We start from the raw sequence: 115,343 nt of genomic DNA, 5'->3' as shown, positions 1-115,343 counted from the left end.
CCCATGGTGAGGGCCATGACCAGGAACGCCTCCCGCCGGTGCCGCCACAGGGCGCGCAGGGTGCCGCGCTCCTCGGCGTGCGAGGCGTCCTCCTCGTACACCTCGGTCTCCAGCATGTTCCGCCGCAGATAGAAGACGACGGCCGCGCCGAGCGCGCCGACGACGAACGGGATGCGCCAGCCGTAGCTGTGCAGCGCGCTGTCGGACATGGTGCGCTGCAGGATGATCTGGAGGCCGAGGCCGACGATCTGGCCGGCGGTCATGGAGACGTACTGGAAGCTGGAGGCGAAGCCGCGGCTGCGCGCGTCGGACGCCTCGGTGAGGTAGGTCGCGCTGGCCGCGTACTCGCCGCCCACCGACAAACCCTGGAGCAGGCGGGCGACGAGCAGGACGAGCGCGCCGCCGTAGCCGGCGACCGTGTAGGTGGGCGCCACGGCGATGAGGACCGCCGAGGCCGACATGAGCGTGACGGTCAGGGTGAGCGCCGCCTTGCGGCCCTTGCGGTCACCGACCCTGCCCAGCAGCCAGCCGCCGACGGGGCGCATGAAGAAGCCGACGGCGAAGATGCCGGCGGTCTTCATCAGCTGGGCGGTGGGGTTGCCGCTCGGGAAGAACGCTCCGGCGAAGTAGGTGGCGAAGCTGGCGTACACGAACCAGTCGAACCACTCGACCATGTTGCCCGCCGAGCCGACCCAGATCTTCTTCCAGTGTTGTCGTCCCATGCGCCGTTACCTGCCCGGCGCCGGAGTGAACGATTCCTTCAACCATGCGGCCGAGTGTGGCGCAGTGCCCCAAGGGGCGCGGGGAACTGCACGACCGGCCACGGCGGACCCGCGGCTAAACGACGAGCAACGCGTCCTCGAGGAACTCCCGCACATGCGCCAGCACTTGCTCACGATCGGTACCGCGCAAGCCAATGGCGACATGGATGGAGAACCCGTCAAGCAGCGCACGCGTCCTCGCCGCGAAGCGGTCCGCGTCCACCGGCCGGAACTCGCCCCGCGAGACGCCCTCGGCGATCAGCGCGACCAGGTCCCGATGCCACGCCCCCTCGATCGCGGCCTGCCGGGTGCGGGCGTCGTCGTCGGCGTTCTGCGAGCGGTTCCACACCTCCAGCCACAGCGTCCAGTGCGGATCGCGGTGGCCGTCGGGAACGTAGAGGTCGACGTAGGCGGACAGCCGCTCGCGGGCGCTGCCGGGACCGGCGAGCAGCCGGCCCCGTTCCGCGCCGAGGCGGCCCTCGCTCCACTCCAGGGCCTGGAGCAGCAGCTCGTCCTTGGAGCGGAAGTAGTAGAGCAGGTGCCCGCTGCTCATGCCGACCTCGCGGCCCAGCCCCGCCATGGTGAGCTTCTCCAGACCGCGCTCGGCGATCATGTCCATGGCGGCGGCGAGGACCTCCTCGCGGGGCGGGGCGGGGGTGCGGCGGCGGGGGGACGGGGGCGTGGTCATGCCGGCACCATCCGTACGGCGTCGGACAGGAAATGGGTCTCGTAGGGGCCGGTGCACGAGGCGAGCAGTGAGGCCACCCCCGCCCCGCAGCCGGGGCACACCCAGTCCGGTCCGTCGCCTTCCGGTTCGCTGCAGCATCCGGTGGACCGGACGTCCGGGTTGGGGCGGAGAAGGCCCTCGGTGTCGGCGGGGTGGACGACGAGCGTGCCGCGCGGCCCCGCCGACATCAGACACCCCGGCCCGTCGGGGTCGAGCATGATCGGCCCACCGGGGTGGGCCGCCCCCATCCACTCCGGGTCCGGATGCGGCACGTACGGCCGCCCGGACGGCTCGGGGTCCACCGCGCAGGTGCCGCGCGGCACGGTCGACGGGGCCTGCCGCGCACCGTCCCGCCCGTCGTACTCGGGGCGTTCGGGCAACTCGGGCAGCAGCCGCAGCGGCGGGCTGAGACGGCGGCCGCAGGCCGCACAGACCAGGACGTTCACCCGTATGTTCTACCCGACGCCGGCCGTCACCGGGTCTTCGGCTGCTGTTGCGTGATGCAGTGGATGCCGCCACCGCCCGCGAAGATCGTCCGGGCGTCCACCAGGGTGACCGTCCGCTCCGGGAAGAGGCGGCGGAAGATGCCGGCGGCGATCTCGTCGCGCGGGTCGTCGAAGCCGCACAGCACCAGGCCGCCGTTGCAGATGTAGTGGTTGATGTAGGAGTAGTCGGCCCAGTGGCCGTCGGCCTCCAGGACGGTCGGTGCGGGCACCTCCACGACCTCCAGCGCGCGGCCACGGGCGTCGGTCGCCGACTTCAGGATGCCGATGACCTCCTTGGTGACCTCGTGGTCGGGGTGCGCCGGGTCCGGCTGGTGGTGCGCGACCACGACACCGGGGCGGGCGAAGGCGGCCACGATGTCGACATGGCCGAGGGTGCCGAAGCCGTGGGGAGGGTAGTCGCCGGTCAGGCCGCGCGGCAGCCAGATCGCCTTGCTGGTGCCGAGGTGGGCGTGGATCTCGGCCTCGACCTCCTCCTTCGACCAGTGCGGGTTGCGCTCGGGGCCGAGCTGCACGGTCTCGGTGAGCAGCACGGTGCCCTCGCCGTCGACGTGGATCGCGCCGCCCTCGTTGACCAGCTTCGAGGCGTACGTCTTCGCGCCCGCGAGGTCACAGACGTACGCGCCGATCTTGGCGTCATGCTCCCAGCGGGCCCAGTCCTGGGCGCCCCAGCCGTTGAACGTCCAGTCCACGGCGGCCAGTTCGCCCTTGCCGTCGGTCAGGAAGGTGGGGCCGATGTCCCGCATCCAGGCGTCGTCCAGCTCCCGCTCCACGGTGTCGATGCCGGGGCCGAGCAGCGCCTGTGCGTCCGCCGACCGGCCGGGGCCGCACACCACCGTGACCGGCTCGAAGCGGCGGATCGCGCGGGCCACCGACGCCCAGGCGATACGGGACAGGCGCAGGTCCTCCGGGTCGTCGAAGGTGGGGTTGGGACTGGGCCACGCCATCCAGGTGCGCTCGTGCGGGGTCCACTCGGCGGGCATGCGGAAGCCGTCGGCGGCGGGGGTGGTCATCTGAGAGGTCCTTGGGTCCGGGAGTCAGAGGAAGTAGAGGCGGTTGAGGGAGACGGAGTCGGCGGGTTCGGAGCGCAGCGGGTCGCCGTCGAGGGTGACCAGGCCGGTGCGCTGGTCGACGTCGACCGCGCCGATCCGGGCGTTCAGCCGCAGGTCGGCCGGACCGATGCCGCGCGTGCCGCGCACGGCTACCCGGCGGCGGCGGGTGGGCATCGTGTCGTTGCCCTGGTCGACGGCGGCCTGCGCGACGAACGCGACCGAGATGTCCGCGGCCGTGGCGCCGAACGCGCCGAACTGCGGCCCCAGCACGAGGGGTTCGCAGGTGTCGGTGGCCGCGTTGGGGTCGCCGGTCACGCCGTACGCCGGGAAGCCGGACTTGAGGACGAGCTGCGGCTTGGCCCCGAAGTACTCCGGGCGCCACAGCACGATGTCGGCGAGCTTGCCGACCTCGATCGAGCCGACCTCGTGGGAGAGGCCATGCGCGATGGCGGGGTTGATGGTCAGCTTGGCCATGTAGCGCAGGACGCGGGCGTTGTCGTCGCCCTCGCCGTCGCCGCCCTCCCCGTCATGGGGAAGCAGGGGCCCCAGCTCGGCCTTCATCTTGCCGGCCATGGCGAACGTACGGCGGACCGTCTCACCGGCCCGGCCCATGCCCTGCGCGTCGGAGGAGGTGATGCCGATCGCGCCCAGGTCGTGCAGCACGTCCTCGGCGCCCATCGTGCCGGCGCGGATGCGGTCGCGGGCCATGGCCGCGTCACCGGGCAGGTCGGTCTTGAGGTCGTGGACGGAGACGATCATGCCGTAGTGCTCGGCGACCGCGTCCCGGCCGAAGGGCAGGGTGGGGTTGGTGGAGGAACCGATGACGTTGGGGACACCGGCCATCTTCAGCACGTTCGGTACGTGTCCGCCGCCGCAGCCCTCGATGTGGAAGGCGTGGATCGTGCGGCCCTCCAGCACCCTCAGGGTGTCCTCGACCGAGAGGCACTCGTTCAGCCCGTCGCTGTGCAGGGCGACCTGGACGTCGTGCTCCTCGGCGACCCTGAGCGCGGTGTCCAGCGCGCGGGTGTGCGCGCCCATGTCCTCGTGCACCTTGAAGCCGGAAGCGCCGCCCTCGGCCAGCGCCTCGATCAGCGGGGCGCTGTCGGAGGACGAACCCCGGCCCAGGAAGCCGACGTTGACCGGCCAGGCGTCGAAGGCGTTGAAGGCGTGGCGCAGCGCCCAGGGCGAGTTGACGCCGACGCCCCACACCGGGCCGAACTCCTGCCCGATGATCGTGGTCACGCCGGACGCGAGGGACGCCTCCATGACGCGCGGCGACAGCAGGTGGACGTGCGTGTCGACGGCACCGGCGGTGGCGATCAGGCCTTCGCCGGAGACGATCGACGTGCCCGTGCCGACCACGACGTCGACGCCGTCGAGGGTATCGGGGTTGCCGGCGCGCCCGATGCCGCAGATACGGCCTTCCCGGATGCCGATGGAGACCTTCCGGATCCCCTGGACCGGGTCGATCACGACGACGTTGCTGATCACGACGTCACAGGTGGCGCGGACGGCGGCGGCCTTCAGGTGCAGTCCGTCGCGGGCGGTCTTGCCGAAGCCGGCGAGGAACTCGTCGCCGTACTTCTGGGCGTCGGACTCGACGCGGATCGTCAGGCCGGAGTCGCCGAGGCGGAGCCGGTCGCCGGCGCGCGGTCCGTGCGTGGCCGCGTAGGCATGGGGGTCGATGTGGATCGACTCGGTGATCTCGCGTCCCTTGGAGCGGCTCATCGTTCGCCTCCTTCCGGCGTGACTCCCAGATATCCGCAGGCCGCGGCCCTGCGCAGCGCCTCTTCCTTCGCTCCGGGCGCGTCCAGCGGCCCGTCGACCAGACCGGCGAAGCCGATCGCGATCCGGTTGCCGCCGATCGGGACCAGCCCGACCTCGGCGCTCTCGCCCGGCCCGAACCGCACCGAGGACCCGGCGGGCACGGCGAGGCGCATGCCGTAGGCCTGCTCCCGTACGAAGTCCAGCCGCGGGTTGGCCTCGAAGAAGTGGAAGTGGGAGGTGACGGAGACCGGGACGGTCGCGGTGTTGGTGACCGTGAGGTGGAGCGCCGGCTCGGGCTCGGGGTGCTCAGGGCCCGGCAGCAGCGCGCCGGGACCCTCCGAGCCCGAGCCGCCGCCGATGGGGTCGGAGACGACCGCCAGCCGGGAGCCGTCGTCGAAGACGGCCTCGACCATGACCTCGGTGACGACGTCGGCGACGCCCGGCAGTACGTCCTTCGGACCGAGCACCGACCGGGCCGCCTCGATGGCCTCGGCGAGCCGCCTGCCGTCCCGGGCGGCCTCGCAGACGGTGTCCGCGATCAGCGCCGTGGCCTCCGGCACGTTCAGCCGGAGGCCGCGGGCCCGGCGGGCCCGGGCCAGCTCGGCGGCTCCGAAGAGCAGCAGCCGGTCACGTTCCGTGGGGGTCAGTCTCACGACGCGGCACCTCCTTGTCTCCGACACTTTAGAGCATCACTCTAAACAGGGAATCCGTGAAACAGAAGCATTGACCGGGACCGAGCATGCACGTCACATTGAACGTCGCTCAAACCCGATAGGCGGCCGTCGAAGGAGACCAGCCATGCCCATGGAACAGCGCGGAGTCGACACCATCCCGGACGAGGAACGCACCAGCGGTCCGCGCGACCTCGTCTCGATCCTGCTCGGCTCCAACCTCTGTCTCGGGGTGATCATCTTCGGCTGGCTGCCGCCGTCCTTCGGGCTCGGCTGGTGGGCGTCGGTGAGCGCGATCGTGGCCGGCACGCTCATCGGCACGGTCTTCACGGCCCCACTGGCGCTGGTCTCGCTGCGCACCGCGACCAACCTGTCCACCTCCTCCGGCGCCCAGTTCGGCGTCCGGGGCCGGCTGGTCGGCTCGGTGGTCGGACTGCTCCTCGCCCTCGGCTACACCGCGCTGACGGTGTGGATCGGCGGGGACGTCATGCTGATGGTCCTCGGTCGGCTCTTCGGGGTGCCGGCGAACGGGCCGGCGTACGCCCTCGTCTACGCGGTGCTCGCCGCGGCGACCGTCACGGGCGCGGTCTACGGCTACCGGGTGCTGCTCGCCATGTCCCGGGTGCTGGCCGTCGGCATGACGGCCCTGCTGCTCCTCGGCGTCCTCGCCTACGCCCCGCACTTCACCACCGCCGCGCTGCCGGACGCGGGCGGCTATCTGCTGGGCTCCTTCTGGCCCACCTGGCTGCTGGCGGCGGTGGCGGCGGGCCTGTCCGGTCCCATCGCCTTCATCACGCTGCTCGGCGACTACACCCGCTACATCTCCCCGGCCCGCCACTCCGGCCGCCGGGTGCTGCGCGCCACCTGGCTCGGCCTGATCCTCGGCCTGCTGCTCCCCCAGCTGTTCGGCACCTTCACGGCGTACGCGGCCCGCGCGGCCACCGACTACGCGGGCCCGCTGGTCGCCGCCTCCCCCGGCTGGTACCTGGTGCCGCTGCTGCTGTCCGCCTCCGCCGGCTCGGTCGGCAACGCGGGCCTGATGCTGTACTCCATGGGCCTGGACCTGGACGCGATCCTGCCCCGCGCCTCCCGCGCCAGCGCCACCTACACCGTGGCCGTCGTGGCCACCGTCTGCGTCTTCGCCGGCCACTACGCCTGGGACGCGCAGTCGGCGATGACGTCCTTCGTGCTCCTCCTCACCGCCATCGGCACCCCGTGGGCGGTCATCACCCTCATCGGCTTCGCCCGCTGCCACGGGGTGTACGACGCCGACGCCCTCCAGGTCTTCAACCGCCGCTCCCAGGGCGGGATCTACTGGTACCGGGCGGGCTGGAACATGCGGGCCACCGCCGCCTGGGCGGCCGGCGCCCTGGTCGGCCTGCTCGCGGTGTCCCTGCCGTCGTACGAGGGCCCGCTGCTGGCCCTGACCGGCGGGGTGGACTGCAGCTTCCTGCTGTCGGGCGCGGTCGGTGGGCTGGTGTATCTACTGCTGACCGCCGGTCGGGAACGGGCGAGGGCCGCCGCGGACGTGGAGGAGTCCGAGGCGGCCCTGACCTAGGGAGTCGAAGGAACTGCCGGGAACTGCCGTCGACCGGCCGCGGCGTTCGCCGTGGCTGGTCGCGCAGTTCCCCGCGGCCCTTCGGGGCGCTGCTCAGCCGATGCGGTGCATCCAGCCGTGCTTGTCCTCGATCATGCCGCGCTGGACGCCGAGCAGGGCGTCCCGCAGCCGCAGGGTGACCGGGCCGGGCGTGCCGTCGCCGTGGCTCCAGCCGTCCGTCTTGGTCTTGACGTGGCCGATCGGGGTGACCACGGCGGCGGTGCCGCAGGCGAAGACCTCGGTCAGCGCGCCGGACGCGGCGTCCTGACGCCACTGCTCCAGGGTGACCGTGCCCTCCTCGGCGGTGTAGCCGAGGTCGCGGGCGACCTGGAGGAGGGAGTCGCGGGTGATGCCCTCCAGGATGGAGCCGGTGAGCGACGGGGTGACGATCCGGTCGCCGTAGACGAAGGCGACGTTCATGCTGCCGCTCTCCTCGACCTTGGTGCGGGTGACCGCGTCGAGGTAGACGACCTGGTCGCAGCCGTGCGCGGCTGCCTCGGCCTGCGGCAGCAGGGACGCGGCGTAGTTGCCGCCGGTCTTGGCGTCACCGGTGCCGCCCGGGACCGCGCGGACGTGGTCCTCGGAGACCCAGATGGTGACCGGCTTCACCCCGCCGGCGAAGTAGGCGCCGGACGGGGAGGCGATCAGCATGAACAGGTACTCGTTCGCCGGGTGCACGCCGAGCGCGGCCTCCGTGGCGAACATGAACGGCCGCAGGTACAGGGCCTCCTCGCCGCCGTGCGGCGGAACCCAGTCGGCGTCCTGGGCGAGCAGCGCGTCCAGCGCGGCGATGAACAGCTCCTCGGGCAGCTCGGCCATGGCCATGCGGCGGGCGGAGTTGCGGAACCGGCGGGCGTTGGCCTCGGGACGGAACAACGCGATCGAGCCGTCGGGCTGCCGGTAGGCCTTCAGGCCCTCGAAGATCTCCTGGCCGTAGTGCAGGACGTGAGTGGAGGGGTCCAGGGAGATCGGGCCGTACGGAACGAGCTGGGCGTCGTGCCAGCCACGGCCCTCGGTCCACTTGATCGTCACCATGTGGTCGGTGAAGTGGCGGCCGAACCCGGGGTTGGCCAGGATCGCCTCGCGCTCTGCGGCGGCAAGGGGGCTGGCGGAGGGCTTGAGCTCGATCGTGGGCGTCGTCATCAGTGGTTGTCCTTCACCGGTTGTAGTGACGGGCCGCGCTCACGCCTGTACTGCTGGTCGCCAGTGCTAGGACGTCCGAGCATTCCCTCATATCGCGGCCCCGCGTTCGATTATCGCGCGGGGGCCGACGACGGAAGGAATCGGGGTGAAGCGGCCCAGGGTTGATGGTGGCACCCGGCGAGGCACAGGAAAAGCCGCCGGGTGCGGTTGCGACCCGGCGGCTTGCTGTCTAGCGCGGCGGGTCAGCCGGCTACGCGTACGGCGAGCGCGTCGCCGATCTCGGAGGTGCTGCGGGCGGGCAGGGAGCCCCGCGCGGTGAGGTCGGCGGTGACGGCCGCGTCGATGCGGTCGGCCTCGGCGTCGTAGCCGAGGTGACGCAGCAGCAGCGCGACGGACAGGACGGTGGCGGTGGGGTCGGCCTTGCCCTGGCCGGCGATGTCCGGGGCCGAGCCGTGGACCGGCTCGAACATGGACGGGAACTCCCGGCTGGGGTTGATGTTGCCGGAGGCGGCCACGCCGATGCCGCCGGCGACGGCCGCGGCGAGGTCGGTGATGATGTCGCCGAAGAGGTTGTCGGTGACGATGACGTCGTAGCGGCCCGGGTCGGTGACGAGGTAGATCGTCGCCGCGTCGACGTGGTGGTAGTCGGTGGTGACCTCGGGGAACTCCTTGGCCACCTGGTTGAAGATGTTCGTCCACAGATGCCCGGCGAAGGCCAGCACGTTGTTCTTGTGGACCAGCGTGAGCTTCTTGCGCGGACGGGCCTGGGCGCGGGCGAAGGCGTCGCGGATCACGCGCTCGACACCGTAGGCGGTGTTGACGGACACCTCGGTGGCGACTTCCTGCGGGGTGCCCTGGCGCACGGTGCCGCCGTTGCCCGTGTACGGGCCCTCGGTGCCCTCGCGGACGACGATGAAGTCGATCTCCGGCTGGCCGGCGAGCGGAGTGCCGACACCGGGGAGCAGCTTCGACGGCCGCAGGTTGACGTAGTGGTCGAAGGCGAAGCGGAGTTTGAGGAGGAAGCCCCGCTCCAGGACGCCGGACGGCACCTTCGGGTCGCCGATCGCGCCGAGCAGGATGGCGTCGTGCTGCTTGAGCTGTTCGAGATCGGCGTCGGTGAGGGTCTCACCGGTGGCGAGGTAGCGCCGGGCGCCGAAGTCGTACTCCTTCGTCTCCAGCTTCACATCCTGCGGCAGGACGGCGGAGAGGATCTTGAGCCCTTCGGCCACGACTTCCTGGCCGATGCCGTCACCGGGGATCACTGCGAGATCGATGCTGCGAGACATGCGGGCACCCTACTCCTCGTCCCATGGGATGACACGCACTGTCCGCCATACGGACACGCGGACGGGTTGCGGTGTCCGCCCGTCGGTTGACGTTCATCCGGCCGTGGCAGGGGCGTTGGGCTCCGGTGGAAGGTTCCCCGGCGACCCCTGATGTCGGCATCCCGGGGCCGCTCGCGGAGCGGCTGAGCATGGCCGAGCAGTACGCGTACCTGCGCAGCCGCAGGGTGCCCCGGCGCACGCTGGTGACGGCGGGCGCGGTGGCCAGTGGCCTGGTGACCGGCTGCGCGGGCAGGACCGGTGCGACCGGCTCGCCCGCGCCCGCCACGGCCACCTCGCGGGCACCCGGCTCGGTGGTCCGCCCGTTCGGCCGCCATCTCGCCTTCGGCGCCGACCCGAGGACGCGGATGCGGATCTCCTGGCAGGTGCCGTTCGCGGTGTGGCGGCCGTACGTGCGCGTCGGCCTGCACCCCGATGATCTCGGGCGCCGGGTCACGGCCGAGCTGCGCCCGCTGCACACGGGCGGCGCATCGACCACTTCGAGGTGCGGCGCGGCGGATGAGGGCCGCGCCGCACCCCAGGGGAGTCCCCCCGCGCGAGCGAAGCCGAGCGTGGGGGAGGGTGCGGCTCCCGGCTGGTGGTCCGGCTCAGTGGCCGGTCGCGCCGCCGTTGTCCCGGCGGTCCAGGGCGCGCTGGAGGGCGGCGGCGGCGTTCTTGCGGTCGGACTCGTTCGTCCGGGACACGTGGCGGACTCGGCGGCGGACGGTCGTCTCGGCCATGGCAATCGACTCCTTCGGCGAACACGGAGCACGGCAGTGAGGGAGATACGAGACGCCGGAAGAGGCGGGGAGCGCGGCCGCAGGGGTTGCCTGCACGGGCCCGGCTCACGACCGCCATTCGCTGGATCGAGCGAGACGTTCGGCTTCTTTCAAATTAAGGGAGCGACCCGCGTCTGTCTGCCCAATTACTCGGACTTCCTACTATCTGAGACGGTGGACTGGATCACACCGCGCTGAGCTGGGCTTTCGTGCGCTCGGGGGGAGCCTGTCCGCGGGAGCACAGGACCCGAGGGCGGGCATGATCACCATGCCGGGCCCGCCGGGTTCAGGTGACGTCCCCGTCCCGCCAGTCGAGGACGAACTCCCCGGCGGGGTCGAGGGGGCCGGCGAGGGCGGGTCGTATGTACACGCCCCCTTCCTCCTCCGGCAGCCGGACGATCCCGTCCGGCGAGAGGACGTGCACCTGCCCGGGCCATCGCTGCCAGCCCCGGGCGGCGTAGAGCAGGGCCCCCTCGTCGCTCGCCGACAGCGCGCCGAGGTCGTAGGCCCGGTCGATCACCCGCTCCAGCTCCCCCATCACCCGCCCGCCGAGCCCGCTCCGCCGCGCGTCGGCCCGTACGGCGACGGCCTCCACATAGCCGGTCCGCAGCCAGCGTCCCCCGTGCCGCACCCGGCGCATCACCACCGAGCCGTGCGCGGCGAGCCCTCCCCCGTCATGCACGAGCGCATGCATGCCGCCCAGCCCGTGATCCCAGTCCCCGTCGGAGAAGTCGCCGTCGAAGGCCGCGTCCAACAGGGCACGCACGGAACGGAGTTCGGCGGGTTCGAGGTCGGCGGTGTGGGCAAGCCGAGGGCGAAGAGTCATGACGGCAGTATCGCCGCCGGCACCCGGCCCTCAGCCTCCGGCCCTCGGTCCCCGGTCCCCGGCGGGTGCCCTGCGTCCCGTCCGCCTCCGCCATATGGGCACGGCCCGGAGAGCCCGCTCGGTGGCGGGCTCTCCGGGCCGTGGTCGCAGGGGGCTGGTCAGCCCATGTGCGGGTAGGCGTAGTCGGTCGGCGGGACCAGGGTCTCCTTGATGGCGCGGGTCAGGGTCCAGCGCAGGAGGTTCTGGGGGGCACCGGCCTTGTCGTTGGTGCCGGAGGCGCGGCCGCCGCCGAAGGGCTGCTGGCCGACGACGGCGCCGGTCGACTTGTCGTTGATGTAGAAGTTGCCCGCGGCGTAGCGGAGCTTCTCCATCGTGTACGCGGCCGCCGCGCGGTCGTTCGCGATGACCGAGCCGGTCAGGGCGTAGTCGGAGACCGACTCCATCTGCTCCAGCATCTGGTCGTACTTGTCGTCCTCGTAGACGTGCACGGCGAGGACCGGGCCGAAGTACTCGGTCCTGAAGACCTCGTTCTCCGGGTCGGTGCACTCGATGACGGTCGGGCGGACGAAGTAGCCGACCGAGTCGTCGTAGGAGCCGCCCGCGACGATCGTGCAGGTGGGGTCCTGCTTGGCGCGGTCGATGGCCGCCTTGTTCTTGGCGAAGGAACGCTCGTCGATCACCGCGCCCATGAAGTTGGACAGGTCGGTGACGTCACCCATGGTCAGGTAGTCGACCTCGGCCGCGAACTCCTCCTTGAAGCCCGAGTTCCAGATCGACGCCGGGACGTAGGCGCGGGAGGTGGCGCTGCACTTCTGGCCCTGGTACTCGAAGGCGCCCCGGGTGAGGGCCGTCTTGAGGACCGCGCGGTCGGCGCTCGGGTGGGCGACCAGGAAGTCCTTGCCGCCGGTCTCGCCGACCAGGCGGGGGTAGGAGCGGTACTTCTCGATGTTGTTGCCGACCGTCTTCCACAGGTACTGGAAGGTCTTGGTCGAGCCGGTGAAGTGGATGCCGGCCAGGTCGCGGTGCTCGAGGGCGACCTTGGAGACCTCGATGCCGTCGCCGGTGACGAGGTTGATGACGCCCTTGGGCAGGCCCGCCTCCTCCAGCAGCTGCATGAGGAGGACGGCCGCGTGGGTCTGCGTCGGGGACGGCTTCCAGACCACGACGTTGCCCATCAGGGCCGGGGCGGTGGGCAGGTTGCCCGCGATCGCCGAGAAGTTGAACGGCGTGATCGCGTAGACGAAGCCCTCCAGCGGGCGGTGGTCCAGGCGGTTCCACACACCCGGGGAGTTCGCCGGCGGCTGCTCGGCGATGATCTGGCGGGCGTAGTGGACGTTGAAGCGCCAGAAGTCGACCAGCTCACAGGGGGTGTCGATCTCGGCCTGCTGAGCGGTCTTGGACTGGCCGAGCATGGTGGACGCGGCGATGGTCTCGCGCCACGGGCCGGCCAGCAGCTCGGCGGCGCGCAGGATGATCGCGGCACGGTCGTCGAAGGCCATCGCGCGCCAGGCCGGCGCGGCGGCCAGGGCCGCGTCGATGGCGTCCCGCGCGTCCTGCTGGGTGGCGTTGCGCAGGGTGCCGATGACGGCCTTGTGGTTGTGCGGCTGAACCACCTGGATGGTCTCGCCGCCGCCCATCCGCTTCTCGCCGCCGATGGTCATCGGCAGGTCGATCGGGTTCTCGGCCAGCTCCTTGAGCTTGACCTCCAGCCGGGCACGCTCGGGCGAGCCGGGGGCGTAGCCGTGCACCGGCTCGTTGACGGGGGTGGGGACCTGGGTCACAGCGTCCATGAGATCCGAACTCCTTGTACGTGAGCGGGTGTTACGGGCTCAGCCCTTGCTGACCATCGACCGGAGGCTGTGCCTGTCCGGGGGACAACCCCCGGGCCCCCGGCCGAGGCCGCGGCACAGCCGAGTTGCATCAGCCATGACTGATCATGCTCCTCAGGAAGAAGCGCAGGTTGGCCGGCTTCTCCGCCAGACGGCGCATGAAATAGCCGTACCAGTCGGTGCCGTAGGCGGTGTAGACGCGCATGCGGTGGCCCTCGGCGGCCAGCCGCAGGTGCTCCTCGCCCCGGATGCCGTACAGCATCTGGAACTCGTACTCGTCCAGCTTGCGGCCGGCCTTGTGGGCCAGTTCCTGGGCGATGGCGATCAGGCGCGGGTCGTGGGACCCGATCATCGGGTAGCCCTCGCCCTCCATCAGGATGCGCAGGATCCGGACGTACGCCTTGTCGATCTCGTGCTTCTGCTGGTAGGCGACCTCGGCGGGCTCCTTGTAGGCGCCCTTGACCAGACGGACGCGGCTGCCGGCCTCCGCGAGGCGGCGGGCGTCGGCCTCGGTGCGGAAGAGGTAGGCCTGGATGACGCAGCCGGTCTGCGGGAAGTCCTTCCGCAGCTCCTCGTGGATGGCGAACATCGAGTCGAGGGTGGTGTGGTCCTCGGCGTCGAGGGTCACGGTCGTACCGATGGCGGCGGCGGCGTCGACGACCGGGCGGACGTTGGCGAGGGCCAGCTCGTGGCCGCCCTCCAGCGCCTGGCCGAACATGGACAGCTTGACCGACATCTCGACCTTCTCGCCGAGGTCCAGGTCCTTGAGCCGGTCGATCAGCTCCAGGTAGGCGTCCCGGGCGGCGGCGGCCTGCTCGGGGGTGGTGATGTCCTCGCCGACGACGTCCATCGTCAGCTCCAGGCCCTTGGCCGTCAGGTCCTCGATGATCGGGGCGACGTCGGCCACGGTCTCGCCGGGGATGAAGCGGTCGACGACCTGCTTGGTCACCGGGGCCGCCGAGATCAGGCGTCGCATCCGGTCGCTGCGCGACGCGGCGAGAATCACGGGACCCAGCACGGGGCACCTCCAAGACCAAAAGTAGGCCGAAACCCAACTATTCGGGTACGGCACGGAGAACCACCGTGAAACCTAAGGATCTCTCCGATCGTGGGCCATCGACAGCTGTCACGCATCCGTGCCCTGGATCTCAGACAGATGTATGAAGGCGGCCGGAAAATGGGGGAGAATGCCCGGGTGAAGGCCGATGCTGCTTCCTTTCGCCGCGCGGGTGACTACCAGGAGCTGGTGGACGAGATCTCGGAGCTGCTGGGCGTCCCGGCGACTTTGGAGAACCGCGATTTCGAGCTGATCGCCTTCGGCGCCTACGACAGCGAGGACGAGCTGGACGCCTCCGCGCTGGACCCGGTGCGCACCCGTTCGATCCTGACCCGGCGCTCCACGGCGACGGTCCGGACCTGGTTCGAGGGCTTCGGCATCACCCGCGCGACCGGACCGGTCCGCATCCCGCCGAGCCCCGAGGCCGGCGTCTACCGCGGCCGGATCTGCCTGCCGGCCCGCCACCGGGGTGTCGTCTTCGGCTATGTCTGGCTGCTGGACGGCGATCCGGGGCCGACCGACGCCCAGCTGGCCGCCGCCATGGGGGTGGCCGGCCGGATCGGCGCGCTGCTCGCGGACGAGGCGGAGGCCGGGGCGGAGCTGAGCCGGGAGCTGCGGGCGGTGCTCACCGCGGAACGCGGCTGGCAGCGGGACATGGCGGTGGCCGACCTGCGCACCGCCCTGGGGCCCCGCGCGGACGGCCCGCACACTCTGGTCTGCGTCGCGCCCTGGCCGTCGCCCGACCCGGACGACGCCCCGGCCGCCCGCACGATCCCCCACGCCACGGCGCTGTGCACGCTTCCGTGGGGCGCGACGGGGCAGAGCCTCGCCGTGCTGGTCCGGCTGCGGACCACGGAGCTGAGCACCCCCGCGCTGGCGGCGGCCGCGCGGCTGCTGAAGGAGGCGGAGGGGGCCCGGGGGGCGAGCGTGGCGCGCGGGGCCGGCGCCCGGGTGGCCGCGGCGGCCGCCGCTGGAGTCACCGGGCCGGCCCGCGCCACAGGCGCCGGATACGCCGCCGGGGTCGGCGAACCCCGCGTCGGGCTCACCGACCTGGGGACTGTGTGGCAGGAGGCCGCCGCCGCGGCGCGCGCGGCGCTGGCCGAGCCGCGGTTCGGGCCGGTCGCCGAGTGGGCGCGGATCGGGGCGTACCGGCTGCTGACCGCGCTGCCGCCGGAGGCCGCGCACGACCGCGTGGTCGGCCCGCTCCTCTCCCCCGCGCACCGGGAGCTGGCCCGCACGGCCGAGGCCTACCTGGACTGCGCGGGCCAGGCCGGCCGCACGGCGTCCGAACTGGGCATCCACCGGCAGACGCTCTACTACCGGCTGTCCCGCGTGGAGCAGCTGACCGGCCTGGACCTGGACGACGGGGAGGACCGGCTGCTGCTGCACATGGCACTCAAGAGGGCGCGGCTCTAGGGGGTGGGTGCCCGCCCGTCGAGCAGGTCGGCGACCGCCGCGATGCCCTCCGTGATCGCGCGCTCGGGCACGTCGCCGAAGCCCAGGACGAGTTGGGGCGGTCCCGGAGTGTGCGAGGTGCGGCAGGCACTCATGCCGTAGAGGCCGACGCGCCGGGTCCGCGCGGCCGCGATCACCGTGGCCTCGTCGACGCCGCCCGGCAGGTGCGCCACCGCGTGGAAGCCGGCCGCCAGCCCGGTCAGCCGGACCGCCGGGGCATGCGTGGCGAGGGCGGCGCGCAGGGTCTTGCAGCGGGCCGCGTACAGCGTGCGCACCCGGCGCAGGTGGCGGTCGTAGCGGCCGGACTCGATGAGCCGGGCGAGGGCCAGCTGGTCGAGGGCGGGGGTGCCCCGGTCGGCGATCCGCTTCAGCTCGGCGAGCTGAGCGGTGAGCGCGGGCGGGCACAGCAGCCAGCCGATGCGCAGGGCGGGGGCGAGGGACTTGCTGACGGTGCCGAGGGAGATCACGCGGTCGGCCGCGAGACCCTGCAGCGCGCCGACCGGCTCCTTGTCGTAGCGGAACTCGGCGTCGTAGTCGTCCTCGATGACATAGGCGTCGCGCCGCCGTGCCCAGGCGAGGAGCGCGTGGCGGCGTTCCGGGGCGAGAACGACACCGGTCGGCCACTGGTGGGCGGGGGTCACGACGACCGCGCGTGCTCCGGTGGCGTCCAGGGCCCGTACGTCGATGCCGTGCGCGTCGACCCGGACCGGGACCGGGGTGAGGCCCGCCATCCGCACCGAGGCGCTGACGGCGGCGGGGCTGCCGGGGTCCTCGTGGGCGACCGCGCGGACACCGGCGCGGGCCAGCGCCTGGAGGGCCAGGCCGAGACCCTGGGCGTAGCCGGAGCAGATCAGGGTGTGGCCGGGGTCGGCCGCGGCGGCGCGGACCCGGCGGAGATAGGCGGCGACGACCGTACGCAGGTCCCGGCTGCCGCGCGGGTCGCCGTAGCCGAGCACAGCCGTCGGCATGTGGCGGGCCGCCTCCCGGATCGCCCACAGCCAGTCGGCGCGCGGGAAGGAGGCCAGGTCGGGGACGCCGTGGCGGAAGTCGGCGAGCAGGGCCGGGGGTTCGGTGGCCGATTCGGCGGTGGACGGCGCGGGAAGCCGGGCGCAGGAGGCCACGCGGGTGGCCGAGCCGACGCGGGTGACCAGGTAGCCCTCGGCCTGCAGCTGGGCGTAGCAGTCCTGGACGAGGCCGCGGGACAGGCCCAGGGCGCGGGCCAGTTCGCGGGAGGAGGGCAGGCGTTCGTCCTCCCGCAACCGTCCCGTGCGGATCGCCTCCCGCAGCTGCCGTTCCAGCTGGGCGCGCAGCCGTTCGCCGCTGCTCCGGTCGACGGTCAGCAGCAACTCGGGGGACAGACCGGCCCACTGCACAGGCATGGAATTGGAGCTTACCGGGGGTCCGGTCGCCACCTAGCGTCGACGGCATGACGGCTTCCGCGAACTCCCGTGCCGAGGCGGCGACTTCGCCCGCTCGACCGCCCCTGCTGACCCGTGCGCTGCTGCTGCGGTTCGTGAGCATGGTCGGCGCCTCGGTGAGTTTCTACCTGCTGCTGTCGGCGGTGCCCGCACACGCCGGTCGCGGCGGGGCGGGTCTCGCCACCGGCGCGCTCATGCTGTCCACCGTGCTGGGCGAGCTGGCCGCGCCCCGGATCGTCGCCCGGTACGGCAACCGGGGGCCGCTCATGGCCGGACTGTTCCTGCTCGGCGCCCCCGCCCTGGCGCTGCCCGCCGCCGACGGCCTGGCCTGGACGGTGGCGGTGTGCCTGCTGCGCGGGCTGGGGTTCGCCGTCACGATCGTCGCGGGCGGCGCCCTGACCGCGGCGCTGATCCCGGCAGAGCGCAGGGGCGAGGGGCTCGCGCTCGTCGGGGTGGTCGGGGGCGTGCCGTCGCTCGTCGCGCTGCCGCTCGGCCTGTGGCTGGCGGGACCTGTGGGGTACGGGTACGAAACGGTGGCGGTGGCCGCCGGGGCGGCGGCCCTGGCGGCGATCCCTTCGGTGCCGGGGCTGCGGGAAGGGGAGGGCCGGAGGACGCCCGGCTCGCAGAATCGGGGCCGCGGTGCGGCGTTGGGCATGCTCGCCGCGCTGCGCTCCGGCGGGCTGCGGCGCCCCGCGGTCGCCTTCGCCGCCACCGCGCTCGCCGCCGGCATCCTGGTCACCTTCCTGCCGCTGGCGGTGTCGCACGCGTCGGCCGGCGTGGTGAGCGTCGCCCTGTTGATGCAGCCCGCGGCCTCGACCGCGGCCCGCTGGGTCGCCGGGCGGCACGGCGACCGGCGCGGCTCGGGGCGGCTGGTCGCGCCGGGCCTGCTGGTGTCGGCGGCCGGAGTGCTGCTCACCGCGGCGACCGCGAGTCCGGTGGCCGTCGTCGCAGGGTCCGCGATGTTCGGCACCGGCTTCGGCATCACCCAGAACGCCACCCTCGCGGTCATGTACGGCCGCGTCTCCCGACGCTCGTACGGCACGGTCACCGCGCTGTGGAATCTCGCCTACGACGCCGGCATGGGCGTCGGCGCCGCGGGTTTCGGCCTGGTCGCGGGGCGCACGGGGTACCCGTGGGCGTTCGCCCTGACCGCGGCCCTGATGCTGGGCGCGCTGGTCCCGGCTGTGCGCGACCGGCGGGAGGAGCGGAGCGAGGCCGTACCGGAAGATCACTGAACACGGTGACGGGAGCGAGGCCGCGCCCGAAGGGCATTGCCGGGTGGCGCGCTTGCCCGCCTCTGCCCCGTCCACCCGCTGGTCGACCGGCTCCCCGCCGCCGTACGGTCGGTGGCTCACCGTCAGCCGCGTGTTCCGGCCGGACGCCGCGCTGGACCCGGTCGACACCCTGAACCCGCTCGCCGGCCTCGGGGGCGGCCTGGGCGGTCAGCTCTTCGTGGCCGCCTCGATGACCTGGCGCAGGCCCTCGGTGAGGGCGTCGCCGTCGGGCGCGGTCTTCGGGTCGAACGTCCACTGGGCGATGAGTCCGGTCATCAGCGTCAGATAGAAGCGGCCGAGCGTGTCCGCGGTCTCGTCGGAGACATCCTCCTCCGGCACCCCCGTCAGCAGCGCCACCAGCCCGCGCCCGCCCTCCCGTTGGGCGCGGGACAGGTGTTCGCGCACCTCCGGCAGGTCGATGGTCATGACCTCCATGCTCAGGCGGTACAGCGAGCCGGGTCCCCGCATGGTGGCGACGATGTTGGCCCACACCCACCGGAAGCGCTCCAGCGAGCCGGGCGCGCCCTCGATCTCGGAGCCGCTTCCGTCGAAGGCGTCGGACATGTTCTCCACGAGCGCGACGTAGGCCTGCGCGAGGAGCGCGTCCTTCGAGCCGTAGTGGTAGCCGATCGAGGCCAGGTTGGTCCCGGACTCCTTCACGATGTCGCGCGCCGTCGTGCGCGCGAAACCCTTCTCCAGCAGGCAGCGCTTCGCGCCTTCCAGCAGATCCTCACGGTGTCCCATGCGGGCCAGCCTACCGCCGATCCATACAACCGTCCTAGACGGCTGGCTTATACAAGCGTTCTAGACAAGCGTTTAAGACGCCCGTACAGTCACCGTCATGACCAACTCGACGAGCACGAACGTCTCCGTCGGCGCCGAGGGCGCCCCCGTCCGCGCCGGGCGCCGCGAGTGGACCGCGCTGGGCGTGCTGATGCTGCCGCTGCTGCTGGTCTCGATGGACGTCTCGGTCCTGTACTTCGCCACCCCCGCGATCAGCGCGGACCTGCGGCCGAGCGGCACCCAGCAGCTGTGGATCTTCGACATCTACGGCTTCGTCCTGGCCGGCCTGCTGATGACGATGGGCTCCCTCGGCGACCGCATCGGCCGCCGCAAGCTCCTGCTGACGGGTGCCGCGGCCTTCGGCGCGGCCTCGCTCCTCGCGGCCTACGCGAACAGCGCCGAGACGCTGATAGCGGCCCGCGCACTCCTCGGCATCGGCGGTGCGACCCTGATGCCGTCCACAATGGCCCTGGTCCGCACGATGTTCACCGACCCCGCGGAACGGGCCAAGGCGATCGGACTCTGGTCCGGCGTGATGACCGGCGGCGTCGCCCTCGGCTCGGTGATGAGCGGCATCCTGGTCGAGCACTTCTGGTGGGGCTCGGTCTTCCTGGTCAACCTGCCCGCGATGGCGCTGCTGCTGCTCCTCGGCCCGGTGCTGCTGCCCGAGTGGAAGAACCCCGCGCCCGGCCGCTTCGACTGGCCGAGCGTCCCGCTGTCGCTGGCCGCCGTGCTCCCGGTGATCTACGGCCTGAAGGAGATCCCCTCCGAGGGCCCGCACCCGCAGTACGTCGTCTCGATCACGGTCGGCCTGCTCTTCGCGGCCCTGTTCGTCCGGCGTCAGCGCACCAGCACCTCGCCGCTGATCCCGCCGGCCCTGTTCCGGAGCCACGGCTTCACCCCGTCGCTGGTGCTCACCCTGGTGTCCGCGTTCGGAATGATGGGCTCGGCCATCTTCACCACGCAGTACCTCCAGTCGGTCCTCGGCAAGAGCCCGCTGGCGGCGGCGCTGTGGAGCCTGCTCCCGTCGGTGCTCATCGGGGTCGCCGGACCGGTCACCGCCCAGCTCGTCCAGCGGGGCGTCCACCGCGGGTACGTCGTCGCCGCCGGCTTCGCGGTCAGCGCCGCCGGTTACGCCCTGCTCGCCCTCGCCGGCACCGACTCCCTGTGGCTGGTGCTGGCCGCGGCCGGCGTCCTCGCCTGCGGGGCGGTCATGGTGCTGTCCCAGCTGACGGACCTGGCGATGAGCAGCGCGCCGGTGGAGCGGGCGGGCACGGCCTCCTCCCTGCTGGAGACCGGAACCGAGTTCGGCGGTGCGCTGGGCATGGCGGTCCTGGGCTCCATCGGTTCGGCGGTCTACCGCCACGAGATGCCGGCCACGGCCCCGGCCGAGGCCCGCGAGACCCTCGGCGGGGCGCTGGCCGACGCGGCCCACCTGCCCGGCCGGGCCGGTGACTCCCTGCTCGCCACGGCCCGGGAGGCGTTCACCAGCGGGATGCAGGGGGCGGCGATCGCCGGAGCGGTGACGCTGGCGCTGGCTGCGGTGGGGGCGGCGGTGACGCTGCGGACGATCGGGACCAGGCAGAAGTAGGACACGGAAAAACGCCGGACGGGCTGACAGACGTCAGCCCGTCCGGCGTTTCGTGCGGGTGTCTCAGACCAGGTTGACCGAGCGGGCGGACGTCGCCCCGATCTCCGCAGCGACCTCGGCCAGCACGCCGGAGGCCACCGTGTCGTCCACGGTCAGCACCGCCAGCGCCTCGCCGCCCACCGCCGCGCGGGCGACCTGCATACCGGCGATGTTGATGCCCGCCTCGCCGAGGATGCGGCCGACGGTGCCGACGACACCGGGGCGGTCCTCGTAGCGCAGCACGACCATGTGGTCGGCGAGCGCGAGGTCGACGTCGTAGTCGCCGACCGCGACGATCTTCTGGACGTGCTTCGGGCCGGCCAGCGTGCCGGAGACCGACACCTCCTCGCCGTCGGCGAGGGTGCCGCGCACGGTCACCACGTTGCGGTGGTCGGCCGACTCGGAGCTGGTGGTCAGCCGCACCTCGACCCCACGCTCCTGCGCGAACAGCGGCGCGTTGACGTACGACACCGTCTCGTCCACGACGTCCTCGAAGACACCCTTGAGCGCGGACAGCTCCAGCACCTTCACGTCGTGCTGGGTGATCTCGCCGTAGACCTCGACGTCGAGGCGGACCGCGACCTCACCGGCGAGCGCGGTGAAGATCCGGCCGAGGCGCTCGGCGAGCGGCAGACCCGGCTTGACGTCCTCGGCGATGACACCGCCCTGGACGTTGACCGCGTCCGGCACCAGCTCACCGGCGAGGGCGAGGCGGACGGACTTGGCGACGGCGATACCGGCCTTCTCCTGCGCCTCGTCCGTCGACGCGCCGAGGTGCGGGGTGCAGACGACCTGGTCCAGCTCGAACAGCGGGGAGTCGGTGCACGGCTCCTTGGCGTAGACGTCGAGGCCGGCGCCGGCGACCCGGCCCTCCTTCAGCGCCGCGTACAGCGCCGCCTCGTCCACGATGCCGCCACGGGCCGCGTTGACGATCCGCACGCTCGGCTTGACCTTGCGCAGCGCCTCGTCGCCGATCAGGCCGAGGGTCTCGGGGGTCTTGGGCAGATGGACGGTGATGAAGTCGGAGACCTCCAGCAGCTCGTCCAGGGACAGCACCTTGACGCCCATCTGCGCGGCCCGCGCGGGCTGCACGTAGGGGTCGTAGGCGACGACCTTCATGCCGAAGGCCGACATGCGCTGCGCGACGAGGGCACCGATGCGGCCCAGGCCCACGACGCCCAGCGTCTTCTCGGCCAGCTCCACGCCCGTGTACTTGCTGCGCTTCCACTCGCCGTTCTTCAGCGCGGCGTTGGCCTGCGGGATGTTGCGGGCGGTGGCGAGGATGAGACCGCAGGCCAGCTCGGCGGCGGTCACGATGTTGGAGGTGGGGGCGTTGACGACCATCACGCCGGCCTTGGTGGCGGCGGAGACGTCGACGTTGTCCAGGCCGACGCCGGCTCGTGCGACGACCTTGAGCTTCTTCGCGGCGGCGATGGCCTCGGCGTCGACCTTGGTGGCCGAACGGATCAGGATCGCGTCCACCTCGGCGATGGCCGGCAGCAGCTCGGAGCGGTCCGCTCCGTTGCAGTGCCGGATCTCGAAGTCCGGACCGAGTGCGTCGACGGTGGCAGGCGACAGCTCTTCAGCGATGAGTACGACAGGTTTCGAGCTCACGTGAGTCCTCACATGTGCGATGCGGACGGCCGTCCCGACGGCCGCAGGCGGAGGAGGGGGGCTAGCCGCGGAAGACGCACGACGCTGTGGGCCTGACGCGTGTTGTTCAGCAGTCTAGTGGTGGGGCGGGGGTCGTATTACGCCGCCGCGGAAGGATCACTCGTCCGTGGCTGGACGGGGTGGACAACAGGGGCCGGAGCAGCACGCCCCGGCCCCTGTCACCGGGCTTACGCCTCCTCGTTCACCCACGACATCAGCTTGCGCAGCTGCTTGCCGGTGGTCTCCAGCAGGTGCTCGGAGTCCTGCTGCTTGTACTCGTTGTACTTCTTCAGACCGCCGTGGTACTCGTCCATCCACTGCTGGGCGAAGGAGCCGTCCTGGATCTCGGCGAGGACCTTCTTCATCTCGGCCTTGGTGGCGTCCGTGATGATGCGCGGGCCGGTGACGTAGTCGCCCCACTCGGCGGTCTCGGAGATGGACCAGCGCATCTTCTCCAGGCCGCCCTCGTACATGAGGTCCACGATCAGCTTCAGCTCGTGCAGGCACTCGAAGTAGGCGATCTCCGGCTGGTAGCCGGCCTCGGTCAGGGTCTCGAAGCCCGCCTTGACCAGGGCCGCCGTGCCACCGCACAGGACGGCCTGCTCGCCGAAGAGGTCGGTCTCGGTCTCCTCGGTGAAGGTGGTCTTGATGACGCCGGCGCGGGTGCCGCCGATGCCCTTGGCGTACGACAGGGCCAGCGCGAAGGCGTTGCCGGAGGCGTCCTGCTCGACGGCGGCGATGCACGGAACGCCGCGGCCCTCCTCGTACTGGCGGCGGACCAGGTGGCCCGGGCCCTTCGGGGCGACCATGCAGACGTCCACGCCGGCCGGGGGCTTGATGAAGCCGAAGCGGATGTTGAAGCCGTGGCCGAAGAACAGCGCGTCGCCGTCCTTCAGGTTCGGGGCGATGGACTCCTCGTAGACCTGGGCCTGGATCGGGTCCGGGACCAGGATCATGATGACGTCGGCCTCGGCGGCGGCCTCGGACGGGGTCACCACGCGCAGGCCCTGCTCCTCCGCCTTGGCCTTGGACCTGGAGCCCTCGTGCAGACCGACACGCACGTCGACACCGGAGTCACGCAGCGACAGCGCGTGGGCGTGGCCCTGGCTGCCGTAGCCGATGACCGCGACCTTGCGGCCCTGGATGATGGACAGGTCGGCGTCAGCGTCGTAGAACAGCTCGGCCACTTTGGGTTCTCTCCTTGGTGTGCAGGTTGTGCGTCCCACCGTATGCCGGTGAGGGGAAGGGAAGTTTCGGGGTCTCGGCATACGGGCGACCGGCGCTTCACCGACCGCCCGTTTTCAGCCTTACGCAGATCGGTCGAGAGCGCGCAGCGAGCGGTCCGTGATCGATCGCGCGCCACGGCCGATCGCGATCGTGCCGGACTGGACCAGCTCCTTGATGCCGTACGGCTCCAGCATCTTGAGCATCGCGGACAGCTTGTCGGTGGATCCGGTGGCCTCGATGGTCACGGCCTCCGGGGAGACGTCGACGGTCTTGGCGCGGAAGAGCTGGACGATCTCCACGATCTGGGAGCGGGTCTCGTTGTCGGCGCGGACCTTCACCAGAACGAGTTCGCGCTGGACGGCCTGACCGGGCTCCAGCTCGACGATCTTCAGCACGTTGACGAGCTTGTTGAGCTGCTTGGTCACCTGCTCCAGCGGCAGCTCCTCCACGCCCACGACGATGGTGATGCGGGAGATGTCGGGGTGCTCGGTGACGCCGACCGCGAGCGAGTCGATGTTGAAGCCGCGGCGGGAGAAGAGGGCGGCGATCCGGGCCAGGATGCCCGGGGTGTTCTCCACCAGGACGGAGAGCGTGTGCTTGGACATGGTCTTTTTACGTCTCTCTCGCTCAGTCGTCTTCGTTGTCGCCGAAGTCGGGGCGGACGTCCCGGGCGGCCATGATCTCGTCGTTCGAGGTGCCGGCGGCGACCATCGGCCAGACCATCGCGTCCTCGTGGACGATGAAGTCGATGACCACCGGGCGGTCGTTGATGGAGTTGGCTTCCTCGATGACCTTGTCCAGGTCCTCCGGGGACTCGCAGCGGATCGCGTGGCAGCCCATGGCCTCCGACAGCTTCACGAAGTCGGGGACGCGGGTACCCCTGGCCTCCGGGTTGACGTCGTCCGGGCCGGAGTGCAGCACGGTGTTGGAGTAGCGCTGGTTGTAGAACAGGGTCTGCCACTGGCGGACCATCCCGAGGGCGCCGTTGTTGATGACGGCGACCTTGATCGGGATGTTGTTCAGGGCGCAGGTGGTCAGCTCCTGATTGGTCATCTGGAAGCAGCCGTCGCCGTCGATCGCCCAGACCGTCTGGCCCGGCGCGCCGGCCTTGGCGCCCATCGCGGCCGGGACCGCGTAGCCCATCGTTCCGGCGCCGCCGGAGTTCAGCCAGGTGGCGGGCTTGTCGTACTGGATGAAGTGCGCGGCCCACATCTGGTGCTGGCCGACGCCCGCCGCGAAGATGGTGCCCTCGGGGGCGAGTCGGCCGATGCGCTCGATGACCTGCTGCGGGGAGAGCGAGCCGTCGTCCGGCAGGTCGTAGCCGAGCGGGTAGGTCTCGCGCCACCGGTTCAGGTCGCTCCACCAGGCGGTGTAGTCGCCCTTGTGGCCCTCGCTGTGCTCCTTCTGCACGGCCTGGACCAGGTCGGCGATGACCTCGCGGGCGTCGCCGACGATCGGCACGTCCGCGGCCCGGTTCTTGCCGATCTCCGCGGGGTCGATGTCCGCGTGGACGATCTTGGCGTAAGGGGCGAAGCTGTCCAGCTTGCCGGTGACGCGGTCGTCGAAGCGGGCGCCGAGGGCCACGATCAGATCGGCCTTCTGGAGCGCGGTGACCGCGGCGACGCTGCCGTGCATGCCGGGCATGCCCACGTGCAGCGGGTGGCTGTCGGGGAACGCGCCGAGTGCCATCAGGGTCGTGGTGACCGGCGCGCCGGTCAGCTCGGCGAGGACCTTCAGCTCGGCCGTGGCCTGGGCCTTGAGGACGCCGCCGCCGACGTAGAGGACGGGCCGCCTGGCCGCGGTGATCAGCTTGGCGGCCTCGCGGATCTGCTTGGCGTGCGGCTTGGTCACCGGCCGGTAGCCGGGCAGGTCCATGACGGGCGGCCAGGAGAAGGTGGTCTTCGCCTGGAGCGCGTCCTTGGAGATGTCGACCAGGACCGGGCCCGGGCGGCCGGTGGAGGCGATGTGGAACGCCTGCGCGATCACCCGCGGGATGTCCTCGGCCTTGGTGACCAGGAAGTTGTGCTTGGTGATCGGCATGGTGATGCCGACGATGTCCGCTTCCTGGAAGGCGTCCGTGCCGATCGAGGAGGAGGCGACCTGGCCGGTGATCGCGACCAGCGGCACCGAGTCCATGTGCGCGTCCGCGATCGGCGTGACCAGGTTGGTGGCGCCCGGTCCGGAGGTGGCCATGCAGACGCCGACCTTGCCGGTGGCCTGCGCGTAGCCGGTGGCGGCGTGGCCGGCGCCCTGCTCGTGCCGCACCAGCACGTGGCGCACCCGGACGGAGTCCATCAGCGGGTCGTAGGCGGGGAGAATCGCACCGCCGGGAATGCCGAATACCGTGTCCGCGCCGACCTCCTCGAGGGAGCGGATGAGGGACTGCGCACCCGTGACGTGCTCGACGGGGGCGGACTGCTGTCCTCCGGAACGGGGCCGCGGCTGCGGATGGTGGGCCCCGGTGGCCTGCTCGGTCATCGGCATTCTCTTCTCGATGCTGAGGGTTTTTGCGAGGTTCGGGCGGAGTTGATGCACTGCACGAAAGGCACTCGTGCAACAAAAAACCCCTCGTGCCGCAAGGCAAGCGAGGGGAGCGCGCCGGTGTGGTCGCTGGGGATTCCGGACGTCCTCCGGTGGGTCCCAGCTCAGCCGACGCGCTGTCCAAGTACGAGAATTCGGGTGCGCATGGCACTGACCCTCCCCCCGGCACGCACCACGTGTCAAGTAGGTGGGACGGGAGTCTCAGAATGTGAACGAAGGGCACTGCCGCCTCCGAAGACAGCGGTAACACCCCCTGTGTACACCCCCTGCGGCTCTCTCGCACTGCCCGCGAATGCGGGTTCGGCCGGGGCGTGCGGCACCGGATATTGGCCGGATCCGAGCGCCCGACGCAGCCGGTACTCGTCCAGCGGGCCGGCGAACGCCATGCCCTGCCCATGGGTGCAGCCCATCGCGCGCAGCGCGACCACCTGCTCGGGCAGGTCCACGCCCTCGGCGACCGAGTGGAGCCCGAGATCGCCGGCGATCCGCAGCAGACCGCTGGTGATCTTGTGCAGCCGCGCGGACTCGACCACGCCCTCGACCAGGCTGCGGTCGAGCTTGAGGATGTCCACGGGCAGCCGCCGCAGCGACGTGATGGCCGCGTAGCCGCTGCCCAGGCCGTCCAGCGCGATCCGCACCCCGAGCCGGCTGAGCGCGGTCAGCCGGCGCTCCAGCTCCTCCAGGCAGACCCGGGGGTCGGTGTCGGACAGCTCGATGACCAGCGCGCCGGGCGGCAGCCCGTGCCGGGTCAGCAGCGCCTCCACGGAGCCCAGCGGCATCGAGCGGTCCAGCAGCCGCCGGGCGCTCATCCGGACCGCCACCGGCGCGGCGAGCCCGGTCGCGGCCCGCTCGGCCGCCTGCTCCACGGCCTCCTGGAGTATCCAGCGGTCCAGCTCGGCGGTCTTGTCAGCGTCCTCGGCCACCCGCAGGAACTCCGCGGGCGTGAACAGCACCCCCTGCGAGGAGCGCCAGCGCGCCTGGGCGGAGACGGCCGTGATCCGGCCGCTCGCGAGGCTCACCACGGGCTGGTGGAGCAGTGTGAACTCGCCGTCGTGCAGCGCGGCACGCAGGCGCGTGGCGAGCTCCGCCTTGCGTACGACGTCCTGCTGCATCTGCGGCTTGTACAGCTCGACCCGGCCCTTTCCGGCCGACTTCGCGCGGTACATCGCCAGGTCGGCGTTGCGCAGCAACTCGCCCGCACCCAGGCCCGGTTCGGCGAAGGCGACGCCGATGGAGGCGTTGACCCGGACGTCGTTGCCGTCGATGGCGTACGGCTGCGAGAGCGTCGTCCTGAGGCGGTCGGCGAGCTCCAGGATGTTCCGCTCCCGGGCGGCCCGGTCCCGGGTGCCGTCCCCGACGATCAGGGCCGCGAACTCGTCGCCGCCCAGCCGGGACGCCGTGTCGCCTTGCCGGACCGCGTCCTGGAGTCTGCGGGCGGCCTGGACGAGCAGCTCGTCGCCGGCCTGGTGCCCGATCGTGTCGTTGACGGCCTTGAAGCCGTCCAGGTCGATGAAGAGCACCGCCGTACCGCGCAGGGCGGCGCCCCGGTCGGTGGACCGGCGGCCGGACAGGGCCTGCTGGACGCGCTTGGTGAACAGCGCGCGGTTGGGCAGGTCGGTCAGCGGGTCGTGTTCGGCGTTGTGCTGAAGCTGCGCCTGGAGGCGCACTCGTTCGGTCACGTCCCGGCTGTTGAAGATGAGCCCGCCGTGGTGGCGGTTGACGGTGGACTCGACGTTGAGCCAGCCGCCGTCGCCGGAGCGGAACCGGCACTCGATGCGCGTAGTGGGCTCTTCGAGCGGGCTGGCGGCGAGGAAGCGGCGCACCTCGTGCACCACACAGCCGAGGTCCTCCGGGTGGATCAGGCCGGCCAGTTCGGTGCCCACCAGCTCCTCGGCGGGCCGGCCGTAGACGCCCGCCGCGGCCGGGGAGACGTACCGGAGGATGCCGTTCGGCCCGGCGATCATGATGACGTCGCTGGAGCCCTGCACCAGGGAGCGGAAGTGGTTCTCCTTCTGCGCCAGCTCCTGGGTGAGGGTGATGTTGTCCAGCAGCATGATGCCCTGCCGGATCACGAGCGCCAGCACCACGGCACCCGCCGTGATCAGCACCACGTGGTCGGGTCTGCGGCCGTTGAGGAGGTTGTACAGGATGCCCAGGGTGCACACGGCAGCGGCGAGGTACGGGGTGAGGGCTGCCAGAGACCCGGAGAGCGGCCGGCCTGCCGGGTACCGGCTCTGCTCGCCCGCCGGATACCGGCTGTGCTCGCCCGCCGGCGCGGGCGTGAGCAGGTGGTGGCCCGTGCTCCGCTGTCCCGGCACGTGCTCGTGGACCACGCGCGTGTGCCCTTTCCCCGCCCGTGCCTCGTGGGCGTTCGGGTGCCGGGGAGCGGCCCAGGGCGCGTAGGCGAGCAGCACCGAGCCGGCGAACCAGCCCGCGTCCAGCAGCTGCCCGGAGCGGTAACTGTCGTGCAGCAGCGGCGAGGTGAACAGGGCGTCGCACATCACGGTCAGCGCGAGCGCGCCGATCGCGGTGTTCACCGCCGTACGGTTGCCCGGGGCGCGGCGGAAGTGCAGCGCGAGGACCATGCTGACGAGCGCGATGTCCAGCAGCGGGTACGCCAGCGTCAGTGCGGCGTGGGCCACGCTCGATCCGTCGAACCGGGCCGCCTGGGCGAGCGCCAGGCTCCACGAGAGGGTGAGCAGCGAGCCGCCGATCAGCCAGGCGTCGAGCCCCAGGCAGATCCAGCCGGCCCGGGTCACCGGCCGTTTGGCGAGCACCAGCAGGCCCACGATGGCGGGCGGCGCGAAGCACAGGAAGAACAGGTCGGCGTAGCTGGGGCTGGGCACGGTCCGGCCCAGTACGACCTCGTACCAGCCCCAGACCGCGTTGCCGAGGGCCGCCATGGCCGAGGAGAGGGCGAACAGCAGCCAGGCCGACCGGAAGCGCACGCGCCGGCTGCGGGCGTACAGGAAGCAGGAGACGGCGGCGGTGCCCGCGGCCGCGCTCAGCCCGAAGTCGCCCATGATCAGCGCGATTTCGTCCATGCCCCAGTCGAACGCGGCCCCGACGGCGTAGGCCCCGCAGATCAGGGCGAGGACGAGCTGCTCCAGCAGCCGGCTGCCGTCGCCGATGGCCGGCCGGCGCGGCGGCGGCGCCTCGTGCGGGTGCGGTGCGCGCACCGCTGCGTCCAACGGGGTCGTGACAGAGGGCGGCGCACTCACCGGGGCCTCCCGGTCTGCGCCGCTCCCGGGTCCCGACGGTCCCGGTGCGCTGGGTGCGCATGCCTGCGACGGCCGCTGTGCCTGCGCTGGTGGTGACTGTGATGGTTCGCGTGGTGGCCGCGTCTGCGCGTGGCCGTGCGCCAGGGTCGCCGTCGGCGGCTCCGCCGCGTCGGATCGTTCGTCCATAGGCCGTGCATCGCCCGTCGCCCCCCTCACAAATCTGAAATGTCCATCCCCGGCGCCGAATGGTCAGCGGCGCAGCCCCTGTCGGGACGATACACCAGTATCGTCACTCAGGGACATAGCTTCTCTACGCTCCGTGACGACCAGCGAGGATGCGGGTACGGGCCGCGTCCGAAAGGTTGCGGAGGGTGCCGGAAGCGGGCTAGTGCCCCTTTGCTCCCGCGGTTTCTGTTCCGGTCGTGAGGATCACGTTCCGCAGGGGTTCGCGCTGCACATAGCGGGTCAGCTGGTCCACCAGCAGCCGCTTGGCGCGCGGCAGGAAGGCCGACGAGGGGCCGCCGACATGCGGGCTGATCAGCACGCCGGGCGCCCGCCACAGGGGATGGCCCGGCGGCAGCGGCTCGGGGTCCGTCACGTCCAGGGCCGCGGTGATCCGGCCCCGCTCCAGCTCGGCGAGCAGCGCCTTGGTGTCGACCACCGCTCCGCGCGCGACATTCACGAGCAGCGCCCCGTCCTTCATCCGGGCCAGGAAATCGGCGTCGACGAGGCCGCGCGTGGCCTCCGTGAGGGGGGTGCAGAGGATCACGACATCCGCGTCGGGAAGCAGTGAAAGCACATCGGTGATCGGATGCACAAGACCGCGCGCCGTGGTGCGCCGGGAGCGCGCGACGCGCGCCAGTCGCGCGAGTTCGAACGGCGCGAGCCGGTCCTCGATGGCTGCACCGATGGACCCGTAGCCGACGATCAGGACGCTCTTGTCGGCGAGCGAGGGGTGGAACCCGCCCTCCCAGCGCTCCTGCTGCTGGGCGCGGACGAAACCGGGGATGCCGCGGAGCGCGGCCAGGGTCAAGGTGAGCGCCAGCTCGGCCGTGCTGGTCTCGTGCACCCCGCGCGCGTTGCACAGCCGCACGCCCGGGACGATGTCCGAGAGCCGTGCGGTGATGTCGTCGATACCGGCGGTGAGCGTCTGGATGACTCGGACGTTCGTCAGCTGCGCCAGCGGATGCGCCCTGACCGACCACCCCTTCATGTACGGCACCACGTACACGGCACACTCCGCCGGGTCGCCGGGAAACGGCTGCTCACCGTCCTCTCCCCCGTCCCAGAACAGATACCGGGGGCCCTCGGGCAGCCCTTCGATCTCCTCGGGCGGAAGGGGAAGCCACACGTCTCCGGTCATGCAAGGAGGCTATGTCAGGCACGCGTGCGTGCAGAGGTTAGGTTGGGGGCCGGGCAGAGGGAGGTTCACGAGCAGGTGGAGCGCAGGACGATCGGCGCGGGATCGCTCGCGGTGGGGGCCGTCGGACTCGGATGCATGCCGATGAGCTGGGCGTACAGCGGATCGCGGCAGCGGGGTGACGAGTCGCTCAGAGCCGTGCACCGGGCGCTGGACCTGGGCTCCGACCTCCTGGACACCGCGGACATGTACGGCCCGTTCACCAACGAGCTGCTGCTCGGCCGGGTGCTCAAGGAGCGGCGCCGGGACGCCTTCGTGTCCACGAAGGTCGGGCTGCTGGTGGGCGAGCAGCACATCGTGGCCAACGGCCGACCCGGCTATGTGAAGCGGGCCTGCGACGCCTCGCTGCGCCGGCTCCAGACGGACGTGATCGACCTGTACCAGCTGCACCGCGCCGACCCCGAAGTGCCCGTCGAGGAGACCTGGGGCGCGATGGCGGACCTGGTGCGCGCCGGGAAGGTACGGGCGCTGGGCCTGTGCGCGGTGGGGGCGCGCGGCGGCCGCCGCTCGGGGGCCGGGCTGTACGACTCGACGCTGCGGCAGCTGCGTCGGGTGCAGCAGGTGTTCCCGGTGACCGCGGTGCAGGCGGAGCTGTCGGTGTGGTCGCCGGAGGCGCTGCGGACGCTGCTGCCCTGGTGCGAGGCGCGCGGTGTGGGCTTCCTTGCGGCGATGCCGCTGGGCAACGGCTTCCTGACCGGCACCCTGAGGCCGGGCGAGGGCTTCGAGCCGGACGACGTACGCGCCCGGCACCCCCGGTTCACCGCCGAGATGATGGCGGCCAACCAGCCGATCGTCGCGGGCCTGCGCCGCATCGCCCGCCGGCACGGCGAGGACGTCACGCCCGCCCAGGTCGCACTGGCCTGGGTGCTGGCGCAGGGCCGCCATGTGGTCGCGCTGCCGGGCACCAAGCGGGAGCGCTGGGCCGCGCAGAACGCGGCCGCCGCCGGGCTGCGGCTGACCGCCGAGGACCTGGCGGAGGTCTCCCGGCTGCCGGCGGCCCAGGGGTCGTGGGACTGAGGTTCCCCGATGAGTTGCCGGGGACCGGGAACCCGGGCGGCGCCGGAGGTGTAAGAGAGGGAGAGAGCCTGCCGCTCCCCCGCCGCCTCGAAGGGACCCTGATCGTGCGACGTCGAGCTGTACCGGCCGTGCTGGCCGCGACCGCCCTGCTGCTGACGGCCGGCTGCTCGTCCGGTGGCGGTGACTTCCCGGGCGGGAGACGGACCGGCACGACACCCGGCGCCACCGCCTCCGCGCACGCCACCGAGTCCGCGCCGCCGGCCAAGGGCTCGGTGACGGTGCTGCGCACGGTGGCCGAGGGCCTGAAGACCCCGTGGGGCCTGGCTCTCCTGCCCGGCGGCGGGCTGCTGGTCTCCTCCCGGGACGAGGGCACGATCATCCGGATCGACGAGAAGACGGGCCGCAAGACCGAGCTGGGCACCGTCTCCGGGGTCGCGCCGGCCGGCGAGGGCGGCCTGCTGGGCATCGCCCTCTCCCCCGACTTCGCCGCGGACCACATGATCTACGCCTACTTCACCTCGGCCTCGGACAACCGCATCGTCCGCGTGCTGTACGACGAGCGGAAGCCGGCGGGTGAGCAACTGGGCGCCCCGGACACGGTGTTCAAGGGCATCCCCAAGGGCTTCATCCACAACGGCGGCCGGATCGCATTCGGTCCGGACGGCATGCTGTACGCGGGCACCGGCGAGGGCGGGCGGCAGGGGCTGGCGCAGGACCGGAGGTCGCTGGGCGGCAAGATCCTGCGCATGACCCCGGAGGGCGAACCGGCGCCGGGCAACCCGTTCCCCGACTCGCCCGTGTACTCGTACGGCCACCGCAACGTCCAGGGCCTGGCCTGGGACGACCGAGAGCGGCTGTTCGCCTCGGAGTTCGGCCAGGACACCTGGGACGAGCTGAACGCGATCAAGCCCGGTGGCAACTACGGCTGGCCCAGGGCCGAGGGCAGGTCCTCCGACGCCGGCCTCCAGAACCCGCTGGCCCAGTGGCACACCGACGACGCCTCCCCCAGCGGCATCGCCTACGTCGACGGCGTGATCTGGATGGCGGGCCTGAAGGGCAGCCGCCTGTGGCGCGTCCCGCTGACCGGCACGTCAGCCTCGGCCGCCCCGCAGGCGTTCCTCACGGGCACCTACGGCCGCCTCCGTACGGTGGTCCCGGCGGGCGGTGACAAGGTCTGGCTGGTGACGAGCAACACGGACGGCCGGGGGTCGCCGAAGAAGGGGGACGACCGGGTGCTGGAGGCGGAGGTGCGGTGAGCGGCGCCGCCGTACCTCGTCGGCGGCGCCGTCGGTGTCGCCGTCGCTGTCAGCCGGCCGCAAGCCGGTTCTCCGCCCCCGCCGGAAACAGTCCCATGCGGTGCGCCACCGCCGCCGCCTCGCCCCGGCCCGAGACGCCGAGCTTGCTGAGGATGTTGGAGACGTGCACGCTCGCGGTCTTCGGTGAGATGAACAGCTCCTCGGCTATCTGGCGGTTGGTGCGGCCGGCCGCGACCAGACCGAGCACGTCCCGCTCCCGGCTGGTGAGGCCGAGCGCGGCGACCGGGTCGGTGGGGGCGGCTGTCTGCCGCGGGGCGCGGGTCAGGGGGAGGCGGGCGCGCTGGGCGAGCCGGGTGACGGCGTCGGCCAGGGGCCGGGCGCCGAGGTGGGCGGCGACCGCGGCGGCCAGCCGGAGCAGCTCCACCGCGCGGTCGCGTTCCGCGTCGCCACCCTCGGCCAGCAGCGCCCCGGCGAGGCGGTGGCGGACCCGGGCGAGGTCGTAGGGGCGGTCCAGACATTCGAAGGCGGTGACGACCGGGGACCAGGTGCCGGGGGTGTCCCGGCCCTCCGCGCGGAGCAGTTCGGCGCGGGTCCACTGGCCGTACGCCTGCCAGAGGGGGACCCCGGTGGTGAGCGTCCGTACGGCCGCGGAGATCTGGTCCAGGGTCTCGGCGCGGCCGGGCTGGGCGGCGGGCAGGGTGCGGGCGTCGGCCTCGGCGGTGGCGGCCGCCAGCAGCATCGGCCAGCCGTAGCGCTGGGTGCCGGGCGGGAACCCGGCGTCCAGGGCCTGGAGCAGTGCCGCGCGGACGTCGGCGATGCGTCCCTGCGCGGCGGCGACGCCGAGGGCGATGCGGGTCAGGGGCAGGGACTGCTGGGGCGTCGGGTCATGGGTGCCGTACGCGGAGCGGGCGGCGGCGAGTTGCCCGGCGGCCTCGGCGAGGTCGCCCCGGGCCAGGGCGAGATGGGCCAGGCGCTTGGCTCCGGCGCCCCGGGGCCTGGCGCTGTGGCCGACCCGGGCCGCGTGCGCGGCGGCCTCGGCGGCCTCCTCCCACCGGCCGAGCGAGTAGAGCGCGTCCGACAGGTTGCCCCACACCCATGCCTGGGAGTCCAGCAGCCCGTAGCGGCGGCAGAAGTCGATGCCCTCGCGCAGCAGGGGGACGGCCTCCCGGTCCCGGCCGACGCTCTGGAGCTTGGACGGCAGGTTCACATAGGCGCGGCCCGCCACATGGTGCATGCCCTCGGCCTCTGTGTCGGCCAGGACCTGACGCATCTGCGCGAGGCCGGCCTCCGGGTCGCCGGACTCCACCGTCAGGCCGCCGAGGGTGAGGCGGGCGTGCAGTTCGGTCTCGCGGGCGCCCACCATCCGCGCGTACTCCACGGCCCGCTCGGCGGCGGCGAGCGCCTCGGGTCCCGGCCGGTGCTGCATGGACCAGCTGGCGGCGACCGCCAGCACCTCCGCGTGCACCTCCGACGGCGGCAGGCCGCGCACCAGGTCCTGGGCGGTGGCCAGCTCCTGCCAGCCGTCGCCGCGACCCTGGGCCTGGACCAGCCGGGAGCGCTGCACCCAGAACCAGGCGGCGCGCAGGGGGTCCGCCTCCTCCTCCAGCAGGCGCAGGGCCCGCTTGGTGATCTTCAGGGCGCGTTCGCGTTCGCCGCCGAAGCGGCCCGCGACGGCCGCCTCGGCCATCAGGTCGAGGTAGCGCAGCGGGGTGGTGGCCGGGTCGCAGCCACAGGGGGGATAGACCTCGGCGTAGTCGACCGGGCGCAGGGCGGAGCGCACCTCCTCCGGGGCGCTGTCCCACAGCTCCATCGCCCGCTCCAGCAGCCCGAGTTGTTCGGTGTAGGCGTGCCGGCGGCGGGCGACGACGGCGGCGGCCAGGACGGTGGGCAGGGCCTTCGCGGCGTCGTGGGCGTGGTACCAGTAGCTGGCCAGGCGCATGACGCGGGCGTCGGCGGGGACGAGCGTCGGGTCGGCCTCCAGGGCCTCGGCGTAGCGGCGGTTGAGCCGGGAGCGTTCGCCGGGCAGCAGGTCGTCGGCGACGGCCTCGCGGACCAGGGAGTGCCGGAAGCGGTAGCCGTCGCCGGCCCGGGTGACGGTGAGGATGTTGGCGCCGACGGCGGCCCGCAGCGCCTCGATGAGGTCGTCCTCGGTGAACTGGGCCACGGCGGCGATCAGCGGGTACTCCACCGTGGAGCCGCCCTCGGCGACGATCCGGGCGACCCGCTGGGCGCTCTCGGGCAGTGCCTCGACCCGGACCAGGAGCAGATCGCGCAGGGAGTCGGTGAGGCCGGCGCACCTGCCCGTGCAGGCGGCGACGGCGAGTTCCTCGATGAAGAAGGCGTTGCCGTCGGAGCGTTCGTAGATCTCGTCGACCTGGGCGGGGTCGGGTTCGGCGGCGAGGATGCCGGCGATCTGGCGGCCGGCCTCCTCCCGGGTGAAGCGGGCGAGTTCGATACGGCGGACGGTGCGCAGCCGGTCCAGCTCGGCGAGCAGCGGGCGCAGCGGGTGGCGGCGGTGGATGTCGTCGGAGCGGTAGGTGGCCAGGACCAGGAGGCGGCCGGCGCGCAGGGTGCGGAAGAGGTAGGCGAGGAGGTGGCGGGTGGAGGCGTCGGCCCAGTGCAGGTCCTCCAGGACGAGCAGGACGGTGTGGTCGGCGGCGACCCGCTCCAGCAGCCGCGCGGTGAGCTCGAACAGGCGGGCCATGCCCTGCTCGTCGTGGCGGCCGGCGCCGGCCTCGCCGAGATCGGGCAGCAGCCGGGCCAGTTCCTCCTCCTGGCCCGCCGCCGCGGCGGCGAACTCCTCGGGCAGGGCGTCCCGCAGGGCGCGCAGCGCGGTGGAGAAGGGGGCGAACGGCAGCCCGTCGGCGCCGATCTCCATGCAGCCGCCGACGGCGACGACGGCACCCCGGCCGGTCGCGGCCGTGGCGAACTCCTCCACGAGACGGGTCTTGCCCACACCTGCCTCACCGCCGAGCAGCAGTGCCTGCGGCTCGGCCGCGGCGGCACGGGCGAGCGCATCGTTCAGCGTGTCCAACTCGTCGGTGCGGCCGACGAACACGGGACTGACGGACCTGGTCTCCACGGGCCCGAGCATCGCACGAGGCCGGGACAGCCCGGCACCGGTTTTCCACAGTTGCGGTGCGATGGTCGTACCGCCCGTCGGAACGGTGGCCGTCCGAGCCGTAGGAACGGACGAAGGGGTCGTACGACTCCGCCGGGAAGCCGTACGACCCTGGTCCGGTGAGCGGCCGACCCCCGTCCGGCCGCTCCGCGCCCCCGTGGTCACGCGGTGCGTGGCGACCGGTGCCGGCGGGGGCGGTCGGTATGCGGCTCGGCGACCGGGGTGCCGTGGCCGGCGGACTCGGCGCGGGCGGCTCGGCGGGAACGGACGGCCTCGCGGGCCAGGCGGGCCTGCTGGGCCGCGCGGCGCAGTTCGGCGGACCGGATGCGGTGGAGTTCGAGCTCGTACACGGTGGGGCCCTTCGGGAGAGACGAATGTCGTGCGTCGCTTTCCGCGACGCCTTTACTTTCGTCTCGCAGGGGGGTGTGCCACATCGGGAGAGTTCCGCATCTTCGGCCGGCCGGCGGGCCGTACGCGCGCGTAAGGGGGCCTTAGGGCGTCCGTGAGGTGCGCGCGGATTCCCTAAGGCCCCTGAGGGCGGCGGCTTCTCAGCCGGTGGAGGGCAGGCCGAGCAGCGCGTCGGAGTACTTCAGGACGGCCAGGACCAGGCCGATGACGCCGAGTGAGACGCCCGCCCAGGCGACCGACCTGATCCAGGCGGCCTGCGGGCGGCCGGGGGCGCCGAACGCGGGCCGGGCCAGTACGACCACACCGGTGACCAGCGCGGCCAGCGCGAACAGGCCGGCCCACAGCGCGGTGGTGTGCCAGGCGTCGCCGTAGACCTCCTTGATCTGCTGGGCGACGCTCGCGGTGGAGGACGTCCGGAGCTGGCCGACGAGCTGTTCGCGGGCGGATGCGACGGTGCCGATCCAGCCGCCGTTGAGCGAGACGAGGCCGAGCGCGGCGGAGACGACGGCGCCGGCGCCCTGGCCGGCACCGGCGGACGCCGTGTCCTCGCCTTCCTCTGCCGCGTCGCCTTCCTCGGCCGCGTCGCGAGCCTCGACCGCTTCGCCCGCCTCGCCCGCCTCAGCCGCGGCCTCCTCGGCGGGTGCCGCGTCGGCGGCCGCGTCGTCGGGGGTGCCGGCTGCCGCCGTCGTCTCGTCGTCCTTGCGCGCCCCGGGGCCGGCCTCGGTGCCGGCCGCGGCGCCTTCCGCTGTCTTCATTGCCATGCCCGGCACCGTACGGACGCTGTCTGAGAGGTCTCTTAATGATCGTTGTGCGGGGTACGCGCGCGTGCGGCACGCCACTCGGGCGCGAGCACTGCCCAGATCTCGGTGCTGATCCGCACCCCGTGGTGCGGATAGTTCTCACGGAGCACGCCCTCGCGGGTCATGCCGAGTCGCCGGGCCACGTTGATGCTGGGCTCGTTGGCCGAGGACACGCGCCACTCCACCCGGTGCATGCCGCGTTCCTCGAAGGCCCAGTCGAGCAGCACCCGCAGACCGCGCGTGACCAGCCCGCGTCCGGCCGCCGCCGGCTCCAGCCAGCAGCCGGCCTCGCAGACCCCGCTCGGGGTGTCCCAGACGCGGAACAGCAGGCCGCCGACGAGCTTGCCGTCCAGCCAGATGCCGTGCAGGCTGCCGGCGTCGGCGCCGCGCTTGTCGGCGTACGACTGCAGCCAGGCGTGGGCGCCGGCCAGATCGGACACCGCGTCGGCCAGCCCGATGTGCCGGCCGATGAACTCCCGTCCCCGGTCGATGTTGTCGAGGAGCTCTCCGGCGTGCCAGATCTCCAGGGGCCGCAGTTCGGCGCCGTCACCGAGCGATATCGCGTACATCGTGCCGCTCTTCCTTCCGCAGTTCGTCCAGCGGGACCCGGCCGAGCCTCTCATGCACGGCGCGGCACTCGGGCGGCTCGATGCTGATGTGCGGCAGCCGGCGTGCCAGCCAGGCGGGCAGCCACCAGTTGGCGGCGCCGAGCAGATGCATCAGGGCCGGAACGAGCAGCGTCCGCAGGACGAAGGCGTCGAGGGCGACGGCCGCGGCCAGCGCGAGGTCTGCCACGGACGTGCTCCCAGAAGATGATGTGTGCATCTTTGGCCGGAAACAATCGTCCATAAACGGAACAGCCCGCAGAGACCGCATGCGCGATCATAGAAAACTCTTTGACGGGAAAATGATCGTTTGCCATGTACGTGCGCTTCTTCGCAGCAGTGGGAGCGACATCACAGGACAGCTCGGCGAACTCTGTCGGGCCGCACGGGCACTTCAGTCGAACTGGTCTCCGAGTGCCATGACCATCGTCCCCACGATCAGCAGCCACAGGGCCCTGCGGGTACGGCCCTTGGAGCCGAGGACCGCCGCGAGAGCGCAGACGGCGGCGCCGAGAGCGTAGGCGACGGGGACCCGGGCCGGCGCGGAACCGGTGAGGCGCAGGAGGGAGGCGGCGAGCCCCGCGAGGCAGAGGAGCACTCCGGTGCCGGCCGCGGTCCAGCGGGCCCGGCGGGCGTCCCCGACGTGCTCCTCCCCGTCCTCGGCTATCGACGGTTCGGGGCCGGAATCGGTACGTCCACTCATGGCGGGCGAGCGTAGCGCCTCCGCCCGGAAACCGGGTGCGGGGCCCGCCCTGGGCTGCTAGGCATGGACGCTTGTGACCGAGACACCGCACACAGCCGACGCCCTGACCAGCCGCCTCACCCGCCCGCGCTACCCCCGCAGCAGCCGCTACGACGCCCGCTGGACCATCGAGAACCAGATGGGTCCGCACGCCCTGTGGCTGCTGGAGTGGCTGGCACCCGCGCTGCGGCTGGAGGATCTGCCCCCGCATGCCCGGGTGCTCGACCTCGGCTGCGGGCGCGCGATGACCTCCGTCTTCCTGGCCCGTGAGTACGGTGTCCAGGTCACCGCGGCCGACCTGTGGGTGAAGCCCGACGAGAACGCCGTCCGCATCGCGGAGGCGGGGGTGGCCGCGCAGGTGCTGCCCGTCCACATCGAGGCACACGATCTGCCGTTCGCCGAAGGCTCGTTCGATGCGATCGTGTCCGTCGACGCCTACCAGTACTTCGGCACGAACGACCTCTACCTGCCCTCCCTGACCCGGCTGCTGAAGCCGGGCGGGCGCATCGGGGTGGTGGTGCCGTCGGTGCGGGAGGAGATCGACGGGGTCGAGCCTCCGGAGCATCTCAAGGCCCACTGGGACCCGGGGTTCTGGGCCTTCCACTCCCCCGCCTGGTGGCACCGGAACTGGACCCGCACGGGCGCCGTGACCGTCGAGACCGCCGACTGGCTCGAGGACGGCTGGCACGACTGGCTGCTGTGGAGCGAGGTGTGCGCCGAGGAGAGCCCGAGCGAGTTCATGGCGGGCATGGCACGCGACTCGGTGCACCTGCTCCAGGCCGATCGGGGCCGGACCCTGGGCTTCACCCGGGTGGTCGGCCGACGCGGCTGACGCCCCGGCTGATGAAGCGGCCCCGAAGGCTGTGCCTTCGGGGCCGTGCGGGATCGCGCGCGGGGACTCAGCCCTCGCTCACACCCAGCTTCTCCAGGATCAGTTCCTTGACGCGGGCCGCGTCGGCCTGACCACGGGTGGCCTTCATGACCGCACCGACCAGGGCGCCGACCGCGGCCACCTTGCCACCGCGGATCTTGTCCGCGATGGCCGGGTTGCCGGCGATGGCCTCCTCGACGGCGGTGCCCAGCGCACCCTCGTCGGAGACGACCTTCAGACCGCGCTTGTCGACGACCTCGTCCGGGGTGCCCTCGCCCGCGAGGACGCCCTCGATGACCTGACGGGCCAGCTTGTCGTTCAGGTCACCCTTCGCGACCAGCTCGGTCACCCGGGCCACCTGCGCCGGCGTGATCGCCAGCTCGTCCAGCGCCTTGCCGGACTCGTTGGCGCTGCGCGCCAGTTCGCCCATCCACCACTTGCGGGCGGAGGCCGCGTCGGCACCGGCGTCGATCGTGGCGACGATCGGGTCCAGCGCACCGGCGTTGAGGATCGCCTGCATGTCGGTGGCGGAGATGCCCCACTCGGCCAGCAGCCGGGTACGGCGGGCCAGCGGCAGCTCGGGCAGGGCCGCGCGGATCTCCTCGACCCACTCGCGCGCGGGCGCGACCGGCACCAGGTCGGGCTCCGGGAAGTACCGGTAGTCCTCGGCCTCCTCCTTCACCCGGCCCGAGGTCGTGGAGCCGGTGTCCTCGTGGAAGTGGCGGGTCTCCTGGACGATGGTCCCGCCGCTGCCGAGGACGGCCGCGTGCCGCTGGATCTCGAAGCGGCAGGCGCGCTCGACGGAACGCAGCGAGTTGACGTTCTTCGTCTCGGAGCGCGTGCCGAACTTGTCGCTGCCCTTGGGCATCAGCGACAGGTTGACGTCACAGCGCATCTGGCCCATCTCCATGCGGGCCTCGGACACGCCGAGGGCACGGATGACCTCACGCAGCTCACGGACGTACGCCTTCGCCACCTCGGGGGCGCGCTCGCCGGCGCCGACGATCGGCTTGGTGACGATCTCGATCAGCGGGATGCCGGCGCGGTTGTAGTCCAGCAGGGAGTGGGACGCGCCGTGGATACGGCCGGTGGCGCCGCCGACGTGCGTCGACTTGCCGGTGTCCTCCTCCATGTGGGCGCGCTCGATCTCCACGCGGAAGACCTCGCCGTCCTCCAGCTGCACGTCGAGGTAGCCGTTGAAGGCGATCGGCTCGTCGTACTGGGAGGTCTGGAAGTTCTTCGGCATGTCCGGATAGAAGTAGTTCTTCCGGGCGAAGCGGCACCACTCGGCGATCTCGCAGTTCAGCGCGAGACCGATCTTGATCGCGGACTCGACGCCGGTCGCGTTGACGACCGGGAGCGCGCCGGGCATGCCGAGGCAGACGGGGCAGGTCTGGGTGTTCGGGTCGGCGCCGAGCGAGGTCGAGCAGCCGCAGAACATCTTGGTCTTGGTGCCGAGTTCGACATGGACCTCAAGGCCCATGACGGGGTCGTACGACGCCAGCGCGTCCTCGTACGACACCAGGTCGGTCGTGGTGGTCACGGTGAAAACTTCCCTCTCAGCCCAGCAGGACGTCGTCGTCGCCCAGCCGCTTCAGCTCGCGGTAGAGCATGGCGAGGCCGGTGACGATGCCGGCGGTGGTGACGACCGCGTCGACCAGCCGCAGCGTGTCGTTCTCGGCGCGGGCCTTCTTGATCTGCTTCATGGCGCCGACCGCGCCGAACGCGGTGGCGGCCATGGACAGGTACGTACCGGACTTGGACTTCTTGAAGCCCTTGGCCTTGGTCAGTGCGCTCACAGCGACGGAGCCTCCTCCAGCAGCGGGTGACCCCACTTTTCCACGAAGGCGGCCTCGACGGCGGCGCCCACCTTGTACAGCCGGTCGTCCTTCATCACCGGGGCGATGATCTGCAGACCGACCGGGAGGTTGTCCTCCGGGGCGAGACCGCAGGGCAGGGACATGGCCGCGTTGCCCGCCAGGTTGGTCGGGATGGTGCACAGGTCCGCGAGGTACATCGCCATCGGGTCGTCGGCACGCTCGCCGATCGGGAAGGCGGTGGTCGGGGTCGTCGGGGAGACGATCACGTCGACCTGCTCGAACGCCTTGTCGAAGTCCTGCTTGATGAGCGTACGGACCTTCTGCGCGGAGCCGTAGTACGCGTCGTAGTAGCCGGAGCTGAGCGCGTACGTGCCGAGCATGATGCGGCGCTTGACCTCGGGGCCGAAGCCCGCCTCACGGGTGAGGGAGGTGACCTCCTCGGCCGAGTGGCTGCCGTCGTCGCCGGCACGCAGGCCGTAGCGCAGGCCGTCGAAGCGGGCGAGGTTGGAGGAGCACTCGGACGGGGCGATCAGGTAGTACGCCGACAGGGCGAGGTCGAAGGACGGGCAGTCCAGCTCGACGATCTCGGCGCCCAGTTCCTTCAGCAACTCGACGGACTCGTCGAAGCGCTGGATGACACCGGCCTGGTAGCCCTCGCCGCGGAACTGCTTGACCACGCCGACGCGCATGCCCGCGACGCTGCCGTTGCGGGCGGCCTCGACCACCGGCGGGACCGGGGCGTCGATGGAGGTGGAGTCCAGCGGGTCGTGGCCGGCGATCACCTCGTGCAGCAGCGCCGCGTCCAGGACCGTACGGGCGCAGGGGCCGCCCTGGTCGAGGGAGGAGGAGAAGGCGACCATGCCGTACCGGGACACCGCGCCGTACGTCGGCTTCACGCCGACCGTGCCGGTGACGGCGGCCGGCTGGCGGATCGAGCCGCCGGTGTCGGTGCCGATGGCGAGCGGGGCCTGGAAGGCGGCGAGGGCGGCGCTCGAACCGCCGCCGGAGCCGCCGGGGATCTTGGTGAGGTCCCACGGGTTGCCGGTCGGGCCGTAGGCGCTGTTCTCGGTGGAGGACCCCATGGCGAACTCGTCCATGTTGGTCTTGCCGAGGATGACGACGTCGGCGGCCTTCAGCCGCTTGGTGAGCGTCGCGTCGTACGGCGGGATCCAGCCCTCGAGGATCTTCGAGCCGACGGTCGTGGGCACGCCCTCGGTGGTGAAGATGTCCTTGAGTGCGAGCGGGACGCCGGCCAGCGGGCCGAGCTTCTCGCCGCGCTCGCGCTTCTCGTCCACGGCGCGGGCCTGGGCGAGAGCGCCCTCGCGGTCGACGTGCAGGAAGGCGTGCACCTTCTCGTCGACGGCCTCGATCCGGGCGAGGTGGGCCTCGGTGACCTGGACGGCCGTCAGCTCGCCGGAGGCGATCTTCTCGGCGATCTGCGCCGCCGTGAGCTTGATGATGTTGCTGTCCGTCATGGTGGTCACTCCTCCCCCAGGATCTGCGGCACCTTGAAACGCTGCTGCTCCTGGGCGGGGGCGCCGGAGAGCGCCTGCTCGGGGGTGAGCGAGGGACGGACCTCGTCCGGCCGCATGACGTTCGTCAGCGGGAGCGGGTGCGAGGTCGGCGGTACGTCTTGGTCGGCGACCTCGCTGACGCGGGCGACCGCGCCGATGATGTCGTCAAGCTGTCCCGCGAAGTGGTCGAGTTCTTCGGGCTTCAGCTCCAGACGCGCCAGCCGGGCGAGGTGGGCGACCTCCTCGCGCGTGATGCCAGGCATGCAGCGATCCTCTGGGGTGAGTGTGTGTGGTTTGGGCCCAATCCTATGGGGCGGGCCCCGGTGCGCGTGAAACGGTTTCGCGCGGCCTGGGTCTCACCGGCACCGCGGGCCCCGCAGCGGCGCGGGGAACTGCGCGAGCAACCAGGGCGGACGCGCACCCGCCGACGCGGCCCGACGGCCCGGGCAGAGGGCCACCAGCCGGCCGAATGGAAGGGGCGGGCGGGCAGGTGGAAAGCTGTTCGGCGGGCGGGTGGTAAAGCTATTCCGCGGCCGGAAGCGCCGCAGGCGACCGCTGCCACCCCCGCGAACCGCGGGCCCGCAGCCACGCGGTCGTCTCCTCCGGAGGCATCGCCGCGGCCACCAGCCACCCCTGCACCGCGTCACAGCCCAGGTCGCGCAGCCGCTCCCAGGTCTCGTCGTCCTCCACGCCCTCGGCGACGACGAGGAGACCCAGCGAATGGGCCAGGTCGACGGTGCACCGAACGATCTCGGCGTCCTCGGCGTCGACGGCCAGCCGGGCCACGAAAGAGCGGTCGATCTTCAGCTCGCTGACCGGCAGCCGCCGCAGGTGCACCAGGGACGAGTACCCGGTGCCGAAGTCGTCCAGGGACATCTTCACGCCGTGGCCGGTGAGCCCGGCGAGGGTGTCGGCGGCCCGCTGCGGATCCTCCAGCAGCACGTGTTCCGTTATCTCCAGCTGAAGCGCTCCGGCGGGGACCCCGTGCCGGGCCAGCCGGGCGGCGACGGATCCGGCGAAGCCGGGTGTGTGGACATCGCGCGGGGAGACGTTGACGGCGACCGGGACCCGCAGGCCCTGCGCGCGCCACTTGGCGACCTGACCGAGCGCGGTCTCCAGCACGTACTCGGTGAGGTGGGGCATCAGCCCCGAGGACTCGGCTATCGCTATGAACTCGTCCGGCGGAACCTTCCCGCGCTCGGGATGCACCCAGCGGACCAGCGCCTCCAGGCCGGCGACCTGTCCGTCGAAGCGGACCTTGGGCTGGTAGTGGAGCTGCACCTCGTGCGCGTCCAGCGCCCGGCGCAGGTCGCCGAGCAGGCCGAGGCGGTCGGGGGTGTTGGAGTCCCGCTTGGACTCGTAGACCTCGACGCCCGTGCGGTCCCGCTTCGCCTGGTACATCGCGACGTCGGCGCGGCGCAGCAGTCCTTCGGCGTCGAGTGCGTGATCGGGGAAGACGGCGACGCCGGCGCTGGCCTCCAGGACGAGGGTGAGCCCGTCCAGGTCGAGCGGGGAGCTGAGGGCGGTGACGAGGCCGCGGGCGACGCGCGTGGCCGACGTGGTGGAGTCGGCGACGGGGAGTAAGACGGCGAACTCGTCACCGCCGAGCCGGGCGGCCTCGGCCCCGCGCGGCAGCGCGAGCCGCAGCCGGTCGGCTATCTGGAGCAGCAGCCGGTCGCCGGCCAGATGACCGAGAGTGTCGTTCACCGACCGGAAGCGATCGAGGTCGATCAGCATGAGCGCGGCGCGGGCGCCGATGCGGTCGGCGTCGTCCAGGGCGGTCCAGATCCGCTCCAGCAGCCACTGCCGGTTGGGCAACCCGGTCAGCGGGTCGCGCAGCTGCTCCTCGGCGCGGGCGCGGGCCATCCAGAGCGTGGAGTCCAGGGCGATGAGCGGGATGGCGAACAGCGGGAGCAGGATGGGCTGGGCGTCCGCGACGACGCACACCAGCGGCGCGATGCCGAGCAGCGCGACGGCGACCAGACCCTGTCTGACCAGGGCGGTGCGGGCGATGGTGGGCAGCCCGCCGCGCGGGGCGTGCAGGTACCACAGCAGGCCGCGGCTGACGGCGAGATAGGCGACGGCGACGAGGACCACCTCGGGCACGGTGGCGACGCTCCAGCTGTCGGGCCGCCAGGGCTCCTCGACGCTCGGGACCCGGCCGAACGCGCCCAGCAGCAGGGCGCCGACGCCGATGCCGAGGACGTCCACCGCGCCGTGCAGCACGCCCTGCCGCCAGCGGTGCCGGCGGGCGATGCCGACCAGGACGACGACGGTGAGGCTGACCAGGCCGGCGGGCACCCAGCCGTACAGCAGCAGGACGGCGAGGGTGAGGGCGGCACCCGAGCCGGTGCCGCCCCACCAGCGGGCGCGGCCCAGCATGACCAGGTGGCCGACGATGACGCCGGTGAGCAGGGCCAGTGCCCAGCCGACCGTGCCGCCGGGGAAGAGGGCGTGGTGGTGGGTGTAGGCGCGGTAGAAGCCGGCGCCGAGGGCGAGTCCGGCCGCGGCGACGACGGTCGCGGGCAGGGCCGGCCAGGGCAGGTTCCGTTCGGTGTCCGCGTCGGTCAGGCCGGGTGCGGGCTCGATGGCCGGCGGCAGGGGGGTGCGGGCCTCGACGGCGGTGCCCGGTCCGGCCGGACGCGGCTGCACGCCCGTCCGTCCGTCGGCCCGCCCGGTCCACCGGTTCCCCCGCCACGCGCCCGCGCGGCGGCGCAGGCGCAGCCATGAGTCCGGGGCGGCGCTCTCGGTCGGTTCCATTCCCGTCCCTCTCACAGCCGGCGGTGCCCACGCCACGCGGCCCGATGACCGACAACCATCAGCAGCTCCGCGTCGAAGAAACCTTCCCCGCACCTCTGCAGAGCACGGAGATGCCCCAGCCGCAGCTGGGCACGGCAGGCGCACACCTCAACAGTAGGCCGCGGAAGGCTTCCACGGGCAGCGGTCTCCGACGGTTGCCCGAATGCGCCCGGGCCACCCGTATGCATCTGATATGCGCCGATCGGGTGGCCTTCAACCGCTACTCCCCGGTCGGAAGCGCGACTTCGGCCGCTGCTTCGGGGCCGTGCTGCAAGAGAACGCCGAAACCGTCCTCCCCCAGAACCGGAACCTTCAGTTGCATGGCCTTGTCGTACTTCGATCCCGGGTTGTCACCCACAACGACGAACGAGGTCTTCTTCGAAACCGAACCGGTCACCTTCGCGCCCCGGCTCTGCAGCGCCTCCTTGGCGCCGTCCCGGGTGTAGTTCTCCAGCGTGCCGGTGACGACGACCGTGAGCCCCTCCAGCGGACGCGGCCCCTCGTCCTCGCCGGAGGACTGCTCCTCCAGCGGGACTCCCGCGGCCTTCCACTTGCGGACGATCTCACGGTGCCAGTCCTCGGCGAACCACTCCTTGAGCGCGGCGGCGATGATCGGGCCCACACCGTCGGTGGCCGCCAGATCCTGCTCGGTCGCCTGCTCGATGCGGTCGATGGAGCGGAACTCGCGGGCGAGGGCCTGCGCGGCCACCGGCCCCACATGCCGGATGGACAGCCCGTTCAGGAAGCGGGCCAGCGGACGGGACTTGGCCGCCTCGATGTTCGCCAGCAGGGCGAGGGTGTTCTTCTTCGGCTCGCCCTTCTGGTTGGCGAAGACCGTGACGACCTTCTCCTCGCCGGTCTTGGGGTCACGCTTGGGCAGGCCGCTGTCCGGGTCGAGGACGTACGCCTTGATGGGCAGCAGCTTCTCCACCGTCAGGTCGAACAGGTCGCCCTCGTCGACCAGCGGCGGATCGGCCGGCTCCAGCGGACGGGTGAGCGCGGCGGCGGCCACCCCGCCGAAGTGCTCGATGTCCAGGCACTCACGGCCCGCCAGATACGACACTCGCTCCCGCAACTGGGCCGGGCAGGTACGGGCGTTCGGGCAGCGGAGGTCGATGTCGCCCTCCTTCATGGGCCGCAGCGGCGTCCCGCACTCGGGGCACTCGCCCGGCATCACGAACTCCCGCTCGCTGCCGTCCCGCAGGTCGACCACCGGGCCGAGGATCTCCGGAATGACGTCACCGGCCTTGCGGATGACGACGGTGTCACCGATGAGGACGCCCTTGGCCTTGACGACCTCCTGGTTGTGCAGGGTGGCGAACTCCACCTCGCTGCCCGCGACCGTGACCGGCTCGACCTGGGCGTACGGCGTGACCCGGCCGGTGCGGCCGACGCCCACCTTGATGTCGATGAGCTTGGTGTTGACCTCTTCCGGCGCGTACTTGTAGGCGATCGCCCAGCGGGGAGCCCGCGCGGTGGAGCCGAGCCGCCCCTGGAGGCGGATCTCGTCCAGCTTCACCACGACACCGTCGATCTCGTGCTCCACGGAGTGGCGGTTCTCGCCGTAGTGCGCGATGAACTCCCGTACGCCGTCGAGGCCGTCGACCACGCGGTTGTGCCGGGAGGTGGGCAGGCCCCAGGTCTTGAGCAGGTCGTACGCCTGGGAGAGGCGGGTCATGCCCGTGAAGCCCTCCAGGGCGCCGATGCCGTGGACCACCATGTGCAGCGGGCGGGTGGCGGTGACCCGCGGGTCCTTCTGGCGCAGCGAACCGGCGGCCGCGTTGCGGGGGTTGGCGAAGGGCTTGTCGCCGGCCGCGACCAGGCGTTCGTTCAGCTCCAGGAACTTCTCCATCGGGAAGTAGACCTCGCCGCGGATCTCCACCAGGTCGGGCACCTTGTCGCCCGCGAGGCGGTCCGGGATCTCCGCGATCGTGCGGACGTTCGGCGTGATGTCCTCGCCGGTGCGGCCGTCGCCACGGGTGGCCGCGCGCGTGAGACGGCCGTTCTCGTACGTGAGGTTGACCGCCAGGCCGTCCACCTTCAGCTCGCACAGGAAGTGGTACTCCTGGTCGCCCAGTTCCTTGGCGATGCGGTCGGACCAGGCGGCCAGCTCGTCGTCGTTGAAGGTGTTGTCCAGCGACAGCATCCGCTGGCGGTGCTCGACCGCGGTGAACTCCGTCGCGTACGACCCCGCGACCTTCTGGGTCGGCGAGTCCGGGGTGCGCAGCTCCGGATACTCCCCCTCCAGGGCCTCCAGAGACTTCAGGAGCTTGTCGAACTCCGCGTCGCTGATGACCGGAGCGTCCTTCACGTAGTACCGGAAGCGGTGCTCCTCGACCTGCTCCGCCAGCTGCGCGTGCTTGTCGCGGGCCTCGGCGGGCACCGCCGTCGTCTCCGCCTGCTTGTCGCCGGCCACCGTGTTGTCCTCCCGTTACTCTGGGTTGTCCGCGAGGGATCTCGCCGCCCGGACGCAGTGGGCGAGCGCCTGGCGCGCATAGGCGGGAGAGGCCCCCGCCAGACCGCACGCCGGGGTGACCGTGACCGCCTCCGTGAGCAACCCCGGATGCAGCCCCAGCCTGCGCCACAGCGTCCTGACACCCATGACGCTACCGGCAGGGTCTGACAACGGGCCGTCCGTGCCCGGGACGACACCGGCGAACAGCCGGGTGCCGGCCTCGACGGCCTCGCCGATCACCTCGTCGTCACGCTCGGTGAGGAGCGAGAAGTCGAAGGAGACGGCGGTGGCACCGGCCCTGCGCAACAGGGCGAAGGGCACGTCCGGCGCGCAGGAGTGCACGACCACGGGTCCGCCACCGTGCGCGCCGACGACGTCCCGCAGCGTCGCCTCCACGATCTGCCGGTCCACGGCGCGGTGCGTGCGGTAGCCGCTGGCGGACTTCACCTGCCCGCGCAGGACGGCGGTGAGGGAGGGTTCGTCGAGCTGCAGCACGAGCCGGGCGCCGGGCACGCGGCGCTGCACCTCGGCGAGGTGCAGGCGCAGGCCCTCTCCCAGGGAGGCGGCGAGGTCGCGGCACGCGCCCGGGTCGGACAGGGCGGCCTCGCCGTTCCTCAGCTCCAGGGCGGCGGCCAGCGTCCACGGCCCGACGGCCTGCACCTTCAGATCGCCCTCGTAGTCCTGGGTGAACTCCTCCAGGGCGTCCAGGTCCTGGCCCAGCCAGGACCGCGCCCGCCTGGTGTCCCGGCCGGGCCGGTCCCCGATCCGCCAGCCGCTGGGCTCCACGCGCGCGTACAGCTCGACCAGCATCCCGGCGGTACGGCCGATCATGTCGGCGCCGGGTCCGCGCGCGGGCAGCTCGGCGAGGAACGGGAAGTCCTCGAAGCTGCCGGTGACGGTCTTGGCCGCTTCCCTCGCGTCCCCGCCGGGCAGGGAACCGACGCCGGTGGCCCCCCGGAACCTGAACTGGCTGTTTTCGCTCACCAGGGAAGCGTAAGCCCCGGCCGGGGCCGGTCGGCCGGCCGGTGTATCACCGCGGTCTAGCGGCTGTACAGCTGGGGGAAGCCGGTGCTGCGCATGCGTTCCAGATCGCTGTCGAGGCCGGTTCGGACGTACTCCGGGAACTCGTGGAACGGGCGGAAGGCGATCGGCCGGAAGTACGCGGCTTCGCGGGTCTCCCGTGGCCTCTGCCGGATCGCGCTCATGTGCTGAGCCAGGTCCCACGGCCGGGCGAACCACAGGCCCACCCCCTCGTAGCGCTCGGTGGGTGCGTGCGCTCGCCCGATGACCTGGGCATGGATGAGGAAGACCGGGGCGTTCAGACTGCCGGCCGCGGCCGCGATGTCGTCGCAGTCGGTCGTGTCGAGTTGGAACGTGCTCATGGGGGCCCCGATCCCGCCGTGCGGCAGGGCGCTGCGGCCGCTCTTCAGTTCCAGGCCCAGCACGGGCTCCCCGGTGGGACGACTGGCCACGAAGTCCGCGCTCGCCACGCGGTCGGCGTCCGAGCGCTTTCCCCTGGGCCGCAGTTCGACGGGATCGGTCTCACTCAGTGTGAGGACGGGTTCCTCGCCGAAGACCGCCGCCCAGGAGGCCGCCACGAACCGGGCCGAGGCCATGCCGCGCCCTATGGACCTCATCACCCGGTCACAGGTGCCGCAGAGGAACCACTGGGTGAGGCGGACCCCGGCCAGGACGTTGCAGTGGCCGCAGTAGCCCTCGATGCGCTCGCCCGACACCCAGACAGGAGGGCGGTCGCCGAAGGAGCGGGACCGGTACGCGTCACGGCACTCCCCGCACAGGAAGTACGAGCGCAACTCGGCGTCCCGGGCGGGCTCCGAGTGCCGGGCGCACTCGTAGGCGGCGTACGGGTCTGGCGCGAGCGACAGGCCCGCCCCCGCGAGCCGCTCGACTGTCTCCGTCACGGTGGTCGGGCCGATGCCGCTCAGCGCCCCGAGCTCACGCTCGTTCAGCGCGAGCAACTCGTCGATCCCCGGCACTCCCGCCCGGGCCAGCCTCTTGCGGAGCGCAGGTCCGAGTTCGACGCGCTCCTCCCCCCACAGCACGGCCGTTCCTCCCCCGTCCGATCATGCGAAGCCCTCAAGGTAACAGCACGTCCGGCCTGCCCGGCCGGCCTGCCGACGGGCGGTAGGCCGATCACGTTCCCCGCCGGGAGGTCACCGCCCCGGCCGTACCGTCAGGTCGTTGACCTCCGCGTCCCTCGGCAGGTCCAGGGCCATCAGGATCGTCGTGGCCACCGACTCGGGGGCGATCCACTTCGACTCGTCGTACTCCTTGCCCTCCTGCTGGTGGACCTTGGCCTGCATGGGGCTGGCGGTGCGGCCCGGGTAGACGGAGGTGACGCGGACGCCGGCCGCGTGCTCCTCCTGGCGCAGCGAGTCGGCGAGAGCCTTCAGGCCGTGCTTGGAGGCCGCGTAGGCGGACCAGCCGGCGTGGGCGCTGAGACCGGCGCCGGAGTTGACGAAGATCACATGGCCGCGGGCCGCCCGCAGCTGCGGAAGGAAGTGCCGGGTCAGCTCGGCCGGTGCGATGAGATTGACGTTGAGCTGGTGGCGCCAGGACTTCGGGGTCAGGTCGCCGACGTCGCCGAGGTCGACGACACCGGCGATGTGCAGCAGGGAGTCCACGCGGTCGGGCAGCGTCTGGTGGGAGAACGCCCAGGACAGCTTGTCGGGGTCCGCGAGGTCGCCGACCAGGGTGCGCGCGCCGGGGAACTCGGCCGCCAGTTCCTTCGCGCGGCCCGCGTCGCGCGCGTGCAGCACGACGTCGTCCCCGCGCGCGTGCAGCCGGCGGGCCACGGCCGCGCCGATGCCGGAACCGGCCCCGGTGATCACATGAGTAGCCATGCCCGCCATGCTCGCATCACCGGACGCCCAGCTGCTCCTCCAGGTAGGCCAGCGCCCCGACCGGCTCGTCCGCGAAGAAGACCAGTTCGGCCAGCGGGCGGGGCAGGAAGCCCTCGGCCTCCATCCGGAGGAACTGCTCGCGCAGGCCGTCGTAGAAGCCCGCCGTGTTCAGCAGCACGACCGGCTTCTCGGTGCGGCCGTGCTTCTTCAGCTCCAGGATCTCGGTGGCCTCGTCCAGCGTGCCCGTGCCGCCCACCATGATCACCACGGCGTCGGCCCTCTCCAGCAGCAGCTTCTTGCGCTCGGCGAGGTCGGCCGCGATGACCATCTCGTCGGCACCGGGGCGGGCCTTGTTCGCCAGGAACTCCACGGAGACGCCCAGCAGCCTGCCGCCCGCCTCGTGCACACCGTCGGCGACCACCTTCATCAGACCGACGTCGGAGCCGCCCCAGACCAGGGTGTGGCCGGCCTTCCCGATCAGTTCCGCGAACTCGCGCGCGGGGCGCGTGTAACGCTCGTCGAGGTCGGCGGCGGACAGGAAGACGCAGATGTTCATGGCCTCCACCGTACGGTCCCCGCGCCGGGCGGGAAGAAGCGCGGCCCGTCCGGTGCTGACCCGACATGACCCGAGGACACACGATCACGATCGAGAAGAGCGAGCGGCACGTGCGCGTGGTGCACGGCGACCTGGTGCTCGCGGAGACCGACCGCCCCCTGGAACTGCGCGAGACGGGCTGTCCGGTGCGGTACTACATCCCCGCCGAGGACGTACGCCTGGATCTGCTGACGCCCTCCGACACGCACACCGTCTGCCCCTTCAAGGGCACGGCGTCCTACTGGTCGCTGCCGGACGCGCCCGATCTCGTCTGGGCCTATCCGGATCCCGAGCCCGGCGTGACCGAGATCAAGGACCACTACTGCTTCTACGAAGCCGACGTGTCGTGACCGGCGAGTGCCGTGCCGTGCGGCAGTCTGCACGGCCATGGACAAGAAGACGACTTCCCGGGACGGAACCTCTCTCGCGTACCGAGTGACCGGCCAGGGGCCCACGGTGATCCTGGTGAGCGGCGCGATGTCCACCGGCGGCACCGTGGCACCCCTGGCCCAGCGCCTCGCGGACCGCTGCACGGCGGTCGTCTACGACCGCCGGGGCCGCGGCGAGAGCGGGGACACGGCGCCCTACGCGGTCGAGCGTGAGATCGAGGACCTGGCCGCGCTGCTCGACGCGGTGGGCGGCGACGCGGCGCTGTTCGGGGTCTCCTCGGGCGGCGCGCTGGTCCTGCGGGCGGCGGCGGGCGGGCTGCCGGTCCGCCGTGCGGCGGTGTACGAGGTTCCGTACGCCGACCACCTGGAGGGCGGCACCACGCGGGAGGCCACGTACAAGCAGCAGCTGAACAAGGCGCTGGCGGAGGGCCGGCGCGGGGACGCGGTGGAGCTGTTCCTGCGCCTGACGGGCCTGGGCGAGGAGATGATCCGGGGCGCCCGCCAGTCGCCGATGTGGGCCGGCATGGAGGCCGTCGCGCCCAGCCTCGCCTACGACGACACGGTCATGGGCGACGGCCTGCTCCCCCGGGACCGGCTCGCCGCGATCCCCGTGCCCGTGCTCGCGGTCGCGGGCGGCGCGAGCCCGGAGTGGATGCGCACGGCGTCCCGCGAGATCGCGGAGACCGTGCCCGAGGGCAGCTACCGGGTCCTGGAGGGCCAGACCCACATGGTGGAGCCGGACGTCCTGGGGCCGGTGCTGGCGGAGTTCCTCACCGCGTAGGAGCGCCGGGCGCGCTCAGACGGCCGCCGCGGTCGCGCGCGTGGTGGACGCGATCGTCGCCGAGCCCACCACGCGCGTGCCGTCGTACAGCACGATCGCCTGGCCGGGGGCGACTCCGCGGACCGGCTCGGTGAAGGTCACGCGCAGTTCGCCGTCGATCAGCTCGGCGGTGACCTCGGTCTCGCCGCCGTGGGCGCGCAGCTGGGCGGTGTAGCTGCCGGGGCCGGTGGGGGCGGCGCCGCACCAGCGCGGCTTGATCGCGGTGAGGGCGGTGACGTCCAGGGCGGCGGCCGGGCCGACGGTGACCGTGTTGTTCACCGGGGAGATGTCGAGGACGTAGCGCGGCTTGCCGTCCGGGGCCGGGGTCCCGATCCTGAGCCCCTTGCGCTGGCCGATCGTGAAGCCGTACGCGCCCTCGTGCGTGCCCAGCTTGGCGCCGGACTCGTCCACGATGTCGCCCTCGGCCTTGCCGAGTCGCCGGGCCAGGAAGCCCTGGGTGTCGCCGTCGGCGATGAAGCAGATGTCGTGCGAGTCGGGCTTCTTGGCCACGGCCAGGCCGCGGTGCTCGGCCTCCGCGCGGATCTCGTCCTTGGTGGTGATCGTGTCGCCGAGCGGGAACAGCGCGTGCGCGAGCTGCTTCTCGTCCAGCACACCCAGCACGTACGACTGGTCCTTCGCCATGTCGGAGGCCCGGTGCAGCTCGCGGGAGCCGTCCGCGTTCACGATCACCTTGGCGTAGTGGCCGGTGCAGACGGCGTCGAAGCCGAGGGCCAGCGCCTTGTCCAGCAGCGCGGCGAACTTGATCTTCTCGTTGCAGCGCAGGCACGGGTTCGGGGTGCGGCCGGCCTCGTACTCGGCGATGAAGTCCTCGACCACGTCCTCGCGGAAGCGGTCGGCGAGGTCCCACACGTAGAACGGGATGCCGATGACGTCGGCCGCGCGGCGGGCGTCACGCGAGTCCTCGATGGTGCAACAGCCCCGCGCGCCGGTACGGAAGGACTGCGGGTTCGCGGAGAGCGCGAGGTGGACGCCGGTGACGTCGTGGCCTGCTTCCGCGGCGCGCGCGGCGGCGACGGCGGAGTCGACTCCGCCGGACATGGCGGCGAGGACGCGGAGGGGGCGGGTGCGCTGCGGGGTGTCAGTCATAGCCCTTCCAGAGTACGGGGGCGCGGGAACCAGGTCCGCCGCATATCCGTTGACGATCACATGGGGGCGACGGCGGAGACGACAGCGGGCGACGGCGACCGGCGGCTCGGGCGGCGGGCCCTGCTCGTCGGCGGGGTCGCGGCGGCCGTGGGCACGGCGGCGCTGGCCCGGGACGAGCTGTCCCGGCTGTGGTGGCGGCTGCCGGGGGTGGACAAGCCGCGGGTGGCGGGCGCGGTCGACTTCCGGGGCGCGCGCTGGGTGGCGGCCTCGTCGGCGAACTACCGGCGGGCGGACCGGCCGGCGGACTACCGGGTGGACCGGGTGGTCGTCCATGTCACGCAGGGCGGCTACGCCTCGGCGGTGAAGGCCTTCCAGGACCCGGCGCACGGCGCCGCGGCGCACTACATCGTGCGCAGCGACGGGCGGATCACCCAGCTGATCCGCGAGCTGGACGTGGCCTTCCACGCGGGCAACCGGGAGTACAACGAGCGCAGTGTCGGCATCGAGCACGAGGGCTTCGTGGAGGAGGCGCGCTCCTTCACGGACGCGATGTACGCGTCCTCGGCGCGGCTGACGGCGGCCATATGCCGGCGCTACGGCATACCCGCCGACCGGGATCACGTCATCGGGCACGTGGAGGTGCCGGGCACGGACCACACGGACCCCGGCCCGCACTGGGACTGGGACCGCTACCTACGGCAGGTGCGCCGGGCAGGCCCCTGAGCGGTCACGTCAGTCCGGCCGCCCGGGCCCGTTCCACGGCCGGGCCGATCGCCTTGGCGACCGCCTCCACGTCCGCCTCCGTGGACGTGTGGCCGAGCGAGAAGCGCAGGGTGCCGCGGGCCAGGTCCGGGTCGGTACCGGTGGCGAGCAGGACGTGGCTGGGCTGGGCGACGCCCGCGGTGCAGGCGGAGCCGGTGGAGCACTCGATGCCCTGGGCGTCCAGCAGGAGCAGCAGGGAGTCGCCCTCGCAGCCGGGGAAGGTGAAGTGGGCGTTGGCCGGGAGCCGGCCCTCGGGCGCCGGGTCGCCGCCGAGGATCGCGTCCGGTACGGCGCCGCGCACGGCGTCGATCAGCTGGTCGCGCAGGGCGCCGATCTCGCGGGCGAACCAGGCGCGCTGCTCGGCGGCGAGCCGGCCGGCGACGGCGAAGGAGGCGACGGCCGGGACGTCCAGCGTGCCCGAGCGGACGTGCCGCTCCTGGCCGCCGCCGTGCAGGACGGGTACGGGGGTGTACTCCCGGCCGAGGATCAGGGCGCCGATGCCGTACGGGCCGCCGATCTTGTGGCCCGACACCGTCATCGCGGCGAGGCCCGAGGCGTCGAAGCCGACCGGGACCTGACCGAACGCCTGGACCGCGTCGGCGTGCAGCGGGACCCCGAACTCGGCGGTGGTGTCCGCGAGTTCGCGGATCGGCATGACCGTACCGATCTCGTTGTTGGCCCACATCACGGTGGCCAGGGCGACGTCGTCGGGGTTGCGGGCGATGGCCTCGCGCAGCGCCTCGGGGTGGACGCGGCCGTAGGAGTCGACGGGGAGGTACTCGACGGTGGCGCCCTCGTGCTCGCCGAGCCAGTGCACGGCGTCCAGCACGGCGTGGTGCTCGACGGGGCTGGCCAGGACGCGGGTCCGGGCCGGGTCGGCGGCACGGCGGGCCCAGTACAGGCCCTTGACGGCGAGGTTGTCGGCCTCGGTGCCGCCCGAGGTGAAGACGACCTCGCTGGGGCGGGCGCCGAGCGCTTCCGCAAGGGTCTCGCGGGATTCCTCGACCGTGCGGCGGGCCTGGCGGCCGGATGCGTGGAGGGAGGAGGCATTGCCCGTGATGCTCAACTGGGCGGTGAGTGCCTCTGCCGCCTCCGGGAGCATCGGGGTTGTCGCGGCGTGGTCGAGGTAAGCCATGGTGAGGCCGATTCTACGGGGCCTTCGCCGTCGGCTTTGGCGGCGAGTGGGGTGCAGCGGAGTCGGGGTGCCCCGTCGTCCTCGGGGCTCAGGCGTTCCTCACCCGCTCCGCGGAACCCTGTGTCACAGGCTCCAGGAGACCGTGCCGGAGATTTCCATCGCCGTCACCAGGACCACCAGGTCCGCGATGCCCAGGGTCAGGCCCAGGTAGGCGCGGCCTCGGCGGTCGGTGCCGCGCCAGAGGGCGACGGCGGCCAGGACGATAGCGATCGGACCGAGGAAGAGGTTGAGGACGAGCAGGCCGAGGAGGCCGAGGATGAAGGACGCGACGGCCATGCCGTCGGCGTCGCGCGGGCGCGGGCGGGTGTCGGTGCGGCCGGTGGCCGGTGCGGTGAGTTGCATGATGCTCAGCTCCTGAGGTCCTTTCCGGTGGTCAGTTGGCCGAGGTGTGGCGACGGCGGCCGTGGCGCTCGCGGATCGCGAAGACGGCGAGCCAGACGCCGATGACGGCGGCCAGGACGGCGGTGACGGTCAGCGGTGCGTGGGCGACGGTGCCCAGCACGACTCCGAGCAGCATGAGTGCGGCGACGAGGAACAGCATGGGATCGGATCCCCCCTCCTAGATACCTCGTGTTCAGCCGGTGTGAAGTTTCGGTGAACAGTTGTAGTAACAGTTGTTCACTGACTTCGAGTCTAGCGCGCTCGACGGCTTTTCAATTCCAGAGAACAGTTGTTAACTGGATGACATGAGTCACACCCTCGGCATCCGGCAGGCCCAGAAGCAGAAGACCCGGCAGGCGTTCCTCGACGCGGCGCTCGTGCTGCTGGAGGAGCAAAGCCTCAGCAGCCTGGGCCTGCGCGAGGTCACCCGGGCCGTCGGGGTGGCCCCGACCGCCTTCTACCGGCACTTCCGCTCGACCGCCGACCTCGGTGTAGCCCTGGTCGACGAGGCGCTGGGCAGCCTGCACCCGATGGTGCGGACGACGGTGTCCACGACGGGCGACAGTACGGAACGCATCGCGCGCGCCATCGAGCTGATCGCCCATCACGTAGACGCGTACCCCGCACATGTCCGTTTTATCGCCCGGGAACGGCACGGCGGTGTGCAGCCGGTGCGCGAGGCCATCCGGGCCCAACTGGTCCGGTTCGCCGAGGAGGTCAAGGTCGAGCTGGCCAAGGACCCGGAGGCGGCGGGCTGGAGCGACGACGACCTGCTGATGCTCGCGCATCTCTACGTCGACCAGATGCTCCTCACCGCCTCCCTCTTCCTGGAGGCCCTGGAGGCCCCGGCGGAGGAGCGGGAGCGGGTGACCCAACTCGCCGCCCGCCAGCTGCGGCTCATCAGCATCGGCCGCAGCCACTGGCTGGACTGAGCCGGGCAGCCCCGCCGGGCCTGCCCCCCCCGCCCTGCCCGCCGGGCGCACCGCCGGGCATACCCGAGGGCGTCCCGCTCGGCTTCACCGTGGCGGCTACCGAAGGCGCTCCGGACGGCACCCCCGAAGCCCCGGACGGCACTCCCGACGGCGCCCCGGACGGGTGAAGCGCGACTCAAGCCCCCTGTCCCGCCTCGGGTTTCAGGCGTCCGTCCGCTCCGCCCCCTGATACAGAGCCGTGACCGAGCGGGCGCCCGCCAGCAGCTCCGCGCGGGCTTCCGGCGGGTCGAGGACCTCCACCCGGTCGGAGAGCGCGAGCAGTTGGCGTACGGCGCGCAGCAGCGGGTAGGTCAGCCGGGCGGTGACCCACTCGCCCACGCCGTCGTCGTCGAGGGGGCCCGTCAGCTGGGCGGCGGTCATCCTCTGGAACATGTCGACCAGCTCGCGCGGCACCCGGACGGTGACCTCGACGCCGCCCTCCCGCTCCTCCACCTGTCGGCGCAACACCTCCCAGACATCGGCGAGTTCGGCCCCGGCCCGGCGCCGTACGGGCTCGTCCAGCAGCCGGGCCGAGCGCACCCGGTCGGCGCGGAAGAGGCGCGGCCGGCCCCGCTGGTCGGCGACCAGGTACCAGACCCCGGCCTTGGCGACGAGGCCGTACGGATCCACGGTGTACGTCCGAGGCTCCCGCTCCCCGCTGTGCCGGTACCGCAGCCGCACGCGCCGGTCGGAGAACACCGCGTCCTGGAGCGCCTCCAGGTCGACGGCCTGCCGCGGACCGCTCAGCCAGCGGGTGGCGTCGACCAGGATGCGCCGGCTGGTCACCTCGGCGGCGGGCCGGTACGGCGCCGGGAGCGCGGCCATCACCTTGCGCAGGGCCGAGCCGAGGGCCGCGTCGAGGCCGAGCGCGGCATGGGTGCCCTGCGCGGCCAGGACGAACAGGGCGCGGGACTCGTCGGCGGTCAGCCCCGTGACGTCGGTGCGGAAGCCGGGGAGGAGTTCGATGCCGCCGTGCCGTCCGCGCTCGGCGTACACCGGGACGCCGGCGGCGGACAGCGCCTCGACGTCCCGGTAGATGGTGCGGACCGACACCTCCAGCCGGTCGGCGAGTTCGGGCGCGGGGACACGGCCCCGGGTCTGGAGGAGCAGCAGGATCGACAGCAGCCGGTCGGACTTCACGCGCTCAGGATCCCGCCGTCGCGAGGCCCCGCGCAAATGTTGACGGAAGGTGTCAGGTTATCCGGGCATGCTCGCCCCACCGACCCACGGAGAGGCACACCATGACCAGCACCGAGTTCATCGACCCTCGCCCCCTCTACGTCCGCGCCACCGAGCAGGCGGCAGCCCTGATCAAGAACGTGCGCCCCGAAGACCTGACCCGGCCGACGCCGTGTTCCGAGTTCGACGTCCGGGGTCTGCTGAGCCACATCGTCGGCGGCACCCGGCGGATCGCGGTGGTGGGCGAGGGCGGCGACGGGCTCGCCGTGCACCCGTCCGCCGAGGGCGTCGAGGACGACGGCTGGGCCGCGGCCTACGACGAGGTGCGGGTCCGCGTCCTGAAGGCCTGGGAGAGCGACGAGCGGATGGCGGCCGCGGTGCGCGTGCCCTGGGGCGAGGTCCCCGGCCACGCGGCACTGTCGGGCTACGTCATGGAGATCGTCACGCACACCTGGGACCTCGCCGAGGCGATCGGCGACCGGCGGGAACTCGACCCGGAGCTGGCCGAGTTCGCGCTCGCCACGGCCCGCGCGGTGCTGCCGGACTCCCGTCCCCGGGACGCGGAGACGCCCTTCGGCGCCCGCCGCGAGGCACCGGCGGGGGCCGGCGCCTACGAGCGGCTGGCGGCCTGGCTGGGGCGGGAGCCGCTCAGCCGAGCCTGACCCGGGCCAGCTGGCGGGACTGGGCGACCAGACGGTCCTCGCTGTCCCACACCTCGGCGTCCTCCTCCAGGAAGCCGCCGGCGAGGTTGCGGGTGGTGATCGACACCCGCAGCGGGCCGGGGGCCGGGCGGTGGCGGACGTGGACGGTGAGTTCCACCGTCGGGACCCAGCCCTTCAGACCGATCTCGAAGGCGGTGGGCGGGAGGGCGTCGACCGCGAGCAGCAGCGAGAACGGGTCGGCGTCGCGGCCGTCGGCGAGGCCGAACCAGGCGCGCATCTCGCCCTTGCCGGAAGGAGCGCCGAGCGCCCAGCCGAGGGTGGCGGGGTCCAGCTTGAGCATCAGCCGGTCGGCGATGGCGGAGCTGCCGTCGACCGGGGCCGGCCCGTCCTCGGGGCCGAAGCACTGGTCCATGGGCGGGATGGGGGGCGGGGTGGCCGTCGTACGGACGTCGTCGGGGAGGGTGGCGAGGTCGCCGTAGGAGGCGAGGACGCGGATGCGTTCCACCTCGTTGCCCTCGGCGTCGTACTGGAAGAGCGAGGCCTGGCCGGTCGACAGGGTCCGGCCGGTGCGCACGGTCTCGGTGCGGACGACCGCCGGGCCGGGCTGGGAGGCGGTCAGGTAGTGCGCGGAGATGGTGAAGGGGTCCGGGTGCGGGAGGGTGTCCGCGAGGGCCCGGCCGAGCACGGCCAGCAGGTAACCGCCGTTGACGGCGCTGATGATGGTCCAGCCGGCGGAGAGGTCGATGTCGTAGACGCCGGGCTCGCGCCGGGTGACCGCCGTGTCGCGGTCGAACTCGCTGTCACCGATCACGGCTCGCACGGCGGGGACGGAAGCTGCTTCTGGCATGGCTGAACGGTACAGCAGAAAACTACTAAGCGGTAGCTTTTTGTGTGACGGGCAGATGACATGATCCAGCCTCCGGGTGAGGTTCCGGCAATTTCTCGGTAAGTGTCCGGACACGTCCTCAACCCCGGGCGGCCGATCTCCCTCTATGGGGACATGAGCCTCACCGGGACTCCGTTCCTCTACATGACCATCGTGCTGTCCGTGGTCGCCCTGATACTGCCGCTCGTCCTGTGGTCGCGGATGCGCGGGCCCCGGCCGCTGCGGGCCGCGGCCCGGGTGCTGATGCTGCTGTTCGCCCAGGGCACGGCCGTCACCCTGGTCTTCGTGCTGGTCAACAACCAGAACAACCTGTACGACAACTGGGCCGACCTGCTCGGCACCGGCAACCACGTCCAGCAGGCCGCCGACCTCGGCCGGGACGGCACCGGCGGCATCTCGGTGAAACGGTTGCCCAAGGTGAGACAGACCTTCGCGGCGGCGGACGGCCCCGGCATGCGCACGGCCGGCGGAGTGCGCGTCACCCAGCTCAAGGGCCGGGTCTCCGGGGTGAACGCCGAGGTCTACGTCTGGCTGCCGCCGCAGTACGACGACCCGGCCTACCGCCACAAGAAGTTCCCGGTGGTGGAGCTGCTGCCGGGCTACCCCGGTTCCGCGAAAGCGTGGTTCGGGGCGATGCAGACCCATGAGCAGCTGCTGCCGCTGATGGAGAACGGCCAGGTGGCGCCGTTCATCCTGGTCGCCCCGCGCACCAACCTGCTGGCCGGCGTGGACACCGGCTGCGCCAACATCCCGGGACAGGTCAACGCCGACAGCTGGCTCAGCGTCGACGTGCCCAAGATGGTCATGGACAACTTCCGGGCCCAGCCGGCCCCCCAGGGCTGGGCGGTGGCCGGCTACTCGGCCGGCGCGCACTGCGCGGTCAAGCTGGCCGTGGCCCACCCCGACCGGTACCGGGCGGCGGTGAGCATGTCCGGCTACAACGACCCGATCGGCGAACGCAACTCCCTCGCCGCCCAGTCGCCCGCGCTGCGGGCCGCGAACAACCCCTACCTGCTGCTGCAGAAGGCGGCCGTACCGCCCCCGGTCGCGCTGTACCTCTCCGGCGAGTCCGGCGACGGTTACCAGGCGGGCCTGGCTCTGGAGTCCATCGCCAAGGCGCCGACCACCGTGCGCGTGGTGTTCCTGCCGCGCAGCGCGGGCGGTCACACCATGGCGCTGTGGCGGCCCCAGGTGCCCACGGTCTTCCGCTGGCTGACCCTCCAGATGGGGCAGAGCCGCGCCAAGGGCCAGGACGGGTCCGTCGTCGGGTCCCCCGCCGGGGCTACTCCTCCCTCACCGTCGACCGGCGGTTCCACGCACGCGGCGCTCGCCAGTGGAACCGCATCGCGAGCAGGCGCAGTACGAAAGCCGTGACGACCGCGAGGCCGGAGGTGAACGGGGTCAGGGCGTCGTAGCGGATGCACAGGACGATCATCGTGGCGCCGACGATCGCCGGGACCGCGTACAGATCGCGGTCCCAGCGCAGCAGCGAGGGCACCTCGTTCGCCAGCACGTCGCGCAGCACACCGCCGCCGACGGCGGTCGCGAGGCCCAGCGTCGCCGACGCGGTCAGGCCGAGGCCGTAGCTGTACGCCTTCGTCGTACCGCTGACACAGAACAGGCCGAGGCCGGCCGCGTCGAAGACGAGCACCGCCGCCTGGATGCGCTCCACGTGCGGGTGCAGGAAGAAGACGACGAGCGTGGCGAGCAGCGGGGTGACGAAGTACCCGAGGTCCGTGAAGGCGGCCGGGGGTACGGCTCCGATGATCAGGTCGCGGAACAGTCCGCCGCCCAGCGCGGTGACCTCGGCGAGGACGGCGATGCCGAAGACGTCGAAGTTCTTCCGGACGGCCAGCAGCGCGCCGGAGATCGCGAAGACGAAGATGCCGACCAGGTCGAGCGTGTGCTGGACGGAGGGACTGAAGAGTTGCTGGAGCTGCACCCTGACATTCTCACCCGTCAGCGCGCGCAAACCTTACAAAGCCAGGTTGACGGGCATGGTCGAGCGGGAGAGTACGGCACTCTCCCGCTCGGATCCGTATGCGCTACTTGTCGGTCGACTTCTCGGCGGCCGGGGTCGCGTCAGAGGCCGCGGGCTCCTCGGAGGCCGGGGTCTCTTCGGAAGCCGGGGTCTCTTCAGAAGCCGCAGGCTTCTCGGACGCCGCCGTCTCCTCGGAGGCCGCAGCCGCCGTCTCCTCGGAAACCGCCGTCGCCTCGGCCTCGGTCGGCTCCTCGGCCTCGGTCGGCTTCTCGGTGGCGGCCGGCTTCTCGGTGGCGGCCGGCTCCTCGGTGGCGGCCGGCTTCTTCTGCTGCTCCGCGTCCGGTACCAGCTCCGACGCCTTCTTCGCCGCCGACAGCAGGACCGTGTCCTGCGGGGCCTGGTCGGCGAAGTTCTCCGGGTGGTGGCAGGCCACCCGCTGACCCGGCCTCAGCTCCACGAGCTGGGGCTCGGTCGTCTTGCAGATCTCCGTCGCCTTCCAGCAGCGGGTGTGGAAGCGGCAGCCGGAGGGCGGGGCGATCGGGGACGGGACGTCGCCGCGGAGCAGGATGCGCTCGCTCTTCTGGCCCCGGCGCGTCGGGTCCGGCACCGGCACCGCGGACATCAGCGCCTTGGTGTACGGGTGCATCGGCGCCTCGTACAGCGAGGTGCGGTCGGCGATTTCCACGATCTTGCCGAGGTACATCACCGCGATGCGGTCCGAGACATGGCGGACCACGGAGAGGTCGTGGGCGATGATCACGTAGGTGAGGCCCAGTTCCTCCTGGAGGTCGTCCATGAGGTTCACGACCTGCGCCTGGATCGACACGTCCAGCGCGGAGACCGGCTCGTCCGCGACGACCAGCTTCGGCTTCAGGGCGAGCGCGCGGGCGATGCCGATGCGCTGGCGCTGACCGCCGGAGAACTCGTGCGGGTAGCGGTTGAAGTGCTCGGGGCTGAGGCCCACCAGCTCCAGCAGCCGCTGGACCTCCTTCTTCACCCCGCCCTCCGGCTCCACGCCCTGGAGCCGGAAGGGCGCCGAGACGATCGAGCCGATGGTGTGGCGGGGGTTCAGGGAGCCGTACGGGTCCTGGAAGATCATCTGGATGTCGCGGCGCAGCGGGCGCATCTGCCCGGTGCCGAGCCGCGTGATGTCCCGGCCCTCGAAGGTGATCCGGCCGCCCGTCGGGTCCTGGAGCCGGGTGATGACCCGGCCCATGGTCGACTTGCCGCAGCCCGACTCGCCGACCACGCCCAGGGTCTCGCCCTTGCGCACCTCGAAGTCGATGCCGTCGACGGCCTTCACGGCACCGACCTGGCGCTGCAGGATGCCCTTCTTGATCGGGAAGTGCTTGGTCAGGCCCTCGACCTTGAGCAGCACGTCACGGTCCTCGGGAGCCGACGCCTGCTTCGGGACCGCCGCCTCGGCGGCCGTGTCCGTCTTCTTGGTCTCACTCACAGCTTCGGCGCAATCTCTTCGGTCCAGATCCGCTGGCGGTCCTCGGCCGAGAGGTGGCAGGCGGACCAGTGCCCGGTGCTCACCTGCTCCAGCTCGGGGCGCACCGTGCGGGTGACGTTCCCCTTGGGGATGTCCGCGTACGGGCAGCGCGGGTGGAAGGCGCAGCCCGAGGGGACGTTGATGAGGCTCGGCGGCGAGCCCTTGACCGGGATGAGCCGTTCGGAGGTCTCGCGGTCGATGCGGGGCATCGAGCCGAGCAGGCCCCAGGTGTAGGGGTGCTGCGGCTGTTCGAAGACCTCGTCGGCCGGACCGCGCTCCACGCACCGGCCGCCGTACATCACGAGGACGTCGTCGGCGATCTCGGCGACCACACCGAGGTCGTGGGTGATCATGATGACCGCGGAGCCGAACTCCTTCTGGAGATCCCGGATCAGGTCGAGGATCTGCGCCTGGACGGTCACGTCGAGGGCGGTGGTCGGCTCGTCCGCGATGAGCAGCTCGGGGTTGTTCACCAACGCCATGGCGATCATGGCGCGCTGGCGCATACCGCCGGAGAACTCGTGCGGGTAGCCGTCGACGCGCTTGGCGGGCTCGGGGATGCCGACGCGGTCGAGCATCTCGATGGCCCGCTTGCGGGCGACCTTCTTGCTGACGCTGTGGTGCACCCGGTACGCCTCGACGATCTGGTCGCCGATCTTGTAATAGGGGTGCATCGCGGACAGCGGGTCCTGGAAGATCATCGCCATCTCCCGGCCGCGGAGCTTGCGCACCTCGTCCGGGGCGGCGGAGACCAGTTCCTTGCCGTCCAGCCAGATCTCACCGGACATCTGCACGTTCTTGCCGCGCGCGCCGAGCCGGTGCAGGCCCATGATGGCGAGCGAGGTGACCGACTTGCCGGAGCCGGACTCGCCCACGATGGCGAGGGTCCGGCCCTTCTCCAGCGAGAAGTTCAGCCCGTCGACGGACTTGACCAGACCGTCGTCGGTCGGGAAGTGCACCTTGAGGTCGCGGACCTCCAGGAAGGCGTCGGGCGCCTTGCCGGAGTCGGTGGGCTCGCCCACCGCGGCGCCGGTCTTGGAGAGTTCGGTCACGAGAGCCTCACGCGCGGGTCGGCGGCGGCGTAGAGCACGTCCACCACAAGATTTGCGATCACGACGAAGAAGGCGGCGAGCAGGGTCACGCCGAGGATCTTGGGCAGGTCGTTGTCGGTGATGCCCTGCACGGCGTACTGGCCGATGCCGCCCAGCGAGAAGACGCTCTCGGTGATCACGGCGCCGCCGAGCAGCAGACCGAGGTCCATGCCGAACACGGTGATGATCGGGGTGAGGGCCGCGCGCAGACCGTGCCGGACCACGACGTTGCGCTCGCGCAGGCCCTTGGCGCGGGCCGTGCGGATGAAGTCCTCGTTCATCGTCTCCAGCATGCCCGAGCGGGTGAGCCGGGCGTAGATGGCGGAGTACAGCAGCGCCAGCGAACACCACGCCGGGAAGAGGGTGTTGGCCCACTGCTCGGGGTTCTCGGTGAACGGGACGTAGTCGCGTCCGAAGATCGGCCACTTGAAGACGAAGAGCAGGATCGCCAGGTTCCCCGTGAAGAACATGGGCAGCGAGACACCGGCGAGTGCGATGCCCATGAAGGTGCGGTCGAAGATCGAGCGCGGCTTCAGCGCGGAGATGACACCGATGACCACACCCGAGACGAGCCACAGCACGGCCGCGCCCGCGGCCAGCGAGAGGGTGATCGGAATGCGCGAGGTGAGCTGCGGCCAGACCGGGACGTGGTCCTTGAAGGAGTAGCCGAAGCAGGGCACGTCGCAGTGCACCGTGGTGGGCCCGAGGTTGTAGTCGGCGCCGGCCACGATCCCCTTGATGAAGTGCCAGTACTGGACGTAGACGGGCTGGTCCAGACCGAGGTTGTGCTTGACCGCGGCGATGTCCGCCTTCGACGGGCTCTTGCCGATGTACTGCTGCGCCAGCTGGTCCGCTGTCTGGCCGGCGAGCCGTGGCAGCAGGAAGAAGATGGCAAAGGTGACCGCGGAGACGACCAGCAGCAGGATCACTGCCGCGAACGTCCGGCGGAGGATGTACGAGATCACGGGGATCGGCGCTGGTGCCCGCGGGCCGCGAAGCCCGCGGGCACCAATGCCTTCACCTGCCTTCCGGGGCTGCTACTTCGACGCGACGCCGATGTTGAGGTAGTCGTACTGACCGCTGAAGGCCGCCGTGGAAACCAGGTTGGTGTAGCTCTGCGGGCGGGCCAGCAGGACCTTGAAGTAGGTCAGCGGGACGAGGACGGCGTCGTCCATGGTCTTCTTGTCGATCTGCGTGTAGAGGCTGTTGCGCTCAGTGGTGTCCTGAGTGCCGATCGCCTTGGACAGCAGGTCGTTGACTTCCTTGCTGTCGTACTGCGACAGGTTGGTGTTGCCGGACTGGCTGATCGCCTTGCCGTTCAGGATCTGCTGGAGGAAGCCGTAGCCGGAGGGCCAGTCGGCGCCCCACTGCATCATCTCCAGGCCGATGTTCTGCTTCTTGGTGAACTTCGGCACGCCCGCGTAGTCGGTGAAGTACTTACCGGACGGGTACTGCTTGAGGGTGGCGTTGATGCCGACCTTCTTCAGCGAGGCGATGATCGCCGTGGCGGCGTCGATCTCCTGCGGACGGTCCGAACGGGCCGAGATGTTGGTCGAGATCGACGTCTTGCCGCAGGCCTTCAGCTGCTCCTTGGCCTTGGCGGCGTCGCCCTTGCTGCCCGAGGTGGCGTAGGCGTCGGCCTTCGCGTAGCCGGGGATGTCCGGCGGCAGGACCGTGGAGGCGATCTCACCGCGGATCGGGCCGCCCTCGGCGGTCTGCACCGAGACCTTGTCGATGGCGTACTGGACGGCCTTGCGGCACTCGACCTTGTCGAACGGCGCGACCTTGGTGTTGATCGCCAGGTAGACCAGACGGCCACCGTAGGTGTTGTCCGTGTTGGCCTTCTTCGCGGTGTCGGTGACCACCTGGGCCTGCGTCGCGGCCTGGACACCGGTGCCGCCGAGGTCGATCGCGTTGCCCGCGAGGACGTCCTTGTCGATCGTCTCCGGGTTGACCTTCAGCTTGACGACGATCTTTTCCGGCAGCTGCTTGCGCAGCGGGTCGGTCTTCGCGTCCCAGTTCTCGTTGCGGACGAGAACGGCCTGCTGGCCCTCCGTGTAGCTCTGGAACTTGTACGAGCCCGAGGAGACGATGTGCTTGACGTAGTCGACGCCGGTGTCCTTGGCCTTGGGCACCGGGGCCGTCTGCGGGGCGGCGACCAGGTAGTCGAACTCCTGGAAGGCCTGCTTCAGGTGGAAGACGACCGTGGTGTCGTCCGGCGTCTCGATCGAGGACAGGCCCTTGTCGCTCTTGTCCTTGTACGGGCCCTTGTACTTGTCGCCGCCGGCCAGGAACTGCTGGAAGTAGTTCGGGCCGAGGGAGAGCACGTCACGCGCGAAGTTGGAGCGCTCGACGGCGTACTTGACGTCCTTCGAGGTGATCGGCGCGCCGTCCTCGTACTTCAGGCCCGGACGCAGTTTGTACGTCCAGGTCTTGCCGCCGTCGCTCGGAACGCCCTTGCCCTCCGCGAGGTCCGGGACGAGGGTGTTGCCCTCCTCGCCGGGGCCCGGCTTGAAGGTCATCAGCGGGCGAGCCCACAGCCGGCTGAGGTTGTACATGTACGCGTAGTACGTGTTGCCCGGGTCGAACGAGTCCGGGACGTCGGACAGCTCGTAGGTGAGCGTGCCGCCCTTCTTGTCGGACGCGTTGACGACGCCCTTGGTCGCGGCGTTGGCCCCGGCCGACTTGGTGCCGTTCTCGTTCTTGTTGTCATCGGCCTTGCTGCAACCCGCAAGAAGCAGGCTGGCGGAGCCGACGGCCGCGATCGCGGCCAGCGCTGACCTTCGCATGATGGGCGCTTTCCCCTCCATTGTTGGAAACTTTTCGGGCTCTCCGCAGCAGGCGTCAGCGGCTGCGCGGGTCGAGAGCATCGCGGAGACCGTCACCGAGCAGGTTGAAGGCCAGGACGGTCACGAAGATGGCGAGACCAGGGACGATCATGAACATGGGGTCGACCTGGTAGAAGGTGACCGCTTCACGGAGCATGCCGCCCCACGATGCCTGCGGGGGCTGGATACCGACGCCGAGGAAGCTCAGGGACGCCTCGAAGAGGATGTTGGTCGGGATGAGCAGCGTCGAATAGACGATGATCGGGCCGACCAGGTTGGGCATCAGCTCCCGGAACAGGATGTACGGAGCCTTGGCGCCCATGCCCCGGGAGGCGTCGACGAACTCGCGCTCGCGCAGGGCGAGGGTCTGGCCGCGCACGATACGGCCCAGGTACGGCCAGTTGAAGAAGCCGATGACGAAGATGAGCACGCTCAGGTGGAGCGGCAGTCCGTCCAGGCCGAACGCGCCGCCCTGGAGCGTGGCGGAGATGGAGATGGCGAACAGCAGGAGGGGGAAGGCGAGGAACGTGTCCATCAGCCGGCTGATGATCGAGTCCACCCGTCCGCCGTAGTAGCCCGCGATGACGCCCATGACGGCGCCGATCACGTTGGACAGGATCGTGGCGCCGAAGGCGACCACCAGCGACACCCAGGAGCCCTCCAGGACGCGGGTGGCGATGTCCCGGCCGAACTTCGGGTCCACGCCGAGCGGGTGGTCGAGGCTGACGCCACCCCAACTGCCCTTGGGCAGCGAGGTGTCCGGGCTGATCAGGTCCTGGTTGAAGGCGTTGGGGTCGAGCCCGAACATGGCCTGGAGGGGGCGCGAGAGGATCGCCACGAGGATCAGCAGGATCACGATGACGCCACCCGCGACGGCGACCCTGTCCTTCTTGAACCGGGTCCAGGCGATCTGGCCCAGGGAACGACCCTCGATCTGCCCCTTACCGGCACCCTCCAGCACAGCCTCCGGCTGCGCCTCGGCTGCCGCCCCGGTGGTCTCGATCGGTGCGGTCACGGTGAGCGACCCCTCTCGCCGGTGGTGACCGGCCTGCGCCTGCCGCGGATTGCGGCTTTGTCGACTTGCCAACGATCACGAGGTCTCGACCTCGTGTCTGAGTCGCGAGTCTTCAGCGTGGCTGCGATCACCCGCCAGATCTGGCGGCGAAAGTATGCGCAACCGTGATGCAGTCCGGGGGATTCCGTTATCCGAACAGTGGGTAACGCCCCCCGGACATGGTCCAGTTGGGGCAGAAGGAAGAATTTGCGCGGTTCGGGACGTACGGCAGATGTCTACGCGCGCAGATGTATGTCGGCCGTGTAAATTCTGCACCCCGGCCCCAAACGGCCCGGCGCAGGGGCCCTTTGGTCAGTAGCCGCCGTGCGCCGGCGGGTAGCCGTACCCGGCGGCCGGCGGAGCCTGGAGCTGCGGTACCGGGGCGTGCGCCTCGCGGTCGTAGAAGGGGCGCGCGTTGACCCGCATCCACATCACCACCGGGTCGTGGTCGTCGGTCATCGCGACCGTCGACACCGGCAGCCCCTCCGGGACCGCGCCGACGGACTGCTGCATCATCGCGCGCACCGAGTCGACCGCGGCCGGCGAGGTCTCGTACACGTCCAGGCCGATGGCGAGGTACGGCGCTCCGAGCGCGGGCTGCACCCAGGCGCGGCGCAGCGAGCGGAGCGCGGGGGTGCGGTGCGCGTTCTGCGCGAGCAGGGCGTAGAACTGCGGGATCTCGATGCCGGGCTCCGACAGGCGGAGCGGGCCGGCGGGCTGCCGGTCCAGGCCGGTGGCGATGCGGCGCAGATCGAGCCAGGGGATGCCGACTCCGCCGCCCTGGGCGTGCGGGTTGAGCCAGAGGCCGTAGTGGTCCGGGTAGAGGGTGCGGGCCACGTCCAGGCCGTCGACCACTTCATAGGAGCGGTTCCAGCCACTGGCCGACAGCTCCTGGGCGGAGGTCACGCAGGGGGCGTAGTGGAAGCCGTCCACCTCCATGTCCCCGTACTGGGCGTCCGGGGAGCCGGCCTGGCCGTGCCACAGGAGCATCCAGATCTGACCGGAGGACGGGGTGGCGAGGGCGCGCAACAAGGCCTCGTAGGCGTCGTAGCGTCCGGGCGTGACCTGGCGCAGCATGTGCTCGACGCTGCCGCTTGGGCTCGCGCTCACCTGTCTTACCGCCCCTTCGATCCTTGCCCCGCGTTTGGACACAGCTTAAGCGCCCAAGAGCTCGGGGCCTCGCGGTCGTGCGCGAGTACGGGTGTGTGGTGGTTTCTCGCGCCCCGCGGCGGAGCCGCATATCGGGACACAGCCCCGCGCCCCTCGGTCGGTCGCCCCACTGGGCGGCCGATCAGGGGCCGTACTGATAGAACGGCCGGACGTTCGTCTTCATCCAGTCCGCCACCGGGTCCTGGGCCACGTCCAGGAGCACGAGGTTGACCGGCCATGTGACCGGGGCCCTGCCGAGTGCCCTGCCCAGGGCCTCCAGGGGCAGGGCCCGCAGGTCGCCCTCCCGCTGGGAGAGTTCGACGCCCACGAACATCACCGGGTCGGCCGTCTCGATGGCGGCCAGGCAGCGGCGGGCGGTGAGGACCACGCCGATCTCGGCGAACTCGGCGGAGGCGGCGGAGAGGAAGTCGACCGGGTCGTCCTGCCAGTCGGGCTCCAAGAGGCGGACCCTGCCGCCGCTGCTGGGGCCGTCGAGCGGGGTGCGGCCCGCACGGCACAGCTCGGCCACGGCCTCCGGCGGCAGCGGGATGCCGACCACACCGCCCGGGTTCACGGCCATGCCCACCTGCGGGGGCAGGCCCCGGGCGAACTCCACGGCGGGGGCGATGGTGTACGACATGTGGGGACCGGCGGCCTGGCGCAGCTGCTCCTCGGAGCTGAACACCGGGACGTACGCCTGGCCGTCGAGGTCCATCGTCGGCAGGTCCAGCGAGCCGCTGTCCGGGCCTCCGCCGTTGGGCAGCGGTATCCACAGAAAGCTCCGGCCGAGCACCTCGATGATCCGGCCGCCCGCCGAGGGGACGCCGAGGGAGGCCGACAGCACCTCCTCCAGCTCGTTGCCGGGCCAACCGCCGTGCGGGTGGGGGTGCGCCTGTGCCGGGAAGTCCGCGGGAAAGTCCGCCGGAAAGTCCATCTGCCTACCGCCTGCTGGGAACCACTGCTGTGAGCATGAAGGCTAGCGGGTGGCTGTGACAGGGGCCGGTGTCCCGCCCGCCCGGAGCGATCTACGCGGTGAAATCTATGCGGTGCAGGGTGTCCGCCGCGGCCCGGTCCAGCAGCACCGCCGAACCGCAGCCCGCGGGCAGCTCGCCCCGCTCCACCGCGCCGAGCAGCCGGGCGGTCGTCCGGCGGTGGCGGCGGAAGGCGAAGCGGGAGACACCCCGGCCGCGCTCGCGCTGGCCCTTCCGGGCCGTGTCGGGGGTGACGTCGAGGAGCAGCAGGCGCAGGGTGCCGCCGCGGCGCCGGGCCTCGCGGGCGAGCCAGGCGCGCACCCACGCCTGGGTGCCGCAGTCGTGCACCACGACACCCTCGTCGGCGCGCAGCGCGCGGCGCAGGCCGGCGTAGTGGGCGAGGCGGACCAGGGGGCGGTAGAGCGCGTACGGCAGGAAGCGGGGCAGGCGGGCCGCGAAGCGGTCGCGGGTGTCCTGGGAGTCGACGCGGCGGCCGGGGACCGCGCGGTGCATCAGCGTGGACTTGCCGCTGCCGGGCAGGCCGGTGATCACCACCACGTCCCGCGGCTCGAAGACCAGGGCGCGCGGGCTGCGGCCGGCCCGGTCGCGCAGGTCGCGGACGACCGGGACCGGGCGGGCGGCGCGCCGCCCGCGGGCCGGGGCACAGGTCTGCTTCGACACCGAGAGGCCGGCGCCGGCGGCGGTGGCGGTGGCGCCGGCGTACGCCGTGGTCCTGTTCACCGTGATCGTCCTCCCCAGTGGGCCTCGGTCGTCCCCATGCCCGTTCTATGTAAAGGGAAGGTAATGGGGAAGGTCGGCGGTTCCGTGTGCGTACGGCCACAGCTCGGTTACAGATGCGGGGCCCTGACGGGCCGGGGTGCGGCATGCAATGATGTGCCCGCCAACTGCATACCGGCCGTTTGAATCCGCGCGGGAGAGTTCCCAGCAGCCTTCGCTGGGGCGCCGAAGGAGCAAGTCCCTCCCTTGAATCTCTCAGGCACCGTTACCGCGCGGGCGAGGCACATCTGAAAAGCGGGCCGCTGCGACAGCGGCCCCACCCAAGGTGCAAGCCGTGATCGTCCCTGTGGCGGTCTCGGCGAACCTCTCAGGTTCCGATGACAGATGGGGAGGAACGTTCCTCGCCCTCCCCCACGCTCGGCTTCGCTCGCGCGGGGGCGCCCCCATCATTCGCCTTGGGAGACGACCGACCGATGAGCAGTACCGCACTCCGCCACACCGCGCTCGATGCCCTGCATCGTTCGCTCGGCGCGACGATGACCGACTTCGCCGGCTGGGACATGCCCCTGCGCTACGGCTCCGAGCGCGACGAGCACATCGCCGTGCGGACGAAGGCCGGTCTCTTCGACCTCTCCCACATGGGCGAGATCACCGTCACCGGCGCCGAGGCCGCCGCCTTCCTGAACTTCGCCCTGGTCGGCAACATCGCCTCCGTCGGCGTCGGCCGCGCCCGCTACACCATGATCTGCCAGGCCGACGGCGGCATCCTGGACGACCTGATCGTCTACCGGCTGGCCGAGACCGAGTACATGGTCGTGGCCAACGCCTCCAACGCCCAGGTGGTACTGGACGCGCTCACCGAGCGGGCGGCCGGGTTCGACGCCGAGGTCCGCGACGACCGGGACGCGTACGCGCTCATCGCCGTGCAGGGCCCGGAGTCCCCCGGCATCCTGAAGTCCCTCACCGACGCCGACCTGGACGGCCTGAAGTACTACGCCGGCCTGCCCGGCACGGTCGCCGGCGTCCCGGCGCTGATCGCCCGCACGGGCTACACCGGCGAGGACGGCTTCGAGCTGTTCGTGAAGCCGGAGCACGCGGTGCAGCTGTGGCAGGCGCTGACCGAGGCCGGCGAGGGCGTCGGCCTGGTCCCGTGCGGTCTGTCCTGCCGGGACACGCTGCGCCTGGAGGCGGGCATGCCGCTGTACGGGCACGAGCTGACCACCTCCCTCACCCCCTTCGACGCCGGGCTCGGCCGCGTGGTCAAGTTCGAGAAGGAGGGCGACTTCGTCGGGCGCGAGGCGCTCGCGCAGGCCGCCGAGCGGGCCGCGGCCGAGCCTCCGCGGGTGCTGGTCGGGCTGGTCGCCGAGGGCCGCCGGGTGCCGCGCGCCGGGTACGCCGTCGTCGCGGGCGGCGAGGTGATCGGCGAGGTCACCTCCGGTGCCCCCTCCCCCACCCTGGGCAAGCCGATCGCCATGGCCTACGTCGACGCCGCCCACGCGGCGCCGGGCACCGAGGGCGTCGGCGTGGACATCCGGGGCAGCCACGAGCCGTACCAGGTCGTGGCGCTGCCGTTCTACAAGCGCCAGAAGTAGAGACTGAGCGCGGACCGTCCCCGTGACGTGACCCTGCGCACATTTCCGCTGCTCACGAGCAGTTTCCGTAGTCCCCCCTTCATCAGCACTCCCGCGCGTACAGGAGAATTCAGGCCATGAGCAACCCCCAGCAGCTGCGCTACAGCAAGGAGCACGAGTGGCTGTCGGCCGCCGAGGACGGCGTCGCGACGGTCGGTATCACGGAGCACGCGGCCAACGCGCTCGGTGACGTCGTCTTCGTCCAGCTCCCCGAGGTCGGCGCGACGGTGTCCGCGGGCGAGACCTGCGGCGAGCTGGAGTCGACGAAGTCGGTCTCCGACCTGTACTCGCCGGTCACCGGTGAGGTCACCGAGGTCAACGAGGATGTCGTCAACGACCCGTCGCTGGTGAACTCCGCCCCCTTCGAGGGCGGCTGGCTGTTCAAGGTACGTGTCGCGGAGGAGCCGGCCGAGCTGCTCTCCGCCGACGAGTACACCGCCTTTTCCGCCGGCTGAGGAGTCGTAGCCGTATGACCGTCCTGAACACGTCCCTGCACGAGCTGGACCCGGAGATCGCCGCCGCGGTCGACGCCGAGCTCGGCCGCCAGCAGTCGACCCTGGAGATGATCGCCTCCGAGAACTTCGCGCCGCTCGCGGTGATGGAGGCCCAGGGCTCGGTCCTGACCAACAAGTACGCCGAGGGCTACCCGGGCCGCCGCTACTACGGCGGCTGCGAGCACGTCGACGTCGCCGAGCAGATCGCCATCGACCGGATCAAGGAGCTGTTCGGCGCCGAGTACGCCAACGTGCAGCCCCACTCCGGTGCCTCCGCGAACCAGGCGGCCCTGTTCGCGCTGGCCCAGCCCGGGGACACCATCCTCGGCCTGGACCTGGCGCACGGCGGCCACCTGACCCACGGCATGCGCCTGAACTTCTCCGGCAAGCAGTTCGACGTGGTCGCCTACCACGTGGACGACGCCGGCCTGGTCGACATGGCCGAGGTCGAGCGGCTCGCCAAGGAGCACCGCCCGAAGGTGATCATCGCGGGCTGGTCGGCGTACCCGCGCCGGCTGGACTTCGCCGAGTTCCGCCGGATCGCCGACGAGGTCGAGGCGTACCTGTGGGTCGACATGGCGCACTTCGCGGGCCTGGTCGCCGCCGGTCTCCACCCGAACCCGGTGGAGTACGCGGACGTGGTCACCTCCACCACCCACAAGACCCTCGGCGGTCCGCGCGGCGGCATCATCCTCGCGAAGAAGGAGTTCGCGAAGAAGCTGAACTCCTCCGTCTTCCCGGGCTTCCAGGGCGGCCCCCTGGAGCACGTGATCGCGGCCAAGGCGGTCTCCTTCAAGATCGCGGCGAGCGAGGACTTCAAGGAGCGTCAGCGCCGTACCGTGGACGGTGCCCGCATCCTCGCCGAGCGGCTGACGGCACCCGACGCCCGCGAGGCCGGGATCAACGTGCTCTCCGGCGGCACGGACGTGCACCTGATCCTGGTCGACCTGCGCGAGTCCGAGCTGGACGGCCAGCAGGCCGAGGACCGGCTCCACGAGGTCGGCATCACGGTCAACCGCAACGCCGTCCCGAACGACCCGCGCCCGCCGATGGTCACCTCGGGCCTGCGGATCGGTACGCCGGCCCTGGCCACCCGCGGTTTCACGGCCGAGGACTTCGCCGAGGTCGCGGACGTGATCGCCGAGGCGCTGAAGGCGCCCTCTCCCTTCGCGGCGGCCGACGCGGAGGCCCTCAAGGCGCGCGTGAAGGCGCTCGCCGACAAGCACCCGCTGTACCCGGGTCTGAACAAGTAAGTCACCTTTCGCGGGGCACCGCGCACACTGGAAGTAGCGGCGTGCGCGGTGCCCGCGCCCCTGTACCGCCCTTTTTGCACCACCTTTTGCACCACCCCCGTATTGAGGAGTCACCCGTGGCCATCTCGGTCTTCGACCTGTTCTCGATCGGCATCGGCCCGTCCAGCTCCCACACGGTCGGCCCGATGCGCGCGGCACGCATGTTCGCGCGGCGCCTGCGCAACGAAGAGCTGCTGGAATCCGTCGTGTCGATACGTTCCGAGCTGTACGGCTCGCTCGGCGCGACCGGCCACGGCCACGGCACGCCCAAGGCCGTGCTGCTCGGCCTGGAGGGCGCCTCGCCGCGCACGGTGGACGTGGAGACGGCGGACCAGCGGGTGGAGGACATCAGGACGACCGGGCGGCTGAGCCTGCTCGGTGAGCACGAGATCGCGTTCGACTTCGACGCCGACCTGAAGCTGCACCGCCGCAAGGCGCTCCCGTACCACGCGAACGGCATGACCCTCTGGGCGTACGACGCCACGGGCGCCGAGCTGCTGTCCAAGACGTACTACTCGGTCGGCGGCGGCTTCGTGGTGGACGAGGACGCGGTGGGCGCGGACCGCATCGTGCTCGACGACACGGTCCTGAAGTACCCCTTCCGCACGGGCGACGAGCTGCTGCGCCTGACGAAGGAGACGGGTCTGTCGATCTCGTCGCTGATGCTGGAGAACGAGCGGGCCTGGCGCACCGAGGACGAGATCCGCGCGGGTCTGCTGGAGATCTGGCGGGTGATGCGCGAGTGCGTGCAGCGCGGCATGTCCCGCGAGGGCATCCTGCCCGGTGGGCTGAAGGTCCGCCGTCGCGCGGCCGTCTCGGCCCGCCAGCTGCGCGCCGAGGGCGACCCGCTGGCGCACGCCATGGAGTGGATCACGCTCTACGCGATGGCGGTGAACGAGGAGAACGCGGCGGGCGGCCGGGTCGTCACCGCCCCGACCAACGGCGCGGCCGGCATCATCCCGGCGGTCCTGCACTACTACATCAACTTCGTCCCCGGCGCCGACGAGGACGGCGTGGTCCGCTTCCTGCTGGCCGCCGGCGCGATCGGCATGCTCTTCAAGGAGAACGCCTCCATCTCCGGCGCCGAGGTCGGCTGCCAGGGCGAGGTCGGCTCCGCCTGCTCCATGGCGGCGGGCGCCCTCGCCGAGGTGCTCGGCGGCTCCCCCGAGCAGGTGGAGAACGCGGCCGAGATCGGCATGGAGCACAACCTCGGCCTGACCTGCGACCCGGTCGGCGGCCTGGTCCAGATCCCGTGCATCGAGCGCAACGGCATGGCCGCGGTGAAGGCGGTCACGGCCGCGAAGATGGCGATGCGCGGCGACGGCTCCCACAAGGTGTCCCTGGACAAGGTCATCAAGACCATGAAGGACACCGGCGCGGACATGAGCGTGAAGTACAAGGAGACGGCGCGGGGCGGCCTCGCGGTGAACATCATCGAGTGCTGAGCAAACCGGGCCTGATCAGCGCGTTCGTATCTCCCGGCGCTGTCAGGTCCGGCCTGCCGGAGTCACGCTCGGCCGCGCCGGGGACCGCCTCGATGTCGGAGACGGTCCTCGGCGCCACGCCGGCAGGGGTTCACGTTTCACCGGCGAAGTACAGCCTGCGCAAGGCCAGTCGAGGTCTGCTTGTCGATCCGATCCGCCGGGTTCGACGTCGGACCCTCACAGCAAGGTCCGCCGGGCTGTCCGGCAGGCCGCGGCCTCCGCCTGTCCGGCCGGACGTGCGGCGAGGGGAGGCGGATCCGGGAATCCGCCTCCCCTCGCCGTGTCGTGGGCGGGTCAGCCGGTCGTCAGGGTGGCGTCGTCGACGACGAAGCCGGTCTGGAGGCTGGAGTCCTCGGTGGCGGCGAAGGTCAGCGTGATCTGCCGGCCGATGTACTGGCCCAGATCCAGGGTGCGTTCGGTGTATCCGGCGGCCGCGTCGGCGTTGGAGTACGTCTGCTTCGCCGTTCCGTCGACCTTGACCTGGAAGGTGTCGTACGGCGTCGTACCCGACTCGTCGGTGTCGATGTGCAGCCAGTACCTCAGGGTCGCCTTCGTGCAGCCGGACGGGACGGTCACCGTCTGGCTGATGGTGTCGGTGGCCGCGTAGCCGTAGCCCGCCAGCCACGCGTACCGCGAACCGGAGTGCGCGGACTGGCCGCTGAACGAACCGATCGCACCGGTGTCACCCGTCCACGGCGACGTACCGCTCTCGAAGCCACCGTTGGAGATCACCTGTGCTGCCGTGCAGCCGCCCGCACCCTTGACGCTGAGCGTGTACGGCGCGGTGTGCGTGGTGGAACCGGTGCCGCTGATCGTGAGGCTGTACGTGCCGGGCGGCACGGAGGAACCGACGGAGATCGTCGCCGTGGAGGAGGCGCCGGAGGTCACCGAGGCCGGACTGAAGGCGACCGTCACACCCGCCGGGGCACCCGAGGCGGACAGGTTCACCGTCTGCGCCGAGCCGCTGGTGGTGGCCGTGGAGACCGTGGTGGTCAGCGAGGTGCCCGGGTCGGTGCTGCCCGTGGCGGGGCTCGCCGAGATCGAGAAGTCGTTCGCCGGGGTGCCGTCCGAGACCGCCTGCTTCCACAGCGTGTAGGCGACGCCGTCGGCGCTGCGGTTCAGCCCGGTGGCGTTGATGTTGCTGGTGGTGTCGCAGGAGGAGTGGTAGCAGCCGTCGTACGCGGCGCCTGCCGTGCCGCCCCACTTGGCCGCCTGCGCCGAGGTCTTGCGGGCGCTCGCCCCCATGGCGTAGCCGGAGGTGGGGATGCCGTAATTCTCGAAGGAGTAGTCGTCGGAGCGGCCCGCGCCCTCGGTGTTCTCCTCGGGCTGGAGGTTCAGCGAGTCCCAGTACGCCTTCATCGGCGCAGCGGCGGTGGAGGTGATGTGGTTGATGAAGTAACCGCCGTTGGGCGAGGCGACCATGTCGAAGTTGTAGTACGCCTTGATCGCCGAGCGCTGGGCGGAGGTCAGGGAGCGGACGTAGAAGTCCGAGCCGTTCAGGCCCTGTTCCTCGTCCGTCCACCAGCCGAAGCGGACGCGCGCCGCCATGGAGGGACGGGTCTCGGCGAGTTTCAGCGCGACCTCCAGAAGGGTCGCGCTGCCGGAGCCGTTGTCGTTGATGCCGGGCCCGGCGGAGACGCTGTCCAGGTGGGAGCCGAACATGTACACCTTCGACGCGTCGCCCTGGGGCCATTCGGCGATCAGGTTGGGGCCGGCGCCGCTGGTGCAGCCGGAGGTGCAGGGCTGCTCGGTGACGGTGTAACCGGCCGCCTGGAGCTTGCCCTTCACATAGGCGACCGAGTCGCGGTAGCCCTGGCCGGTCGACCTGCGGGTGCCGCCGTTGCGGCTCGCTATGGCGTTCAGTTCGGTGAGGTGCGCCTGAACTCTGGTGACGTCGATGTCGGGTGCGGCCGCGGTCAGGGCCGGGGCCGGCGTCGTGCGGTGGCCCGCGGAGGCCGCCTCGGCGCTCGCGGGCAGCACCGCGAGGCCCGCGGCGGCCGTGACCAGCGAGAGGCCTGCCAGGGAGAGTCTTCGTATCCGTAGCACCATGTCTCCTTGTGGGGTTGAGGAAACGGCGGGCGAGCGCCGGCATCCGGTTGGGCCTGCCGCCTCGCCCATATGAGCATGCGCATGCCAATCACCTGTCACGCCTTGTTCTGCGGGACCGGCCGGATCAGGAGGTTGCGCCCGCCCCCTCGGCAGCCGTCGGCGCATGCGCGGCCGGGGAGGCGCACCGGGGCCCCGAGGACTCGGGCGGGCGGCCACGAGATTAACGGCGGGGCGGTCCGCCCGCCCCTGTCCGAAACCGGCACGTCCGCTCCTGGCCAGGCCGGCTGCCGGCCCACGCGACCGGATCGACCCCTCCGGCCTCCCGCACGAGACGACCGGATCCGCCTCTCTGACCCTCCGTACGAGTCGGCCATATCGACCCCTCGGCCTCCCGCACGAGACGACCGGATCCACCTCTCTGGTCTCCGGCAGGAGGCGCCCGTATCGTGCGCGCATGCACGCGGCGCAGAACCCTCCGCAGGGCAGGCGGTCGACGGACTCCGAGGCGAAGGATGCCTACATGGCCCTGCTGGAGCGGATCGCGAGGTCGGGAGCGAGGGATCCCGCCGCCGAGAGGGAGCAACTCGGCGGCATGCCAGCCGAGTTGACTCGGTGGCTGGTGGACCGGCGGCTGCTGGACCCGAGCGGTGAGCGGCTCAGCCCTCCGGAGCACGCCCTGCGCCACCTCGTCCTGGAGCACCGGCGCCGTCTGCGGGAGACGGTCGAGGGACTCGGCCGTGACGCCCGGGCGATGGAGGATGTCCTGTCCTTGCTGGCGGCCCCCCGGCTCGACGCCCGGGAAGCCGTGGAGACGGAGTACTTCACCGACCGCGAGCGCACCCGGAAGCGGCTGGAGGAACTGGATGCGCTCAGCCGGGAGGAGTTCCTGGTGATGCGCAACTCCTTCCCGGACGCGCAGGTCCTGGAGGCCAGTCTCGTCCGGGACCGGGAGATGGTGGCGAACGGCGTCCGGATGCGCATGCTGACCTCTCAGCAGGCCCTGCGCTCATCCGCGCCGGCCCGCTATCTGAACGCGCTGGCCGACGCCGGGGCCGAGGTGCGGGTCGCCGCGACGGTGCCGCTCCACATGAACATCATGGACCGCACGATCGTCGTCATCGGGGCGGGGCCGGGCCCGCAGGGGGAGGGCGGCGACGTCATCGTGCACAGCACGCCCGTCGCGCAGTGCTTCGTCAGAGTCTTCACCCACTCCTGGGACCTCGCCCGTCCGCACACCGAGCGGCCCGCCGGTCGCGGACGCACCGGATGCGAACTGTCCGCGCAGGAACGCGAAGTGCTGGCACTGCTGGCCACCGGCGCCAAGGACGAGACCATCGCCCGCCGGCTGGCCTGCTCGGACCGCACCCTGCGCCGCCTGATGAACCAGATCATGGAGAAGCTCGGCACCTCCAGCCGGTTCGAGGCCGGGGTGACCGCCGTCCGCCTCGGCCTGGTCAGCTGAGCCGCACGGCCCTGTCGGGACCGATGTTCCCCACGGGGCTACCACGCGGTAACCACTCGGCTCTACGCTTCCGCCAACTCAGCCAGCGATAAAGGATGTTGTCGGATGCGCACGATGAGAAGGCTGGCGGCGCTGGTGGGCGCCGCCCTTGTACCGGCGGTACTGCCGGGCCACGCCCACGCGGCGTCGCCGGCGTTCTCCGAGACGACGGCGATCGGCACGCACAACGCGTACGAGAAGACCAAGTACGCATACTTCGCACAGGCGTTGGACTCCGGCGCCGCACTGCTGGAGCTGGACGTCTACGTCGACAGCCTCAGCCGCCGCTGGCGGGTCAGCCACAGCAACCCGCTGGGCAACGACAACAACTGCGAGGCGGCGAAGACCCCGGCCGAGCTGTACAGCAAGAGCCGTAACCAGGACCTGGGCAGCTGCCTGGACAACATGGCGGCCTGGAACCAGCTGCACCCCGACCACCCGCCGATCGTCGTCAAGGTCGAGATGAAGGCCGGCTTCAACGACAAGGCGGGCCTCGGACCCGACGAGTTCGACACGCTCGTCGCGCAGAAGCTGGGCAGCAGCGTCTACAAGCCTGCCGACCTGCTCGGCGGGACGTACGGCACGCTGGACGCGGCGGCGAAGGCGAACGCCTGGCCCGCCCGTGACGCGCTCAGGGGCAAGTTCCTCTTCCACCTGATCCCCGGCACGGTGGAGCAGGCCAACCCGTTCGACAGCTACTGGACGGACGAGGAGTACGGCGACCACCTGCGCGACCTCCACGCGGCCGGCCGCATCTCCTCGGCCGAGGCCTTCCCGGCCGTCCTGGGTGCCGCGAACGGCGACCCGCGCACCAGCCGCTACGACGCCTCGATCCGCCCCTGGTTCGTGTTCTTCGACGGTGACGCGGCCACCTACGTCGACAACGGCTACGCCACCTCGTTCTACTCCGCGAACCACTACATCCTGATCGCCACGGACGCCCACAACGTCCCCCCGGCGATCTCCTCCACCAACCCGACGGACGCCGAAGTCGCCGCCCGGCTGGCCCTGCTGGCCAAGGATCACGCGAGCCTGATCACGTCCGACTGGTCAGCGAAGTCCGCGTCCGTGCTGAGTTCGGTGACGGCCCGCGGCTGAGGTTCCGGAAGCGGGCGTACCGGGCACAACACCCCCATGCTGCATGGCATCGACGTGAGCGCCTACCAGTCCTCCTCCTATGCCACGGACGGCCTCTCCTTCGTCTTCATCAAGGCGACGGAGGGCCGTTCGTACGTCAATCCCCGGCTGACCGCACAGACGAAGACCGCCCGCGACGCGCGCCTGGTCGTCGGCTTCTACCACTTCCTGTGGCCCGGCCACCTCACCGCCCAGGCCGAGTACTTCCTCCGGCACGCCCCCGACCGCCCGGGCGACGTCCTCGCCGTCGACTGGGAGAACACGGCCGAGGGCACGCACGCGAGCAACGCGGAGAAGGACCGCTTCATCCGCAAGCTGAAGGAGTTACGGCCGCACAACCGGGTCGTCCTCTACTGCAACCGCCACTTCTGGCTGAACGTCGACGACACCTCGTACGCCGGGGACGGGCTGTGGATCGCCGACTACGTCAAGGCCGGCAAACCCCGCATCCAGGCGAAGTGGCTGTTCCACCAGTACACCAGCGAGCCCCACGACAAGGACGTGGCCCGGTTCACGGGCGAGGACGACCTGCGCGACTGGGCCGCCCGCTGAGGGCCGGACGCGAGCCTCGGGCCCGGCAGCCCGCCGGGCGCATCCGGCTACGTGGTGTTGAGCTTGACCTTGTCGCCCTCGGTGAGGCCGCTCTTCGGAATGCTCTGGGTGAACGACTGGGCCGGCTCGCCGGGCGCCTTGCAGTCGACGGTGAGGGGGACGCCCACCGGGCGTCCCCCTTCACGTCACTTGTTCAGGTAGGCCCAGAACTCGTCGAACGACAGGACCTTGTCGCCGTTGAGGTCGCGGCTCTTGATGATGGCCTCGGCGACCGCCTCGGTGACGTTCCAGTCGCCCTCCTGGGCCAGGGCGGACTTGAACTCGGCAGCGGTGATGAATCCGTCACCGTCTCCGTCGATCCGCTGGAACTGCTTGCGTGCTTCCTCGATGTCCGCCACCGATCCGCCCCTTTTGTTCGCGTTTCTCATGCCGTGCTGGCGTACTGACGCTGGTCAGATTAACGGCCTGGGGCCTCGCCCATGGAATGCAGTGCATCTGCGAGGCTGGGCTCCCCGTCGGCGGAGACTCGAGGAGCACGGTGTGGTGACCTTGCGGAACGTACTCGACGCGGCGGCGCACGGCGTCTTCCCGCCGCCGGACGGCCGTACGACGGTCCTGCCGCAGCACGGCCGGGACGCGGGGGTGATCTCCTTCACCGCGCACTCCGTCGTCTTCACGGACGAGGACCCGCAGTGGGTGTACGCCGCCTTGGACGCCGTGGACTGCGACCCGCTCGCCGCGACGATGAACCCCGTCTTCCTGGCCGCCTTCCTGGCCCGGACGGGCCGCAGGTGCGAGACCGTCGACGCGGTCCTGGTGAGCTCCCCGCTGCCCGGCCGGCCGCCGCTCGCGCTGACGGAGATCGAGGACGCCGGCCATCCCCGCATCGCCTACGCCCGCCGGCGGCGCGAGGGCATACGGGCGTGGACGGCGGACGGCGGCGTGCTCGTCCTGGGGCGCGGGGTCGCCGACCGGCTGGAGGTGTCCGTCGAGGTCGACGAGGGGGCACGGCACCGGGGGCTCGGCCGGGCGCTGCTGACGGCGGCCAGGCAGCTCGCGGCGGAGCCGCTGTGGGCGCAGGTCGCGCCGGGGAACGCCCGCAGCCTGCGGGCGTTCCAGGCGGCCGGGTACCGTCCGGTGGGCTCGGAGCTGCTGCTTCAGCGGAAGATGCCGGTGTGCCCCAGCGAGTAGCGGCCCGGCTGGGGATAGACGGCGAGGCCGTGGGGACCGCTGCCGACCTTGATGCGGGCCAGTTCGGTGCCGGTGCGGGTGTCGATGGCGTAGACCTCGGAGTTGTAGCGGCCGGAGAGCCACAGGGTCTTGCCGTCGGCGGAGACACCACCCATGTCGGGGCTGCCGCCGTCGGGCAGATGCCACTTCTTCGTGAGCCGGTCCTGGGTGAAGTCGAAGACGGAGACGGTGCCCTCGCCACGGTTGGAGATGTACATCTCGCGGGAGTCGCGGCTGATGTAGAGGCCGTGGGTGCCCTTGCCGGTGGGCAGGAACCGGGGCCGGTCGAAGGTGTCGCCGTTCAGGATCCACAGGCCGTTCGCCATCATGTCGGCGATGTAGAACAGCTTGCCGTCCGGAGAGATCTTGACGTCCTGCGGCATGGCGCCGTGGAAGGGCAGCTTCTCCTGGGCGACGACCTCCATCTTCGCGGTGTCGACCTTGAGGATCTCGCCGCTGAACTCGCAGGAGACGATGAAGTACCGGCCGTCGATGGAGAAGTCGGCGTGGTTGACGCCGTAGCAGCTGACCGGGACGGTCTTGACGACCTTCATGGTGTGCGCGTCCCGGAAGACCAGCTGCCGGTCCATGGAGGCCATGACGACCGCGTACTTGCCGTCGGGCGTGAAGTACAGGTTGTACGGGTCGTGCACGTCGACCGGCTCGCCGGCCCTGCCGGTCCTCGGGTCGATGGGGGTGAGGGTGTTGCCGAGGTCGTTGTTGACCCAGAGGGTCTTCAGGTCCCAGGACGGCACGACGTGCTGGGGCTGGCGGCCGACCGGGATGGTCTCGACGACCCGGTAGGTCGCGGGGTCGATGACGCTGACGGTGTCGGAGTTGGTGTTGGGGACGTAGACCCGGGAGGGGAAGCCCCTGACCACGGGCGAGAGCCGGTTCGGCCGGTCGGCGGCGTACAGGTCGGCCGGGTCCTCCACCGGCGGCATCCCGGGGAGCACGTTCACCCGCGGCTGCTTGCGCAGCTGCGGCTGGGCCGGTGCCTTGCTGGCCGGCGCCGCCTGCTCACGGTGCCGGTCGCCGCCGCCGCACGCGGACAGCAGGGCGAGGGCGGTGACGGCGGCACCGGCGGCCAGCAGGCGGGCGGCTTTTGTGGTTCGCATCAGCTCAGCAGCTCCGTGGTGGTGACCGCGCGCAGTCCGCGGCGGGCGAGTTCGGTGAGGACGTCGGGAAGGGCGGCGACCGTGTCCGGGTATCCGAAGTGCAGGCTCACCACCGATCCGTTGCGCACGTCGGCGAGGACCTCGCGGGTGACGGCGGCGGCGCCCGGACGGGTGTAGTCGAGCGAGTCGACGTCGTACGACAGCACGTGCGGGTAGCCGGCGGCGCGGGCCAGCCGGGCGACGAGCGGGGAGGCGGTCGGGGCGCGGGAGGGGCGGAACCAGGTGCCGATGGATCCGGTGAGCCGCCTGAGCCGCTCGGCGCAGTCGGTGATCTCCTGGCGTGCGCCGGCTTCGGACATGGCGTTGACGGAGATGTGCCGCTGGGTGTGGTTGCCGAGGTCGTGGCCACCGTCGAGGATCCGGCGGGCGAGGCCGGGGTGCTCGTCGAGCCAGCTGCCGACGGCGAGCACGGTGAGCCGGGCGCCGCGCTGTTCGGCCGTGGCGAGCAGCGTGCGGGCGAGGGCGGGGTCGCCCTGGCCGTGGAAGGTGAGGGCCACCTGGGGGCGGGTGCGCGGGCCGTGGGTGATCTGGAGGGGCAGCCCGGGGTAGGCGCGGGGAGCCGGGGCCGCCGGGGGATGCGGGGTGGGAGCGGGGGCCGCCGACGGGCGTACGGAGGGGGACGTGGGGGCCGGGGCGGGCGGCGGGGCGGCCTGCCCGCTGCCGCAACCGGCGGTGAGCGCACCGCCGGCAACGAGCCCGGCGCCGGCGCGCAGCACATCACGGCGGTGGGTGGAGGTCACGCGCACCATTTAAGGGCGGATTGAAGAGAAAAGCGGAGATTAGCCCGATTTACGCCGATTTCGGGTCGCGGTGCGCATCGGCCGCCCTGCGAAGCGTCAGCGGTCGGCGACCCGCATCTCGAACCACGTCGTCTTGCCGCGCGGCAGCAGATCGACGCCCCAGCGGTCGGAGAGCTTGTCCACGAGGAACAGGCCGCGTCCACTGACGTCCAGTTCCTGGACCGGCATCAGGCAGGGCAGCCCGCGGGAGGGGTCGCGCACCTCCACCCGGATCCAGCCGGGGCGGCGGCGCATCCGCAGGCCGAAGACTCGGGCCCCGGTGTGCCGTACGGCGTTGCCGACGAGTTCCGACACGAGCAAGACCGCGTCCTCGGCGAGTTTCGGGGTGAGCCGCCAGGTGCGCAGGACGACGACCTGGGCGAGCCGGCGGGCGGTGGCCGCGGACTCCGGGCGGGACGGCAGCGGTACCTCCGCCTCCGTGGGGTTGCCGAACAGTTCGAGCGCCTTGAGCGCCTGTTCGTCCTCCACCGCGGGCGACCAGCGTGCCGCGGCTGCACGGCCTTGTCCCCGCGGCTGTTCGATACCCTCCAGCCCCGCCATGCCCCCATGATGGCCGTCCGGAGCCGTCCTGGGGGCCGTTCCGGCGGAATACGCCCCCTGTGCGCCCCCCTTCCGCGCCCATCGGTCGGCATATGCCCCCGGCATGACGATGTCCGGCACAACCCGGCCGACCTGCGACGACGGCTCACTTCCGGGCAATCGACGGGCTCCCTCGACGCGGCAGGCTTAAGGTTGCCTTAAGCCTCCCATAAACCGCCCCATCGAGGGACCCGGATGAAACGACGCGTCAATTACGCGTCCTTTCGGAGGACTTGACGGCAAGTCCGCGCGGCTGACCGTCAGAGGAACTTCGCCTTGCCGGGCCCCTCCTCCACGAAGCTGCGCATGCCCCGCTCGCGGTCCTCGGTGGCGAACAGGCCCGCGAACCAGTTCCGTTCGACGGCGAGCCCGGTGTCGATGTCGGTCTCCAGGCCGGTGTCGACGGACTCCTTGGCCGCGCGCAGCGCGATCGCCGGGCCCTGGGCGAGCTTCGCGGCCCAGGCGTGCGCCTGCTCGTACACCTCGGCGGCCGGGACGACCCGGTCCACCAGGCCGATCGCGAGGGCCTCGTCGGCCTTGACCTGACGGCCGGTGAAGATGAGGTCCTTCGCCTTGGACGGGCCGATCAGCCGGGGCAGCCGCTGGGTGCCGCCGGCGCCCGGGATCAGACCGAGCAGGATCTCGGGCTGGCCGAGCTTGGCGTTGTCGGCGGCGATGCGGTAGTCGGCGCACAGGGCCAGCTCGCAGCCGCCGCCGAGCGCGTAGCCGGTGATGGCGGCGACGACGGGCTTGGGGATGCGGGCCACGGCGGTGAAGGAGTCCTGGAGGGCGCGGGCGCGCAGGACCATCCCGGTGTGGTCCATGTCCTGCATCTCCTTGATGTCCGCACCCGCCGCGAACACCCGCTCGCCACCGTAGATCACCACGGCGCGCACGTCGTCGCGGCGCGTGGCCTCCTCGGCGAGCTCCTTCAGCCGGTCCTGGGTGGCGATGTCCAGCGCGTTCATCGGCGGCCGGTCCAGACGCAGGATGCCGACGCCTTCGGCGACTTCGAGAGAGACGGTCATGGAGGCCAGGTTAACGGGGACTAACGGCAACGGCCCGGGTGCGGTCGATCACACCCGCCCGGGGGGTGCGGGGGCCGCGCGGCGGTAGCCGCATCTCGATGGGCCCAGGCGGGCACAGCACGGGGAAACAGTACGGGGACCCACGGGAACGGGCCCGGTGCCGTGGGTCACAGCGCCGGGCCCGTACGTCGGTGGGGGCTCACTTCTTCCAGTCGGCCCAGGACATGTTCCAGCCGTTGAGGCCGTTGGCCGGGTCCACCGTGCGGTCGTGGGAGTTCTTGACGACCACCACGTCGCCGATCATGGAGTGGTTGAAGAACCAGGCCGCCGGGACGGAGCCGTCGTAGCCGCCGCGCACGTCGCGCAGGCCCACGCAGCCGTGGCTGGCGTTGTAGTTGCCGAAAGCGCCGCCGCCCCAGTAGTTGCCGTGGATGAAGGTGCCGGAGTTGGTGAGGCGGATGGCGTGCGGGACGTCCTTGATGTCGTACTCGCCGCCGTAGCCGACGGTCTCGCCGTTCATCCGGGTGACGGTGAGCTTCTCGCTCATGACCATCTGGCCGTTCCAGGTGTCGTAGCCGGGCTTGCCGGTGGTGACCGGGATGGTCTTGACGACCTTGCCGTCCTGGGTGACCTTCATCGTGTGCTTCTCGGCGTCCACGACGGAGACCTGGTCGCGGCCGATGGTGAACTTCACGGTTTTGCGCTGCTTGCCGTAGACGCCGTCGCGGCCCTCGACGCCGTCCAGGTCGAGGTCGACGGTGACCTTGGTGCCGGCCTTCCAGTACTTCTCGGGGCGGAAGTCCAGTCGGTCGTTGCCGAACCAGTGGCCCTCGACGTCGACGGCCGGCTCGGTCTTGATGCGTATGGCCTTCTCGACCGCGTCCGGGCTGGTGATGCCCCGGGTGAAGCGTATGGAGAACGGCATGCCGACGCCGACGGTGGAGCCGTCCTCGGGGGTGAAGGAGCCGACGAAGGTGTTCTTCGGGGTGAGCGTGGTGAAGGTGGCGTCCTCGGCGGCCTCGCGACCCTCGGAGTCCTTGGCGACCGCGTGCACGGTGTACTTGGTGGCCGCGGCCAGATGGGTCGACGGCGCCCAGGAGGCGCCGCCCCCGGTGATGGCCCCGTCGACCTTCGCGCCCTTCTCGTCCTTGACGGTGACCTCGGTCAGCTTGCCCTGGGTGACGTTTATCTTGAGTGCGCCGCTGGTGTCGACGCCGGTGGCACCGGACTTGGGCGAGATGCTGACGGCGGCCGTGGACTGCCCGCCCTGTGCGCCGCCCTTGCCCTTGCCGGAGCCGGAACCGGAGTCCCCGCCTCCGCCACACGCGGTGAGCGACAGCACCAGGGCGCCGGCTATGAGTGCCAGTCCCCTACGGCCTCGCCGCACCTTCTCCGACGCCCCCGCTGAAGGCCGTATGTTCAAGTTGTTCTCCCCTCGCCGGGCCAGGTCAGGCCCGCTCCCCACCACACTGGTGCGCGCATATTAACTGCCAGGTTTTGAGGAGGGTGTCAGCCGAATGTCACCGTTCCGTCGCAACTTCCGTCCGGCACCCTCACCGTGAACCCCGCCCCTCACCTGGTTACTTCACCGCGCTGCCCGCTTTCCACTCCTTCCAGGCCATGTTCCACCCTCCGAGCCCGTTGTCGGGTGCGACCGTTTTGTCCTTGCTGTTCACCACTTCGACGACGTCACCGACGAGGCTGCGGTCGAAGAACCAGCCCGCCGGGGTGTCCGAGCTGCCGCCCTTGACGTCCGTCAGCCCCACGCAGCCGTGGCTGACGTTGACCCGGCCGGGGGCGTCCGGTGCCCAGTAGTTGCCGTGCAGGAAGGTGCCGGAGTCGGTGAGTTTCATGGCGTGCGGCACGTCGGGGATGTCGTACTCGCCGCCGAAGCCGACCGTCCGGCTGTTCATGCGGGTGACCTCCAGCATGTCCATCACCACCATCTTCCCGTTGTACGTCGGGTGCTTGGGGGCACCCGCGGTGATCGGGACGGTGGCGAGGAGCTGTCCGTCGCGCCGTACCTCCATGGTGTGCTTGGACGCGTCGACCAGGGAGACCTGACCGCGGCCGACGGTGAAGGAGAAGGTCTTGTCCTGGAGGCCGTAGACGCCGCGCGCGCCTTCGACGTCCCGCAGGCCCAGGTCGACGGTGACCTCGGTGCCGGGCTTCCAGTACTGCTCGGGCCGGAAGTCCAGGCGGTTCTTGCCGAACCAGTGCGGACGGATCTCGACGGGCGGCCGGGCGCTGACGCGGACGGCCCGTTCGACGGCGGCGCGGTTCTCGATCTCCCGGCTGAAGGAGAGCGACACGATCATCCCGGTGCCGACGGTGGAGCGGTTCTCGGGGGTGACGTAGCCGATGAACCGTTCGTCGGGGACGTAGGTGGTGAACGTGGTGTGCCGGGCCGAGCGGCGGCCGTGGGAGTCCAGCGCGACCACGTCGACGGTGTACTTGGCGGCCAGCGCCAGCCGGTCCTCGTCGGGCCGCCAGCTCAGGCCGTCTTCGCTGATGCGCCCGGTGACCGGGGAGTCCTGCGCGTCCTGTGACCTGATCACCGTCACCTTCTCCAGGCGCCCGCCGGGCACCCGGATCCGTAGCCGCTCGCCGGGGCGTACGCCCCTGCTGTCGTCGTCCGGGGTCACCCGGACGACCTCCTCGGGGGCCGGGGGCTCGACCAGCGCCCCGCCCATGCCCAACGGCCCCGAGCCGTCCCCGGAGCAGCCCGCGAGCAGCCCCGCCCATGTCAGTACGGCGGCCAGCGCGGCCCCCGCGCGCCGTGCGCGTCTTTGTACGTGCCTCACGCGGGTCTCAACGACCGGGCCCGCTCCGGGGAAACGTGAGTGCGAGCCACGCATTGGGCAGAACAGAGGGAAGAACGACACGTTGGGAGCCTCCCCCAGAGGGGGCACCCCCAGCCCGGTCGGAGCCGTCGGGGCGCAGTCGTACCGGGTGGCCGGGGTGCCGGAACGCTCCCCGGCCTCTCGGCACGGCCGACCGCGCCCCTCGGGCGAGCCACTGAGAAGAGGGGCCGACAGTGACGAGCGCAGCCGAGCAGCGGGCACCGGCCGGGGAGCCGGCCGGGAGCGGGCAACCGGCGGCGGCGAACGGCGCCCGGCGGGCCGTACCACCCGTCCCGGCCGTGTGGCCGGGTGCGCCGACCCCGCTGGGGGCCCGGGTCCGGGTCGGTCCGGACGGGGTCGCCGGCACCAACTTCGCGCTGTGGGCGGCCGGGGCGGAGGCGGTCCGGGTGTGCCTGTTCGACGAGGGCGGCCGGGAGACGCAGCTCCCGCTGACCGAGCTGACGCACGAGATCTGGCACGGCTTCGTGCCGGGCGTGATGCCCGGACAACGCTACGGCTACCGGGTGGACGGCCGCTGGGACCCGTGGACCGGGGCCCGCTGGAACCCGGCCAAGCTGCTGCTCGACCCGTACGCGCGCGCGGTGGACGGAGAGTTCAGCCTGCCGCCGGAGGTGTACGGACACGTCCGGGACTGGCCGGAGCAGCAGGTGGCGGACACCGTGCGCGACGAGCGGGACTCGGCGCCGTACGTGCCCAAGGGGGTCGTCGTCCACGATGACGACGACTGGTCCGACGACCGCCGCCCCAAGACGCCGTGGGCGGACTCGGTCATCTACGAGCTGCACGTCAGGGGTTTCACCAGGCTCCACCCCGGCATCCCCGAGGAACTGCGCGGCACCTACGCGGGACTGGCGCACCCGGCCGCGATCGAGCACCTGGTGCGGCTCGGCGTCACCGCCGTCGAACTGCTGCCGGTGCACCAGTTCGCCCACGAGGACCATCTGCTGCGCCGCGGTCTGAAGAACTACTGGGGCTACAACTCCATCGGCTACTTCGCCCCGCACGCGGCCTACGCGGCCTCCGGTACGACCGGGCAGCAGGTCGGCGAGTTCAAGCGGATGGTGCGCGCGCTGCACGCGGCCGGCATCGAGGTCATCCTCGACGTGGTCTACAACCACACCGCCGAGGCGGGCGAGCTGGGGCCGACGCTGTCCCTGAAGGGCATCGACAACCGCGGCTACTACCGCCTCCAGCACGACGCCCGCCGGTACGCCGACTACACCGGCTGCGGCAACACCCTGCACGTCGTCCAGCCGCAGGTGCTGCGACTGATCACGGACTCGCTGCGCTACTGGGTGACCGAGATGGGCGTGGACGGCTTCCGCTTCGACCTCGCGGCGGCGCTGGCCCGCTCGATGCACGACGTCGACATGCTCTCCCCGTTCCTGGCGGTGATCGCCCAGGACCCGGTGCTGCGCCGGGTGAAACTGATCGCGGAGCCGTGGGACATCGGCTCCGGCGGCTACCAGGTGGGCGCCTTCCCGCCCCTGTGGACCGAGTGGAACGACCGCTACCGCAACGCCGTCCGGGACTTCTGGCGGCACGCCCTGCCCGACGTGCGCGAGATGGGCTACCGCCTCTCCGGCTCCAGCGACCTGTACGCCTGGGGCGGCCGCCGCCCGTACGCCTCCGTCAACTTCGTCACCGCGCACGACGGTTTCACCCTGCGCGACCTGGTGTCGTACGAGACCAAGCACAACGAGGCCAACGGCGAGAACAACCGGGACGGCACGCACGACAACCGCTCCTGGAACTGCGGGGCGGAGGGCGAGACCGACGACGAGCGGGTGCGGACGCTGCGCCGCCGGCAGCTGCGGAACCTTCTCACCACCCTGTTGCTGTCCACCGGCGTGCCGATGCTGGTCGCCGGCGACGAACTCGGCCGCACCCAGCGCGGCAACAACAACGCCTACTGCCAGGACAACGAGATCAGCTGGCTGGACTGGTCGCTGCTGGAGGATCCCGGCTGGCGGGCCCTGTGCGAGCTGACCTCGCGGCTGATCGCGCTGCGCCACCGGCATCCGGTGCTCCGCCGGCGGGCCTTCTTCTCCGGCCGGGCCCAGACCGCGGACGGGCTGCGCGACCTGGCCTGGTTCACGGCGCGGGGCGCGGAGATGACCGAGGGCGACTGGTACGCGCCCGCGGCCACGCTCGGCATGTACCTGTCCGGGCGGGACATCCCGGGGCGGGACGAGCGGGGCGCGCCGGTGGTGGACGACAGCTTCCTCGCGGTACTGCACGCGGGTGACCGGCCGACCGGCTTCGTACTGCCCGGGCCGCCGTGGGCGGAGCGGTACGAGGTGGTCGTGGACACCTCTGCGGAGGAGCAGGCGGAGGCGCCCGGGACGGCCCACCGCGCGGGCGCGCAGATCACGGTGCCGGCGCGGACGGTGCTGCTGCTCAAGGTCGCCTGACACCGCGACGGTGTTGCGCAAGGTCGCCTGACACGGGGCGATGTTGCTGCTCAGGGCCGCCTGACACGGGGGCGGTGGGCTGCTCGGGATCGCCCGGCACCGCGGTCGGTGCTGCTCACGGGGGCCGCCTGAATCCGCGGCCACGGCGGTGCGCAAGACTCCCCAAGGCCTGTGTGCCGACTGTGCGTGACGCAGATCACGCTCTCCGAGTGCAGCGCGGGTGGGGGTCCAGGGCCTTTCCCCTGGTGTAGACAGCCGGCGAGAACGGGGACCGTGGGAATGGAGCAGACCAGGGCCGGTGAGTACGACGCGTTCGTGGCGGCCCGCTGGTCGGTGTTGTTCCATCTGGCCCGTCTGCTCACCGGGGGCGACCGGCACCGCGCCGAGGACCTGCTGCAGGAGTCCTTGGTCAAGCTGTGGTTCGTCTGGCCGAAGGTCGCCGACGAGGCTCCGGAGGCGTATGTGCGCAAGGTGCTGGCGCGAGCCGCGGCCCGTTCGGCCCGGCGGCGCTGGTGGGGTGAGCGGCCCGTGGAGCAGCTGCCCGAGGTGGTGGCGGCCGGCGACGTGTCGGCGACCGTGGCCGAGCGCTCCCGCCTGGAGGCGGCGCTCGCACAGCTGACGCCGCAGCAGCGGGCCGCCGTGGTCCTGCGCTACTACCAGGACCTGCCCGACCGGCAGGTCGCACAGACCCTGGGCTGTCCGGTGGGCACGGCCCGGTCCCATGCCGCGCGCGGGGTGGCCCGGCTGCGCCGGCTCCTGGCCGACGTCATCGAGCCGGTGGGGTGAGGGAGGACCCATGGACCACATGGATCGCACAGACCGCACGGACCGCCTCGACGCCATGGACGGCGTCGATCACCTGGATCACCTGGATCCCTTCGAGCGGCAGCTGACCCGGCTCATGCACCAGGACCGGCAGCCGGCGTCCTTCGAGACCCGGCACCGGGAGGCGCTGCGCGCGGGGGTGCGGACCCGGCGCCGGGTGCGTACGGCGCGCCGGGCCGCCGGTTCGGTCCTGGCGGTGACCGGGCTCGGCCTGGCGCTGTTCCTGTGGCCGCACGGCCACACCGAGGACCGGCCCACGGCACCGCATCCCAGGCCCCTGACCAGCCCGGGACCGACGCCGAGCACTTCGCCGTCGCCGACCGAGTCGCCGAGCACGCCGCCGTCCTCCTCCTCGACGTCCTCGGCGTCCTCGGCGACCTCGGCGACCTCGACGCCGACGGACTTCCCGACGCCGCACGACACCGCGACGGCCTCCGAGCCGCCCGCGACGCGCGGGAGTTCGGCCACCGCCACGCACGAGCCGGCGGCGCCCACCGCCACCGCCCGGGGCGGCAGCACCACGCCGCCCGCCACGGCACCTGCCGGCGCAACCGTCGAGCCGTCGGACGACCCCTCCTCGATGGTCAGCCCGGCCGGCTAGCCCTCTCCGCCGCCCTCCCGCGTGCCTCGCCATGCCCGACACTCCAGAACAAACGGGGAATTACGTGACATACATCCGATCGACCCGGCCACCGGCCCCGGCACCGGCGCCCGGGCTCGCACCCCTGCGGACGCCCCAGGACGAGCCCGTCCTGGACGTGGCCGTGCCGGTGTTCAACGAGGAGAAGGACCTGGAGCCCAACGTCCGGCAGCTGCACACGCATCTGCGGGACACCTTCCCCTACCCGTTCCGGATCACCATCGCCGACAACGCGAGCACCGACCGCACACCGGCCATCGCCGCCCGGCTCGCCGCCGAACTCCCCGAAGTGACCTCGCTGCGGCTGCCCGAGAAGGGGCGCGGCCGGGCCCTGCGGGCGGCCTGGTCGGGCTCCCGGGCGCCCGTGCTGGCCTATCTCGACGTGGATCTGTCCACCGGGCTCACCGCGCTGCTGCCGCTGGTCGCCCCGCTGATCTCGGGCCACTCCGACCTGGCCATCGGCACCCGGCTGGCGCCCGGCGCCCGGGTGGTGCGCGGGGCCAAGCGCGAGGTGATATCCCGCTGTTACAACGTCCTGCTGCGCTGCACGCTCTCCGTGGGCTTCTCCGACGCGCAATGCGGTTTCAAGGCGGTCCGGCGCGAGACGGCCGAGCGGCTGCTGCCCCTGGTGCGGGACGGGGAGTGGTTCTTCGACACGGAGCTGCTGGTGCTCGCCGAGCGGGCGGGCCTCAGGATCCACGAGGTGCCGGTGGACTGGGTGGACGACCCCGACAGCAGCGTCGACATCGTCGCCACCGCGCTGGCGGATCTGCGCGGGATCGTACGGATGCGGCGCAGCCTGGCCCGCCGCCGGCCGGGGCCGGTGACCCGATGACCGCGACCCTGCCCCACCTACGGACGCCGGCCGCCGGAGCCGAGCCCCGTGGCCGGCTGCGGGCCGCCGCCCGCCGCCACGGACCGGTCCTCGCCATGTTCGGCACGCTGAAGCTGGCCGGATTCTGCTCCTTCCTGTATCTGCTGTCCTCCGCCGGGGACTACCGCACCAAGCACCCACGGTTCGGCGGCGGCGCGCACGCCTGGGACGTGCTGGCCACCTGGGACGGCTGGTGGTACCAGCAGATCGCGCTGCACGGCTACGACCCGAAGCTCGTCCCGGTGCCGGGCGCCACCGGCCTGATCACGCTGGAGGGCAACTCGGCGGCCTTCTTCCCGCTCTACCCGGCCCTGATCCGGCTGACCTCGGCGGTCACCGGCCTCGGCTCGTACGGCGCCGGGCTCCTGGTCTCGATCGTCGCCTCCTTCGCCGCCGCCCTCGGCATCTACGCCATCGCCGAGCGGTTCGGCGGCCGGCGGGCCGGGCTCGCGGCGGCCGGGCTGTGGGCGGTGTGGCCGGGCTCGGGCGTGGAGTGGGCGGTCTACTCCGACTCCCTCTACGTGGCCCTGGCCGCCTGGGCCTGCCACGCCGTCCTCACCCGCCGCTGGCTCGCCGCCGGCGTGCTCACCTTCGCGGCCGGCCTGAACCGGCCCACGGCCGCCGCGCTGATCGCCGCGCTCGCCGTGGCCGCGCTGCTCTCCCTGCGCCGCGGCGAGGACGGCGTGCTGCGCCCGGTCCTGGCGATGGCCGTGGCGCCACTGGGGCTGCTCGGCTATCTGCTCTGGGTCGGCAACCGGATGGGCGACCTGGGCGGCTACTTCAAGCTCCAGTCGGGCGCCTGGGCGCACAGCTTCGACTACGGCGAGCAGACCCTGGACGTGCTGACGTCCGTACCGGTGGGCAAGTTCGACTATCTCTTCGCGTATCCCTTCGCGGACGTCATCTCGGTCGGTGTCATCCTGCTCGTGTGCGGGCTGCTGCCCCTGCTGCTGCGGCTGCGTCCGCCGGCGGTGCTGGTCCTGTACACCGTCCTCACCCTCGCCCTGGTCCTCGGCAGCCAGCAGATCGTCGCCAACATCTCCCGTTATCTGCTGCCCTGCTTCCCGCTGTTCCTGCCGCTCGCGGTCGCGATGCGCCGGCTCAGCCTGCCCGTGCAGTGCACGCTGCTGGGCATCGCGGCCCTGGCCTCCGGCTCGTACGCCGGCTATGCGCTGTTCGAGCTGGGGGTGCCGTAGGTGCAGCGCCCGATTCCCGGAAGCATCCCCGATGCGCCCGGACGGAGGGTGGTACTTCAGGGCAGCTACCCGATGCGCGACACGAGGCGCTTGCGGCACTCCGCGATCCGGCGGAACTGCCCCGAGCCGTTGTCCCTGTGGGCGCCCAGCCAGGTCGCGCAGCAGTGTGCGGCCCGGACCGCGTCCGCGTGGGTGAGCGCCGAACGGCACACGCCGAGGAGGACGGGGGCGGCGCTGTCGCGGTCCGCGAAGTGCTCCAGCCACTGCAGGCTGGTACCGATCGCGGCCCGAGTCAGCTCGGCGGGCAGGCCGCCGAGACTCAAGACGGCGGACAGCACCCTGCCGAACTGGGGCGCGTAGGGCGCCGGCCCCATCCATCGCACGGCGATCCCCACCGCGTCCTCCGCCTGCTTCCGGGAGAGCCGGGGATGTTCCAGCATGCGGCCGAGTACGTGGCTGCCCGCCTTGGGGCGGTAACCGGTCGGCAGGGAGGTGTCCGCCCAAGCCAGGCAGCGGGCGTGGAGTTCGTTCAGGACGGCCGGGGTGAGGCCCTCGCTGCCCGTCAGCAGTATGACGAGCACGGCGTAGACGTCGTCGTCCTCGGTGACGTTCCTCAGCACCGAGCAGGTGCGGGAGACGACGCGGTTCCAGGTCGGGGGGAACACCGCTCGGCGGGAGCAGAGCGTCCTCAGCAGACGCAGGCCGTCCGCCTTCCGCAGCGTTCGCAACGTGATCCGGTCGACCGCGCGGTTGGCCAAGGGGTCCAGGCTTCCGGCCGGGACGCAGTCGAGCGCCAGTGCGGTGGACAGCAGGCGGATCCCGCTGCTGTCCCTGGTGTTGCCGTCCAGCCACGTCACCGTCGCCGACACGGCATCGGCGGCTGCCTCCTGCGGTAGGTAGGGCCCCCGGAACAGCGAGGTCAGCATGTAGCTGTTCTGCGGGTCGGCGGGGTTCTCGCGGAGGATGCCGAAGGTCAGACGCAGGAGGCGGGCCGACAGCGCCTCGTCGAGATCGGTCTGCATCAGCAGCGGCTGCACCAGGTTGCGGACCCCTGAGGGCGACGGCTGCCGCTCGTACAGGTCCAGGGCGGCGGCCGCCAAGCCGGGGAGGTCCTCGCTCTCCAGGAGTCTTCTGCGTACCGCCCCGGCGAACACCGAGGGCCACGAGGGGTGTTCCGTGCCCTGCACCTCGAGCCACTCCGGGGTCAGTTCCCGGAGGCAGTCCAGATCGTCGTCGGTCAGCTTGATGTGGGTTTTCAGGAGGCTGGAGTGGAGCCTTCCGGCCTGCGCGTCCGTCGGGTTGTCGCGCAGCCAGACCAGGGCCAGGTGCAGGGCGCGATGCGCGGTCCTGTCGTAGGGGATCGGCGCTGCGACCAGCGCCGCCAGCACGTGCCCCGCGGCCGGTGTCTCCCCGTGGTTCGCCAGCCAGGCGAAGGCGCGCGAGAACACCTCTCTGCCCTGATCCGGCCGGAGGTCCCCGCAGTCGCGCATCCGCTCCAGCAGGGGCGGAAGGATGTAGCTCGTCGAGAGCGCGTCCGGGGCGGTGTAATCGTCGAGCAGGATGTCCACCGCGTCGTGCAACGCCTGGCCCCGCAGCCCCTGCCGGTCCAGGAGCGACTTGACGAGGAACGTCACCTCCGTCGCTTTGCGGTTCTCGAGCCAGCGGACCGCCGCCTGCAGCAGTGCCTGGGCGCGGTCCGCCGGGAGCTGCTGCCCGGTGGGACTCAGCAGAGCGCTCAGGATGAACGGCGCGTGGCGCGTCAGCCCATGCTCGGTGAGCCATTCCCCGGCCATCCTGACGAGCCCGTCGTGGAGCGGTGCTTCGATGGCCGGGTCCCGCAGCAGATGGTTGAGGAGCACATAGGCGTCTCGCGATGTGTGGTGCTTGGCCACCCAGGAGAGGGCGAACGACCTCAGGACGTCGGCCGGCAGAATGTCGTAGGCACGGATGTTGGCGAGCACCTGCCAGGCCCGGTGGCTGAGGCCGTTGCGGATCAGCCAGGACTCCACGATGCCGCGCCGGCGGGCCTCGCCGGCGGGCCGCCACAGGTCGCCGGCGAGCAGCGCGAGCAGGGTGCCGGCCGAGGCGTGCTCCGTCAGCCAGCTCTCGATCTCGTCGGCCTTCTCCTGCCACCACTGCTGGACGCCGTCGGCCAGTGCCACGGCGCGCCTGCCCTCAAGCGGGAAGGTGTCGTTCAGCCGTTCCAGGTTGCGGACCAGGTTCCGCAGGTGTGCGTCGGAGAGCAGGCCCGCGTCGAGCACTTGGCCGAACACGTCCTGGCGTAGGCGCGCGGTGTCGGCGTCGTCGTCGAACAGGACATGGCGCAGGTACTCGTCGGCGATCGAGTCGTGGACGGTCCGCACCTGGTCGCCGTACTTCTCCAGCAGGCCCCAGTCCTGAAGCCGTTCGACCAGGTGCATCTCTTCGGTCGGGTCCAGCAGCCCTGTCTCACAGCGGAGCGCCTCGCTCTCCGACAGCGGTACGGTGACGAACACGGCCGCGCAGGCCACGTACCGCTGCCCGACGGGGCGCGACTCGGATGTCATGCTCCGCGCGCGCGAAGTCCGCAGGTCGGCGTCGGCCAACAGGGCATCCACCCACTGGGCGAACTCCCAGTCCTCCCTCACCGCGGCGTCCGCGCTGTCCAAGGGCTCCCCCTGCTCGACGAGGTCCTCGTAGAGCTGCGCGAGCATCACAGCGATGGCCGGCTGAAGACCGCAGCGCTTCGCGAGCCGCCTCTCGCCCAGCTCGTCCAGGGCCCGCGGCGCGAACTGCCTGAACACCTCGGCCTGGATCCGTGCCTGGTGGCGGGCGTCCGCCGGAACCTGGACCGTCTTGAACACCGTGGTTCTGCGCGCGTTGCCCTCCCGGTCCATCCAGCGCGGCCGGGCGGAGGCGAGCAGCGCCAGGCGCGACCCGTTCTGCTGCGCCCGGGTCAGCAGGCTGCCGAAGTCACCGTTCGGCGGAAGGGTGACCTGATCGAGGTCGTCGAGAACCAGCAGTACCTGGCCGGGAAGCGCCTCGAGGGTCTCCTCCAGCTCCTCAAGAGTCGTGATGCCGGTGAGATGGATCACCGTCCAGCCGTCGTCCGACGCGGTGGCCGCGTTCGCGACCTCCATGCAGATACGGGTCTTTCCGCAGCCGGGAGGGCCGACGAGCAGGACGGCCGGGGGCTGACGGCGGGCACGCCGGCCCGATGACGGCCGGACCGCGTGGGTGAGCCAGTCGAGGATCTGCGCCGGAGTTCCCAGGGTGCCCTCGTGCTCCTCCGGGGTGACGAACGGCAAGCGGTCGGAGATGAGGGCCTGGTGAGTGCGGGCGAGCTGGGACAGGTGGGCCTGGTGGGTGGCCAGCTTTCTGCGGGTGCGGTCCCAGCCGTCGGGCAGCAGCGGCTCGGGCGGCAGCCGGACGCCCGCCTCCTCGAGGAGCCGCTCCCACGCGGGGTCGGCGAGGCCGTCGAAGCCCCTGATCTCGTGCATGCCGGGGCCGGTCTTCTCCAGGTGCAGCTCGAAGACGCCGAGGAGGAGCCCGGACTCGATTCCGAACACCGGTGCTCCGGACATCCCCGTCCAGTGCTCCTCGGGACCCCAGTACGCCGGTGCGTCGTCGAGAGTGACGCGCATGCGACCGCCACCCATGGTGCTGCCGGGGCTCAGGTGTCCCTCCGCCTGGTGCGGCGGGCGCAGCGGCTCCCCGGCGTCGTCCTCCCTGAACTCCACGAAGTGCGGGAACCCCAGGCTCCGGATCCTCACACGATCGATCCCGTGAGCGGCGTGCGTCCGGCCCAGACCGACCGGCTCCACCGCGTCGGGCGGCTCTTCGCAGAACTCCAGCAAGGCCAGGTCCCGCTGCTCGTCGTACCAGACGCGCTCCACCGGGTCCCAGCCCCGGCCGCTCAGCCGGACCTCGCACCGGGGCACGTCCTCGACCACATGGTGCGCCGTGATGACCAGACGGGTGGCTATCCGGTAGCCCGTGCCGAAAGCCTTGGTGTGCGGGTCGTACACCTGGCAGACGCGGGCGGGGTCCAGCACGTCATGACTCGGCATGGGCGGCACGACGGCGTCAGCGCGGCCGACCCGACACCCGGTCCGACGTCTTCACCTGGCCGCCGCTGTCCGTGACGGCGTCAAGGGTGAGGCGAATGGTCTGTACCGCGGACTCGGCCTCGGCCCGCTTGAGGCCTCCCGAGATCACGTGGATCCTGACTCCGCCGTTCTTCTCGTCGGAGCGGCTGATCGTCGTCTGGAGTTCGAGCTCGATGGAGGAGACGAGAAGACGCACGGGATCGCCCTCGGCATGCGTCGCCGCGGTGGCCAGCTCGGCACGGATCGCGTCGAGAGCCGCTGCCAGTCCGACGTCCTCGCTCATCCTCGTCAGCCTCCCCCGTGTGCACCGCATGTCCCAGTGCGTTGGCGCATCAGCTTAGATCAGGCCGTCGAACCCCGACACCCTTGAACTCGCCACCCGCTTGCGTTCTTTCGCGACCGGTGACGGCGTCCGAGGACCTGCTGGGCCGGGCGAAGGACGACAGCGGCGACGAGCCCGACCGGATCGACTTCCCTCTACGCCAGGCTGTCCCGCCACGCCCGGTGGAGGTCGGCGAACCGGCCCGTTCCGGTGATGAGTTCCTCCGGGCGGCCGTCCTCGACGATCCGGCCGTGCTCCATCACCAGCACCCGGTCCGCGATCTCCACCGTGGACAGCCGGTGCGCGATCACCACGGCGGTACGGCCCCGCAGCACCGTCGACATCGCCCGCTGCACCGCCCGCTCCCCCGGGATGTCCAGCGAGCTGGTCGCCTCGTCCAGGATCAGCACCGCCGGGTCGGCGAGCAGCGCGCGGGCGAAGGCGACCAGCTGGCGCTGCCCGGCGGAGATGCGGCCGCCGCGCTTGCGGACGTCGGTGTCGTAGCCGTCGGGCAGGGCGGTGATGAACTCGTGCGCGCCGATCGCCTTCGCGGCCCGCTCGATCTCCTCCCGGGTGGCGTCGGGCCGGCCGATCGCGATGTTGTCGGCGACCGTGCCGGAGAACAGGAACGCCTCCTGCGTCACCATGACCACCCCGCGCCGCAGTTCCGGCATCGCCAGCTCGCGCAGGTCCACGCCGTCGAGCAGCACGCGCCCGGCGGAGGGGTCGTAGAAGCGGGCGAGCAGTTTGGCCAGGGTCGACTTGCCCGCGCCGGTGGAGCCGACCACCGCGACCGTCTGCCCGGCCGGCAGGGTGAGATCGAAGCGGGGCAGCACCTCGCCGCCGGTGCGGTAGCCGAACGCGACCCCGTCGAAGACGACCTCGCGGCCGGGGAACTCGGCGTTTCGGGGCGGGAGTTCGCGGGGTACGGCCGGCTCCGGCACGGACGGCGTCTGCGCCAGCAGACCGGCGATCTTCTCCAGGGAGGCGGCGGCCGACTGGTAGGAGTTCAGGAACATGCCGAGCCGGTCGATCGGGTCGTACAGCCGGCGCAGATACAGCACCGCCGCCGCCAGCACACCCAGCGCCAGCGAGCCGGACGCCACCCGGTGGGCGCCCCACAGCACGATCGCCGCGACCGCCGTGTTGGCCACCAGCCGGGAGCCGACCACATAGCGGGCCATCTCCAGCAGCGCGTCCCCGTTCGTGCGCTCGTGCCGCTCGTTCAGCACCGCGAACTCGGCGTCGTTGGCGGCCTCCCGGCGGAAGGCGCGCACCGGCCGGATGCCGTTCATCGTCTCCACGAACTTCACGATCACCGCCGCGATCGCCGTGGACCGCGCGCCGAACACCCGCCCCGCGCGCCGCCGGTAGAGCCGGACGAGGAGATACAGCGGCACGAAGGAGGCCACGGCGACCGCGCCCAGGCCGAGGTCCAGCCAGAGCAGCATCGCCGAGATGTAGACGAAGGACAGGACGACGGTCACCAGCTCCTGGAGCCCCTCGTCGAGGAGCTCGCGCAGCGATTCGACGTCCGTGGTGGACCGGGAGATCAGCCGGCCCGAGGTGTACCGCTCGTGGAAGTCGATGCTCAGTGCCTGCGCGTGCCGGAAGATCCGCCCTCTGAGGTCCAGCAGCACGTCCTGGCTGACCCGCGCGGAGGTCTCGATGAACGCGAACTGGAGCACGCCGGAGGCGAGGGCGCACAGCAGATAGCCGACGGCGACCACGATCAGCGGGCCGTGCCGGTGGTCCCGGAACGCCGGTACGGCGGTGTCGAGGGCGTACGCCACCAGCAGCGGGCCCGCCTGCACCACCGCCTGCTGGAGCAGCAGCAGGAGCGTGGCGAGCGCGGCCCGGGCCTTCAGGGGCGCGAGCAGCGAGCGCAGCAGGGCCGCCGTGGCGCCGGGCGGGGTGGGCAGGCCGTCCCGGTCGAAGGGGTCGCCCGCGTCCTGGGGGCGGGCGGGTTCGTCGTCGTCGACGGCGGGGATGGAGGCGGTGGTGGTGGTCAACGGGAGTCCTCCTGTTCCCCGGACATCAGGTGGGCGTACTCGGCGTTGCCGCGCAGCAGTTCGTGGTGGGTGCCGACGGCGGCGATCCGTCCGCCCGAGAGCAGGGCCACCCGGTCGGCGAGCAGCACCGTGGACGGGCGGTGGGCCACGATCAGCGCGGTGGTGTCGGCGAGGACCTGGCGCAGCGCGGCCTCCACGGCGGCCTCCGTGTGCACGTCCAGGGCGGACAGCGGGTCGTCCAGCACGAGGAACTCCGGCCGGCCGACCACCGCGCGGGCCAGCGCGAGGCGCTGCCGCTGGCCGCCGGAGAGGCTGAGGCCCTGTTCGCCGACGCGGGTGTCGGTGCCCTGCGGGAGAGCGTGCGCGAAGTCGGCCTGGGCGATGGCGAGAGCCCGGTCCAGCTCCGGCTTCCCGGCGCCGTCCGGGGCACCCATGAGCACGTTCTCGCCGACGCCGGCGGAGAACAGCGTGGGTTCCTCGAAGGCCACGGCGACCTTGGTGCGCAGTTCCGCGCGGGACATCGCCCGGATGTCCACGCCGTTCAGCGTGATCCGGCCGGCGGTGACCTCGTGCAGCCGGGGGACGAGGGCGGTGAGGGTCGTCTTGCCGCTGCCGGTGGCCCCGACCAGTGCCATGGACTCGCCGGGGCGGATGTGGAGGTCGATGTGGGTGAGGAGGGGCGGGGAGCCGGGGGGTGCGTCGGGGTAGCGGAACTGGACGTTCTCGAAGCGGAGACCGTCGGAGGCCGTCCGGCCGTGGGCGGTCGCGCCTCCCCCGCCCGGCCGGTCCTCCGGCACCTCGTCCATCACCTCGAAGTACCGCTCCGTGGCCGTGGCCGCCTCCTGGCTCATCGCCAGCAGGAACCCGATCGAGTCCACCGGCCACCGCAGCGCCAGTGCCGTGCTCAGAAAGGCGACCAGCGTGCCCGCGGACAGGTCGCCGTCGGCCACCCGCACCGCGCCGAGGGCCAGTGCCGCCCCGATCGCCACCTCCGGCAGGGTCACGATGACCCCCCAGATGGTGGCCAGCAGCCGCGCCTTGCGCAGTTCGGTGCCCCGCAGCCGGCCCGACAGTACGCGGAAGGCGCGGGCCTGGCTGCGGTGACGGCCGAAACCCTTGATGATGCGGATGCCGAGCACGCTCTCCTCGACCACCGTCGTCAGGTCCCCGACCTGGTCCTGGGCCAGCCGCGCCACCTCCGCGTACCGCCGTTCGAAGACCACGCAGGTCCACATGACGGGGAGGGCCGGGCCGAGGATGACCAGGCCCAGCACCCAGTCCTGCATCAGCATGATCACCACGCCGACGAGGATCGTGACGCCGTTGACGAGCAGGAACGTCAGCGGGAAGGCCAGGAACATGCGCAGCAACATGAGGTCGGTGGTGCCGCGGGAGAGCAATTGGCCGGACGCCCAGCGGTCGTGGAAGGCGACGGGCAGCCGCTGGAGATGACGGTAGAGGTCCGCCCGCATCTCCGCCTCGACGTGCGACAGCGGACGGGCCACGAGCCAGCGGCGTATGCCGAACAGGGTCGCCTCGGCCGCACCGAGCAGGAGCAGATACAGCGCGCCGAGCCACACGCCCGCCGGGTCGCGGTCCGCGACCGGCCCGTCGACCAGCCACTTCAGGACGAGCGGGATGACCAGTCCGGTGCACGAGGCGACGACCGCGATGAAGGCGGCGGTGAACAGCCGTGCACGGACGGGTCGGACGTACGGCCACAGCCGCAGCAGGGTGCGTACGGCGGAGCGGTCGGTGGTTGCACGTGTCGAGGGCATCAATCGCGAGCGTACGGACCGCCACTGACAACGCCCACCGAGTTTTGGCCGGACCGGGATCGGGCGTTGGTCCTACGACTCCCGGCCCGCTGTCCGTTATTCGGTGGAGCGGCCGTCTGCGGCCCCGATAGTTTGGAGGTTTGCTGTCAGACCCGCACGCCCAGGCGAGCCGAGCGGATCGGGGGATGCATGATCGACGCGTACGAGGATCCGGGCACGCCGGACACCCGCGGCGGCTGGCGGTATCTGTGGTGGCTGGTGCGGTGTCAGCCGGGGCGTTCGGCGGCCGGGGCGCTGCTGGGCAGTGTCTGGATGGTGCTGCTGGCCGCACAGCCGTATCTGATGGCGCGGGCCGTGGACGACGGGCTGGTGCCGGGCCGGCCGGGGGTGCTCGCCTGGTGGACCGGGGCCATGTTCGTGGTCGGGTCGGTGAACGCCTGGCTGAGCATCCTGCGGCACCGGGCGATGACCCGGGTGCGGATGGACGCCAACTTCCGTACGGTCAAGGTGGTCGTGGGGCATGTGGTGCGGCTGGGTGCCGCGCTGCCGCGCCGGGCCGGGGCCGGCGAGGTCGTCACCATCGGGGTCGGGGACGTACAGACCCTCGCGCAGGCGCTGACCGTGGTCGGGCCGGGCGTCGGCGCGATCGTGGTCTACGCCGTGGTGGCCGGACTGCTGCTGGGGGTCTCGGCCCCGCTCGCCGCGGTGGTGCTGCTCGGGCTGCCGGTGATCGCGCTGTTCACCGGGCCGCTGACGCTGCGGCTTCAGGGTGCCGAGAGCGAGTACCGGGAGCGGCAGGGGGTGCTCGCCGCCCGCATCGGCGACCTCGCGGGCGGGCTGCGTGTCCTCAACGGCCTGGGCGGGAAGGGGCTGTTCGCGGACGCGTTCCGGAGCGACTCGCAGCGGTTGCGGGCGCAGGGGTACCGGGTGGGTGCGGTGGCCAGCTGGGTCCAGGCCCTCGGGGTCGGCCTGCCCACCCTGTTCCTGGCCGTGGTGACCTGGCTCGCGGCCCGGCTCACCGCACAAGGCGCCCTCAGCATCGGCGAGTTGGTGTCGGTGTACGGCTATGTGGCAGTGCTGATCGGCCCCGTCGCGTTCTTCGTGCAGATGGCCTACGACCTGAACCGGGGCGTGGTGGCCGCGCGCCGGGTGGTCCGCCTGCTGCGGCTGGAACCGGAAGCGGCCACCGGCACCCGGCCGGCGCCCGCCGGGCCGGCCGAGCTGCACGACCCGGCGTCCGGGGTGCGGGTGGTGCCGGGCCGGCTGACCGCGCTGGCCGCCGCCCGGCCCGCCGAGGCCGCCGCCGTGGTCGACCGGCTCGGCCGGTACGGGCCCACCGACGCCACCTGGGGCGGGGTGCGGCTCGACGCGGTCCCGCTGGCAAAGGTACGGCAGCGCATCCTGGTCGCGGACAACGAGGCGGACCTGTTCGCGGGGCCGCTGCGGGAGGTGGTGGCCGCCGCGCACCGGGCCGACGAGGCGGCACTGCGCCGGGCGGTGTACGCGGCGGCGGCCGAGGACGTGGTCCGCGGGCTGCCGGACGGGCTGGACTCCGCGGTGGCCGGGCAGGGCCGCAGCCTCTCCGGTGGGCAGCGGCAACGGCTGCGCCTGGTACGGGCGTTGCTGGCCGACCCGGAGGTGCTGCTCGCCGTGGAGCCGGCCTCCGCGCTGGACGCGCACACCGAGGCGACGGTCGCCGAGCGGCTGCGGGCGGCACGGGACGGCCGTACGACGGTGGTGACGACGACGTCTCCGCTGGTGCTGGACCGCGCGGACACGGTCGTGTTCCTGGCCGACGGCAAGGTGGCGGCGACCGGCCCGCACCACCGGCTGCTGACCGAGGAGCCGCGCTATCGGGCACTGGTCGCGCGCGACACCGACGGGACAGAGGACGCGGAGGACGCCGAGGGCGCGGAGGGCGTCGAAGGGGCCGTACGGTGACCGCCGGGGAGAGGCTGCTGCCGGTCGCGGACCGGGGGGCCGTGCACCGGGCCGCGGTGCGGCTGGTGCGGGCCGACGCGCGGGCGTTCGTCGCCGCGCTGCTGCTGAACGCGCTGGCCGCGGCGGCGGGGCTGGCCGGGCCCTGGCTGGTCGGCCGGATCGTGGACGAGGTGCGCGCCGGCCACGGTGTGGGCGCGGTGGACCGGCTGGCGCTGTGGATCGTGCTGGGCGCGCTGGCACAGGTGCTGCTGGCCCGCTGGGCGCGGTACGTCGGGCACCGGTTCGGGGAGCGGACGCTGGCCCGGGTCCGCGAGGAGTACGTGCAGCGGGTGCTGGCGCTGCCCGCGTCCGTGGTGGAGCGGGCCGGTACCGGTGATCTGACCGCGCGGGGCACGGCGGACGTGGCGGCCGTCGGCACCACGCTGCGGGACGTCGGCCCGGAGCTGCTGGTCAACACCGTGCAGGCGGTCTTCATGCTGGGCGCGGTGTTCGCGCTCGACCCGCTGCTGGGGGCGTTCGGGCTGCTCGGCCTCACCCCGATCTGGCTGGCGCTGCGCTGGTATCTGCGGCGCGCCCGGGACGGCTATCTCGCCGAGGGCGCGGCGACCTCGCAGGTCGCGGAGATCGTCGCGGCGACGGCGGCCGGGGCGCGGACCGTGGAGGCGTTCCGGCTGCGGGAGCGGCGGATCGCGGCGAGCCGGGACGCGCTGGACGCCTCCCGCCGCACCCGCCTGTACACCCTGCGGCTGCGGTCGGTGTTCTTCCCGGCGGTCGAGGTGACGTACACCGTTCCGGTGGCCGGGGTGCTGCTGCTCGGCGGGTGGCTGCACGCGCGGGGTGCGGTCGGGGTGGGCACGGTGGTGGCGGCGGCGCTGTATCTGCGGCAGTTCACCGAGCCGCTGGACCAGATCCTGATGCGGGTGGAGCAACTGCAGAGCAGCGGCGCCTCGTTCGCGCGCGTGGAGGGGCTGGCGCGGGCGCCCCGTGACGCGAGCGCGGAGGCGTCGGCGGTGCCGGCGGACGACCGGATCGACGTGCGCGGGGTGCGGTACGCGTACGAGCGCGGCGGCGAGGTGCTCGGCGGGGTGGACCTGACGGTACGGCCCGGGGAACGGCTGGCGGTGGTGGGGCCGTCCGGCGCCGGGAAGACGACGCTCAGCCGGCTGCTCGCGGGCATCGACCGGCCGGGGTCCGGCACGGTGACGGTGGGCGGGGTGCCGGTGGCCGATCTGGCGCCGGAGCTGTTGCGCCGCCAGGTCGTCCTGGTCACCCAGGAGCACCACGTCTTCCTGGGCACGGTCCGCGACAACCTGCTGATCGCCGAGCCGTCGGCGGGCGACGGCGCGTTGTGGGCGGCGCTGGCGGCCGTGGGCGCCGACGACTGGGTGCGCGATCTGCCGGACGGTCTCGACACCCGGCTGGGTGCGGGCGGCCTGCCGACGGACGGTTCGCAGGCGCAGCAACTGGCCCTGGCCCGGGTGGTCCTGGCCGACCCGCACACGCTGATCCTCGACGAGGCGACGGCCCTGCTGGACCCGGCCACGGCCCGGCACACCGAACGCGCCCTGGCCGCGGTCCTGGAAGGCCGTACGGTCATCGCCATCGCTCACCGCCTGCACACGGCCCATGACGCGGACCGGGTGGCGGTCATGGAGGGCGGCCGGCTGACCGAACTGGGCACGCACGAGGAGCTGGTGGCGGCCGGCGGCGCGTACGCGGCGCTGTGGCGGACGTGGCACGGTGACACGCCCGAGCGGTGACCCCCACCCCCAACCGTCCGCATAGCGAACATGAACATCCGGTCAACGAACCATTTCCGGCCAACTTTGTGACGCGGTCCTGACAGATGGCGAGATCTCCTGCCACCCTTCCCAGACCGACTCACAGCAACCCCACAGTTTGCGCACGTCTGTTGAGCCGGCTCCGCACCTGCACGTGGCTTTCGCGTAACGCCCTGTTCTGCCCGGACGTCCCAACCCACCGTCCGGTCTCCCCTGGCCGCGCGACCCGCGGTCACGCAGAAGGAGTCAGTGTTGAGAAGCAATCTCTCTCGCGGACGCACCTCCCACACAGCACTGCGCCCCACGGCGCCCCGCCGCACCGCGACCGTCGCCCTCGCCGGTGTCGCCGCCCTGATCGCCGCCGCCGTCCAGGCCGGCGCGGCCGGCGCCGCGCCGGCGAAGCCGCAGGACGGCAGAGCCAACCCGGCCCACGTGGCGGTCAAGCTCACGTCGTCGCAGCGCGCCGAGCTGATCCGCCACGCCGACGCCGGGACAGCCGCCACCGCCCGCTCGCTCGGCCTGGGCTCGAAGGAGAAGCTGGCCGTCCGGGACGTCGTCAAGGACGCCGACGGCACCCTGCACACCCGGTACGAACGGACGTACGCGGGCCTGCCGGTGCTCGGCGGCGACCTCGTCGTGACCACCTCCAGGTCGGGCAAGACCATGGAGGTCATCAGGGCGACGAACGCCACGCTGAAGGTCGCCGGGCTCACCCCGGCGGTGTCGAAGGCCGCGGCCGAGCAGCAGGCCGTGCGGCGGGCGAAGGCGCTCGGCGGGACGAAGTCGGCCGCGGACAGCGTCCGGAAGGTGATCTGGGCCGGCTCCGGCAAGCCCGTCCTCGCCTACGAGACGGTGGTCGGCGGCCTCCAGGACGACGGCACCCCGAACCAGCTGCACGTCATCACCGACGCCGCCACCGGCAAGAAGCTCCACGAGTTCCAGGCCATCAAGAACGGCATCGGCAACACCCAGTACAGCGGGCAGGTCACGCTGACCACGACCCAGTCGGGCTCGACGTACACGCTCACCGACGGGGCGCGCGGCAGCCACAAGACGTACAACCTGAACCACGGCACCTCGGGCACCGGCACCCTGTTCTCGCAGTCCAGCGACACCTGGGGCAACGGCACAAACTCCAACGCGGCCACCGCGGGTGCGGACGCGCACTACGGCGCCGCGGTCACCTGGGACTTCTACAAGAACGCCTTCGGCCGCAGCGGCATCAAGAACAACGGCGTCGGCGCCTACTCGCGCGTGCACTACGGCAACTCGTACGTGAACGCGTTCTGGAGCGACAGCTGCTTCTGCATGACCTACGGCGACGGCTCCGGCAACGCCAAGCCGCTGACCGCCATCGACGTCGCGGGCCACGAGATGAGCCACGGCGTCACCGCCGCCACCGCGAACCTCACCTACAGCGGTGAGTCCGGCGGCCTGAACGAGGCCACCTCGGACATCTTCGGCACGGGCGTGGAGTTCTTCGCCAACAACAGCACGGACGTCGGTGACTACCTCATCGGCGAGAAGATCGACATCAACGGCAACGGCACCCCGCTGCGCTACATGGACAAGCCCAGCAAGGACGGCTCGTCCAAGGACAGCTGGTACTCGGGCATCGGCGGGATCGACGTGCACTACTCGTCCGGCCCCGCGAACCACTTCTTCTATCTGCTGAGCGAGGGCAGCGGCGCCAAGGTCATCAACGGAGTCAGCTACAACTCGCCGACGGCGGACGGTCTTCCGGTCACCGGCATCGGCCGGGACAAGGCACTGCAGATCTGGTACCGGGCGCTGACCACCAAGTGGACGTCCAGCACCAACTACGCGGGCGCCCGCACCGGCACGCTGGCCGCGGCCGGCGAGCTGTACGGCACCACGAGCACCGAGTACAAGGCGGTCCAGGACGCCTGGGCGGGCGTCGGGGTCGGCTCGCGCTCCGGCGGCGGGGGCGGCGGCGGTACGTCGTACGAGAGCAGCACGCCGGTGTCCGTCCCGGACAACGGCCCGGCCGTCACCTCGGACATCACGGTCTCCGGCAGGAGCGGAAACGCGCCGAGCAACCTCCAGGTGGGCGTCGACATCACGCACACCTGGCGGGGTGACCTGGTGATCGACCTCGTCGGCCCGTCGGGCACCGCCTACCGGCTGAAGAACTTCAGCTCCTCGGACTCCGCGGACAACGTGACCGAGACCTACACGGTCAACGCCTCGGCCGAATCGGCCAACGGCACCTGGAAGTTGCGGGTGCAGGATCAAGCCACGTACGACACCGGAACGATCAACAGCTGGAAGCTGACCTTCCCGTAAACCGCACGCCACGGGACCGGGATCACGGCGCTGTCCGAGGGTGGGGCCCCCTCGGACAGCGCTCGTTTACCTCTCTGAAACGTTCCCCAGACAGTCGTCTTTCGGCCAACATCACTTAAGGGGCCTGACATGTACGCGCCCCTGATGTCACGCTCTCTCCACCCGCCGCAGCAGCACAGCAACTTCACAACCCCACACCGCCGGCCAGTAACCCCACGCTGACCGGACTCCCCACGAGAAGGAGCTTCCTTGAGCCCCCTCTACGCGCGTCACAAGCGCACCACTCTGGCCATCGCCACCGCTGTCGCCGCCGGAGCCCTGCTCGCCACCGGAGTGAGCACCAGCGCCACCGCCCAGACCCCGGCCGGATCCGCCGCCGCCAAGCCCCTGGCCGCCGCCCCGACCTCGCTGTCCGCCGCGGCCCGCACCACCCTGATCCAGCACGCCCAGGCCGGCGCGACCGACACCGCGCAGGCGATAGGCCTCGGCGCCAAGGAGAAGCTGGTCGTCAAGGACGTCGTCAAGGACGCCGACGGCACCCTGCACACCCGCTACGAGCGCACCTACGCGGGCCTGCCCGTGCTCGGCGGCGACCTGATCGTCCACACCGCCAAGTCCGGCAAGACCCAGGGCGTCACCAAGGCGACCAAGTCGGCCATCAAGGTGACCTCGCTCAAGCCGCAGATCACCGCCGCCAAGGCGGAGAAGCAGGCGGTGTCCGCCGCCAAGACGCTCGGCTCGTCCAAGACCGCCGCGGACGGCGCCCGCAAGGTGATCTGGGCCGGCAACGGCAAGCCCGTCCTCGCCTACGAGACGATCGTCGGCGGCTTCCAGGACGACGGCACCCCGAACCAGCTGCACGTCATCACCGACGCCGCCACCGGCAAGAAGCTCTACGAGTACCAGGGCATCGAGACCGGCACCGGCAAGAGCCTGTACTCCGGCACGGTCACCCTGAACACGTACAAGTCGAGCACGTCGTACCAGCTGTACGACACCACGCGCGGCGGCCACAAGACGTACAACAAGGCGCACGGCACCAGCTCCACCGCCGGCACCCTCTTCACGGACGCCGACGACGTCTGGGGCACCGGCTCGGCCTCCAGCTCCACCAGCGACCAGACCGCGGCCGTCGACGCCGCCTACGGCGCGCAGACCACCTGGGACTTCTACAAGTCCACCTTCGGCCGCAGCGGCATCAAGAACGACGGCAAGGCCGCCTACTCCCGCGTCCACTACGGCAACGCCTACGTCAACGCGTTCTGGGACGACAGCTGCTTCTGCATGACGTACGGCGACGGCGAGGGCAACGTCAACCCCCTCACCTCGCTCGACGTCGCCGGCCACGAGATGAGCCACGGTGTCACCTCCAACACCGCGGGCCTCAACTACTCCGGCGAGTCCGGCGGCCTGAACGAGGCCACCTCGGACATCTTCGGCACGGGTGTGGAGTTCTACGCGAACAACTCCAACGACGTCGGTGACTACCTCATCGGCGAGGAGATCGACATCAACGGCGACGGCACCCCGCTGCGCTACATGGACAAGCCCAGCAAGGACGGCGGCTCCGCCGACTACTGGTCCTCCTCCGTCGGCGGCAAGGACGTGCACTACTCGTCCGGTGTCGCGAACCACTTCTTCTACCTGCTGTCCGAGGGCAGCGGCGCGAAGACGATCAACGGCGTGAGCTACAACTCGCCGACGTACAACGGCTCCACCGTCACCGGCATCGGCCGCGCCAAGGCGCTGCAGATCTGGTACAAGGCGCTGACCACGTACATGACGTCGACGACCAACTACAAGGCCGCCCGCACGGCGACCCTGAACGCGGCGTCCGCGCTGTACGGCTCCGGCAGCACCGAGTACAACGCGGTGGCGGCGGCCTGGTCGGCGGTCAACGTCGCCTGAACCGGCCACTTGACTGAGGGCGGCACCCGGGAAGAAGGCCTTCCGGGTGCCGCCCTACCCTTGTGACCCATGTCCTCGGCGCCCTTCACCTACGAGCCGGTCGGCGCGACCCGCGACGACCTGGCGTTCTGCCCGCCCGGCTTCCACCCCATGCTCGTCCGCACCCGCCTCGGCGAGGGCCCGGAGGTGTTCCAGCGGGCCGCCGAGGCGGTCCTGACCTGGGAGATGCACCGCGCGCTGGGCGTCGGCCTCGACGCCACGGCCGACCGCGCGGCCCCCGGCGTCGACGTCACCGTCACCCTGGCCGGCGTCATCAGGGCCCCCTGCCGCATCATCTGGACCACCGAGGAACCCCGCCGCGCCGGCTGGGCCTACGGCACCCTCGAAGGCCACCCCGAGTGCGGCGAGGAGGCCTTCGTGGTCGACCGCACCGGCGACGGCACGGTCTGGCTCACGGTCGCCGCGTTCAGCAAAGCGGCCAAGTGGTACGCCCGCGCGGGCGGCCCGGCGACCCGGGGGTTGCAGCACGCGTACGCCCGCCGGTGCGGCAAGGTGCTCCGGGAGCTGGCCACCCGGGGTCTCAAGGACTGAGGTTCACCGCAGCAGCACCCCGGCCCCCTCCACCACCTCCTGCGACGGCACCGCCACCAGGCCCAGCTCCGTGCCGGAGGCGAGCAGGCGGTGGCTCGGCAGAATGCGGATCGTGTAGCCGTAGGGGCCGGTGCGGTCCAGGGACAGCGGGCCCTCGTACAGGAGGCGGCCGTCCAGGTCGGGGTTGCCGGCCGGCTTCAGCGGGACGACCGCGGCGTCGGTGATGCGGTCCTCCGCGTCCACCCGCCCGGACACCGCCTGCACCTCCACGTCGTCCGGGGTCAGCTCGCCCAGTGCCACCCGGACCCGCAGGCCGAGGGTGCTGCCCAGCTCCGCCGTCGCCGTCGTCGCGGTCGTCTCCACGTGGTCGACGCTGACCCCCCGCCAGGCGGCCCGCATCCGCGCCTTCCACTCGGCGAGGCCCCGGGCGGTGTCCGGGGTCAGCGCCCGATGCGCCTGGGCAGCGGGGGCGTAGAGCCGGTCGACGTACTCGCGGACCATGCGGCCGGCCAGCACCTTCGGGCCGAGCAGTGCGAGGGTCTGGCGGACCATCTCGATCCAGCGGTCGGGCAGCCCGCCCCGCCCGCGCTCGTAGAAGCGCGGAGCGATGCGCTGTTCGAGCAGGTCGTACAGGGCCGCCGCCTCGATGTCGTCCCGGCGGTCGGCGTCGGTGCCGGCGCCGTCGGCGGTCGGAACGGCCCAGCCGAAGTCCGGCTGGAACCACTCGTCCCACCACCCGTCCAGCACCGAGAGGTTGAGGCAGCCGTTGAGGGCCGCCTTCATCCCGCTCGTGCCGCAGGCCTCCAGGGGCCGCAGCGGGTTGTTCAGCCAGACGTCACAGCCCGGGTAGAGCTTCTGCGCCATCGCCATGCCGTAGTCGGGCAGGAAGACGATCCGGTGCCGCACGCGCGGGTCGTCGGCGAACCGGACCAGCTCCTGCACCAGCCGCTTGCCGCCGTCGTCCGCCGGGTGCGCCTTGCCCGCGACCACGATCTGCACCGGCCGCTCCGGATGCAGCAGGAGGTCCATCAACCGGTCGCGGTCGCGGAGCATCAGCGTCAGACGCTTGTACGACGGCACCCGGCGGGCGAACCCGATCGTCAGCACATCGGGGTCCAGGACGTCGTCGATCCAGCCCAACTCCGCGTTTCCGGCGCCACGCTGTCGCCAGGACACGCGCAGCCTCTCCCGTACCTCCAGCACCAGCTGCTCGCGCAGGGTGCGGCGCAGCTCCCAGATCTCCTGGTCCGCGATGTCCGCGACCGAGTCCCAGCGCTCGGAACCGCCGACGGTCAGCGCGTCCTCGGTCCGCTGGGCGCCGATCTGCCGGGCGCCGAGCCGCAGCACCTCCGGCGCCACCCAGGTCGGCGCGTGCACCCCGTTGGTCACGGAGGTGATCGGCACCTCGTCGGGGTCGAATCCCGGCCAGAGTCCCGCGAACACGCTCCGGCTGACCTGCCCGTGCAGCAGCGAGACCCCGTTGGCGCGCTGGGCCAGCCGGAGGCCCATCACGGCCATGTTGAACAGGTTCGGCTCGCCGCCCGGGTAGGTCTCCATGCCCAGCGCCAGGATCCGCTGCACGTCGATGCCCGGCAGCTCGGCGTCCGGCCCGAAGTGCCGGCCGACCAGCTCCCGGTCGAAGCGGTCGATGCCGGCCGGGACCGGGGTGTGCGTGGTGAACACCGTCCCGCCCCGCACGGCCTCCAGCGCGGAGTCGAAGTCCAGCCCGTCGGCGCACAGTTCGGCGATCCGCTCCAGGCCGAGGAAGCCCGCGTGCCCCTCGTTGGTGTGGAACACCTCCGGCGCCGGATGCCCGGTGAGCCGGCAGTACGTCCGCACGGCCCGCACACCTCCTATGCCGAGCAGCATCTCCTGGAGCAGCCGGTGCTCGCTGCCGCCGCCGTAGAGCCGGTCGGTCACCCCTCGTTCGCCGTGGTCGTTCTCCTCCACGTCCGAGTCGAGCAGCAGCAGTGGCACCCTGCCGACCTGGGCCAGCCAGATCCGGGCGTGCAGCGCCTTGCCGCCGGGCACCGCGAGGGAGACCTGCGCCGGGGTGCCGTCGGCCTCTTTCATCTGGGTGAGCGGCAGCTCGTTGGGGTCGAGCACCGGATAGTGCTCCTGCTGCCAGCCGTCCCGGGAGAGGGTCTGCCGGAAGTACCCGTGCCGGTACAGCAGGCCCACCCCGATCAGCGGTACCCCGAGGTCGCTGGCCGCCTTCAGATGGTCGCCGGCGAGGATGCCGAGGCCGCCGGAGTACTGCGGGAGCGCGGCCGTGATGCCGAACTCCGGGGAGAAGTAGGCGACGGCGGCGGGCAGGCCGTCCGACTGCGTCTGGTACCAGCGGTCTCCGGTCAGATAGTCGTCGAGGTCGTCGGCGGCCGCGGTGAGGCGGCGCAGGAACCGCCGGTCCCCGGCCAGCTCGGCCAGCCGCGCCGGGCGCACACTGCCCAGCAACCGCACCGGGTCGCCCCCGGCCGCGGCCCAGGCCTCGGGGTCGACGGACTGGAACAGGTCGCGCGTTTCCGCATGCCACGACCAGCGCAGATTGCGCGCCAGGTCGCTCAGCGGCCGGAGGGGCTCGGGGAGAACGGGACGGACGGTGAACCGACGGATCGCCTTCACATTCCACCTCGGACGCGTCGCGGGGTGAGACGCACGGCGTTGTACGTCTCGTCGTCGTCTTCGACGGTAGTGGTTACCGCGCGGTCGGTGGGGACGTACCCGCCGGGGGTGTCGGAGTGCGTCAAGTCCCGGTCATCGGGCACCCGGACAGAGGGGCCGGTCTTGTGCGTAGACATACGCGTGAGTAGTTAACAAAGTGCCGGATTGCCCACCCGAATCGGATGGGAAGGCTCCTCCGGTACACACCCCACAGGCGCACCACAGCACGTCCGCAGGACCCACCTCCCCACATCCATCCGCCACACCCACGTTGAAGCGGACAGGAGCGGTCATGCCCGCCACGCACCACTCGTCAGCAGCCACGACAAACAGCAAGGCCACGACAGGAAAGAAGACGACGGGCAGGAAAGGCGCGGCGCAGGCCGGCGCCGTCGGCCCGCCCGCCGCCGGGGAGCGGTCGTCCCCGGACGCGGCCACCACCCTGGGCCGCGTTCCCGTCCTCGACATACGTCCCGTGGTCCAGCACGGCCGCAGGCCCGCCAAGGCCGTGACCGGGGAATCGTTCGAGGTGTCCGCCACCGTGTTCCGGGAGGGCCACGACGCCGTCGCGGCGAACGTGGTGCTGCGGGACCCGGCGGGCCGGGCCGGCCCCTGGACGCCGATGCGGGAACTCGCCCCGGGCACCGACCGCTGGGGCGCCACCGTCACCGCGGGCGAACCCGGCCACTGGACCTACACGGTGGAGGCGTGGTCGGACCCGCTCGCCACCTGGCGGCACCACGCCCGGATCAAGATCCCGGCCGGCCTCGACACCGATCTCGTCCTGACGGAGGGCGCACAGCTGTACGAGCGTGCCGCCGCCGGAGTCCCGAAGGACCAGAGGCAGCCCGTGCTGGACGCGGTGGCGGCCCTGCGGAACGAGAACCGCCCGGCCGCCTGGCGGCTCGCGGCGGCCCTGGCTCCGGAGGTGGAGGCGCTGCTGGCCCGGTATCCGCTGCGGGAGCTGGTGACGGCTTCCGACCCGATGCCGTTGCTGGTGGAGC

At 71.7% G+C, this 115,343-nt stretch carries 94 protein-coding genes, 3 pseudogenes and 2 riboswitches (1 of these 99 running past the window's edge); of the genes and pseudogenes, 33 read left to right on the top strand and 64 right to left on the bottom strand.

Features of this window, described 5'->3' with window-relative positions; translation table 11 throughout:
* From ACZ7DL_RS30040 to ureA, 6 genes are all read right to left on the bottom strand, one after another.
* Window positions 1-722, bottom strand: the 5' portion of a protein-coding gene (locus tag ACZ7DL_RS30040; protein ID WP_470778862.1) for an MFS transporter. The gene continues 589 nt to the left of window position 1, outside the view; only the first 722 of its 1,311 coding nucleotides appear in the window; its start codon is at window positions 720-722; the stop codon falls past the left edge of the window.
* A 115-nt stretch (window positions 723-837) separates the two neighbouring features.
* On the bottom strand, window positions 838-1,449 hold the full coding sequence (locus ACZ7DL_RS30035) for a TetR/AcrR family transcriptional regulator (protein ID WP_470778860.1): 612 nt from the start codon (window positions 1,447-1,449) through the stop codon (window positions 838-840).
* Complete coding sequence (locus tag ACZ7DL_RS30030; protein WP_470778858.1) at window positions 1,446-1,934, bottom strand: hypothetical protein; 489 nt, start codon at window positions 1,932-1,934, stop codon at window positions 1,446-1,448. Before ACZ7DL_RS30030 ends, ACZ7DL_RS30035 begins: the two co-directional genes overlap by 4 nt.
* Before the next feature lie 26 nt (window positions 1,935-1,960).
* Complete coding sequence (locus ACZ7DL_RS30025) at window positions 1,961-3,004, bottom strand: agmatine deiminase family protein (RefSeq protein WP_470778856.1); 1,044 nt, start codon at window positions 3,002-3,004, stop codon at window positions 1,961-1,963.
* Window positions 3,005-3,028: 24 nt separating this feature from the next.
* Window positions 3,029-4,771: an urease subunit alpha gene (locus tag ACZ7DL_RS30020; protein ID WP_470778854.1), complete on the bottom strand. Its 1,743-nt coding sequence runs from the start codon at window positions 4,769-4,771 to the stop codon at window positions 3,029-3,031.
* On the bottom strand, window positions 4,768-5,463 hold the full coding sequence (gene ureA / locus ACZ7DL_RS30015; protein ID WP_470778852.1) for an urease subunit gamma: 696 nt from the start codon (window positions 5,461-5,463) through the stop codon (window positions 4,768-4,770). Before ureA ends, ACZ7DL_RS30020 begins: the two co-directional genes overlap by 4 nt.
* Window positions 5,464-5,608: 145 nt before the next feature.
* Here ureA and ACZ7DL_RS30010 point away from each other — a divergent pair, with 145 nt between their 5' ends.
* Window positions 5,609-7,039: a cytosine permease gene (locus tag ACZ7DL_RS30010; RefSeq protein ID WP_470778850.1), complete on the top strand. Its 1,431-nt coding sequence runs from the start codon at window positions 5,609-5,611 to the stop codon at window positions 7,037-7,039.
* Window positions 7,040-7,132: 93 nt separating this feature from the next.
* Here the strand turns inward: ACZ7DL_RS30010 and ACZ7DL_RS30005 are convergent, their stop codons facing one another.
* Entirely contained in the window at window positions 7,133-8,221 is a 1,089-nt protein-coding gene (locus ACZ7DL_RS30005; protein ID WP_470778848.1) for a branched-chain amino acid aminotransferase, read from the bottom strand.
* Window positions 8,222-8,463: 242 nt separating this feature from the next.
* Window positions 8,464-9,507, bottom strand: coding sequence for a 3-isopropylmalate dehydrogenase (locus tag ACZ7DL_RS30000; protein ID WP_470778847.1), 1,044 nt, complete (start codon window positions 9,505-9,507; stop codon window positions 8,464-8,466).
* Between the two features lie 188 nt (window positions 9,508-9,695).
* On the opposite strand from ACZ7DL_RS30000, the pseudogene ACZ7DL_RS29995 reads away from it, so the two are divergent.
* Window positions 9,696-10,031: pseudogene (locus tag ACZ7DL_RS29995) on the top strand (fibronectin type III domain-containing protein); the annotation flags it as partial.
* A gap of 120 nt (window positions 10,032-10,151) precedes the next feature.
* On the opposite strand, the gene ACZ7DL_RS29990 reads toward ACZ7DL_RS29995, so the two are convergent.
* From ACZ7DL_RS29990 to ACZ7DL_RS29975, 4 genes are all read right to left on the bottom strand, one after another.
* The gene (locus ACZ7DL_RS29990; RefSeq protein ID WP_470778845.1) at window positions 10,152-10,283 is read right to left on the bottom strand and encodes a hypothetical protein; all 132 of its coding nucleotides are present in this window, start codon (window positions 10,281-10,283) and stop codon (window positions 10,152-10,154) included.
* A gap of 325 nt (window positions 10,284-10,608) precedes the next feature.
* Window positions 10,609-11,148, bottom strand: a complete 540-nt coding sequence (locus tag ACZ7DL_RS29985) for a GNAT family N-acetyltransferase (protein ID WP_470778844.1) — start codon at window positions 11,146-11,148, stop codon at window positions 10,609-10,611.
* Window positions 11,149-11,306: 158 nt separating this feature from the next.
* Complete coding sequence (gene pruA, locus ACZ7DL_RS29980; protein WP_470778843.1) at window positions 11,307-12,938, bottom strand: L-glutamate gamma-semialdehyde dehydrogenase; 1,632 nt, start codon at window positions 12,936-12,938, stop codon at window positions 11,307-11,309.
* Between the two features lie 130 nt (window positions 12,939-13,068).
* Entirely contained in the window at window positions 13,069-13,995 is a 927-nt protein-coding gene (locus ACZ7DL_RS29975) for a proline dehydrogenase family protein (RefSeq protein WP_470778842.1), read from the bottom strand.
* Between the two features lie 159 nt (window positions 13,996-14,154).
* On the opposite strand from ACZ7DL_RS29975, the gene ACZ7DL_RS29970 reads away from it, so the two are divergent.
* On the top strand, window positions 14,155-15,450 hold the full coding sequence (locus tag ACZ7DL_RS29970) for a PucR family transcriptional regulator (RefSeq protein ID WP_470778840.1): 1,296 nt from the start codon (window positions 14,155-14,157) through the stop codon (window positions 15,448-15,450).
* Here ACZ7DL_RS29970 and pdxR read toward each other — a convergent pair.
* On the bottom strand, window positions 15,447-16,868 hold the full coding sequence (pdxR, locus tag ACZ7DL_RS29965) for a MocR-like pyridoxine biosynthesis transcription factor PdxR (RefSeq protein ID WP_470778839.1): 1,422 nt from the start codon (window positions 16,866-16,868) through the stop codon (window positions 15,447-15,449). The genes ACZ7DL_RS29970 and pdxR overlap by 4 nt on opposite strands.
* A 47-nt stretch (window positions 16,869-16,915) precedes the next feature.
* Here pdxR and ACZ7DL_RS29960 point away from each other — a divergent pair, with 47 nt between their 5' ends.
* Entirely contained in the window at window positions 16,916-18,142 is a 1,227-nt protein-coding gene (locus ACZ7DL_RS29960; RefSeq protein WP_470778838.1) for an MFS transporter, read from the top strand.
* A 207-nt stretch (window positions 18,143-18,349) separates the two neighbouring features.
* Here the strand turns inward: ACZ7DL_RS29960 and ACZ7DL_RS29955 are convergent, their stop codons facing one another.
* A complete protein-coding gene (locus ACZ7DL_RS29955) occupies window positions 18,350-18,925 on the bottom strand; it encodes a TetR/AcrR family transcriptional regulator (RefSeq protein ID WP_470778836.1) in 576 nt (191 codons plus the stop codon).
* A gap of 97 nt (window positions 18,926-19,022) precedes the next feature.
* Here ACZ7DL_RS29955 and ACZ7DL_RS29950 point away from each other — a divergent pair, with 97 nt between their 5' ends.
* Window positions 19,023-20,555: an MFS transporter gene (locus ACZ7DL_RS29950; RefSeq protein ID WP_470778835.1), complete on the top strand. Its 1,533-nt coding sequence runs from the start codon at window positions 19,023-19,025 to the stop codon at window positions 20,553-20,555.
* Window positions 20,556-20,618: 63 nt separating this feature from the next.
* Here ACZ7DL_RS29950 and serA read toward each other — a convergent pair whose 3' ends face one another.
* The 6 genes from serA to ACZ7DL_RS29920 all read right to left on the bottom strand — a co-directional run bounded on the left by serA (window position 20,619) and on the right by ACZ7DL_RS29920 (window position 30,599).
* Entirely contained in the window at window positions 20,619-22,208 is a 1,590-nt protein-coding gene (gene serA, locus ACZ7DL_RS29945) for a phosphoglycerate dehydrogenase (RefSeq protein WP_470778833.1), read from the bottom strand.
* 227 nt (window positions 22,209-22,435) lie between these two features.
* Window positions 22,436-23,434 carry a ketol-acid reductoisomerase gene (gene ilvC, locus ACZ7DL_RS29940; RefSeq protein WP_470778831.1) on the bottom strand — a complete coding sequence of 333 codons (999 nt, stop codon included), beginning with the start codon at window positions 23,432-23,434 and terminating at the stop codon, window positions 22,436-22,438.
* A 120-nt stretch (window positions 23,435-23,554) separates the two neighbouring features.
* Window positions 23,555-24,079 (bottom strand): acetolactate synthase small subunit, encoded by a 525-nt coding sequence (ilvN, locus tag ACZ7DL_RS29935; RefSeq protein WP_470778830.1) that lies wholly within the window; start codon window positions 24,077-24,079, stop codon window positions 23,555-23,557.
* Window positions 24,080-24,101: 22 nt separating this feature from the next.
* Window positions 24,102-25,952: an acetolactate synthase large subunit gene (locus ACZ7DL_RS29930; RefSeq protein WP_470778828.1), complete on the bottom strand. Its 1,851-nt coding sequence runs from the start codon at window positions 25,950-25,952 to the stop codon at window positions 24,102-24,104.
* A gap of 242 nt (window positions 25,953-26,194) precedes the next feature.
* Window positions 26,195-29,422, bottom strand: a complete 3,228-nt coding sequence (locus tag ACZ7DL_RS29925; RefSeq protein ID WP_470778827.1) for an EAL domain-containing protein — start codon at window positions 29,420-29,422, stop codon at window positions 26,195-26,197.
* A 199-nt stretch (window positions 29,423-29,621) separates the two neighbouring features.
* Window positions 29,622-30,599 (bottom strand): 2-hydroxyacid dehydrogenase, encoded by a 978-nt coding sequence (locus ACZ7DL_RS29920; protein WP_470778826.1) that lies wholly within the window; start codon window positions 30,597-30,599, stop codon window positions 29,622-29,624.
* Window positions 30,600-30,674: 75 nt separating this feature from the next.
* Between ACZ7DL_RS29920 and ACZ7DL_RS29915 the strand changes: the two genes are divergently transcribed.
* Window positions 30,675-31,673, top strand: coding sequence for an aldo/keto reductase (locus ACZ7DL_RS29915; RefSeq protein ID WP_470778825.1), 999 nt, complete (start codon window positions 30,675-30,677; stop codon window positions 31,671-31,673).
* Between the two features lie 98 nt (window positions 31,674-31,771).
* Complete coding sequence (locus tag ACZ7DL_RS29910; protein WP_470778893.1) at window positions 31,772-32,929, top strand: PQQ-dependent sugar dehydrogenase; 1,158 nt, start codon at window positions 31,772-31,774, stop codon at window positions 32,927-32,929.
* Window positions 32,930-32,978: 49 nt separating this feature from the next.
* Here ACZ7DL_RS29910 and ACZ7DL_RS29905 read toward each other — a convergent pair whose 3' ends face one another.
* From ACZ7DL_RS29905 to ACZ7DL_RS29880, 6 genes and pseudogenes are all read right to left on the bottom strand, one after another.
* Window positions 32,979-36,023, bottom strand: a complete 3,045-nt coding sequence (locus ACZ7DL_RS29905; RefSeq protein ID WP_470778823.1) for a helix-turn-helix transcriptional regulator — start codon at window positions 36,021-36,023, stop codon at window positions 32,979-32,981.
* A gap of 188 nt (window positions 36,024-36,211) precedes the next feature.
* Window positions 36,212-36,400: a hypothetical protein gene (locus ACZ7DL_RS29900; RefSeq protein ID WP_470778821.1), complete on the bottom strand. Its 189-nt coding sequence runs from the start codon at window positions 36,398-36,400 to the stop codon at window positions 36,212-36,214.
* Between the two features lie 198 nt (window positions 36,401-36,598).
* Window positions 36,599-37,219: a hypothetical protein gene (locus ACZ7DL_RS29895; protein WP_470778819.1), complete on the bottom strand. Its 621-nt coding sequence runs from the start codon at window positions 37,217-37,219 to the stop codon at window positions 36,599-36,601.
* Between the two features lie 35 nt (window positions 37,220-37,254).
* Window positions 37,255-37,827 carry a GNAT family N-acetyltransferase gene (locus ACZ7DL_RS29890; RefSeq protein WP_470778817.1) on the bottom strand — a complete coding sequence of 191 codons (573 nt, stop codon included), beginning with the start codon at window positions 37,825-37,827 and terminating at the stop codon, window positions 37,255-37,257.
* Window positions 37,805-38,044: pseudogene (locus tag ACZ7DL_RS29885) on the bottom strand (MMPL family transporter); the annotation flags it as partial. The pseudogene ACZ7DL_RS29885 and the gene ACZ7DL_RS29890, both read right to left, overlap by 23 nt.
* 213 nt (window positions 38,045-38,257) lie before the next feature.
* Window positions 38,258-38,566: a hypothetical protein gene (locus tag ACZ7DL_RS29880; RefSeq protein ID WP_470778815.1), complete on the bottom strand. Its 309-nt coding sequence runs from the start codon at window positions 38,564-38,566 to the stop codon at window positions 38,258-38,260.
* Window positions 38,567-38,639: 73 nt separating this feature from the next.
* Here ACZ7DL_RS29880 and ACZ7DL_RS29875 point away from each other — a divergent pair, with 73 nt between their 5' ends.
* Window positions 38,640-39,437: an SAM-dependent methyltransferase gene (locus tag ACZ7DL_RS29875; protein WP_470778814.1), complete on the top strand. Its 798-nt coding sequence runs from the start codon at window positions 38,640-38,642 to the stop codon at window positions 39,435-39,437.
* Window positions 39,438-39,504: 67 nt separating this feature from the next.
* Here the strand turns inward: ACZ7DL_RS29875 and gatB are convergent, their stop codons facing one another.
* The 10 genes from gatB to ACZ7DL_RS29825 all read right to left on the bottom strand — a co-directional run bounded on the left by gatB (window position 39,505) and on the right by ACZ7DL_RS29825 (window position 51,484).
* Window positions 39,505-41,019, bottom strand: a complete 1,515-nt coding sequence (gene gatB / locus ACZ7DL_RS29870) for an Asp-tRNA(Asn)/Glu-tRNA(Gln) amidotransferase subunit GatB (RefSeq protein WP_470778812.1) — start codon at window positions 41,017-41,019, stop codon at window positions 39,505-39,507.
* Between the two features lie 16 nt (window positions 41,020-41,035).
* Window positions 41,036-41,275 carry a hypothetical protein gene (locus tag ACZ7DL_RS29865; protein WP_470778811.1) on the bottom strand — a complete coding sequence of 80 codons (240 nt, stop codon included), beginning with the start codon at window positions 41,273-41,275 and terminating at the stop codon, window positions 41,036-41,038.
* Window positions 41,272-42,771, bottom strand: a complete 1,500-nt coding sequence (gene gatA, locus ACZ7DL_RS29860) for an Asp-tRNA(Asn)/Glu-tRNA(Gln) amidotransferase subunit GatA (RefSeq protein ID WP_470778809.1) — start codon at window positions 42,769-42,771, stop codon at window positions 41,272-41,274. Before gatA ends, ACZ7DL_RS29865 begins: the two co-directional genes overlap by 4 nt.
* Window positions 42,772-42,776: 5 nt before the next feature.
* Window positions 42,777-43,073: an Asp-tRNA(Asn)/Glu-tRNA(Gln) amidotransferase subunit GatC gene (gatC, locus tag ACZ7DL_RS29855; protein ID WP_004925108.1), complete on the bottom strand. Its 297-nt coding sequence runs from the start codon at window positions 43,071-43,073 to the stop codon at window positions 42,777-42,779.
* 259 nt (window positions 43,074-43,332) lie between these two features.
* Window positions 43,333-45,570, bottom strand: coding sequence for a putative bifunctional diguanylate cyclase/phosphodiesterase (locus tag ACZ7DL_RS29850; protein WP_470778807.1), 2,238 nt, complete (start codon window positions 45,568-45,570; stop codon window positions 43,333-43,335).
* 259 nt (window positions 45,571-45,829) lie between these two features.
* Window positions 45,830-48,025: an NAD-dependent DNA ligase LigA gene (gene ligA / locus ACZ7DL_RS29845; RefSeq protein ID WP_470778805.1), complete on the bottom strand. Its 2,196-nt coding sequence runs from the start codon at window positions 48,023-48,025 to the stop codon at window positions 45,830-45,832.
* A gap of 15 nt (window positions 48,026-48,040) precedes the next feature.
* A complete protein-coding gene (locus ACZ7DL_RS29840; protein WP_470778804.1) occupies window positions 48,041-49,048 on the bottom strand; it encodes a methionine synthase in 1,008 nt (335 codons plus the stop codon).
* A gap of 56 nt (window positions 49,049-49,104) precedes the next feature.
* Complete coding sequence (locus ACZ7DL_RS29835) at window positions 49,105-50,127, bottom strand: helix-hairpin-helix domain-containing protein (protein WP_470778802.1); 1,023 nt, start codon at window positions 50,125-50,127, stop codon at window positions 49,105-49,107.
* A gap of 111 nt (window positions 50,128-50,238) precedes the next feature.
* Complete coding sequence (locus ACZ7DL_RS29830) at window positions 50,239-50,937, bottom strand: SDR family oxidoreductase (RefSeq protein ID WP_470778800.1); 699 nt, start codon at window positions 50,935-50,937, stop codon at window positions 50,239-50,241.
* Between the two features lie 7 nt (window positions 50,938-50,944).
* On the bottom strand, window positions 50,945-51,484 hold the full coding sequence (locus ACZ7DL_RS29825) for an LOG family protein (protein WP_470778799.1): 540 nt from the start codon (window positions 51,482-51,484) through the stop codon (window positions 50,945-50,947).
* 65 nt (window positions 51,485-51,549) lie between these two features.
* Between ACZ7DL_RS29825 and ACZ7DL_RS29820 the strand changes: the two genes are divergently transcribed.
* Complete coding sequence (locus tag ACZ7DL_RS29820; protein ID WP_470778797.1) at window positions 51,550-51,873, top strand: DUF427 domain-containing protein; 324 nt, start codon at window positions 51,550-51,552, stop codon at window positions 51,871-51,873.
* A 37-nt stretch (window positions 51,874-51,910) separates the two neighbouring features.
* Window positions 51,911-52,693: an alpha/beta fold hydrolase gene (locus ACZ7DL_RS29815; protein WP_470778794.1), complete on the top strand. Its 783-nt coding sequence runs from the start codon at window positions 51,911-51,913 to the stop codon at window positions 52,691-52,693.
* 15 nt (window positions 52,694-52,708) lie between these two features.
* Here ACZ7DL_RS29815 and mnmA read toward each other — a convergent pair whose 3' ends face one another.
* Window positions 52,709-53,839, bottom strand: coding sequence for a tRNA 2-thiouridine(34) synthase MnmA (gene mnmA / locus ACZ7DL_RS29810; RefSeq protein WP_470778793.1), 1,131 nt, complete (start codon window positions 53,837-53,839; stop codon window positions 52,709-52,711).
* 60 nt (window positions 53,840-53,899) lie between these two features.
* Here mnmA and ACZ7DL_RS29805 point away from each other — a divergent pair, with 60 nt between their 5' ends.
* Window positions 53,900-54,562 carry an N-acetylmuramoyl-L-alanine amidase gene (locus tag ACZ7DL_RS29805; protein ID WP_470778792.1) on the top strand — a complete coding sequence of 221 codons (663 nt, stop codon included), beginning with the start codon at window positions 53,900-53,902 and terminating at the stop codon, window positions 54,560-54,562.
* A gap of 4 nt (window positions 54,563-54,566) precedes the next feature.
* Here ACZ7DL_RS29805 and ACZ7DL_RS29800 read toward each other — a convergent pair whose 3' ends face one another.
* From ACZ7DL_RS29800 to ACZ7DL_RS29790, 3 genes are all read right to left on the bottom strand, one after another.
* The gene (locus ACZ7DL_RS29800) at window positions 54,567-55,736 is read right to left on the bottom strand and encodes a cysteine desulfurase family protein (protein WP_470778791.1); all 1,170 of its coding nucleotides are present in this window, start codon (window positions 55,734-55,736) and stop codon (window positions 54,567-54,569) included.
* A gap of 123 nt (window positions 55,737-55,859) precedes the next feature.
* Window positions 55,860-56,138, bottom strand: a complete 279-nt coding sequence (locus ACZ7DL_RS29795) for a DUF4190 domain-containing protein (protein WP_470778789.1) — start codon at window positions 56,136-56,138, stop codon at window positions 55,860-55,862.
* A 31-nt stretch (window positions 56,139-56,169) separates the two neighbouring features.
* A complete protein-coding gene (locus ACZ7DL_RS29790; RefSeq protein ID WP_470778787.1) occupies window positions 56,170-56,337 on the bottom strand; it encodes a hypothetical protein in 168 nt (55 codons plus the stop codon).
* Between the two features lie 145 nt (window positions 56,338-56,482).
* Between ACZ7DL_RS29790 and ACZ7DL_RS29785 the strand changes: the two genes are divergently transcribed.
* A complete protein-coding gene (locus tag ACZ7DL_RS29785; RefSeq protein ID WP_470778786.1) occupies window positions 56,483-57,109 on the top strand; it encodes a TetR family transcriptional regulator in 627 nt (208 codons plus the stop codon).
* A 201-nt stretch (window positions 57,110-57,310) separates the two neighbouring features.
* Here ACZ7DL_RS29785 and ACZ7DL_RS29780 read toward each other — a convergent pair whose 3' ends face one another.
* A complete protein-coding gene (locus ACZ7DL_RS29780; RefSeq protein ID WP_470778784.1) occupies window positions 57,311-58,288 on the bottom strand; it encodes a helix-turn-helix transcriptional regulator in 978 nt (325 codons plus the stop codon).
* A gap of 101 nt (window positions 58,289-58,389) precedes the next feature.
* Between ACZ7DL_RS29780 and ACZ7DL_RS29775 the strand changes: the two genes are divergently transcribed.
* Window positions 58,390-58,989: a TIGR03086 family metal-binding protein gene (locus ACZ7DL_RS29775; protein WP_470778781.1), complete on the top strand. Its 600-nt coding sequence runs from the start codon at window positions 58,390-58,392 to the stop codon at window positions 58,987-58,989.
* On the opposite strand, the gene ACZ7DL_RS29770 is transcribed toward ACZ7DL_RS29775, so the two are convergent.
* On the bottom strand, window positions 58,976-59,836 hold the full coding sequence (locus ACZ7DL_RS29770) for a thioesterase family protein (RefSeq protein WP_470778779.1): 861 nt from the start codon (window positions 59,834-59,836) through the stop codon (window positions 58,976-58,978). The two genes, ACZ7DL_RS29775 and ACZ7DL_RS29770, sit on opposite strands and share 14 nt — an antisense overlap.
* A gap of 153 nt (window positions 59,837-59,989) precedes the next feature.
* On the opposite strand from ACZ7DL_RS29770, the gene ACZ7DL_RS29765 reads away from it, so the two are divergent.
* Window positions 59,990-61,249 carry an alpha/beta hydrolase gene (locus ACZ7DL_RS29765; RefSeq protein WP_470778777.1) on the top strand — a complete coding sequence of 420 codons (1,260 nt, stop codon included), beginning with the start codon at window positions 59,990-59,992 and terminating at the stop codon, window positions 61,247-61,249.
* On the opposite strand, the gene ACZ7DL_RS29760 is transcribed toward ACZ7DL_RS29765, so the two are convergent.
* The 9 genes from ACZ7DL_RS29760 to ACZ7DL_RS29720 form a co-directional block, all read right to left on the bottom strand.
* The gene (locus ACZ7DL_RS29760; RefSeq protein ID WP_470778776.1) at window positions 61,158-61,817 is read right to left on the bottom strand and encodes a trimeric intracellular cation channel family protein; all 660 of its coding nucleotides are present in this window, start codon (window positions 61,815-61,817) and stop codon (window positions 61,158-61,160) included. The genes ACZ7DL_RS29765 and ACZ7DL_RS29760 overlap by 92 nt on opposite strands.
* 103 nt (window positions 61,818-61,920) lie before the next feature.
* Window positions 61,921-63,312: an ABC transporter ATP-binding protein gene (locus ACZ7DL_RS29755; protein WP_470778775.1), complete on the bottom strand. Its 1,392-nt coding sequence runs from the start codon at window positions 63,310-63,312 to the stop codon at window positions 61,921-61,923.
* The gene (locus ACZ7DL_RS29750) at window positions 63,309-64,403 is read right to left on the bottom strand and encodes an ABC transporter ATP-binding protein (protein WP_470778773.1); all 1,095 of its coding nucleotides are present in this window, start codon (window positions 64,401-64,403) and stop codon (window positions 63,309-63,311) included. The genes ACZ7DL_RS29755 and ACZ7DL_RS29750 overlap by 4 nt, the downstream gene beginning before the upstream one ends.
* Window positions 64,400-65,407 carry an ABC transporter permease gene (locus ACZ7DL_RS29745; RefSeq protein ID WP_470778771.1) on the bottom strand — a complete coding sequence of 336 codons (1,008 nt, stop codon included), beginning with the start codon at window positions 65,405-65,407 and terminating at the stop codon, window positions 64,400-64,402. Before ACZ7DL_RS29745 ends, ACZ7DL_RS29750 begins: the two co-directional genes overlap by 4 nt.
* A 72-nt stretch (window positions 65,408-65,479) precedes the next feature.
* Window positions 65,480-67,231, bottom strand: coding sequence for an ABC transporter substrate-binding protein (locus tag ACZ7DL_RS29740; protein ID WP_470778769.1), 1,752 nt, complete (start codon window positions 67,229-67,231; stop codon window positions 65,480-65,482).
* 55 nt (window positions 67,232-67,286) lie between these two features.
* Window positions 67,287-68,285, bottom strand: coding sequence for an ABC transporter permease (locus tag ACZ7DL_RS29735; RefSeq protein WP_470778768.1), 999 nt, complete (start codon window positions 68,283-68,285; stop codon window positions 67,287-67,289).
* Window positions 68,286-68,636: 351 nt separating this feature from the next.
* On the bottom strand, window positions 68,637-69,401 hold the full coding sequence (locus tag ACZ7DL_RS29730; protein WP_470778892.1) for an enhanced serine sensitivity protein SseB C-terminal domain-containing protein: 765 nt from the start codon (window positions 69,399-69,401) through the stop codon (window positions 68,637-68,639).
* Window positions 69,402-69,615: 214 nt separating this feature from the next.
* Window positions 69,616-70,407, bottom strand: a complete 792-nt coding sequence (locus ACZ7DL_RS29725) for an enhanced serine sensitivity protein SseB (protein WP_470778767.1) — start codon at window positions 70,405-70,407, stop codon at window positions 69,616-69,618.
* Between the two features lie 91 nt (window positions 70,408-70,498).
* Window positions 70,499-71,185 carry an AAA family ATPase gene (locus ACZ7DL_RS29720; RefSeq protein WP_470778766.1) on the bottom strand — a complete coding sequence of 229 codons (687 nt, stop codon included), beginning with the start codon at window positions 71,183-71,185 and terminating at the stop codon, window positions 70,499-70,501.
* A 180-nt stretch (window positions 71,186-71,365) separates the two neighbouring features.
* Window positions 71,366-71,463, top strand: a riboswitch (glycine riboswitch).
* Window positions 71,464-71,576: riboswitch (glycine riboswitch) on the top strand.
* 79 nt (window positions 71,577-71,655) lie between these two features.
* Here ACZ7DL_RS29720 and gcvT point away from each other — a divergent pair.
* The 4 genes from gcvT to ACZ7DL_RS29700 all read left to right on the top strand — a co-directional run bounded on the left by gcvT (window position 71,656) and on the right by ACZ7DL_RS29700 (window position 76,044).
* Entirely contained in the window at window positions 71,656-72,774 is a 1,119-nt protein-coding gene (gene gcvT / locus ACZ7DL_RS29715) for a glycine cleavage system aminomethyltransferase GcvT (protein WP_470778764.1), read from the top strand.
* A 116-nt stretch (window positions 72,775-72,890) separates the two neighbouring features.
* Window positions 72,891-73,268 (top strand): glycine cleavage system protein GcvH, encoded by a 378-nt coding sequence (gcvH, locus tag ACZ7DL_RS29710; RefSeq protein WP_470778762.1) that lies wholly within the window; start codon window positions 72,891-72,893, stop codon window positions 73,266-73,268.
* Between the two features lie 14 nt (window positions 73,269-73,282).
* Entirely contained in the window at window positions 73,283-74,560 is a 1,278-nt protein-coding gene (gene glyA / locus ACZ7DL_RS29705) for a serine hydroxymethyltransferase (RefSeq protein ID WP_470778759.1), read from the top strand.
* Between the two features lie 116 nt (window positions 74,561-74,676).
* Window positions 74,677-76,044, top strand: coding sequence for an L-serine ammonia-lyase (locus ACZ7DL_RS29700; protein WP_470778756.1), 1,368 nt, complete (start codon window positions 74,677-74,679; stop codon window positions 76,042-76,044).
* 333 nt (window positions 76,045-76,377) lie between these two features.
* Here the strand turns inward: ACZ7DL_RS29700 and ACZ7DL_RS29695 are convergent, their stop codons facing one another.
* Window positions 76,378-78,129: a M28 family peptidase gene (locus ACZ7DL_RS29695; protein ID WP_470778890.1), complete on the bottom strand. Its 1,752-nt coding sequence runs from the start codon at window positions 78,127-78,129 to the stop codon at window positions 76,378-76,380.
* Between the two features lie 457 nt (window positions 78,130-78,586).
* Here ACZ7DL_RS29695 and ACZ7DL_RS29690 point away from each other — a divergent pair, with 457 nt between their 5' ends.
* From ACZ7DL_RS29690 to ACZ7DL_RS29680, 3 genes are all read left to right on the top strand, one after another.
* A complete protein-coding gene (locus ACZ7DL_RS29690) occupies window positions 78,587-79,594 on the top strand; it encodes a helix-turn-helix transcriptional regulator (protein WP_470778755.1) in 1,008 nt (335 codons plus the stop codon).
* A gap of 105 nt (window positions 79,595-79,699) precedes the next feature.
* Window positions 79,700-80,731, top strand: coding sequence for a phosphatidylinositol-specific phospholipase C domain-containing protein (locus ACZ7DL_RS29685; RefSeq protein WP_470778754.1), 1,032 nt, complete (start codon window positions 79,700-79,702; stop codon window positions 80,729-80,731).
* A gap of 36 nt (window positions 80,732-80,767) precedes the next feature.
* A complete protein-coding gene (locus ACZ7DL_RS29680; RefSeq protein WP_470778752.1) occupies window positions 80,768-81,322 on the top strand; it encodes a GH25 family lysozyme in 555 nt (184 codons plus the stop codon).
* 185 nt (window positions 81,323-81,507) lie between these two features.
* Here ACZ7DL_RS29680 and ACZ7DL_RS29675 read toward each other — a convergent pair whose 3' ends face one another.
* The gene (locus ACZ7DL_RS29675; RefSeq protein WP_470778888.1) at window positions 81,508-81,720 is read right to left on the bottom strand and encodes an EF-hand domain-containing protein; all 213 of its coding nucleotides are present in this window, start codon (window positions 81,718-81,720) and stop codon (window positions 81,508-81,510) included.
* 142 nt (window positions 81,721-81,862) lie between these two features.
* Between ACZ7DL_RS29675 and ACZ7DL_RS29670 the strand changes: the two genes are divergently transcribed.
* Window positions 81,863-82,513, top strand: coding sequence for a GNAT family N-acetyltransferase (locus ACZ7DL_RS29670; protein ID WP_470778751.1), 651 nt, complete (start codon window positions 81,863-81,865; stop codon window positions 82,511-82,513).
* On the opposite strand, the gene ACZ7DL_RS29665 is transcribed toward ACZ7DL_RS29670, so the two are convergent.
* The 6 genes from ACZ7DL_RS29665 to ACZ7DL_RS29640 form a co-directional block, all read right to left on the bottom strand.
* A complete protein-coding gene (locus tag ACZ7DL_RS29665) occupies window positions 82,480-83,670 on the bottom strand; it encodes a YVTN family beta-propeller repeat protein (protein WP_470778750.1) in 1,191 nt (396 codons plus the stop codon). The two genes, ACZ7DL_RS29670 and ACZ7DL_RS29665, sit on opposite strands and share 34 nt — an antisense overlap.
* Window positions 83,670-84,479 (bottom strand): polysaccharide deacetylase family protein, encoded by an 810-nt coding sequence (locus ACZ7DL_RS29660; protein ID WP_470778749.1) that lies wholly within the window; start codon window positions 84,477-84,479, stop codon window positions 83,670-83,672. Before ACZ7DL_RS29660 ends, ACZ7DL_RS29665 begins: the two co-directional genes overlap by 1 nt.
* 87 nt (window positions 84,480-84,566) lie before the next feature.
* Window positions 84,567-85,070: an ATP-binding protein gene (locus ACZ7DL_RS29655; RefSeq protein WP_470778748.1), complete on the bottom strand. Its 504-nt coding sequence runs from the start codon at window positions 85,068-85,070 to the stop codon at window positions 84,567-84,569.
* A 299-nt stretch (window positions 85,071-85,369) separates the two neighbouring features.
* Complete coding sequence (locus ACZ7DL_RS29650; RefSeq protein ID WP_470778746.1) at window positions 85,370-86,137, bottom strand: enoyl-CoA hydratase/isomerase family protein; 768 nt, start codon at window positions 86,135-86,137, stop codon at window positions 85,370-85,372.
* A gap of 199 nt (window positions 86,138-86,336) precedes the next feature.
* Window positions 86,337-87,560: a L,D-transpeptidase gene (locus ACZ7DL_RS29645; protein ID WP_470778744.1), complete on the bottom strand. Its 1,224-nt coding sequence runs from the start codon at window positions 87,558-87,560 to the stop codon at window positions 86,337-86,339.
* A gap of 157 nt (window positions 87,561-87,717) precedes the next feature.
* A complete protein-coding gene (locus ACZ7DL_RS29640; protein WP_470778742.1) occupies window positions 87,718-88,941 on the bottom strand; it encodes a L,D-transpeptidase in 1,224 nt (407 codons plus the stop codon).
* Between the two features lie 233 nt (window positions 88,942-89,174).
* On the opposite strand from ACZ7DL_RS29640, the gene glgX reads away from it, so the two are divergent.
* The 5 genes and pseudogenes from glgX to ACZ7DL_RS29615 all read left to right on the top strand — a co-directional run bounded on the left by glgX (window position 89,175) and on the right by ACZ7DL_RS29615 (window position 94,950).
* On the top strand, window positions 89,175-91,415 hold the full coding sequence (gene glgX, locus ACZ7DL_RS29635) for a glycogen debranching protein GlgX (protein ID WP_470778740.1): 2,241 nt from the start codon (window positions 89,175-89,177) through the stop codon (window positions 91,413-91,415).
* A 279-nt stretch (window positions 91,416-91,694) separates the two neighbouring features.
* Window positions 91,695-92,201, top strand: a complete 507-nt coding sequence (locus ACZ7DL_RS29630; RefSeq protein WP_470778738.1) for a SigE family RNA polymerase sigma factor — start codon at window positions 91,695-91,697, stop codon at window positions 92,199-92,201.
* 19 nt (window positions 92,202-92,220) lie between these two features.
* A complete protein-coding gene (locus ACZ7DL_RS29625) occupies window positions 92,221-92,841 on the top strand; it encodes a hypothetical protein (protein ID WP_470778737.1) in 621 nt (206 codons plus the stop codon).
* Between the two features lie 73 nt (window positions 92,842-92,914).
* Window positions 92,915-93,688: pseudogene (locus ACZ7DL_RS29620) on the top strand (dolichyl-phosphate beta-glucosyltransferase); the annotation flags it as partial.
* Window positions 93,689-93,711: 23 nt separating this feature from the next.
* Entirely contained in the window at window positions 93,712-94,950 is a 1,239-nt protein-coding gene (locus ACZ7DL_RS29615; RefSeq protein WP_470778736.1) for a glycosyltransferase family 39 protein, read from the top strand.
* Window positions 94,951-95,015: 65 nt separating this feature from the next.
* Here ACZ7DL_RS29615 and ACZ7DL_RS29610 read toward each other — a convergent pair whose 3' ends face one another.
* From ACZ7DL_RS29610 to ACZ7DL_RS29595, 4 genes are all read right to left on the bottom strand, one after another.
* Window positions 95,016-98,999 (bottom strand): S1 family peptidase, encoded by a 3,984-nt coding sequence (locus tag ACZ7DL_RS29610; protein WP_470778735.1) that lies wholly within the window; start codon window positions 98,997-98,999, stop codon window positions 95,016-95,018.
* A gap of 16 nt (window positions 99,000-99,015) precedes the next feature.
* Window positions 99,016-99,321 carry a trypco2 family protein gene (locus tag ACZ7DL_RS29605; RefSeq protein WP_470778733.1) on the bottom strand — a complete coding sequence of 102 codons (306 nt, stop codon included), beginning with the start codon at window positions 99,319-99,321 and terminating at the stop codon, window positions 99,016-99,018.
* Between the two features lie 194 nt (window positions 99,322-99,515).
* The gene (locus ACZ7DL_RS29600; RefSeq protein ID WP_470778731.1) at window positions 99,516-101,372 is read right to left on the bottom strand and encodes an ABC transporter ATP-binding protein; all 1,857 of its coding nucleotides are present in this window, start codon (window positions 101,370-101,372) and stop codon (window positions 99,516-99,518) included.
* The gene (locus ACZ7DL_RS29595) at window positions 101,369-103,150 is read right to left on the bottom strand and encodes an ABC transporter ATP-binding protein (RefSeq protein WP_470778729.1); all 1,782 of its coding nucleotides are present in this window, start codon (window positions 103,148-103,150) and stop codon (window positions 101,369-101,371) included. Before ACZ7DL_RS29595 ends, ACZ7DL_RS29600 begins: the two co-directional genes overlap by 4 nt.
* Window positions 103,151-103,339: 189 nt before the next feature.
* On the opposite strand from ACZ7DL_RS29595, the gene ACZ7DL_RS29590 reads away from it, so the two are divergent.
* The 5 genes from ACZ7DL_RS29590 to ACZ7DL_RS29570 all read left to right on the top strand — a co-directional run bounded on the left by ACZ7DL_RS29590 (window position 103,340) and on the right by ACZ7DL_RS29570 (window position 111,678).
* Window positions 103,340-105,091, top strand: a complete 1,752-nt coding sequence (locus ACZ7DL_RS29590) for an ABC transporter transmembrane domain-containing protein (RefSeq protein WP_470778727.1) — start codon at window positions 103,340-103,342, stop codon at window positions 105,089-105,091.
* Window positions 105,088-106,851, top strand: coding sequence for an ABC transporter ATP-binding protein (locus tag ACZ7DL_RS29585; protein ID WP_470778726.1), 1,764 nt, complete (start codon window positions 105,088-105,090; stop codon window positions 106,849-106,851). The genes ACZ7DL_RS29590 and ACZ7DL_RS29585 overlap by 4 nt, the downstream gene beginning before the upstream one ends.
* Window positions 106,852-107,124: 273 nt before the next feature.
* Window positions 107,125-109,179 carry a M4 family metallopeptidase gene (locus ACZ7DL_RS29580; protein WP_470778721.1) on the top strand — a complete coding sequence of 685 codons (2,055 nt, stop codon included), beginning with the start codon at window positions 107,125-107,127 and terminating at the stop codon, window positions 109,177-109,179.
* A 249-nt stretch (window positions 109,180-109,428) separates the two neighbouring features.
* A complete protein-coding gene (locus tag ACZ7DL_RS29575; protein WP_470778720.1) occupies window positions 109,429-111,087 on the top strand; it encodes a M4 family metallopeptidase in 1,659 nt (552 codons plus the stop codon).
* 69 nt (window positions 111,088-111,156) lie between these two features.
* Window positions 111,157-111,678, top strand: coding sequence for a DUF1990 domain-containing protein (locus ACZ7DL_RS29570; RefSeq protein ID WP_470778718.1), 522 nt, complete (start codon window positions 111,157-111,159; stop codon window positions 111,676-111,678).
* A gap of 3 nt (window positions 111,679-111,681) precedes the next feature.
* On the opposite strand, the gene ACZ7DL_RS29565 is transcribed toward ACZ7DL_RS29570, so the two are convergent.
* On the bottom strand, window positions 111,682-114,300 hold the full coding sequence (locus tag ACZ7DL_RS29565; protein WP_470778717.1) for a glycosyltransferase family 1 protein: 2,619 nt from the start codon (window positions 114,298-114,300) through the stop codon (window positions 111,682-111,684).
* A 331-nt stretch (window positions 114,301-114,631) separates the two neighbouring features.
* Between ACZ7DL_RS29565 and ACZ7DL_RS29560 the strand changes: the two genes are divergently transcribed.
* The coding region (locus tag ACZ7DL_RS29560) for a maltotransferase domain-containing protein (RefSeq protein ID WP_470778715.1) at window positions 114,632-115,343 on the top strand (712 nt) is incomplete at its 3' end.

This window comes from Streptomyces sp. NPDC036984, assembly GCF_055607665.1.
The sequence above is the reverse complement of the archived record's forward strand: the minus strand, read 5'-3'. Positions and strand labels throughout refer to the sequence as shown.

Bases quoted from the DNA above. Each gene is read 5' to 3' on its own strand.
- ACZ7DL_RS29970 (WP_470778840.1), top strand. From the start codon at position 14,155: ATGGGGGAGAATGCCCGGGTGAAGGCCGATGCTGCTTCCTTTCGCCGC.
- ACZ7DL_RS29730 (WP_470778892.1), bottom strand. From the start codon at position 69,401: ATGCTGCGCCAGGTCACGCCCGGACGCTACGACGCCTACGAGGCCTTG.
- pdxR (WP_470778839.1), bottom strand. From the start codon at position 16,868: ATGCCTGTGCAGTGGGCCGGTCTGTCCCCCGAGTTGCTGCTGACCGTC.
- ACZ7DL_RS30035 (WP_470778860.1), bottom strand. From the start codon at position 1,449: ATGACCACGCCCCCGTCCCCCCGCCGCCGCACCCCCGCCCCGCCCCGC.
- ACZ7DL_RS29570 (WP_470778718.1), top strand. From the start codon at position 111,157: ATGTCCTCGGCGCCCTTCACCTACGAGCCGGTCGGCGCGACCCGCGAC.
- ACZ7DL_RS29985 (WP_470778844.1), bottom strand. From the start codon at position 11,148: ATGACTCTTCGCCCTCGGCTTGCCCACACCGCCGACCTCGAACCCGCC.
- ilvN (WP_470778830.1), bottom strand. From the start codon at position 24,079: ATGTCCAAGCACACGCTCTCCGTCCTGGTGGAGAACACCCCGGGCATC.
- ACZ7DL_RS29820 (WP_470778797.1), top strand. From the start codon at position 51,550: ATGACCCGAGGACACACGATCACGATCGAGAAGAGCGAGCGGCACGTG.
- ACZ7DL_RS29685 (WP_470778754.1), top strand. From the start codon at position 79,700: ATGCGCACGATGAGAAGGCTGGCGGCGCTGGTGGGCGCCGCCCTTGTA.
- ACZ7DL_RS29615 (WP_470778736.1), top strand. From the start codon at position 93,712: ATGACCGCGACCCTGCCCCACCTACGGACGCCGGCCGCCGGAGCCGAG.
- ACZ7DL_RS29825 (WP_470778799.1), bottom strand. From the start codon at position 51,484: ATGAACATCTGCGTCTTCCTGTCCGCCGCCGACCTCGACGAGCGTTAC.
- gatA (WP_470778809.1), bottom strand. From the start codon at position 42,771: ATGACGGACAGCAACATCATCAAGCTCACGGCGGCGCAGATCGCCGAG.
- ACZ7DL_RS29920 (WP_470778826.1), bottom strand. From the start codon at position 30,599: ATGACCGGAGACGTGTGGCTTCCCCTTCCGCCCGAGGAGATCGAAGGG.
- ACZ7DL_RS29650 (WP_470778746.1), bottom strand. From the start codon at position 86,137: ATGACCGTCTCTCTCGAAGTCGCCGAAGGCGTCGGCATCCTGCGTCTG.
- ACZ7DL_RS29775 (WP_470778781.1), top strand. From the start codon at position 58,390: ATGACCAGCACCGAGTTCATCGACCCTCGCCCCCTCTACGTCCGCGCC.
- ACZ7DL_RS29850 (WP_470778807.1), bottom strand. From the start codon at position 45,570: ATGGAACCGACCGAGAGCGCCGCCCCGGACTCATGGCTGCGCCTGCGC.
- ACZ7DL_RS30005 (WP_470778848.1), bottom strand. From the start codon at position 8,221: ATGACGACGCCCACGATCGAGCTCAAGCCCTCCGCCAGCCCCCTTGCC.
- ACZ7DL_RS29665 (WP_470778750.1), bottom strand. From the start codon at position 83,670: ATGCGAACCACAAAAGCCGCCCGCCTGCTGGCCGCCGGTGCCGCCGTC.
- ACZ7DL_RS30020 (WP_470778854.1), bottom strand. From the start codon at position 4,771: ATGAGCCGCTCCAAGGGACGCGAGATCACCGAGTCGATCCACATCGAC.
- ACZ7DL_RS29630 (WP_470778738.1), top strand. From the start codon at position 91,695: ATGGAGCAGACCAGGGCCGGTGAGTACGACGCGTTCGTGGCGGCCCGC.
- ACZ7DL_RS29805 (WP_470778792.1), top strand. From the start codon at position 53,900: ATGGGGGCGACGGCGGAGACGACAGCGGGCGACGGCGACCGGCGGCTC.
- ACZ7DL_RS29955 (WP_470778836.1), bottom strand. From the start codon at position 18,925: ATGGGACACCGTGAGGATCTGCTGGAAGGCGCGAAGCGCTGCCTGCTG.
- ACZ7DL_RS30010 (WP_470778850.1), top strand. From the start codon at position 5,609: ATGCCCATGGAACAGCGCGGAGTCGACACCATCCCGGACGAGGAACGC.
- ACZ7DL_RS29605 (WP_470778733.1), bottom strand. From the start codon at position 99,321: ATGAGCGAGGACGTCGGACTGGCAGCGGCTCTCGACGCGATCCGTGCC.
- pruA (WP_470778843.1), bottom strand. From the start codon at position 12,938: ATGGACGCTGTGACCCAGGTCCCCACCCCCGTCAACGAGCCGGTGCAC.
- ACZ7DL_RS30025 (WP_470778856.1), bottom strand. From the start codon at position 3,004: ATGACCACCCCCGCCGCCGACGGCTTCCGCATGCCCGCCGAGTGGACC.
- ACZ7DL_RS29795 (WP_470778789.1), bottom strand. From the start codon at position 56,138: ATGCAACTCACCGCACCGGCCACCGGCCGCACCGACACCCGCCCGCGC.
- ACZ7DL_RS29815 (WP_470778794.1), top strand. From the start codon at position 51,911: ATGGACAAGAAGACGACTTCCCGGGACGGAACCTCTCTCGCGTACCGA.
- ACZ7DL_RS29960 (WP_470778838.1), top strand. From the start codon at position 16,916: ATGACGGCTTCCGCGAACTCCCGTGCCGAGGCGGCGACTTCGCCCGCT.
- ACZ7DL_RS29880 (WP_470778815.1), bottom strand. From the start codon at position 38,566: ATGAGTGGACGTACCGATTCCGGCCCCGAACCGTCGATAGCCGAGGAC.
- ACZ7DL_RS29725 (WP_470778767.1), bottom strand. From the start codon at position 70,407: ATGGACTTTCCGGCGGACTTTCCCGCGGACTTCCCGGCACAGGCGCAC.
- ACZ7DL_RS29990 (WP_470778845.1), bottom strand. From the start codon at position 10,283: ATGGCCGAGACGACCGTCCGCCGCCGAGTCCGCCACGTGTCCCGGACG.
- ACZ7DL_RS29625 (WP_470778737.1), top strand. From the start codon at position 92,221: ATGGATCGCACAGACCGCACGGACCGCCTCGACGCCATGGACGGCGTC.
- ACZ7DL_RS29905 (WP_470778823.1), bottom strand. From the start codon at position 36,023: ATGCTCGGGCCCGTGGAGACCAGGTCCGTCAGTCCCGTGTTCGTCGGC.
- ACZ7DL_RS29800 (WP_470778791.1), bottom strand. From the start codon at position 55,736: ATGGCTTACCTCGACCACGCCGCGACAACCCCGATGCTCCCGGAGGCG.
- ACZ7DL_RS29925 (WP_470778827.1), bottom strand. From the start codon at position 29,422: ATGGACGAACGATCCGACGCGGCGGAGCCGCCGACGGCGACCCTGGCG.
- gcvH (WP_470778762.1), top strand. From the start codon at position 72,891: ATGAGCAACCCCCAGCAGCTGCGCTACAGCAAGGAGCACGAGTGGCTG.
- ACZ7DL_RS30000 (WP_470778847.1), bottom strand. From the start codon at position 9,507: ATGTCTCGCAGCATCGATCTCGCAGTGATCCCCGGTGACGGCATCGGC.
- ACZ7DL_RS29770 (WP_470778779.1), bottom strand. From the start codon at position 59,836: ATGCCAGAAGCAGCTTCCGTCCCCGCCGTGCGAGCCGTGATCGGTGAC.
- ACZ7DL_RS29655 (WP_470778748.1), bottom strand. From the start codon at position 85,070: ATGGCGGGGCTGGAGGGTATCGAACAGCCGCGGGGACAAGGCCGTGCA.
- ACZ7DL_RS29765 (WP_470778777.1), top strand. From the start codon at position 59,990: ATGAGCCTCACCGGGACTCCGTTCCTCTACATGACCATCGTGCTGTCC.
- ACZ7DL_RS29785 (WP_470778786.1), top strand. From the start codon at position 56,483: ATGAGTCACACCCTCGGCATCCGGCAGGCCCAGAAGCAGAAGACCCGG.
- ACZ7DL_RS29830 (WP_470778800.1), bottom strand. From the start codon at position 50,937: ATGGCGGGCATGGCTACTCATGTGATCACCGGGGCCGGTTCCGGCATC.
- ACZ7DL_RS29790 (WP_470778787.1), bottom strand. From the start codon at position 56,337: ATGCTGTTCCTCGTCGCCGCACTCATGCTGCTCGGAGTCGTGCTGGGC.
- gatC (WP_004925108.1), bottom strand. From the start codon at position 43,073: ATGCCTGGCATCACGCGCGAGGAGGTCGCCCACCTCGCCCGGCTGGCG.
- ACZ7DL_RS29930 (WP_470778828.1), bottom strand. From the start codon at position 25,952: ATGACCGAGCAGGCCACCGGGGCCCACCATCCGCAGCCGCGGCCCCGT.
- glyA (WP_470778759.1), top strand. From the start codon at position 73,283: ATGACCGTCCTGAACACGTCCCTGCACGAGCTGGACCCGGAGATCGCC.
- ACZ7DL_RS29610 (WP_470778735.1), bottom strand. From the start codon at position 98,999: ATGCCGAGTCATGACGTGCTGGACCCCGCCCGCGTCTGCCAGGTGTAC.
- gcvT (WP_470778764.1), top strand. From the start codon at position 71,656: ATGAGCAGTACCGCACTCCGCCACACCGCGCTCGATGCCCTGCATCGT.
- ACZ7DL_RS29950 (WP_470778835.1), top strand. From the start codon at position 19,023: ATGACCAACTCGACGAGCACGAACGTCTCCGTCGGCGCCGAGGGCGCC.
- ACZ7DL_RS29890 (WP_470778817.1), bottom strand. From the start codon at position 37,827: ATGTACGCGATATCGCTCGGTGACGGCGCCGAACTGCGGCCCCTGGAG.
- ACZ7DL_RS29680 (WP_470778752.1), top strand. From the start codon at position 80,768: ATGCTGCATGGCATCGACGTGAGCGCCTACCAGTCCTCCTCCTATGCC.
- ACZ7DL_RS29740 (WP_470778769.1), bottom strand. From the start codon at position 67,231: ATGCGAAGGTCAGCGCTGGCCGCGATCGCGGCCGTCGGCTCCGCCAGC.
- ACZ7DL_RS29595 (WP_470778729.1), bottom strand. From the start codon at position 103,150: ATGCCCTCGACACGTGCAACCACCGACCGCTCCGCCGTACGCACCCTG.
- ACZ7DL_RS29590 (WP_470778727.1), top strand. From the start codon at position 103,340: ATGATCGACGCGTACGAGGATCCGGGCACGCCGGACACCCGCGGCGGC.
- ACZ7DL_RS29660 (WP_470778749.1), bottom strand. From the start codon at position 84,479: ATGGTGCGCGTGACCTCCACCCACCGCCGTGATGTGCTGCGCGCCGGC.
- ACZ7DL_RS29690 (WP_470778755.1), top strand. From the start codon at position 78,587: ATGCACGCGGCGCAGAACCCTCCGCAGGGCAGGCGGTCGACGGACTCC.
- ACZ7DL_RS29895 (WP_470778819.1), bottom strand. From the start codon at position 37,219: ATGGCAATGAAGACAGCGGAAGGCGCCGCGGCCGGCACCGAGGCCGGC.
- mnmA (WP_470778793.1), bottom strand. From the start codon at position 53,839: ATGACTGACACCCCGCAGCGCACCCGCCCCCTCCGCGTCCTCGCCGCC.